Source organism: Actinomadura nitritigenes (genome assembly GCF_017573545.1).
GTDB lineage: Bacteria > Actinomycetota > Actinomycetes > Streptosporangiales > Streptosporangiaceae > Spirillospora > Spirillospora nitritigenes.
This window is the reverse complement of the sequence record NZ_JAGEOK010000002.1, coordinates 113,458-224,357: the sequence shown is the minus strand read 5'-3', so window position 1 is coordinate 224,357 and position 110,900 is coordinate 113,458. Positions and strand designations below refer to the sequence as shown.

Here is a 110,900-nt window from a genome sequence, read left to right as displayed (position 1 = left end):
CCGCGCGCGCACGGCGGCCTCGAGATGCACCCCTGCGAGTTCGCCGAGACGGTCATGGGCATCGCGTCCCTCGACGGCTCGACCGGCTGGGTCGCCGGGATCGTCGGCGTCCACCCGTGGGAGATGGCCTACGCCGACCCGAAGGTCCGCGAGGAGATCTGGGGCCAGAACCCTGACACGTGGATCGCCTCCCCGTACGCGCCGATGGGCATCGCCCGTCCCGTCGACGGCGGCTACATCTTCAACGGCCGCTGGCAGTTCTCCTCCGGCACCGACCACTGCGACTGGATCTTCCTCGGCGGGATGCTCGGCGACGAGGAGGGCAAGATGGCGATGCCGCCGCAGTCGCTGCACCTGATCCTGCCGCGCTCGGACTACGAGATCGTCGAGGACTCCTGGGACGTCGCCGGCCTCAAGGGGACCGGCAGCAAGGACATCATCGTCAAGGACGCGTTCGTCCCGACCTACCGGACCCTGGAGTACTCCAAGGTCGTGGACGGGTCCGCGGCGCGCGAGGCGGGGCTGACCAACCCGTCCTACCTGATGCCGTTCTCCTGCGCGTTCCCGCTCGGCATCACCGCCGCCGTGATCGGCATCGCCGAGGGCGCGCTGCACCACCACCTGGCCTACCAGCGCAACCGCGTCCAGATCACCGGCACGAAGATCAAGGACGACCCGTACGTGCTGTACGCGATCAGCGAGGCCGCCGAGGAGATCAAGGCGTCCCGGACCGCGCTGCTGGACAACTGCTCGCGGATGTACGACCGGGTCGCGGCCGGCGAGGAGATCAGCTTCGCCGACCGGGCGGCGGGCCGCCGGACGCAGGTCCGCGCCGCGTGGCGCGCGGTGCACGCGATGAACGAGATCGTCGTGCGGTCCGGGGGCAACGCGATGCGCACCGACAACCCGATCCAGCGGTTCTGGCGGGACGCGCACGTCGGCCTCGCGCACGCCATCCACGTCCCGGGGTCGGTGTACCACGTCTCCGCGCTGACGGACCTCGACATCGAGCCCCCGCAGGGCCCGATGCGCTCGATGATCTGACGTGCGCCCGCGGCGGGTCGCCGTCATGACGGCGACCCGGCGCAGGTCAGCGCAGCAGGCCCCGGTCGGCGACGAGTTTCGGGGTCCAGATCACCCGGCCGAGGAACGCGTCCGCGTCCGGTGCGGTGACGAGCCAGACGACGGCGGCGCCGGGCGCCTCCTCCGGCGTCGGCTCGAACCCCTCGTCCTGCAGCGTGGTGAGGCCGCCGCGCGCCGCGCCCGCGTCGGTGACCACGAAGCCGGGGTCGAGGTTGAACGCGCGGATCCCGCGGCCGAGGTACTCGGCGTTGACCGCGCCCGCGAGCCGGCCGAACGCCGCCTTGGACGCCGCGTACGCCACGCCCCAGCCGCCCTCGCCGGGCGGCCCCGGCGGGTCGCTGGTCGCCGAGCCGGAGCACAGGTTCACGATCGTTCCGCCGCCCCGTTCCAGCATCGCCGGCAGCACCGCCTGGATCAGCGCCAGCTGGCTCAGGTAGTTGCCGGCCATCACGCGCTCCGCGACGTCGACGTCCAGGTCGAGGAAGCGCTCGTGGGTGCCCGCGAGGTGCGCCACCGCGTTGTTGACCAGCACGTCCACGCGGCCCCAGGCGTCCAGTACCGCCGCGGCGGCCGCCGTCACGCCGGCCCGATCCAACAGGTCCATCCGGACGGGCAGCGCCCGCGCCCCGAGCGCCTCGATCTCCGCCCGCGTCCGCGCCAGGCTGCCCGGCACCGGGATCGCGTCGGCGTTCCCGTAGCGCGGCGGGATCCGTCCCTGCCCCTCCTCGACGGTCCGCGCGGTGAACGCGACGTCGTACCCGGCGCCCGCGAGCGCCAGCGCCGTCCGCCGTCCGATCCCCCTGCTCGCCCCCGTGACGAGTGCGACCTTCGCCATCCGACCTCCTCGTTGCGTCACGGCGAAAGACTCTCACTGAGCGGGAAGGCCTCCGCGACGCGGCGGCGGATTTGGCAGGTTGACGGGAACGGCCGCCGCGCCGCCGCGCCGGCCGTGGCGCCGTACGGGCCGCGACACGAAGGGACCGAGGACAGTGACGCACATCCGAGGGCTGGGCTATCTGAAGGTCCAGACCCAGCACATCGACCGCTGGCGCGAGTTCGCCCTGGAGGGCCTCGGCTTCGCCGAGGGCAGCGGCCCCGACCCGGACGGCCTGTACCTGCGCATGGACGAGCGCCGGTCCCGGCTGCAGCTGGTGCCCGGCGACACCGACAAGGTGCTGGCCGTCGGCTGGGAGGTCCGCGACCAGTACGCGCTCGCCGCCGTCCGCGAGGACGTCGAGAAGTCCGGCACCGCCGTGACGGTGCTGACCGCGAAGGAGGCGGCCGAGCGCGACGCCGAGGAGGCCATCGCGTTCACCGACCCCGGCGGCACCCCCGTCGAGGTGTTCTTCGGCCCGGTCCTGGACCACAGCCCGCTGCGGACCCGGTTCGCGCAGAAGTTCGTCACCGGCGCGATGGGCATGGGCCACGTCGTGCTGCCCACCCCGAACTTCGCCGAGACCGTCACGTTCTACAACGAGGTGCTCGGCTTCCTGCCGCGCGGCGCGATGAAGGTCGGCGGCCCCGTGCGCATCCGCTTCATGGGCGTCAACCAGCGCCACCACAGCGCCGCGATCTGCCCCGCCCCGCACGACGGCGCCCCCGGCCTGGTGCACCTGATGGTGGAGGTCGACACCCTCGACGCGGTCGGCATGGCGCTCGACGCCGTGAAGGAGCGCGGCTTCTCGATCTCCTCCACGCTCGGCCGGCACACCAACGACAAGATGGTGTCGTTCTACGTGCGCGCCCCCGGCGGCTGGGACGTCGAGTACGGCTGCGAGGGCATGCTCGTCGACGAGACGTACTACACCGCCGAAGAGATCACCAAGGACAGCTACTGGGGCCACGACTGGTCGGGGTCCGAGCCGCTGGCCGCGTTCGTCCCGCCCGGGAAGTGATCGGGTGAGCCCTCGTTCCTCGGTCGAGCCCGTCCCGCTCGCGGAGATCGGCGCGTTCGACCACGAGTGCGACGTGCTCGTCGCCGGGTTCGGCTGCGCGGGCGCGGCGGCGGCCTTCGAGGCGGCCCGCGCCGGCGCGGACGTCCTGGTGCTGGAGCGGGCGAGCGGGCCCGGCGGGTCGTCGGCGCAGTCCGGCGGCGAGCTGTACCTCGGCGGCGGCACCGAGGTGCAGAAGGCCTGCGGCTTCGACGACGACCCCGACACCATGTACGCCTACCTGGTGAAGGCGCTCGGCCCGAACGCCGACACCGCGAAGATCCGGCTGTACTGCGACGGGAGCGTCGAGCACTTCGGGTGGTTCCGCGAGTGCGGCGTCACGTTCAACCCCAGCTTCTACGACCGGCCGACGTGGATGCCCATGTCGGAGGACGGGCTGATGTGGCTGGGCGAGAACGCCTGGCCGTACAACACGGTCGCGCGTCCCGTCCCGCGCGGGCACCGCCCGGCGGCCAGCGGGTTCGGCGGCGCCGTGCTCATGGAGAAGCTGTCGGCGGCGGCGACCGCGGCCGGTGCCGTCACGCACGTCGACACCGTGGCGTCGAACCTCGTGCTGGACGGGGACGGGCGCGTCGCAGGCGTCGTCGCCCGCAAGTACGGCGAGCGGGTCACCTACCGGGCGCGGCGGGCGGTGGTGCTCACCACCGGCGGGTTCGTCGACAACGAGGAGATGCTCGCCGACCACGCCCCGGTGCTGCTCGGGCACGGCAAGGTCAGCGACGGCCTCGACGACGGCTCCGGCATCCGGATGGCGGCGGCGATCGGCGCCGCGACCCGGCGGATGGGCGTGGTCGAGATCGCGCTGACCGCGCTGCCCGCGATGGTCTGCCGCGGCATGCTCGTGGACGGGCTCGGCCGCCGGTTCCTCAACGAGGACGTCTACCCGGGCCACTGGAGCGTCCACGCGGTCCGCGACCAGCCGGGCCCCTACTGGACGATCATCGACGAGGAGGGGTACGAGTCCGTCCCCGAGGCGGACCGGTGGGGCGTCCTGCCGAAGTACGCCGCCGAGACGCTCGCCGAGCTGGAGGAGTCGCTCGGCATGCCGCCCGGCGCGCTGGAGGCGACGGTCGGGACGTACAACCGGCACGCCGAGCAGGGCGAGGACCCCTACTTCCACAAGGACCCGAAGTGGCTGCGGCCGCTGAAGCCGCCGTTCGCGGCGATCGACCCGGGCGCGGGTTTCTTCGGCGGGACCGGTGGGCCGGCGAGCGGCGCGTCCGGGTTCACGCTCGGCGGGCTGCACACCACCGTCGACGGCGAGGTCCTGAACAACTCGGGCGTCCCGGTGCCGGGGCTGTACGCGGCGGGCCGCGCGGCGTCCGGCATGCACGGCGAGGGGTACGTCAGCGGGACGTCCCTGGGCGACGGCACGTTCTTCGGCCGCCGCGCCGGACGCGCCGCCGCCGCTTCGACGACCGAGGAGAACGCATGAAGTACGCCGTCCTGCTGCCGGTCGCGGCGGGCGTGACCGCCGATCCCGCGTGGATCGGCGAGTACGTCCGGCACGCCGAGGACTGCGGTTACGAGTCCGTCGGCGCGGTCGAGCACGCGGTGGTGGCGAGCGGCTACTCCTCCGTCTATCCCTACGACAGCTCCGGGAGGATGGAGCTGGCGGACGACCTGGACATCCCCGACCCGCTGGACCTGCTGGCGTTCCTCGCCGGCCGGACGAGCCGGATCGGGCTGGCCACCGGCGTCCTCGTGCTCCCGAACCACCATCCGGTGGTGCTCGCCAAGCGGCTCGCGACGGTCGACGCGCTGTCCGGCGGGCGGCTGAGGCTGGTCGTCGGGATGGGCTGGATGCGCGAGGAGATCGAGGCGTGCGGCGCCGACTTCGACTCGCGCGGCCGGCGCGGCGACGAGCAGCTCCAGGTGCTGCGGAAGCTGTGGGCGGAGACGGGGCCGGAGGGCGCGTCGCACGACGGCGAGTTCTTCCGGTTCAAGGGGGCGATGAGCTATCCGAAGCCGGTTCAGGAGGGCGGCGTGCCGATCCACGTCGGCGGCCACACGAAGGCGGCGGCGCGGCGCGCCGGCCGCTACGGCGACGGCCTCCAGCCGCTCGGCGTCGCGGGCGAGGAGCTGCACGGGCTGGTCGCGCTGATGCGCGAGGAGGCGGAGCGGAACGGCCGCGACCCCGATGCGCTGGAGCTCACGCTCGGCCATTCGCTGTCGGCGGTCACGCCGGAGAAGGCGGAGAGGCTTGCCGCCCTCGGCGCCGGCCGCCTGGTCCTGCGCGGGAACGTGACAACGGACCTGAACGAGGCGAAGGACGAGCTGTCGGCGTGCGCCCGGCGCCTTGGCCTGTCATGACGCTGGGAACCGGCGACCGGATCGCCCTCGGTGATCTGGTCGCCCGCTACGCCCTGTACGCCGACCGCCGCGACATCGACGCCATGGCGGGCCTGTTCACCGAGGACGCGGTGCTCGTCCTGCCGTCCGCCCCCGACGAGCTCGACCCGGTGCGCACCTTCACCGGCCGCGCGGAGATCGCTGCGACGCTCTCGGTGCTGAACGGCGTCCCGGTCACGTTCCACGCCCTCGTCGGCCAGGTGTTCGACGCGGGAGCCGAACCCGGTACCGCCACCGGGGAGATCGCCTGCGTCGCCCACCACCTGACCGAACGCGACGACGGCCGGACGTCCGACCTCGTGTGGAACTGCCGGTACACCGACGCCTACCGGCTCGACGGCGGGACGTGGCGGATCGCCCGGCGCGAGCAGCGCATCGACTCGATCGAGACCCGTCCCGTCCGGAGGCGCCGCGATGGCTGAGGAGAAGCGGGTCAGCGTCGTCACCGGCGGGGCGCTGGGCATCGGGGGAGCGATCTCCCGCCGCCTCGCCGCCGCAGGGGACCTCGTCGTCCTCAACGACATCGACGCGGACGCCGCCGAGCGCGCGCGGCACGACATCGAGGCGTCCGGCGGCCGGTGCGTCACCGTGATCGGTGACATCGTCGAGGACGCCACGGTCGCGGAGGTGGCGGCCGCGGCGCTTGCGCACGGGCGCGTGGACGTTCTGGTCAACAACGTCGGCGACTTCCGTCCGGCGGCCCCGTCGTTCCAGGACAGCACGCCCGGGCAGTGGCAGCGGCTCTACGAGCTGAACCTGCTGCACGTCTTCAAGCTCACCCACGCGCTGCTGCCCGCGATGATCGAGCGGAGGTCCGGGAGCATCGTCAACAACTCGACGGTCGAGGCGTTCCGCGGCATTCCGCAGCACCCGGTGTACTCGGCGTTCAACGCGGAGGTGTCGGCGTTCACCCGCAGCCTCGCCGTCGCGGTCGGCCGGCACGGTGTCCGCGTCAACGCGATCGCGCCCGACCTCGCCGACACCGAGCAGACCCCGGTCGCGTGGATGCGGCGCGGCTACGACGAGGGCCTGGAGCACACGTGGGTTCCGCTCGCCCGGTTCGGTGAGCCGGACGACTACGCGGCCGTCGTCGCGTTCCTCGCCTCCGACGACGCCCGCTTCGTCACCGGCCACACGATCCCGGTCGACGGCGGCACGCTCGCCGCGTCCGGCTGGTTCGTCCGCGCCGACGACCAGGGCTGGACGAACCGCCCCCACCGCGCCTGAGACGGTCTCGCTCAGTGGGACGCGGGGCGTGGCCGGGTGGCCGGTGGGTCGAGCTTGGGTAGCGGGAGGACAGATGGCAGAGGTGCTGGGGGACGACCGGCCGCCCGAGGCGATCACGTTCGCCGAGCTGGTCGCCGCGCGCGCGGACGACGACCGGACGGGCCTGTGGTTCGAGGACCGCTCGTGGACGTGGCGCGAGGTCGTCGCGGAGGCGCGGCTGCGCGCCGGGCTCGCCCTCGCGGCGCGAAGGCCCGGGCCCTGGCATGCCGGGCTGTTCCTGGAGAACGGGCCCGAGCACCTGTTCTGGCTGCTCGGCGCGGCCCTCGCGGGCGTCCCGGTGGTCGAGCTGAACCCGACGCGGCGCGGCGCCGAGCTGGCCCGCGACATCACGCACACCGACTGCGCGCTGCTGGTCACCGAGACGTCCCGGGCGCCGCTGGTCGAGGGCCTCGTCCCGGACGTGCCGGTGCTGACCGTGGACGGCGGCGCCTACCCCGAGGCGCTCGCCGCCGCCCGTCCCGGCCCGATCGAGCCGGTCGCCCCGGAGACGATCTTCTCGCTGGTGTTCACGTCGGGGACGACGTCCGCGCCGAAGGCGGTCATCTGCACGCAGGGCCGGCTCGGCCGGATCGCGGTGCAGCAGCGCGACCGGCGGAAGCTGACCCGTGACGACGTGTTCTACGTCGTGATGCCGATGTTCCACTCCAACGCGCTGATGGCCGGGATCGCCCCGGCGGTCGCGACCGGCGGGTGCGTGGCACTGCGGCGGAAGTTCTCCGCCTCGGGGTTCCTGCCGGACGTCCGCCGCTACGGCGTCACGTTCTTCAACTACGTCGGCAAGCCGCTGAACTACATCCTCGCCGTCCCCGAGAAACCGGACGACGCGGACAACCCGCTGCGGATCGCGTTCGGCAACGAGGCGGCGCAGCGCGACATCGAGGAGTTCGCGCGCCGCTTCGGCTGCACGGTCATCGACTCCTACGGGTCGAGCGAGGGCGAGATCCGGCTCACCCGCGTCCCGGGCACGCCGCCCGGCTCGCTCGGCGTCGCCGAGGCGGGCACCGTCGTGATGGACCCGGAGACGCTGCGCGAATGCCCGCCCGCGACGTTCGGCCCGCACGGCGAGCTGCTGAACGCCGACGAGGCGATCGGCGAGATCGTCGACATGAAGGGCGCCGGCAAGTTCGAGGGCTACTACAACAACCCCGAGGCGACGGCGAAGCGCGTCCGCAACGGCTGGACCTGGTCGGGCGACCTCGCCTACCGCGACGCCGACGGCTACTGGTACTTCGCCGGCCGCGACAGCGACTGGCTGCGGGTGGACGGCGAGAACTTCGCCGCCGCGCCCGTCGAGCGGCTGCTCGCGCGGTTCGACGCGTTCGCGGACGTCGCCGTCTACGCGGTGCCGGACGAGCACGTGGGCGACCAGGTCATGGCGGCGGTCGCGATGGCCCCGGGGCACGCGTTCGACCCCGGGGCCTTCGCGGCGTTCCTGGACGCCCAGCCCGACCTCGGCACCAAGTGGGCGCCGCGCTACGTCCGGATCGTCGCGGAGCTGCCGCGCACCCCGACCAACAAGGTGATCAAGCGTCCGCTGCGGGACGAGGCGTGGCACACCGCCGACCCCGTCTACGAGCGCCGCGACGGCGGCTACGTCAGGCGGTCTCCGGGTAGTCCGCGCCGAGGGTGACGTCGCGCCAGTCCGCGAACTCCGTGCGGAGCCGGTCGAGGCGCGCGTTGGCGACGTCGAAGGCGACCTGGCCGAGGAGCAGCCGCAGCGGCGGCTCGTCCGCCTCGACCGCGCTGATGATCGCCCGCGCGGCGCGCACCGGGTCGCCCGGCTGGTGGCCGTAGGTCGCGAGCGTGGACGTCCGGCGGGTCCCGGCGGTGGCGGCGTAGTCGTCGATCGAGACGGGCGACTGCCGCATCGACGGGCCCGACCAGTTCGTCCGGAACGCTCCCGGCTCGACGATCGTGACGCGGATGCCGAGCGGCGCGACCTCGGCGGCGAGGGACTCCGAGAGCCCTTCGACCGCGAACTTCGTCGCGTGGTAGTAGCCCGTCGCGCCGAACGCGGCGAGCCCGCCGAGCGAGGAGACGTTGACGATGCCGCCGGAGCGTCGCGCGCGCATGCCGGGCAGGACGGCCTTGGTGACGTCCGCGAGCCCGAAGACGTTCGTGTCGAACAGCGCGCGGACCTCGGCGTCCTCGCCCTCCTCGACGGCGGCGAGGTAGCCGTACCCGGCGTTGTTGACGAGCACGTCGATGCGGCCGAACGCGTCCTCGGCGCGCTTCACGGCGGCGGCGATCTGCTCCTTGTCGGTGACGTCGAGGGGGAGCGCGAGCGCGCGGTCCCCGTGGCCCTCGACGATGTCGGCCACGGCCCGCGGGTCGCGGGCGGTGACGGCGGCGCTGTCGCCGCGTTCCAGGACGGTCTCGGCGAGGGCCCGTCCGAGCCCGGTCGAGCAGCCGGTGATGAACCAGACGGTCATTTCTGTCTTTCCTTCGTTGGCGTGGCTTCCGGCGCGTCGCCCGCGGTGAGGCTGCCGAGCAGGGCCAGCGCCTCCTCGGACGCGCTGCCCGGTGCGGCCTGGTAGACGACGAGCTGCTGCCCCGGGGCGCTGTTCACGGTCAGCGACTCGTAGGTCAGCGTCAGCTCGCCGACGAGCGGATGCTGGAAGCGTTTCGTCTCGTGCGTCTTCTGGCGGATGTCGTGGCGGGCCCACAGCCGGCGGAACTCGGCGCTCTTCACCGACAGCTCGCCGACCGTCTCGACCAGCGCGGGATCGTCGGGGTCGAGCCCGGCGGACGCCCGCAGCCCGGCGACGGTGTTGACCGCGACCCGGTCCCACTCGGGGTAGAAGTCCCGTCCGTCGGGGTCGAGGAACACCAGCCGGACCAGGTCGCCGCTGTACGCGTGGCCGCCGAACAGGGCCTTGCCGAGCGGGTTGTGGGCGAGGACGGTGAGCGTGCGCCCGAGCACGACCGCCGGGGTGTTCGGCCAGGCCTGCAGCATCTGCATCAGGTTCGGGCTGACCCGCTCCCGGCGCGGCGCGCGGCGTCCCCTGGTCTGGGGGCGCGCGAGCTTGTGCAGGTGCGCGGCCGCGTCCTCCTCCAGGTTCAGCGCGCGCGCCAGCGCGTCGACGACCTGCGCCGACGGGTTCCGCTCGCGGCCCTGCTCGAGCCGCACGTAGTAGTCGGCGCTGACCCCGGCCAGCTGCGCGACCTCCTCGCGCCGCAGCCCGGCGACCCGCCGCCGCGGGCCGGGCTCGATGCCCGCGTCCTCCGGCGCGACGAGCCCGCGCCGTGCCCGCAGGAACTCGCCGAGCGCGTTCTCCCTGTCCATGCCTTCGAGGCTAGGCGCGGTCCGGCGGCCCGGGAACCGTCAAGGTGGCCCCGCCGCACCCACCCTGACGCGGCCGGCGGGCCCGCCCCCGGGCGGCCGACGGGCCCGGGTTCACGCGGTCGGCAGGCCCGCCCGCTCGGCGATCGCGCCGAGCGCCTCGTGCAGGGCGGCGCGCTGGCCGGCGCCGAGCGGCGCGGCGATCTCCTCGTCCACCTCCCGTGCCGCCTCCGCGCACCGGCGCAGCAGCTCACGGCCGTGGTCGGTCAGCGTGAGGACCTGCCGGCGCCGGTCAGCCGGGTCGCGGCGCCGCTCGATCGCGCCGAGCCTCACGAGGTGGTCGGCGAGCGCGACGACCAGGCTCGGCGCGACGCCCATCCGCGCCGCGAGGTCCTGCTGCGACGCCGCGACCCCCGCCTCCAGCGCCGTCATCAGCCCGGCGTGCTTGAGCTTCAGGTCGTGGGCGGCGATCTTCGCGGCGAGCCGGTCGCCGTAGATCGCGCCGAGCGTCCCGAGCCGGAACGCCACCGTGGCGGGCAGGCCGCTGGCATCGCTCATGGCGACGATGTTACTCGCCATGAATCATTCTGTGTGTGAACCGTCAGGGTGCTCGGCGCAGAGGCAGCCGACGCCCCTCTCGATCCACTCCCGCCCGGCCCACTCGGGACGCCGCTCGATCATCAGCGCCCGGACCTCCTCGACGATCGTCTCCTCGCTCGCCGCCGAGTCCCGGCGCGCCCAGGTCTCGTCGCGCAGCAGCTCCAGGTAGTCGCGGACGTCCGCGAGCAGCCCCGGGCCGCCGACGTCCCCGTGCCCCGGGACCACCACGCGCGGCGCCTCCGCCGCCAGCCGCCGCATCACGGCGATCCAGCGCGTCCCGGAGACGTCGGTGTCGTGCGGCGGGAACCACGGGAAGATCGCGAACTGGCCGGCCTCCGCGAGGTCGCCGGTGAACATCACCCCGGCGTCCGGGACCGTCACCACCTGGTCGCCCCGGCTGTGCGCGCGGCCCGTCGCCCGCAGCCGCACGACCCGTCCGCCGAGGTCGAGGTCGTGCGCCTCGCCGTAGACGACGTCGGGCGCGCCCAGCTCCACGCCTTCGAGCTGCCGCGCGACCGGCGCGCCGAGGCCCCGGAACATGTGGAGATAGCCGTCGCCCTTGGTGGCGAGATCCTCGGCCTGCGCACCGTTGACCAGGTACGTCGCCTCCCCGGCGAACGCCTGCGCGCCGAACGCGTGCTCGGGATGGAAATGCGTCGTGGTCAGGTACAGCCGGCGGCCCTTGGCGTACTCGTCGGCGAACTCCAGCACCGCCTCGGTGTTCCGCGGGCCCATGCCGGTCTCGACGACCAGCACGGAATGCGCGCCGCCGATGACGCCGATGTTCGGCACCAGCTGCACCCCGCGGTTCGGGATCACCACGAGGTCGTCGGCGACCTCGCGCGCTCCGCCGACGTCCACGATCGGGTCGGGCCCCGCGTACGCGGGCTCGGTGTGTTCAGGCATGGCGTCACCCCTCCGTCAGGAGGTCCCAGTGCATCGCCGGGGCGTCGCGGGCGTCCAACACCGGTTGGATCCGCCCGATACCGTCCGGGTATCGTCGCCGGTGATGGACCTACGCTCGCTGCGCTACTTCGTGGCCGTCGCCGAGGAACGCCATTTCGGGCGCGCCGCCGCGCGGCTGCACATGACGCAGCCGCCGCTCAGCCGGGCCATCAGGCGGCTGGAGACCGACCTCGGCGCCGTGCTGCTCGACCGCTCGCCCGCCGGGGTCGCGCTGACCGCCGCCGGGACGGTCCTCTACGGCGAGGCGCGCCTGCTGCTGGAGCAGGCCGACCACCTGCGCGCCCGCGTCGCCGCCGCGACCGGTGCCGCCACACTGACGGTCGGCACGCTCGCCGACAGCGCGCAGCAGGCGGGCACCCGGCTCGCCGCCGCGTTCCGCCGCCGCCACCCCGGCGTCGACGTCCGGGTCCGCGAGGCCGACCTCACCGACCCGACCACCGGCCTGCGGGCCGGGCTCGTCGACGTCGCGCTCACCCGGACGCCCTTCGACGACGCCGGCATCACCGTCCACGAGTTGCGCGCCGACCCCGTCGGGGCCGTGCTGCGCACCGACGACCCGCTCGCCGGGCGCGACACCCTGCGGCTGGACGACCTCGCCGGCCGCCGGTGGTTCCGGTTCCCGGACGGGACCGACCCGGTGTGGTCGGCCTACTGGACGGGTCCTGCGGCGGGCTCCGCGGCGGACGGTCCCGTGGTGCGGACCGTCAACGAGTGCCTGCAGGCCGTCCTGTGGAGCGGGACGATCGGGCTGGGCCCGCTCGCCGACGCGCTGCCCGAGGGCCTCACCTCGGTCCCCGTGACCGACATGCCGCCGAGCCGGCTGGTGGTCGCCTGGGCGGGCGACGACCCCGGCCCGCTCATCCGCTCGTTCGTCCAGATCGCCGCCGCCCTCTTCCGCGCCGAGGCCGCGAAGCCGTAGCCGGGCGGGCCCTTGACGACGTGCGGCGCCGACGATACTCGTCCCAAATCATTCATAGCCTGAATCATTTGGAGTGTGAAAGATGAGTGCCGTCGAGACGATCCTGGTGGCGGCCAACGCCGCCGCGGCCCTGGTGGCGGGCGCGTCCAGCGTGCTGGGCGCCGCCCGCCCCGGCCTGATGCTGGCCTCGGGGGAGACCGTCACCTCCGGAGTCGACTTCTACGCCCGCGTCTACGCCGTCCGCGCGATCCCGCTGAGCATCGCCGTCGTCGCGGTGCTGCTCGTCGCCGACGCGGCGGCCGTCGTGCCGCTCCTCGCCGTCGCGGGAGTGATTCAGGCGGGGGACGCGGTGCTCGGCGTCCTGCGCCGCGTCCCGGGCATGGCCGCCGGCGCGAGCGTCCTGGCCGTGGTCCACCTGCTGTCGGCGCACTGGTACGCCACCCACTAGCCCGGCGGCGGCTCCGCGCCGAACACCCAGGGCGCAAGGACGACCTGCCACCCGTCCGGATCCTGGAACACGACCGCTCCGTGGTCCGACCAGTACGGGTTCTCCGGCGCGACCGGCCGGTGCCCGTGCCCGGTCAGGCGGGCCGCCGCCGCGTCCCGCGCCCCGGCGCCCCTGAGGTAGAGGACGAGCTGGTTCTCCGGGTGCGGCTCCGGGATCCGGGGCGGCGCACCGCTCTGGGTGATCTCCATATGGACGGGCGTCCCCGGCAGCCCGAACACCACCCCGTCGTACCCCGCGTGGTCCCGCCACTCGGCCAGCACCGGCAGGCCCAGCACGTCCCGGTAGAAGGCGAGGATCTCCTCGAAGCGCGCCGTCGGCCGCGCGAACCGCACGGCTCCGACGTCCAGGTGCTCAGGCCACATCGTCCCGTCCTTCCTCCGGCAGCGTGAGGACGACCTTGCCCCGGCCGTGGCCGGTGGCGACCTCGCGGTGCGCGTCCGCCGCGCGGTCGAGGGGGAACGTCGCGCGCAGGTGCAGGCGCAGCCGTCCCTCCTCGTAGAACCGCGCGGCCTCCGCGATCCGCGCCGACGACCGCTTGTCCGGGGTGACGCGCACGCCGAGCTCGGCGGCCCGCGCGTGCTCGACCAGCGTGATGATCCGGTTCCGGTCCCGGACGAGCTTCAGCGACACCTCCAGGGCGCCGCCGCCCGCGCCGTCCAGCGCGGCGTCGACCCCGCCGGGCGCCGCGTCCCGGATGCGCTCCTCCAGGCCGTCCCCGTAGGCGACCGGGATCGCGCCGAGCGAGCGCAGGTAGTCGTGGTTGGCCTCGCTCGCCGTGCCGACGACGGTCGCGCCGGCGATCCGCGCGAGCTGGACGGCGACCGCCCCGACCCCGCCCGCCGCCGCGTGGACGAGCAGGGTGTCGCCGGCGCCGACGCCCATCTCCTCCAGCGCGATGTGCGGCGTCATCACGGCCGCGGGGAAGGCGCCCGCCACCTCCCACGGCATGCTCGCGGGCTTCGCCGTCACCGCCGCGGCCGGGACGACGACGTACTCCGCGTAGGCGTTGAGCCGGCAGTTGCCCATCACCTCGTCGCCCGGCCGGAAGTCCGCGACCCCGTCGCCGGCCTGGTCGACCGTGCCCGCGAACTCGTTCCCCGGCACGCGCGGGAACCCCTCCGGCGTGCCCGGCGGCGTCCATCCCTCCCGGACGGCCAGGTCGAACGGCTGCACTCCCGCGGCACGGACCCGGACCCGCACCTCGCCGGGCCCCGCCTCGGGCGTCGCGATCTCCATCGGCCTCAGCACGTCCGGTCCGCCCGGCTCGCCGAACCCCGCGACCCGCATGATTCCTCCCTCAGAGTCGATCATGCAGCACGCTAGGACCTCGACCAATGTTGAGGTCAATTCCGCCGGACGTGATGCCCGATTCGCTCAGTCACGTGCGGATTTGTCATATCTCACTAGGATGCTGCCGTGCACGACGATCAAGACGGCCTGCCGGCCGCCGGCACCGAGGCTCTCGACCTGGCGACCGCGCCGCTGCGGCCGCTGCCCGACGACCCGGCGGGCGGCGACGAGCCGGACCCGGAGGCGCCCGCCGGAGCGGCCGCCGAGGAGGCCGGGCCCGGGATCTGCCAGCACTGCGCGCGCCCGCTCCCGCCCGGCGCGTCCCGGTTCTGCAGCGACGCGCACCGCGAGGCGCACGCGCGGGAGGCCGAGCGGCGCGACGCCGCCGGGAGCGCCGCCCTGCGCACCTTCGGCGACGACGTCGACCGGCTCGGCGACATGGTCGTCGAGCTGGTCAAGGCCGCCGCCGCGCTCGGCGAACGGCTCGACGGGGAGGTCCGCGGCGCGATCGACGGCGCCGGGGAGGCCCTCGCCGAGGCCCGCGCCGAGCGCACCGCCGCCGCCGCGGCCGACGCCCGCACCCTCGAGGCCGAGGCCCGCGCGGAGGCCGCCCGCGCGGAGGCCGCCGCCGCGATCGAGGAGCTCCAGAAGGGCATGGCCGCCGCGAAGGCCAGCGTCGCCGCCGCGCAGGAGAGCGAGGCCGCCGCCTGGAAGGAGGCCGGCGCCGCCCAGCAGGCCCGCGCCACCGCCGCCAACGAGGCCGCGCAGGCCGACGGGCTCCGCAAGCACGCCGAGGCCGCCTGGCGGACCGAGCACCAGGCCCGCACCGACGCCGAGAACGAGCGCGACGCCCTCGCCGGCCGCCTCGCCGGCGAGCAGACCGCGCTCGCCACCGCGCACGCCGAGCTGAAGGAGGCCCGCGCCGAGCTCGACGAGGCGCGCTCCCGGCTCGACGCCGCAGCCGAGACCGAGCGGCGGCTGCGCGAGGAGCTGACCGCCGCGCAGGCCGAGGCGGCCCGGCGCACCGCCGAGCGCGAGTCCGCGACGGCCCGCGCCGACGAGCAGGCCGCGCGCGCCGACCGCGCCGAGAAGCTCGCCGACGAGACCGCCGCCCGCGCCGAGGGCGCCGACGCCCGCATCGAGCGGGCCGAGCAGCGCGCCGAGATCGCCGCCGAGCGCGCCGACCGGGACGCCGCCACCGTCCGCTCCCTGCAGGACACGCTGCGCGCGGCCCTCGACCTCCCGGCCGTCGAGGAGCTCGGCGAGGGCCAGGGCGTCAAGGTCGGCGATGCCGGCGCGATCATCGCCAGGCCCGGCGGGCTGATCGGCGTCGAGCAGGTCCCGGACGTCCTCGACAGCGAGCTCGCCGCCCGGTTCGCGCGCGCCGTGCTGGCCGTCCGCGTGCACCAGGCCACCCAGCGGGCCTTGCAGGACACGGCCGAGCCGGCTCAGGCGGACGGCGGCGAGTAGGACGCGCTTGACGCCCTCCGTCCCCTGAAGGTCCGTCGCGGGAAACCGACGTCACCCATGTCGGCGTCGGGAATCCGCCAGCCCGGCTCCGGCGCCGCCTGTTGGCTGTGACGCGTCCCCGCGCTCCCGACCCCAGGACGGCACCGATGCGCACGGCCACCCCTCCGGCCACCGGCCGGACCGCTCCTCCCTCGTCCGGCTGGCCTGCGGTGCTCGCGGTGACGACGGGCATCTTCGCCATCGTCACCACCGAGATCCTGCCGATCGGGCTGCTGACCCCGATCGGGGCGGACTTCACCGTCTCCGACGGCACGGCCGGGCTGATGATGGCGATGCCCGGCTATGTCGCGGCCGCCGCCGCCCCCACCGTCACCGTCGCGACCGCGGGCGTCGACCGCCGGCGGATGCTCTGCGCCTTCATGTTCCTGCTGGCGTCCGCGAACGCCATCGCCGCCGCGGCACCGGCGTACTGGGCGGTGCTGCTGTCCAGGGTCCTCGTGGGGATCGTCATCGGCGGCTTCTGGTCGATCGGCGCCGGACTGGCCGGCCGGCTCGTCCCCGCCCGGTCGGCGCGCAGGGCCACCGCGGTCGTGTTCTCGGCCGTCCCGCTGGGATCGGTCGTCGGCGTGCCGCTGGGCACGCTGATCGGCGACCTCGGGGGGTGGCGGGCAGGATTCCTCATGCCGGGCGTGCTGTCGGCGGGGGTGCTGGTCGCGCTCGTCCTGCTGCTGCCCCCGCTGCCCGCGGAACGGGCCGCGCGCCTCGGCGTTCTGCGCGGCATGCTCCGCGGCACCGGCACCCGGTCCGCCCTGCTGCTGACCTTCCTCGTCGTCCTCGCGCACTTCGGTGCCTACACCTATGTGGCGCCGTTCCTGGAAGGCGTCACGGAGGTGCCAGCGGCGCGGATCACGCTCTTCCTGCTCGCGTACGGCGCCGCCGGGGTCGCGGGCACCTTCCTCGCGGGCACGGCCGCCGCCCGCCGCCCCCGTGCCGCGTTCGGGGCCGCCGGAGCCCTGATCTCCGTCGCCGTTCTGGCGCTGCCGTTCCTGGGACGCGCGGAACCGGGCGCCCTCGGGCTGCTCGTCGTCTGGGGGATCGGCTACGGCGCCGTCCCGGTCTGCTCGCAGGCGTGCTTCGCCCGATCGGCGCCGGAGAGCCCGGAGGCCGCGTCGGTCCTGTTCACGGCGTCGTTCCAGGCGACCCTGTCGAGCGGCGCCCTGATCGGAGGGGTCGTGCTGGACCATACGTCCGCGCGCACGGTCATGCTGCTCGGTGGCGCGACCGCCGCCGCCATGGTCGCCGCCACCGCCCTGCTCGGCCGCGTGACCGGCGGCGAACGGAGAAGTGGGGAATAAACCCCCGCTTAGGGTTGCCCGGTGGCGGGAAGCGTGCCACGCTCAAGTGGGGAACGATTCCCCGGTTCGGTGCGGCGCGGCCGCCGCGTCCGGCCCCGGCATCGAAGGAGCGGCGATGGCCTCCGTTGAACTCCCGCCGAAGCTGGCACGGATGAGCCGAGGCCCGCTCCGGCTGCTCGGGTGGGGCGTCCCGATGGGGCCGCTGGTCCTGCTGCGCACGCGGGGCAGGCGCACCGGCCTGCCCCGCACTGCGCCGGTCGCCCTGCTGAAGTTCGAAGGGCGGCAGTGGCTCGTCTCGCCGTTCGGCGACACCCACTGGGTCCGCAACGTGCGCGCGGACGGCCGGGCGCGGCTCGGCCGCGGGCGGCGGCTCCGGCCGGTGCGCCTCACGGAGGTCGACGACGACCGCGCGCCCCGCGTCCTGCGCGCCTACCGGCGCAAGTTCCGGATCGTCCCGTTCGTGCGGGACGCCCTCGAGGCGCGGGAGCACCACCCGGTGTTCCTCGTCGACCCGGAACCCTGACCAGCCGCCCCACCCGACCGCGCCGAGGGAGCATCGGCCGCGGGCATCGGTGAAGCCAGAGCGCCGATATCCGGCTGAACCCCGCACGGACGGGGGCGGCTCCGCTACTCGCCGTCGTAGACGAGGAGGCCGTCGGAGCGGAGGCGGGCGCCGGACGTCGGCGGATGCTCGGTGAGGCGGCCGTCGTGCGCGAGGTGCAGTACCGGGCGGGCACGGGCCAGGACGGCGAAGTCGGCGATGAGCCGCCGGTGGCACCGCCACCAGAGCGACTCACTGCACATCACGGCCGTGGACGCCCGGTCCGCCTCCGGCAGCAGCTCGTCCATGGCGGCCACGAACTCCGGGTCGCGGGTGTGCCCGGCGTAGCCGCGGAACGACTCGTTCCGCCAGAAGGTGTCGGGCGAGTCGGGCGCGGCCTTGCGGAAACCGCCGAGCCGCTTCTCCCAGCGGTAGCCGATGCCCTCCGCGGGCAGCCACTCGCGCAGCGCGTCGCGCTGCACGTCCGGGTTGCGGCGGCTGCCGGGTGCGGTCCGCACGTCCACCACGGACCGCACCCCGGCGCCGTGCAGCAGGCGCGCCAGCTCCTCCCGTGCCGCCGTCCCGTGCCCGAACGTCACCAATGGCCGCTTCTCGTCCACACTCCAGGATGAGCACATGCCGCGAGGCCCCCGGCGGAGGGGCCCCTGATCGCGGGCGCGGAGCCGGAGGTCACGTGTGGCTCGCGACGGTGTTCAGGGCGTAGAGGAGTTCGGACGCCGTGACGTCGTCCAGCTCGGCGAACGTGGCCTCCGACTTGTCGCCGCCGTAGTCGTAGGCGTCGTGGTCGGTGATCCAGACCCCTTCCAGCGTCTGCTCCTCCAGGCCGGCCGGGGACGTGGCGAGGAATCCGGGGAAGACGTCCAGGACGACCGTGTGCCCGGTCGGCGCGTCGAGCCGCATCGTGCTCTGCATGCCCCCGTCCCCGGAGGGGCCGCGGCGCCAGCCCTCGCGTTCCAGCCTCAGCAGCGAGCCGACGCCGACCCGCGTCCCGGTGAAGCGCTCGATGCGGTCGCTCGCGCGCTCCCGCTCGGTGAGCGCACCGACGGGCCTGCCGAGCTGGGGGAACGGCTGGAGGATCTCGTAGTCGGCGAACAGCTCGCTCCACGCGGCGACGGTCTCGCCGAGCCGGAGCGGGTGCGCGACGAGGACGGCGCCCGAGTCGGGCAGGACGAGGGCCTCGTCGTCCACGCCGGCGAAGGAGCGGTCCTCGGCGACGCGGAACGCCGTGGCCGCGCCGCCGCCGTCCTCGGACAGCCAGACGAGGCGCCGGGCGAGGTGGCACGCGAGCGGATGCTCCGCGAAGAACCGGCGGAAGTCCCCGGCGCTCCAGCGGCGCTGCCGCGCCATCGCCCGCTCCATCCGCCGGACCAGGTCGGACGCGGCGCTCCGGACGTCCTTCTTCAGCCCGGCGAACGCCCGCACCGCGGCCTCCGCGAGGTCGGGATCGTCCTTCGCGCCCGGCTTGGGCAGCGACTTGCGCAGCGTGCCGTTGCCGTCGAACACGACGGGGCGGAGCTGCTCGTCGAAGCCGACCCGGAAGGAACGCGGCCCGAAGTCGAGCGTCATGCCGCCCGAGGCGTCCAGCCCGAAGTCCGGGACCATCCGGTCGGCGAGCTGGTCCAGGGTGAGGCCGCGCGCCTCCGCGACCTGGGCGAGCAGCTTGCCCGCCTTGTTCTTCAGCCGTTTGGGCCGTGCCTTCTCGGCGACGAGGTGGAGTTGCAGGAGGGCGACGTCCGAACCGGACGCGGCGAGCACGTCGAGGCCGTTCAGCGGCATCCTGATGTGGGACTGACCGGTGGCGGCGCGCGCCAGGGCGCCGAGGCGGCGCATCGTCTCGTCGTCGCCGGTCCAGCAGAGCTGCGCCCAGACCGCCCGCGACTCCTCCCCGACGGAGCGGCCGAGCTCGAACAGCGCCCAGCCGAACCGCGCGAGGGACACCGGGTCGAGCGCGTCCAGCGCCTCCCGCAGCGGCGCGGTCGGGGGACGCTTCGGGCTCGCCTTGCCGAGCGCCGCGAGCAGGTTCGCGGTCGCGGCCTCCGGCAGCGCGTCCTCGCGGCCCCGCATGAGGATCTGCGGGAGCAGGGCGGTCGGGGCCCATCGCAGGGCGCCGTCCTTGCCGGGTCTCCGGAGCGCCTTCGGGACGGCGCTCTCGGGAGCCTCCGGCGTCCGTGCCTTTTCAACGGCCTCGACCGCCGAACGCACCTGGGCGTCCAGCACCCGCGACGCAAGCTCGGGATGCGCCCGCAGATGCCCGCTGAGCAGCAGTCTCGCCTGGTCGGACTCCCCGGAGCGCTCCGCGAGGAGGCGGACGGCCCGGACCGGGAAGCGCTCGATCATCGCCGTCAGGGCGGCCAGCCCGCCCGGCCGGGCGGTGTCGGCGGCCACGATCGCGAACGCCTCGTCGCTCGGCAGCGGCGACAGCACCTGGAAGATCGCCTTGCGCGCGCGGGCGTTGAACCCCGCCCCGTGAATGATGTCGCGGACCTCCCAGTCGGTGTCCTTGAGCGCCGCGGCCAGAAGCGGGGCGACGGCCGGTCCGATCCCCTCCGCCGCCGTGAGCAGGACGTCCAGGCCGACCTCGTCGTCCCCGAACCTCGCCCGCTTCGCGCCGCGCAGCCGGGCGAGGTGCCCTGCGGACCCGACCGAGCACCAGAGCAGCTTCGACCCGTGGGTCTCCGGCCCGGGCCGTTCCCGGACGCACTCGTCCACCCATTCCTCCTGGTCGGGGACCAGGAAGGCGACCACCTGGCGCTGCGCGCGCGCGGCGCGGTGCCCGGCGAGCCCCGCGACGGCCGCGGCGTGGTCCGCCTCGTCCGCGACCGCCAGCAGCGCGCGCGTCCGCCGCCCGGCCGGGCCCGTCGCCCACGGCAGCCGCTGCTCCGACCAGCCGCGGGCCTCCAGGACGTGGTCGCCGCTCAGCTCGTCCCGGCCGATGGCGAGGCCGTCCGCCTCCGCGCCGGCGCGGGCCGCGAAGGCGAGCCCGTGCTCGACCGCCCACGCGTCCACCCAGGGGACGGCGTTCTCGGTGGACCACGCGGCGGTCCACCGATCGTGCTCCTCGCCCCGGGACACGTGCGTCTCGACGAGGGCGACGGCGGCGGCGCCGCGCGGGTCCGGCTCGCCGTCCAGGTACGCCCGCGCCGCCCGGACCGCACCGGGGTCGCTGCCCAGATGGCCCAGCATCCGGTCTACGGCGGCGCGGTTCCCGGCCAGCCGGTCGGCGACCCGCGCGGCGGCGGACGGGTCGATCGCCGGCGGCGGGCTCGGCACCGTCCCACCGCGCCTGATCAGCAGTTCCGTGCGCAGCTCCGCGGGGATGTCGAGGACGTTCTCGTCACCGGTCACGGGGGGATGATCATTCATGCGGCCACGCTAGACGCCTCCGCCGACACCGAGGTCCGCCTTTCGCCACCTCGTTGATCCCTTATGGGACACCCCATGAAAGCGACCCCGATCCCGCCAGGGCGCATCACCTACGGCCGCCCGCCCCACGCTCGCCTAGAAGAGTGGTGTGTAGCTACTTCACAGTACTACGCATTGTAATCAACGAAATAGTTGTTAACCGGATTCACACGTGATCTAATCAGCGGTGATCGGCTTCCCCCCGACGAAAGGTGGAACCTCCCGTGAAATCGATGCGTCACCTCGTGGCCGCGCTGAGCGTGGCCGTCCTGGCGGTTGCCGGTAGCGGTAGCGCCGCTCTGGCTGACACGGCACCCGGCGAGATGCTCGGCGACTCGACCTTCACCAACGACACCGGCCAGTGGTGGGGCAACGACGTTGATATCCGCGCGACGAACGGAGAGCTCGAGGCCAACGTCCCGTCCGGCGGCTTCGGCGATCTCCCGGGTGGCATCGTCAACCCGTGGGACCACTCGATCGGGTACTCGCCCCTGTCCTTTACCGGCCAGCAGCTCTACACGCTGTCCTTCGACGCCCGGGCCACCCGGGACGTGACCCTCGACGTGAGCGTCTACACCTACAACACCGGCCAGTACATCCCCTACTGGGACCGCCCAGTCGCGCTCACCACGACCACGCAGCACTTCGAAGTGCCGGTCGCCATGTACTACACCGCGTCCGACCGCAGCCTCGGCTTCCAAGTCGGCACGTACGGCCCCGCCTACAACCTCTACCTCGACAACATTTCGCTCGTCCCCACCCAGAGCGGCTGAGCCGACGTTCGGACGCCGGGCATCCGGTTGCAGCTGAATCCGGAGCTCGGCGTCCCATCAAGCAGAAGGCGCGCGGACGTCCGCCGCTCCTGCTCGAGATGGCGGCCGACGGCGCCGCCGCGAGCGCGTGCGGCAGGCGGACGCCGGTCGCTGCGCTCCGTCAGTCGGAGGGGCGCTCGCGCCTCAGGTGGGCGAGCAGTGCGGCGAAGGAGTGCCGGGGGAGTTCGAGGCGCCCGGCCGCCGGAGACTTGCTGTCACGGATGGCAATGGCCCTGGGGAGAGCGGCTACTTCCACGCACTGGCCGCCGGTCTCGTCGCTATGGCTGGACTTCCGCCAGGTGGTCACACTGCGCTCCGTCAGTTGGAGGGACGCTCACGCCTCAGCTGGTCGAGCAGCGCGGCGAAGGTTCGGTGGGGGAGTTCGAGGTGGCCTGCTTGGGGGTTCTTGCTGTCCCGGACGGCGACGCCGTGGGAAAGGCGAGCCAATTCCACGCACTCGCCAGTACCGCCTTGGCCGCTGTGGCTGGACTTTCGCCAACTCGTCATGTGCGCATCCTCGCTATCCATTCGAGTGACTGGGCCTCGTTCCAGGCCCGCGCAGCGATCTGCTCGAAGCGTACAGCCACACCAGCCGCCTCGCCTTGCCCCTCTATGACTCGCCCTACGTCGAGATTCGTTCCAGCGAACGCGGCCTGGACGTTCTTGGGGAGCTCGAAGCAGCAGAAGGAGCCGTCCAATCCGATATGGGGTGCTGCACTCTCCGGAAGGACGCGGATTGAGATGTGGTGAAGCTCTGCAAGCTTGAGAAGCAGGTCACGCTGTTCCTCCATGACCGAGGTGCCTCCCATAGGGCGCAAAGCGACCTCGTCGAGGACGGCCCAGATTCTGGGGTCGTCGGTGAGTATCGCGGCTTGGTGTTCCATACGCCTTGCGACTGCGGCGTCGATGTCGTCCACGAGCCCGGCGGCGTGACCCGCGCTGAGCAGGGCTCTGGCGTACCCCTCCACTTGGAAGGGGAGCGGAATGATGTTCTCGCTGTAGATGCGTAGGACGGACGCGTCGCGCTGGTACTTGCGGAGCTTCTCGGACCAGTTGGGGTCCACGCCGAGCTTGGCGTAGCGCAGGAGGATCGTGAGGATGCCGCCCGTGTCCCAGAGTTGGTCCAGGATGTCAGCCTCGCGTTCGTCGAGTTGGCGGGTGCCGCCCTCGTACTTGGAAACTTGGCTCTTGGTGCAGCCGATGATCTTTCCGACCTCCTCCTGGGTCATCCGGTGCTTCTGGCGGAGGAATCGCAGGTAGTAGGCGATGAGGGCGTAGAGCGACACGTCCGGGTCGGGGGACTTCCTGACCATGATCGACCGCCTTCCGGGGGGAGGGAGTTGCCAACCTGTCCGGCAATGGTGACAACGTAACCAGGCCCTCTCATTCTTGTCCTTGAAATCGCGGGAGAGAAGGGGGAGGTCATGGGGATTAAAGCCGCTAATTCGGGCGAACTGGATGTGGTCTGTCTGGCGGCGGCCACGGTGCCGGGGATGGTGCGGGCGCTGATCGAGTTCCGGCTCACCGAATGGGGTCTCCTGGCTTTGTCGGGGGACGTTCAGCTCATCGCCGGAGAGCTGGTCGCGAATGCCATACAAAGTACGCCGGATCGGGAGATCCGGGTCAGGTTTGCCCGGGAGGCGCGGGCCGTCGTGCTCCAGGTCTGGGACGCCTCGGACGCCATGCCGGTCGCCAGGCCGGTGGTGGAGATGACGCTGGACGACATCGTCCCCGACGCGTGTGCGCTGGACGCGGGGCACGACGACGGCACGGGCGGGTGGGGCCTCCCGATCGTCCAGGCCCTCGCGAGCCGGTGCGGCGTGGAGCGGACGAGCCCCGGCAAATGGGTCTGGGCGGAGGTCGCCTTCTGATGCCCGGCCGGGTTCTCCTGCGGTGGCGGACGCACCGTCGCCGTGAATGCGCCGTCCGGTATCTGGATCATCTGTCCGTCGCCGTGCGAATGGACGGATGGCGTTGCGTGAAGTTCTACCGGGACGACCGTTTTCCGTTCCCGGAGCCGCTGCTGTGGATTTATGCGAGCGGCGTCGCTGAGGACGTGGGCGTCGTCGTGGGCGTGCGTCCTGTGCCCGGGAACGGGTGGGCCTATTGCGAGGTGCTGCGACGCCGGAGCCGTTTCCTTCTCCCGTGCGGAGACGTGAACGCGGCGGCCGAGCGGGTCGGCCGCCTGCTCAGGCACCGCATGTTCCCCGCGACATGGTGAAACGGCGTCAGTTGCCCGGGACGGGTTCGGGGTCGCCCTTCGCCGGGGTGACGAGCAGCCCGACCGAGTTCGAGCTGCGCATCCAGGCGCCGGTGATCCGCCGGTCGCCGGAAGGGCGCCAGCTCGCGGGCGCGTCCCAGCCGCCGCCCGAGAGGTCGGGCTTGAACTCGCCGAGGAAGAAAGCGCAGGTCAGCCCGCGGCGGTCGAGGTCGGTGAGGGCCTGAGCGACGGTGCGGCCGGTGAGATGCAGGCTCTTCGGGTGGTCGCCCGGCGTCGGCCCGGTGTCCTGGTAGAGCTCGCCTGGCCGGGCGGTTCGGCCGAGGACGATGTCGGCGCCCTCCAGGTGGAACATCGCGCCGCCGAGCCTGACCCGGAGCGGGCAGCTGCCGAGGTCCGGCGGGCACTTCAGGGCGGTGTCGGACGTGCCGGTCACGCCGCCCGGCGGCAGGCCGCCGCTCGCGGCGTGGAGCGGGCCGACGCGGATGAGGCGGCGTTCCTCGCCCGGAGAGACCGGCACGATCCGCAGCCGGACGTCGAGCCCGAACCTCGCGAACGCCTCGCGGAACTTGCGCTGGTCGGCGTAGGCGTCCTTCACCTCGACCTCGTACTCGTCGTCGCCCGTCACGTCGATCCGCACGGCCGCGTTGGCGTAGCTGCGCAGCGGGCCGGAGTCGCGGGCGGGGACGGCGATGAGCGCCGCGGTGGCGGCGGCGACGGCCACGGCGGCGGCGACCGCGAAGCGCAAGCGCAGGCGCGGGCGGAAGCGGCGGCGCGGGGCCGGGGCGGGCATCGCGGTGATGGCGGCCAGCAGGGCGCGGGCCGTCTCGCCCGGCGCGGGGACGTCGTCGTCGCGGACGGGGTTCAGGGACGCCACGAGGTCGTCCACCGGGTACGTCATGCCAGTTCGCTCCTCAGGACGGGCCTGCCCGGCCCCGGTTGGTCGACGCCGGCGGCGCGCAGGGCGCGCGCGAAGCGTTTGCGGGCGCGGTGGAGGCGGATGCTCACCGCGTTGCGGGAGCAGCCGAGCACCGCCGCGATCTCGGGGACGGACAGGCCCTCCCACGCGACGAGCGTGAGGAGTTCGCGGTCGCGGTCGGGGAGGGCGCGGAACACCTCGTTCACGGGGGAGTCGTCGTGGACGGGCGCGGTCAGGCCCGCGCGCAGCGCCGCCGTCTTGTCCGCGTGGCGCTGGACGCCGCGCCGGTGGTTGGCGATGACGCGGCGCGCCACCCCGTACAGCCACAGGCGGGCCGCGTCGCCGGAGGGGACGTCGGCGGCGCGCCGCCAGGCGATCGTGAAGGTCTCCGCGACGACGTCGGCGGCGTCCTCGGGGGTGTCGCAGCGGCGCAGCGCGTATCCGAGCAGCCCTCGGTAGGTCGTGGCGTAGACGGCCGCGAACTCCTCTTTATCCATGAAGCGGGATCCTCCGCATGTGGCCTCCTCGGGGGGTCACCTCCACATGTCACGAGATCCCCGGATCTTTCACCCCGCGAAGGAGGCGATGCGGGACCACACCCGGGACGGCTGCTCCTCCTGGGCGAAGTGCCCGGCGTCCTCGACGGTCGCCGTCGTGAGGTCGCGGACGCCGGCGGCGCGGAAGCCGCGCGCGTACGCGGCGGCGTCGCCCTCGCGGTCGCCGCGCAGGTAGAGCAGCGGGGTGGTGACGGGGCCGGTGCAGGCCGCGTTGTCCTCGGCGTCCTGGGCGAACGCGCGGTAGAGGTCGAAGCCGGCGGTGAGCGCGGCGCCGGTGCCGTAGGCGGCGGCGTGGGCGGCCCGCGATTCCGGCGTGATCCTGGACGGGTCGGCGGACAGCACGTCGTAGAAGTAGTCGAAGTACTCGCGCTCGCGGCCCCGGACGAGCGCCTCCGGCAGCGACGGGACGGCGTGCAGGCCGAAGTGCCAGACGCGGGGGTCGCGCAGGACGTCGTCCCACGGGTCCAGGCCGGGGATCACCGTGTTCATGATGACGACGCGGGCGGCGTCGTGGTGGCGGAGGTAGGCGTAGGCGATCATGCCTCCGGCGTCGTGGCCGACGAGGGTCAGGTCGGCCAGGCCGAGCCGCTCGACGAGGCCGCGGACGAGGGAGGCGAGGTCGCGCTTCGAGCCGCCGGCGACGGCCCCGGTGGACGCGCCGACGCCGGGGAGGTCGATGGCGATCAGCCGGGCGGCGGGGGGTGCGGCCGCCATGACGCCCGTCCACGTCCGCCATGACTCGGGCCAGCCGTGCAGGAACAGGAACGGTCGGCCGCGCGGGTCGCCGGACTCGGCGACGTGCAGGCAGTGGCCGTCGATGGGAACACGGGCATGGCGGATTGACATGTTCCATGTCTATCAAACGACATGAGGCATGTCCACTAACTAGGATGGGGGCGTGAACGCGTACGAGCGGGGAACCGGATTCCTCCTGGCCCGGCTGGGCTCGCTGACGGCGCGGTCGTGGACGGCGTTCCTCGCCGCGCACGACCTGACGCAGGGGCAGTACGCGGTGCTGGTGATGCTCGACGAGCACGGGCCGCAGGGGCAGCGGCGGCTCGCCGGGCTCGTCGCCGTGGACGCCCGCAACATCGTCGCGGTGCTCGACTCGCTGGTCCGGCGCGGGCTCGTGGAGCGGCGCCCGGACGAGGCGGACAGGCGCCGCCGCACCGTCGCGCTCACCGAGCGGGGCAAGGCGCTCGTCACCGCGATCGCCGGCGCGGCGGCCGAGGAGCAGGACGGGTTCCTGAGCGCTCTCGACCCGGCGGAGCGCGCCCAGCTCAACCAGCTGCTGAGACGCCTCTACGCGTCGCACGTCGACGGTCCCGCATGACGACACGGCGGCCCGCATGACGACGGCCGCCCCAGAGAGCGGGGCGGCCGGAAGGAAGGAGAGGGCTCAGGACGGCTTCGGGAGCATCCGCTTCATGGCCTCGTGGGCGCCCGCGACCAGCTCGTTGCGGGGGAAGCCGTTGCGCTTCTGGGCGGCCTTGTAGTTGCCGCCCGCGACCCAGACGGGCCCCTCGGACAGGTGCTCCAGGCCCTCGCGGGCGATGTCGTCGGGTTCGGCGACGTTCAGGCCCGGGATGTCCATGTTGAGGCCGGCGCGTTCCATCGCCGGGGTGCGGGTGACGCCGAGGACGAGCTCCAGCACGTCCACGCCGTGCTCGCGCAGCTCCAGCCACAGCCCCTCGGCGAACACGCGGCCGAACGCCTTCACCGCCGAGTAGATGCTGATCTGCGGCTGCCCCATGTAGCCGGCGAGCGAGCCGACCAGCAGGATCCCGCCGCGCCCGCGCTCCTTCATCAGCCCGCCGAAGTGGTGCGTCAGCGACAGCTGCGCGGTGATGTTCAGGTCGATGACGCCCTGGAAGCGGTCCAGGTCGCCGGACACGAACTCGTGGCCGTAGCTGTTGGCGCCCGCGTTGAAGACCAGGAGCCCGACGTCCAGGCCGTCGGTGACCTCGCGGATCCGCTTCAGCGGGTCCGGGGCGACGAGGTCCAGCTCGATGGTGCGGACCTCCACGCCCTTGGCGCGGACCTCCTCGGCGGTGCGCTCCAGCGGCCCGGGCTTGCGGGCGATCAGCACGAGGTTCAGCCCCGCGTCGGCCAGCCGGTGGGCGAAGGCGGAGCCGACGCCCTCGGAGCCGCCGGCGATGACGGCCCACGGGCCATAGCGGTCGATCATTGTTCTCCGTCCAGGTCCGGGGTCCAGGCGACGCCGTTGATGTGCGAGCCGCCGTCCACGAACAGGGTGTTTCCGGTCAGGTAGCGGGCGCCGTCGGAGGCCAGGAACACCACGACCGGCGCGATGTCGGTCTCGGGGTCCCCGAGGCGGCCCATGGGGTTGGCCCGGTCGGCGGCGGCCTCGATCTCGGGATGCTCGGCCGCCATCCGGCGGAACGCGGCGCTCTTCGCCCCCGGGCAGACGGCGTTGACGACGACACCGGCCGGCGCCCACTCGCGGGCCGCCGTGCGGGTCAGCGCGCGCAGCGCCTCCTTCGCCGAGTTGTACTCCAGGGTGCCCATGTGCGCGTTGACGCCGTTCAGCGAGCACATGTTGATCACGCGGCCCCAGCCCTGCCTCTTCATGTGCGGGAACGCGGCGCGCATCGCCCAGAACGGGCCGTAGTAGCCCATCGCGAAGCCGCGGGCGAGCTGCTCGTCGGTCTTGGTCTCGACGCGGCTGACGGTCCCGGCGCCCCACGCGTTGTTGACCAGGACGTCCACGCCGCCCCACAGGTCGGCGCAGAACGCGACCATCGCCTCGACCTGGTCGCGGTCGGTGACGTCGGTCGCGACGAACCGGGCGTCCGCCCCGAACTCCTCGGCCAGTTCCCAGGCGACCCGCTCACCCGTCTCGGCGTTCAGCTCGGCGACCAGGACGCGGGCGCCCTCCGCGGCGAACCGGCGGGCGATGCCGCGCCCGATGCCGTCGCCGGCGCCCGTCACGATCGCGGACCGGCCGGCCAGCGCGTCACTCATCGATCACCGTGATCGTCCCGGTCAGCGCGGCCTCCTGGATCGCCGAGCGCAGCGCCGGGCAGGTCTCGTGCGGGTCCGCGGCGAGCTCGGGGCACGCGGCGCGGGCCTGCGCGGTCCACTGGATGCTCGTCTGCTCCCAGCTCGACTTGCGCACCAGCACCTCGGCGGCGCACCGGCGGCAGCGGACGGGCAGCAGCGGCCCGTCCACCAGCCGCTCGTCCTGGCGGATCGTCACGCCGAGGCCCCTTCGGCGGCCCGGCGCGCGAGGTTCTCCTCGACCTCCTTCTCCCACGATTCGACCGGCCGCGTCGTGTCGATCTCGAACTCGAACCGGTCGGTCATCTCCGGCCGCACGTCGGCGACGTCCACGTAGAACTGCTGGTACCAGCGGCGCAGCTGGTAGACCGGGCCGTCCTCCTCGCACAGCAGCGGGTTGTCGATCCGGGCCTTGCGCTTCCAGATCGCGACGTCCTGCTCGAACCCGGTGAGGATGAACGTCGACAGCTTCTCCGCGGTGGCCTCGGCGACCTCCGGCGGCAGCTTGTCGCTGTGCTGGACGATGATCCCCGAGTGCAGCGAGAACGAGTTCTCGTCGATCGGGTAGTGGCAGTTGATCAGCACGGAGTGCAGGTCGTAGCCCTCGTAGTGGTACGTCAGCTCGTCGATCATGAAGGACGGGCCGTGGTAGGACGCGACGGAGGTGTTGCCGAGCATCCGCGGCCCGCCCTTGCCGCTCGCCTCGCGGCGCGCGTCCGGGCGGCTCTTGCCCTTCATGATCTGCGTCGCGACCTGTCCCTCGAAGATGTTCTTGAAGAACGTCGGGAACGAGTTGTGGATGTAGAAGAAGTGCGCCATGTCGACGACGTTGTCGATGATCTCGCGGCAGTTGGTGTGGACGACCTGCTCCGTCCAGCGCCAGTCCGTCCAGTCGTCGCGGGTGGCGCCCTCGATCAGCGGGATCGTCACGTCCTCCGGCGGCTGCTTGCCCTCCGGGTCGTTCCAGACGAACAGGAGCTTGTTCTTCTCCATCGTCGGCCACGCGGCCGTGCGCGCGCGCAGCGGCACCCGCCGCGCGTACGGGATCTTCTTGCAGCGCCCGTCGCCGCCCCAGCGCCAGTCGTGGAACGGGCAGGCGATCTCGTTGCCCTTGACGGTGCCGTCCGACAGGTCGCCGCCCATGTGCCGGCAGTAGCCGTCCAGGACGTTGGTCTTGCCGTCCTCACCGGTGAAGACCACGAGCTTCTGCCCGAACGCGTTGACCGTGTGGGGCTTGCCGTCCTTGAACTTCTCGGCCAGCCCGAGGCAGTGCCATCCCCGGGCGAAACGGGAGGAGATGGCCTCCGCCTCGATCTTGCGGACGGCGTCCGACTCGGTTGCTGTCACGTGGATCATCCCTTCGGCGATGGACGGGTGATTCGAACGGTAGGTCGCGGGCCGCGGTCCGGTCCCGGAAGTCTCGGTGGCCGGGACGCACGTCCCCGCGACGGCACGGTGACATGGTGTCCTGCGAGGGCCGGACCAGAAAAGACGGGAGCGAGGAGCGGGCATGAGCAACGAGGTCCTGGAAGCCGTGCGGGAGCTGCTGCCGGGCATCGCCGAGCGGGCCCGGTCCGTGGACGAGAAGGGGCGCATCCCGGCCGAGACGATGAAGGAGCTGACCGCCGCCGGGGTGTTCCGGATGCTGCAGCCGACCCGCTACGGCGGCGCGGAGGACGACCCGGTCGCCTTCTACGAGGTGGTCAGGGCCGTCTCCGGGGCCTGCGGCTCGACCGGCTGGGTGACCGCCGTCCTCGGCGTCCACTCCTGGCATCTCGGGCTGTTCCCGGACGAGGCGCAGCAGGAGGTGTGGGAGCCGGGACCGGACGTGCTGGTCGCCTCGTCCTACGCGCCGATCGGCCGGCTCACCCCCGTGGACGGCGGGTTCGAGGTGTCGGGGCGGTGGGCGTTCTCGTCCGGCTGCGAGTTCGCGGACTGGGCGCTGCTCGGCGGCCTCGTCGTCGGCGCCGAGGGCCGCCCGGTCGACTTCATGACCGTGCTGATCCCGAGGACGGACTATGAGATCCGCCGGGTGTGGGACTCGATGGGGCTGCGCGGCACCGCAAGCGACGACATCGTCGTGGAGCGGGCGTTCGTGCCCGCGCACCGCGCGATGCGCAACTTCGACCAGGCGCAGCTGCGCACCGCGGGCCGCAAGGTCAACACCGGGCCGCTGTACCGGCTGCCGTTCGGCACGATCTTCACCACGACGGTCGCGGCGAGCGTGATCGGCATGGCGGCGGGCTGCCACGACCTGTACGTGACGCGGATGCGCGACCGGATCCGGCTGAGCCTCGGCGGCGGCCGGTTCGTCGAGGACCAGTTCGCGCAGGTCGCGGTGGCGCGGGCGGCGTCCGAGATCGACGCGGCGATCCTGCAGACCGACCGGAACGTCCGGGAGATCTACGCGTACGCGGTGCGCAACGAGAAGATCCCGATGGAGCTGCGCCTGCGCGCGCGCCGCGACCAGGTGCGCGGCACCGAGCGGGCCATCGAGGCGATCGACATCCTGTTCAAGACGGCGGGCGGCAACTCGCTGCACCGCGGCAACGTCATCGAGCGGGCCTGGCGGGACGCGCACGCGGGCAGCGTGCACGTCGCGAACGACGTCGAGCACGCCCTGTCGATGTACGGGCGCGGCGAGTTCGGCCTGGCCGTGGAGGACAACCTGGTCTGACGCCCGGCCGTCCTGGCCGACCGGAACGGCGTGCCGCCCCGGAGGAGGGGAGGCACGCCGTTTCCGGTCTGGTCAGCAGGCGCCGGACGGCGTGCGGCCCGACTGCACGGTCTGGACGAACCTCAGGGCGTCATCGAAGGAAGCCTCGATGCTGGCGCGGTGGTCGGCGCCCTGGTACTCGCGGTAGGAGATGTCCGGGTACCGCTTGCACAGGTCGGCGACGAGCCCCTTCGTCGCGGCGGGCGAGACCGACGTGTCGGCGGTGCCCTGCGCGACGAGGGTCGGGACGCGCAGGTCGAGGCCGGCGGCCTCCTGCCCGTTGAAGTAGGTCTCGAACGCGGTCAGGTCGGCGTCCGGGCGGAAGACCCCGCTCAGCGGGAGCGACGAACCGGCCTCCCTCAGCTGGGCGAGGCACGCGTCGCGCTGCCCGGATTCCAGGACCTGCGCGGCCGCCGGGGTCAGCAGCTCCTCCGGGTGGAACGACGGGTTCGCCGCCTTCGCGCCGTTCAGCAGCACGAACAGGAACGGCAGGGCCAGCTCCGCACCCGGGTACTGCGCCTGGACGTACTGCGCCGTCTCGGCCATGTGCGACCCCGGCGCGATCGACACGGCGCCCCTCAGCCGCACGTCGCCGGCCTTCTTCGCGGCGGCGGTGAACAGCGTCGCCTGGCCGCCCTGGCTGTGGCCCGCGACGTAGAAGTCCCGCCCGATGTGCGGGTCGACGCGGCGCGCGGCCCGGACGATGTCGAGGACGGTGTTCGCCTCGCTCGCCCCGTTCATGTACGGGTGCCCGCCCGGCGTGCCCAGCCCCTCGTAGTCGGTCTGGACGACGGCGAACCCGTGCGCCACCCACCTGTCGAGGTAGCCCTCGGTGATCGACAGGTAGTCGTGCGCCGGGCCGGTGGCGGTGTCGCGGGACGGCGCGCAGGCGTCGGCGGTGCCGGTGGTGCCGTGCGCCCAGCTGATCACGGGCCAGCCGCCGCGCGGCGCCCTGCCCTCCGGGACGGCGACGGTGCCCGTCACCGTGATCCGCCTGCCGCCGACGCCCTCCGAGACGTAGGAGATCGCGCGGGTGAAGGATGCGGACGGCAGGGCCGCCGAGGTGTGCAGCGGCCGGCTCGCCAGCAGCGTCCCGCGGTGCCCGGGGTCGGCGTGGGCGGGCACGGCGGTGGCGGCGATGCCGACCGCGGTGACGGCGGCGGCCGCGATCGCGGCCGCGCGCCCCCTGGCGGAAGTCACGTGCGGTCTCTCCTCATGTCCTGGACGGCGCGGTAGGCGAAGGCCATCGCCGATCCGATCGGGATGCCCGGCCCCGGGTAGACGGGGCCGGTGAACGATGCGCTGGTGTTGCCCGCGGCGTAGAGGCCGGGGATGGGGCGGTCGGCGCCGTCGAGGACGCGGCCGTCGGGGTCGGTGCGCAGCCCGCCCTTCGTGCCGAGGTCGCTGAGCACGATCTCCGCGGCGTAGTACGGCGGCTCGTCGACCGGGACGAGGCCGGGCTTCCCGCCGGTGAAGAACAGGTCGTAGGGGTCCTCGCCGCGGTGGAAGTCCTCGTCCACGCCCTTCGCGGCGAGGCCGTTGAAGCGTTCCACGGTGGCGGTGAGGGCGCCGGCGGGCAGGCCGGTCCTGGCGGCGAGGCCGGCGAGCGAGCCCGCCTCGGTCCACCTGCCCGACGCGACCTGCTCCTCCAGCGCCACCGGCGGGACGGAGATCGCCGGCAGCCCCTTCGAGCGGGCGTCGAAGATCAGGTGGAAGGGGCCCTCGGCAGCCGCGAGCCGCCGCCCCATCTGGTCGTACGGCAGCGACTCGTTGGCGAACCGGCGGCCCGAGCCGTCCACGATGAGCCCGCCGCGGAAGCCGAGCGTGAAGGCGGGCAGGCCGTCCGGGGTCAGGACGCCGGGGCAGAACCACGCCTGGTCGAGCAGGCCGGTGGACGCACCGGCCGCGACGGCCGCGGTGATCGCGTCGCCGGTGTTGGCGCCGTCCGGGGCCATCGTCCAGCCGGCCTCGCCGGGGACGCCGCGCTCGCCGCGCAGCGCCGACGACGACTCGAAGCCCCCCGCCGCGAGCAGCACGCCGCGCCGGGCGCGGAGCCGGCGCGGGCCGTCCGCCGTCGCCGCGAGGACGCCGGTGACCCTGCCGTCCTCGACGACCAGGTCCGTCAGCGCCGTCCTGGTGCGGACGTCGCCGTTGCCCGTCGCGTTGATCGCCAGCAGCAGCCGGCCGATCAGCGCCCGGCCCTGCACCAGCGGCCTGGACGCGGAGTGCCCGCGCCCCGCCCGGTCCCGGTCGACCGGCGGCCGGACGAGCCCGGCCAGGTCGCCGAGCCGCTCGGCGGGCAGCGGCAGCGGGACGAACGACCGCCCCATGGCCATCCGGCCGGGCGCGTCGAAGTAGTCGGGGAAGGGCTGGAACTCGAACTCGATCGCCGGGTCGCGCTCCAGGAAGTCCACCAGCTCGGGCGCCGTCTCCAGGAACGCCTCACGGTGCGCGGCGGTGCCGTCGCCGATCAGCGCCCGCAGGTAGGTGCGCGCCGACTCGGCCGAGTCGCCGATCCCGGCCCGCTCCTGCACGGCGGTCCCGGGCAGCCAGATCGCCGACCCCGAGTACGCGGACGTCCCGCCGAGCACCCGCGTCTTCTCCAGGACCGCCGTCTTCAGCCCGCCGGAGGCCGCCGCGAGCGCCCCCGCCATCGCGCCGGCCCCCGAACCGGCCACCACGACGTCGTATTCGTCGTCCCACGATTCACCGGCGTTTCCCACGTGACGTCCCCTCCGAGCCTCGGGTGCTGGCGCGGCCACAACGTAGGCGGGCCGCGGCGCGCGGGGCCGCCCGGTCCCACTGACCGGTATCGACGATCGCGGGACGTGCCGGGACTCCGGATATTGTTCCTTGTCAGCACCGGAAAGGACGTGGAGGATCGTGGCGAGGATCGCGTCGGCGAGGCTGTCCGCCGAGCCGAGCTCACCCGAGCAGCACGACCGCCGCCAGCGCATACTCCGCGCGGCGGCGCGCATCGGCGCGGAGAAGTCCCTCGAGCGCGTCCAGATGCACGAGGTGGCGAAGGCCGCCGGGGTGGCGATCGGCACCCTGTACCGGTACTTCCCCTCGAAGGTGCACCTGTTCACCGGCGTGATGGCGGCGCAGGTCGACCGGCTCCGCGACCAGGTCACCGAGCCGGCCCCCGGCACCGCCCCCGAGGAGGCGGTCGCCGACATGCTGGTGCAGGCCAGCCGGTACCTGATGGCGCAGCCGGTGCTGTCGACCTCGATGCTGCACGCGTCCAACACCGCGCACGTCGCGACGGTCGCCGACACCGTCCACATCGACAACACCTTCCGCGAGATCCTGCTGCGCGCCGTGGGCATCGAGGTGCCGACCGCGCAGGACGTCACGCTCGTCCGGCTGCTGATGCAGTGCTGGTACGGCGTGCTCCAGTCGAGCCTGAACGGGCGCGCGTCGATGGCGGACGTGGAGACCGACATCCGGCTCGCCTGCAAGCTGCTCCTCGCGCCCCGCTCGAACGCCCCCCGGAACGCGTCTGGGGACACCCCGGGGAGCGCCTCCGGAGACGCTCCCGAGTAGACGCTCCCGTTCATCGGGATCGTCCCGGCGGGGCGGGCAGGGACGCGGTTAGCGTTCCGGCATGAATCGCTACGACGGTGTGAAAGTGCTGCTCACCGGGGCCGGGTCGGGCATCGGGCGGGCCACCGCGCACCGGCTCGCCGCCGAGGGCGCCGCGGTCTTCGCCGTGGACCTGTCGGAGGACGGGCTCGCCGAGACCGCCGCCGGAGCCCCCGGCCCCGGGACGGTCGCCACGCGGGTCGCCGACGTCGCCGACGAGCCCGCCGTGATCGCCGCGGTCGCGGCCGCGGCGGAGACGCTCGGCGGCATCGACGTGCTGGTCAACGTCGCGGGCGTGCACCGGACCACCCCGATCGAGACGCTGTCGGTCGCGGACCTGACGTGGATCTTCAACGTGAACCTCGTCGGCACCGCGCTGTTCTGCCGCGAGGCCCTCAAGCACCTCCCGGACGGCACCGGGGTCATCATCAACACCTCGTCGCTGTCGGCCACGCAGGGCAACCCGTACATGACGGCCTACTCGGCGTCCAAGGGCGCCGTGCTGGCGTTCTCGCTGAGCCTCGCGGCCGAGCTGACCGCGCGCCGCATCCGCGTCGTGCCGATCTCACCCGGCACCGTCGACACCCCGCTGACCAGGGCGGACATGTTCCCCAAGGGGATCGACCTCAGCTACTTCACGCGGATCGTGTCGCCGTTCGGGGTCGCCGGCCCCGAGCAGATCGCGTCCGTCATCGCGTTCGCCGGGTCGCCGGACGCGGCCTACCTGACCGGCGCCGAGCTGCGCGTCGACGGCGGCTCGCACCTCTAGCCCGCCGGCGCGTCCGGTCTCGTCCGGCCTCGCCGGGGACATCGAAAGGAAGTCGTACATGGGACGCACCATCGCCGTGAGCGGGTCGGCCTCCGGCATCGGGAAGACGCTGGCGGAGCTGCTGCGGAAGCAGGGCGATGAGGTCGTCGGGGTCGATCTGCGCGACGCCGAGGTGTGCGCCGACCTCAGCACGGCCGAGGGCCGGATCCAGGCCGTCGCGGAGGTGCTGGAACGCTCCGGCGGCGCGCTCGACGGCGCCGTCGCCTGCGCCGGGGTGACCGGGCCGACGCCGCTGACCGTCCAGGTCAACTACTTCGGCGCGGTCGCGCTGCTGGACGGCCTGCGCCCGGCGCTCGCCGCGGCGGAGGCGCCGCGCGCCGCCGTGGTCGGCTCGATCTCCGGGACGCAGCCGGTGGACGACGCGGTGCTGCGCGCGTGCCTGGAGGGCGACGAGCCCGCCGCGCTCGCGGCGGCGGACCGGGTGCTGGCGGCGAAGCGGGGCAACCGGCTCTACCCGTCGTCGAAGTCGGCGCTCGCGCAGTGGCTGCGGCGCGTGTCGGTCGCCCCGGAGTGGGCGGGCGCCGGCATCCCGCTGAACGCGGTCGCGCCCGGCGTCGTCCGGACGCCGATGAGCGCCCCGCTGTTCGAGGACGAGGCGATGTTCAAGATCATGAACGAGGCGGTGCCGATGCCGCTGAACGGGTACGCGGACCCCATCGTGATCGCCGAGGCGCTGGCCTGGCTGGTGTCGCCCGCGAACTCGCACATGGCGGGCCAGGTGATCTACGTGGACGGGGGCGCCGAGGCCACCCTCCGGGGCCCGTCCGTCTTCTGAGGGTTGTACGGTCGGGTGAGCCGTACGCTCGTGCGAGCGGAAGACGCCGAAGGCCGCCCCTCCGCGCCGGGGGCGGCCTTCGGACATTCCGGGGTCACCGGCTGTTGGTGCCGGTGGTGTCCAGCGCGGCCACGCTGTAGGCGGCGTAGGTCCGGTGGGCGTCGCGGTCCGCGAAGTACGGGGTGATCTGCTCGCCGAACTCCTCGGCGGAGAACACGCCGTCCGCGGCGGTGAACTTCTGCTCGACGGCGGGCGCGGCCATCAGCGCGACCATGTCGCCGTACACGATGAACACCTGGCCGCTGATCCTCTCCGCCGCGGGCGAGGCGAGGTAGCCGACGAACGTGCCGACGCGCTCGGGCGCCATCGCGTCCAGCCCGCCGGGGGAGGTGCCCTCGCCGAACGTCGCCTCCGTCATGGAGGTGCGGGCGCGCGGGCAGATCGCGTTGGCGCGGACCCCGTACCGGGCGAGCCCGGCGGACGTGGACAGCGTGAGCGCGACGATGCCGGCCTTGGCGGCGGAGTAGTTCGGCTGGCCCGGCGAGCCGAACAGGAACGCCTCGGACGCGGTGTTGACCACGCGGCCGTAGACCGGCCCGCCGGCGGCCTTGCTCGCCGCCCGCCAGTGCACCGCCGCGGCGCGCGACACCGCCGCGTGCCCCTTCAGGTGGACGCGGATCACGTCGTCCCAGTCCGACTCGGACAGGTTGAACAGCATCTTGTCGCGCAGCACGCCGGCGTTGTTGACCAGCACGTCCAGCGAGCCGTAGGTGTCGACGGCGGCGGAGACGAGGGTGTCGCCCATGGACCAGTCGCCGACGTCCCCGGTGACCGCGATCGCGCTGCCGCCCGCCCCGGTGATCTCGGCGACGACCTTCTCGGCGGCCGGCCCCATGTCGTTGACGACGACGTTGGCGCCCTGCGCGGCCAGCGCGAGGGCCTCGGCGCGGCCGAGCCCGGCGCCCGCGCCGGTGACGATGGCGGTGCGGCCCGCCAGGGACAGGTCAGCGTTCATCAGTGCTCCCGGTATGTCCGTGCGTGTCGGCCGGACCGGAGACTAGTACGTATTCTAGTTGGCCCGCGGCGACGGTCCCGCTGAGCGGGCCCGGGACGACTCCGTGGTCAGCGCGGACCGGTGAGTGGGACCGCGTTTGCCAGTGTCGAGAACGAATTCTAGTCTCGCCGCCATGACACTTCAGCTGGCGACCCTGTTCGAGGCGGTCGCCGCGGCCGTGCCGGACCGCCTCGCCGTGGTCTGCGGCGAGCGCAGGCTCACCTTCGCGGAGCTCGACGCGCGAGCGGACGCGGTGGCGGGCGCGCTGCGCGCGGCGGGCATCGGCGCGGGGGAGCACGTCGGCGTCCACATGCCGAACGGCACCGAGTACGTCGAGACCCTGCTCGGCTGCCTGAAGGCGAGGGCCGTCCCGGTCAACATCAACTACCGGTACACCGACCGCGAGCTGCACCACCTCTACACCGACGCCGGGCTCGCCGCCCTCGTCGTCGACGAGGAGTACGCGCCGGCCGCCGCGCGCGTCGCGCACGACTGCCCCGAGCTGCGGCACGTCGAGATCGTCCGGCCCGGCCCGGGCACGGGCGCAGCGGCCGGAGACGCATCGGGCACGGCCGCGGGCGCGAGCACGGCCGGCGGGGACGCGCCCGGCGGCGCGCCGGAGTGGCCGTCGCGGATCGGCGTCGCCGACTACGACGCCGAACCGCGCGAGGCCGACCCGTCCCTCCGGGAGGGCCGCAGCGCCGACGACCGCTACGTCCTCTACACCGGCGGGACGACCGGGCTGCCCAAGGGCGTCGTGTGGCGGCACGAGGACTTCTACATGGCCGCCGTCAGCGGCGGGAACCCGTACGGCGACCCGCACCTCACCGCCGAGGACCTGGCCGCCGCCGCGAAGGCCGGCACCGGGTTCGGCTACCTGCTGACGATGCCGCTGATGCACGGCGCCGCCGCGTACACGCTGCTCATCGCCCTGTACGGCGGCTCGTGCGTGACCCTGGCGCGGCGCTTCGACCCGGTTGCGACGCTGGCCCTGATCGAACGCGAGAAGCCGCTGATCGTCACCGTGGTCGGCGACGCGATCGCCCGCCCGCTCGCCGACGCGATCCGGGCGCACGGCGCCGGGTACGACCTGTCGTCGGTCAAGGTCCTCGGCTCGGGCGGCGCGATCCTGTCGCGCAGCGTCCAGGAGGAGTTCGCCGAGCTCATCCCCGGCATCCACATCAACAACGGGTTCGGCGCCTCCGAGTCCGGGGTCGACGGCAGCATCCAGGTCGGCGCGGACGGGCTGATGCGGATCGCCCCGAGCCCGCGCCTCACCGTCGTCGACCACGCCATGAACCCGGTCCCGCCCGGCTCGGACGAGATCGGCGTCGTGGCCCGGTCCGGGCACGTCCCGCTCGGCTACCACAACGACCCGGAGAGGACCGCCCGCACGTTCCCGGTGATCGGCGGGACGCGGTGGGCGGTCCTCGGCGACATGGCCCGCGTCGAGGCCGACGGCACCACGGTCGTGCTCGGCCGCGGCTCCGGCTGCGTCAACACCGGCGGCGAGAAGGTCTTCCCCGAGGAGGTCGAGCAGGCGCTCAAGGCGCACCCCGCGGTCATGGACACGCTGGTCGCGGGCGTCCCCGACGAGCGGTTCGGCGAGCGCGTCGCCGCCGTCGTCGAGCTGCGGCCCGGCGCGACCGCCACCGCCGAGGAGCTGCGCGCGCACTGCCGCGAGCACCTCGCCGGCTACAAGATCCCCGCGCTCGTCGCCTTCACGGACGCGGTCGTCCGCTCGCCGAGCGGCAAGGCCGACTACCGCTGGGCCAAGCGCGTCCTCACCGACCCCACCGGTTGACCTGCGGCGGGTCGTCGTCCCGGAGCGACTCTCGAGGACGCCTGGCCGCCGGTCAACGAAGAAAGAAGGAGATCCCCATGGCTGAGGCCGTGATCGTCGACGCCGTCCGGACGCCGGTCGGCAAGCGCTACGGCGCGCTGTCCGGGCTGCACCCGGCGCAGCTGCTCGGCCTGACCCAGAAGGGGCTGCTGGAGCACGCGGGCGTCGACCCGGCCGCGGTCGCGCAGGTCGTCGGCGGCTGCGTCACGCAGGCCGGCGAGCAGTCCAACAACGTCACCCGCAACGCCTGGCTGTACGCGGGCCTGCCGTACCGGACGGCCTGCACCACGATCGACTGCGCGTGCGGGTCGTCGCAGCAGGCCGTGCACCTGATCGCGGGGCTGATCGCGTCCGGCGCCATCGACGCCGGCATCGGCTGCGGCGTCGAGGCCATGAGCCGGGTGTTCCTCGGGCAGGCCCTCGCCCCCGGCACCGGCAGCCCCGCGCCCGACGGCTGGGAGATCGACTACCCCGACCAGTTCACCGCCGCCGAGCGGATCGCGAAGAAGCGCGGCATCACCCGCGCGGACGCCGACGCGCTCGGCGTCGCGTCGCAGGCCAAGGCGCGGCGCGCGTGGGACGAGGACCGGTTCGCCGGGCAGATCGTCGAGATCGAGGCGCCCGTCATGACCAAGGAGGGGCCGACCGGCGAGACCGCCGTCGTGTCCCGCGACCAGGGTCTGCGCGACACCACCGCCGAGGCGCTGGCGAAGCTGAACCCGGTCATCCCCGACGGCGTCCACACCGCCGGCAACTCCTCGCAGATCAGCGACGGCGCCGCCGCGGTGCTGCTGATGTCCGCCGAGAAGGCCGCCGCGCTCGGGCTGCGGCCGCGCGCCCGGATCGTCGCGTCCGGCATGGTCGGCTCCGATCCCTACTACCACCTGGACGGCCCGGTCGAGGCGACCTCGCACGTGCTGGACCGCGCCGGGATGACCCTCTCCGACATCGACCTCGTCGAGATCAACGAGGCGTTCGCGTCGGTCGTGCTGTCGTGGGCGTCGGTGCACGAGCCCGACATGGACCGGGTCAACGTCAACGGCGGCGCCATCGCCCTCGGCCACGCGGTCGGCTCCACCGGCGCCCGCCTGATCACCCAGGCCGTGAACGAGCTGGAGCGGTCGGACCGGTCCACCGCGCTCGTCACGATGTGCGCCGGCGGCGCGCACGCCACGGCCACCATCATCGAACGGATCTGAGGACTCACACCTATGACCATCGGGCTGACCGAGGAGCACCGCGACCTGCGCGACGCGGTGCGGGCCTTCACGTCCCGGCAGGTGACGCAGGCGGTCGTCCGCGCCGCCGTCGACGCCGCGGCCGAGCAGGCGCCGGCGTTCTGGGACGACCTCGCCGGGCAGGGGCTGCTCGGCCTGCACCTGCCGGAGGACGCGGGCGGGGCCGGGTACGGGCTGGTCGAGCTGGCCGTCGTGGCGGAGGAGCTCGGCCGCGCCATGACGCCCGGACCGTTCCTGCCGACCGTCCTCGCGAGCGCGGTGCTGCACCGGGCCGGGCACGCCGCGCACCTGCCCGGCCTGGCGTCGGGCGCGACGCTCGGCGCGGTCGGGCTGGACGCGGGCGGCGTCACGCTGTCGCGCTCCGGCGGCGGCATCGCGCTGACCGGCGTCTCGGCCCCGGTGCTCGGCGGGCAGCTCGCCGACGTGCTCGTCCTGGCCGCCGCCGACGGCGACGCGACGGCCTGGGTCGTCCTGCCGCGCGACGCGGTCACCGTCGAGGCGCTGCCCAGCCACGACCTCACCCGCCGCCTGGCCAGGATCAGGGTGGACAACGCGACCGTCCCCGCGGAGTCGGTCGTGGATCTGGACGCGCAGGACGTGCGGGACCTCGCCGCGACGCTGTTCGCCGCCGAGTCGTCCGGCCTCGCCGACTGGGCGACCACCATCGCCGCCGAGTACGCCAAGGTCCGCGAGCAGTTCGGCCGCCCCATCGGCCAGTTCCAGGGCGTCAAGCACCGCTGCGCCCGGATGCTCGCCCACGCCGAGCAGGCCCGCGCCTGCGCCTGGGACGCCGCCCGCGCCCAGGACGACCCCGCCGCGAAGCCCGGTGAGGCGTCCCTCGCCGCCGCCGTCGCCGGAGCCACCAGCGTCCAGGCCGCGTTCCAGACGGCCAAGGACTGCATCCAGACCCTCGGCGGCATCGGCTTCACCTGGGAGCACGACGCGAGCCTCTACCTGCGCCGCACCCAGACCCTGCGCGTCCTGCTCGGCTCCACCGCCGCGTGGCGGCGCCGCGTCGCGTCCCTCACCCTCGCCGGCGTCCGCCGCGAGCTCGGCGTCGACCTCCCCGAGGAGGCCGAGGCGATCCGCGCGGAGATCCGCGCCGAGCTCGAACCCGCCAAGGCCCTCACCGGCGGGGAGCGCACCCGCCACCTCGCCGACCGCGGCTACACCGCCCCGCACCTCCCCGCCCCCTGGGGCAAGGGCGCCGACGCCGTCACCCAGCTCGTCATCTCCGAGGAGATGCGCGCCGCGGGCCTGCGCGCCCACGACATGATCATCGGCAACTGGGTCGTCCCGACGCTGATCGCGCACGGCTCGCCCGCCCAGCACGAGCGGTTCCTGCCCGCCTCGCTGCGCGGCGACGTCCGCTGGTGCCAGCTGTTCTCCGAACCCGGCGCCGGCTCCGACCTCGCCGCCCTGTCCACCCGCGCCGAGAAGGTCGACGGCGGCTGGCGGATCACCGGGCAGAAGGTCTGGACGTCCATGGCCCGCGAGGCCGACTGGGGCATCCTGCTCGCCCGCACCGACCCGTCCGTCCCCAAGCACAAGGGCCTGTCGTACTTCCTGCTCGACATGAGGTCGCCCGGAATCGACATCCGCCCGCTGCGCGAGCTGACCGGCGACGAGCTGTTCAACGAGGTCTTCCTCGACGGCGTCTTCATCCCCGACGACCTCCTCGTCGCCGCACCCGGCGACGGCTGGAAGCTCGCCCGCACCACCCTCGCCAACGAGCGCGTCTCGCTGTCGAACGACTCCTCGCTCGGCAGCGGCGGCGAGGCCCTCCTCGAACTCGCCGCCGAGGGCGCCGACGACGAGCGCCTCACGACCCTCGGCGGCATCCTCTGCGACGCCCAGTCCAGCAGCCTGTTCGGTCTGCGCACCACGCTGCGCTCCCTCGCCGGCGGCCAGCCCGGCGCCGAGTCCAGCATCGGCAAGCTGATCGGCGTCGAGCACATCCAGCAGGTGTGGGAGACCGCCGTCGACTGGATCGGCGCGGACGCGCTCACCGGCGAGGGCGCCGGCGGCATGCAGGACCCGACGTGGATGTTCCTCAACTCCCGCAACATGTCGATCGCGGGCGGCACCACCGACGTCCAGCTCAACATCATCGGGGAGCGGCTCCTCGGCCTGCCCCGCGACCCGCAGCCCGCCGGGAGGGCCTGATGCCGATGGACCTGCAGGCCGAGCGCCGCGCCTGCGGCGTGGACGGCGCCGCCGCGGCGGCCCGCCGGGTGATCGGCGCGCTCGTCCGGGCCGGGGACATCTCCGGCGCCGACATGGCCGGCATCGCCGACCGGCTCAACGCCGTCGCCGACGAGCTCGAGGCGCAGGCCCCGCCGCTGCGCGACCGCCTGGTCGACATGTGGCGCGGCGACGGCAACACCCGGCACGACCCGGCGACCGGCCCGGAGAACCCGATCGCCCCGCCGCTCGCCTACGCGGGCCGCCCGGACGGCACCATCGAGAGCACCGTCACGCTGGACCTGCCCTACCAGGGCCCGCCGTCCAGCGTCCACGGCGGCGTCTCCGCCCTGATGCTCGACCACACCCTCGGCGTCGCGAACGGCTGGGCCGGCACGTCCGGCATGACGGCGGAGCTAACCCTCCGCTACCACCACCTGACGCCGCTGTTCGAGCCCCTGACGGTCACCGCCCGCCAGGTCTCCGTCGACGGCCGCAAGATCCGCACCACCGGCGCCATCAGCGCGAACGGCCGCACCTGCGTCAGCGCCGAGGGCCTCTTCATAGCCAAACACCCACCCCGCCCCCGCTGACCCGACGACCGTGCGGCGGTGGGGCGCCATCGCCGCACGATGGTTGGCTAATCTATGTAGATGCAATCTACGTAGAGTGGAGCTACATTGGCGGGGTTCATCGGGCGGGCGGCGGAGCTCGCGGTCCTGCGCAAGCGGCTGGACCGCGTGGCCAGGACCGGGACGGGAGCCGCGCTCGCGCTGCGCGGACGGCGGCAGGTGGGCAAGTCGCGCCTCGTCCAGGAGTTCTGCGACCGCGCCGGCGTGCCGTACGTGTTCTCCACGGCGACGAAGGGCGCCTCGCCGATCGAGGCGGTGGACGCGTTCCTGCGGGACGTCAGGGAGTCGGCGCTGCCGGCCGACCCCGAACTCGTGCCGGCGCTGCAGAACGGAAGCTGGCCGGACGCCTTCCGGGTGCTGGCCTCGGTGCTGCCGGACGCGCCGTCCATCCTCGTCCTGGACGAACTGCCCTGGCTGGCCGAGCAGGACGCGCTGTTCGACGGCGCGCTGCAGACGGGCTGGGACCGGCTCCTGTCGTCCCGGCCGGTGCTGCTCCTGCTGCTCGGCAGCGACGTGCACATGATGGAGCGGCTCACCGCCTACGACCGGCCGTTCTACGGGCGTGCCGACACCATGGTCCTCGGCCCGCTGACCCCGGCGGACCTGGGCGATGCGCTCGGGCTCGGGGCGGCGGACGCCATCGACGCGCACCTGGTGTCGGGCGGCCTGCCCGGGATCGTCCGCACCTGGCCGCACGGGACGCCCGCGCTGGAGTTCCTGGAGGAGGAGTGCGCCGACCCCGCCGCGGCGCTGTTCGGCGTCCCGGAGGCGTCGCTGCTCGCCGAGTTCCCCAACCCCGACGTCTCGCGCCGCGTCATCGAGGCGGTCGGATCCGGCGACCGGACGCACGCCAACATCGCCGCGTCCGCGGGCAGCCGTGACGGCGCCCTCCCCTCGGGGACGCTCTCACCCCTGCTGCGGCGCCTCACCGGGGAGAAGCGGATCGTCGCGGTGGACGAGCCGCTGTCGACGCGGCCGGGGAAGCCCGCCCTCTACCGCATCGCCGACAGCAACCTGCGCCTGTACCTGGCGGCGCTGCGGGCGGCGCACGAGCAGGCGCGGCGGGGACGCCCCGAAGCCGGCTTCCGGATCGTCCGGTGGCGCTGGACCTCGTGGCGCGGACGCGCCGTCGAGCCGCTGGTGAGGCAGGCCCTGGAGCGCGCGGACCTGCCCTGGCCGGACGTCGAGGCGGTCGGCGGCTGGTGGAACCGGCGGTTCGATCCCGAGGTCGACCTGGTCGGGGCCGACCGCGCGCCCGTCGCCGGCCGCATCGCGTTCGCCGGGTCGGTCAAGTGGCTCGGCAGCCCCTTCGACGCCCACGACCTGGCCGGCCTGCGCCGCGCGGCCGTCCAGGTCCCGGGGCTCGACCCCGCGGCGGCCGGGCTCGTCGTCGTGTCCCTGTCCGGCGTCCAGGCGCGCGACGGCGTCGACCTCGTCTGGACGCCGGAGGACGTGGTGGGCGCCTGGCGCTCCTGACCCCGGCCTCAGCCGAGGGAGGCCTCGACCTGGCGGCGGATGACCTTGCCGGTGGCGTTGCGGGGGAGGGGCGAGGTGGTGATCTTCCAGCGGGACGGGACCTTGAAGTAGGCGAGGCGGTCGCGGGCGAACGTGGTCAGGTCCGCCTCGGTGGCGGGACCGGCGCCGAAGACGACGACCGCGAGGACCTCCTGGCCGAGGTCGGGGTGCGGGACGCCGAGGACGATGCACTCGCGGACGCCGGGGTACTCGGCGAGGGCGTTCTCGACCTCGGCCGGGTAGACGTTCTCGCCGCCGCGGATGATCAGGTCGGAGCGGCGGGCGGTGAGGCGGAGGCGGCCCTGCTCGATCGTGCCGATGTCGCCGGTGCGCAGCCAGCAGTCGGGGCCGATGGCGCGGGCGGTGGCCTCCTCGTCGCGCCAGTAGCCGAGCATGTTGTAGGCGCTGCGGACGCAGACCTCCCCCTCCTCGCCCTCCGGCAGCGGCCTGCCGTCGGGGTCGCGGATCTCCAGCGCGACGCCCGCGACCGGGCGGCCGAGCGTGCCCGGCGCCTCGGCCAGGTCCATGGGGGACGCGACGGCGACGCCGGTGCAGGTCTCGGTGAGGCCGTAGCTGTCGACGAGGGCGTTCGCGGCGGGCGGGAACGCGGCGCGCAGCCTCTCCTTGAACGCCGGGGAGGACGGCGCTGACGCCAGCGCGAACCCGGTGAGCGAGGACGTGTCGTAGCGGGACAGGTCGCCGTGCTCGATCATCCGGTTCGCCATCGTGGGGACGGCGCCCCAGTTCGTGACGCGCTCCTTCTCGATCAGCCGCAGGACCTTGTCGACGTCGAACGCGCCCTCGTGCATGACCACGGCGGTGCCGGTGGCGAGCCGGGGGACGGCGAGGTTGTGCAGGCTGGCGATGTGGAACAGGGGGAGGGCGAGCAGGTAGCGGCGGGACGCGGGGTCGGCGGGGTCGCCGAACGCGGTCAGCAGCGCGTCGTTCAGCCGGTGGTACTCGATCACCGAGGTCAGGTTGCGGTGCGAGTGCACCGCCCCCTTCGGGCGGCCTGACGTGCCGCTGGTGTAGAGGATGACCGCCGGGTCGTCCTCGGCGGCGTCCGGGACGTCCAGGGCGGCGGACGGGTACCGGGCCGCGAGCGCCGGGACGTCCTCCTCGATCGTGAGGACACGGGTGCCGGCGGGCATCTGGGCGGCGCGCTTGGCGTCCGCGACGACGAGCACCGGCTCGGTGTGGCCGAGGGCGTACTCGATCTCACGGGGCGCCCACCAGGCGTTGTAGCCGACGGGGACGGCGCCCGCGGCGATCGCCCCCCAGAACGCGACGATCCATTCGGGGCTGTTGGCGGCGTCGATGGCGACGCGGTCGCCGGGCCGCACGCCGTGCTCGTCGCGCAGCGCCCTCGCCAGCGACGCGGCCTGCGCGGCGTGCTCGGCGAAGCTCAGCCGGCGGGTCGCGGTGACGATGTAGTCGCGGTCGCCGAGTCCGGCGGAGCGGGCGAGCACCTCGCCGAGGCTCCGGGCCCGCCCGGCGAACACCGGGAGGCGGGCGCCGAGGACGTCCTCCTCGCGCAGTTCGAACTCGCCGCCGGGCCCCGTCAGCCGCTGCATGATCTCCATCGCCGTCGTGGGCATGTGGCCTCCTCCTCGCGTGGCCGAAGGCTCTCACCCCGGCCGCGGGATCCAGCGGGTCTTTCCGCTGAGCGAGACCGAGCCGCAGGGTACCCGCTCGACTTGGAGCGTTCCCGGTCACTGGGACTGCGGCGAACGCGTGGGCCGCGTCACATCACCATGACCGCACCAGACGGATGCAGGGGGGATGACATGGGAAGCCTCGACGGGAAGGTCGCGATCGTCACCGGTGCGGGCCAGGGCGTCGGCCAGGGAATCGCGCTGGCGCTGGCGTCGGAGGGCGCGGCGATCGCCGTGCTCGGCCGGACGCCGGCGAAGCTGGAGACGACGTGCGGCCTCGTCCGGGAGCGGGGCGCGGAGGCGGAGCCGTTCGCCTGCGACGTGGCGGACACCGAGGCGATCCCCGGCGTGGTGGACGCGGTCGCCGCCCGTTTCGGCGGCGTCGACGTCCTCGTCAACAACGCCTACTCGGGCGCCTACGGGCCGCTGCTGACGATGAGCGACACCAAGTTCCAGAAGGGCTTCATGACCGGCCCGTTCGCGGCGTTCGCGTTCATGAGGGCGTGCCACCCGCACATGAAGGCCCGGGGCGGCGGCAGCATCGTCAACCTCGTCACCTCCGCGATGGTCCGCTGGGACCCGGCGACGTACGGCGCGTACGCGGCGGCCAAGCAGGCGCTGCGGTCGCTGACCCGGACGGCCGCCGCCGAGTGGGGCCCGGACGGGATCCGCGCCAACTCCATCGCCCCGCACGCCCTCTCACCCGGGCTGAAGCAGTGGGCGGAGGCGAACCCGGAGGCGGCGGAGGAGTTCCGCAAGACCATCCCGCTCGGCTACATCGGCGACTGCGAGGCCGACATCGGCAACGCCGTCGTCGCCCTCGTCCAGCCCGCCATGCGCTACCTGACCGGCGCCACCGTGCCGCTGGACGGCGGCCAGGCCTACTTCGGCTGACCGCTTCGGCTGACCCCGGCGCGCCCCGGTCGAGGGCGAAGACCACGCCCCCCGCCGCACCTCACCCACCCCACCGCCGCTTCGCCGCGGCCGGTGAAAGGAGAACGGCCTAATGAAGGTCGAGAAGATCGGACGCCTCGCAGCGGGCGCCCTCGCGGTGACGCTGCTGGCCTCCTGCGCCAGCTCGCGCTCCGGCACGGACGCGACGTCGGGCGGCGGCGGGACGCGGGACGGCGGCACGGCCGGCGCCGCCGCGACCGCCACCTCGTTCGGGACGCTGCCGTCCCCGTGCGGCAAGGGCGACGCCAAGGGCTCCACCGACCAGGGCGTCACCGACAAGGAGATCCGCATCGGGTTCGGCGACGACCGCGGGTTCACCTCCGCGCCGGGCCTGTCCAAGGAGATGGGCGACGCGGTCAGCGCCATGATCGACTGGTGCAACCAGCAGGGCGGCATCAACGGGCGCACGATCAAGGGCGACCAGTACGACGCCGCCTACACGCAGTCCGTGAAGGTGGTGCAGCAGGCCTGCAAGCAGGACTTCATGCTGGTCGGCCAGGGCTTCGCGATGGACGACGCCGCGGAGCAGTACCGGGTCGGCTGCAAGCTGCCGACGGTCGCCGGCTACACCGTCGGCCCGAACGCGGCGATGGGGCCGATGAAGTACGAGGCCGTCCCGTACCCGGTGGACCTGTACAACATCGGGGCGCTGCGGATCGCGGAGAAGGAGTTCCCGAACTTCAAGGACAAGACGGACCTGCTGCACACGACGTCCCCCGCGGTGGAGATCGGCAACGCGAAGGTCGCGGCGGCGATGAACCAGATCGGCGTCAAGCCGCTGGACTGCGGCGTCAAGACCAACAACGCCGGTGAGAGCAGCTACACGCCGTTCGCGCTGAAGATCAAGAAGTGCGGCGCGAAGAACCTGTGGACCTCGGGCTCGCCGACCCCGGCCGCGTTCGGGCTGCTGGAGGCGAACGACCGGGCCGGCCTCAAGCCGACCTACCTGTTCGAGGCGACCTGGTACAGCTCGCTCGTCTCGCAGTGGAACAAGTCCGGCATCGGCGACGCCATCAACATCGGCATGATCTTCCAGCCGTTCGAGAACGCCGCCAAGGTGCCCGCGGTCAAGCAGTACATGGACATCGTCGGCGCTCACAAGGGGAAGATCGCGCTGCTCGGGATGCAGGCGACGTCGGCGTTCCTGCTGTGGGCGCAGTCGGCCAAGGCGTGCGGGTCGGACCTGACCCGCCAGTGCATGGTGAACGAGCTGGCGAAGGTCCACGAGTGGACGGGCGGCGGGCTGCACGCGCCGACCGACCCGGGCGCCAACAAGCCCGCGTCCTGCGCGCTGATGGTGCGGCTGCACGGCGGCACGTACGAGCAGGTCTTTCCCAAGAACGCCGGCGAGTTCGAGTGCGGCGGCGACTTCGTGATCAAGACCGACCCGAAGACCTGGGGCACCACGCTCAACGGCGACCGCACGTCGACCAAGTTCCTGACCGGCGACGTCATCAGGCCGCAGTCCTCCTGATTCCGCCTGAGGCGCGACATATGGCGGTGAATCGATGACGACGTTCCTGACCTACACCATCCTCGGCATCGTCCTCGGCGCGGTGTACTCCATCGCGGCGTCCGGGCTGGTGCTGACGTACAACACCTCGGGGATCTTCAACTTCGCGCACGGCGCGCAGGCGATGTTCGGCACGTTCCTCTACTGGCAGTTCCAGCAGTGGGGCTGGCCGGTGTGGCTGGCGCTGGTCGCGGTGATCGGGGTGGCCGGACCGGCGATGGGCGCGGCCCTGCACGCGGTGATCATGAAGGGGCTGCGCGGCACCGCGGACGTCACGAAGATCATCGTGACGGTCTCGGTGCTGCTCGGCACGGTGTACCTCGCCCAGTGGGTGTGGGACCCCGACCAGGCCCGCACCGTGGACATGTTCTTCGGCACCGGCGCGAAGATCTCCGCCGGCGGGGTGGAGGTCCGGTACCACGAGATCGTCTGCCTGGTCGCCGCCGTGGCCATCGCCGCCGGGCTGCGGGTGCTGTTCACCCGCAGCCGGGCGGGCGTGGTGATGCGCGGCTCGGTCGACGACCCGGACCTGCTGCGCCTCACCGGGCACGACCCCGAGCGCGCCGCGATGCTGTCGTGGGCGCTCGGCTCCACCCTCGCGGTGACCGCGGGCGTCCTGATCGTGCCGATCAGCGGCGGCGCGCTGGACGCCAACCACCTCACCCTGCTGGTGATCGACGCGTTCGCGGCGGCGATGTTCGGCCGGCTGCGCTGCATCCCCCGCACCTTCGCGGGCGCGATGGTGCTGGGGCTCGCGGCGAACTACGTGCTGGCCTACCTGCCGTCCGCCGGCACCTTCACCGGCAACCTGCGCGTCTCGCTGCCCATGATCATCCTGTTCGTGGTGCTGGTGGTGCTGCCGCAGGACCGGCTGCGCGGCGCCGCCGTCCGCACCCGCGAGCGGTACCGGCCGCCGACCGTGCGGTCCGCGGCGGTGTGGGGCGCGGTCCTCGTCGCCGGCGTGTACCTGTACAGCCTGCTGCTGTCGGACTCGGGCGTCACCACGCTCGCGCTCGGCATGACGTTCGCGATCATCGCGCTGTCGCTGACCGTCCTCACCGGCTACGCGGGCGAGCTGAACCTCGCGCCGCTGGCGTTCGGGGCGGTCGCGACGGTCGTGGCGTTCCACGTCGGCGTGCACGGCACCGGCCTGGACGCGCGGCTGAACGTGCAGGGCGTGCTGCTGGCCGTGCTGGCGGCGGCGCTGACCGGCGGGCTCGTCGCGCTTCCCGCGTTGCGGCTGCGCGGCCTCTACCTGGCGCTCGCCACCCTGGCGTTCGGGGAGTTCCTGTCGAACATGGTCCTGCGCGACACCACCGAGCACGAGCTGCTCGGGATGAGGTTCACCCTGTTCCCCGACGGGTCGCTGGTCGTCCCGCCGCTGAAGGCCGGCCCGCTCGACCTGCGGAACGGGACGTCCTCGCTGCTGACCGCGACGGTGCTGTTCGCGCTCATCGGCGTCGGGCTCGCCGCGCTGCGGGGCAGCGGGTACGGGCGGCGGCTCGCGGCGATGAAGGACAGCCCGGCCGCGACGGCGATGCTCGGCCAGAACCTCGTCCGGCTGAAGCTGAGCGTCTTCATGATCTCGGCGGCGATCGCCGGGCTCGGCGGGGTGCTGATGGCGTCGGCCACCGGGACCGTCTCGCAGGAGAACTTCACCTTCGTCGGCAGCCTCGGCCTGCTGATGCTCGTCGTGGTCGCCGGCATCGGCTACATCAGCGGGGCGCTCGCCGGAGGGCTCATGGCCGGCGTCGGGTCCGCGGTGCTGGTCGCCACGTTCAACGACCTCGCCCTGGAGCACGAGGGGATGGCGAACGTCTACACCCTGCTCGGCCACCTCGTCCTGGTCCTGACCGCGCTGATCGGGATGGGCGTCGGGCGCAACCCGAGCGGGTTCGTGCACGACATCGCCGGCGGCTACCGGCGGATGCGCGACGGCGCCAGGCCCGTCCTGTACGCGGCGGGCGCGGCGGGCGCGGTTCTGTACGTCCTGGCGGTCACCGAGGTGATCGGCGCCTGGACGTTCGGGATCGCCGCGCTCTGCGTGGCGATGTTCCTGCCGCTCGTCGGCGACATGTACCTGGCGGAGGGACGCGCCAGGCGGACGCCGCCGGAGCTGGCCGGCGTGGACGAGCCGTACACCGACGAGCTGCGGGCCGAGCTCGACCGGGCGCTCGGGCTGCCGCCCGCGCACCGGCCGGTCCGCCCCGCGCCCGTCCTGTCCGGGAAGGGAGAGGCCAATGCCCCTGCTTGAGACCCGCGACATCACCGTCCGGTTCGGCGGCAACACCGCGGTCGACGGCGTCGGGCTCACCGTGGACGAAGGGCGGATCACCGGGCTGATCGGCCCGAACGGCGCCGGCAAGACCACGATGTTCAACACCATCACCGGGCTCCAGAAGCCCGCGTCCGGGCAGGTGCTGCTGGACGGCGCCGACATCACCGGGCTGTCCCCGGCCAAGCGCGCGCGGCGCGGCATGGCGCGGACCTTCCAGCGGCTGGAGCTGTTCCTGTCGCTGTCGGTGCGCGACAACGTCCGGGTGGCCGGCGACATCCTGCGCGCCACGTCCCGCAAGCGGTTCGACCTGGACGAGGAGACCGACCGGGTCCTTGAGCGCACGGGCCTCACCGACGTCGCCGACCGCGACGTGTCCGACATCCCGATCGGACGGGCCCGGGTCGTGGAGGTGGCGCGCGCGCTGATGACCTCGCCGCGCCTCCTGCTGCTGGACGAGCCCGCCTCCGGCCAGACCGAGGGTGAGACGGAGGCGTTCGCGGAGATGCTCACCGGACTCGCCGCCGAGGGCCTCGCGATCTGCCTGGTCGAGCATGACCTGCCGCTGGTCATGAGGCTGTGCTCGACCATCCACGTCCTCGACTACGGCGCACTGATCGCGTCCGGCACGCCCCGGGAGATCAAGGAGTCGCCGGAGGTCATCGCCGCCTACATCGGCACCGAGGAGGTGCACCATGCCTGAACCGGGCACCATCGCGGAGCCCGCCGCCACCGCGCCGCCGGAGCCGCTGCTCGAACTGAGGGGCGTCCGCGCGGGCTACGGCGCCATCGAGGTCCTGCACGGCGTCGACCTGGCGCTGCGACCCGGCTCCCTGCTGGCCCTGCTCGGGCCGAACGGCGGCGGGAAGTCGACCACGATGCGGCTCTGCGCGGGCCTGCACCCGCCGACCGGCGGGGACCTGCTGTTCGCCGGGCGCAGGGTGAACGGGATCTCGGCGCAGGACGCGGCGCGCCTCGGCGTCTGCGCCATCCCCGAGGGCCGCGGGATCTTCCCCAACCTGACGGTGCGGGAGAACCTGTGGGCCGCCACCGGCACCGGCGCCCGGCTGGCGGACCTGGAGGAGCGGGCGTACGCCCGCTTCCCGATCCTCGGCGGGCGCCGCTACCAGCTCGCCGGATCGATGTCCGGCGGCGAGCAGCAGATGCTCGCGCTGTCGCGCGCGCTCGGCAGCGACCCCGCGGTGCTGCTGCTCGACGAGTTGTCCATGGGCCTCGCGCCCATGATCGTCACCCGCATGTACGAGACGGTCGCCGAACTGGTCGAGGGCGGTCTGTCGGTGCTGGTGGCGGAGCAGTTCGCCCGCGCCGTCCTGCCGATCGCCGACACCGCCGCGCTGATGCTGAACGGGCGCGTGGTGGCGGCCGGCCCGCCCGCCGAGATCGAAGACCGGCTGTCCAGCGACTACCTGGGAGGTTGACCCACCATGCTCACTGAGGAACGGCGCCAGCAGTTCAAGGACGACGTCGCGCGGCAGCGCCTCAAGACCGACACGTCCCGCTTCGACGGGGCGGCGCGCGTCGCCGGGCTCCTGGCCATGGTCGCCGGCATCGCGGGGACGCTCGTCGCCTACAACGTCTCCCTCACCAAGGACGACATGCGGGACGTGGGCTCGCTGCAGACGCTCGCCATCGGGTTCCTGGCGGTGACCGTCCTCGGCGCGGCCCTCTACCTGGCCGCCGCCGTCACCCGCGTCCTGCGCCTGTGGCTGCTGCGCCAGCTCGTGGAGCAGCAGTCCCAGACCGACCAGATCGCCGCCGCGCTGCGCGAGAACGCCTAGCGCCCGATGCTCCCGTTCAGCGGGATGTCCGGAGTGCCCGGACATCCCGCTGATTAACGTCTACTCCGGATGGAGGACTCTCAATGAACGACCCGACCCGCCCGCAGGGGAGCGACTCCCCTCGCCCCCCGGCAACCGCTCTGAAGCCCGACGTGTTCGCCCCCGCCAAGCTGGGGCCGATCACGCTGCGCAACCGGACCGTCAAGGCGGCCACGTACGAGGGCCTGACCAAGGACGGCCAGGTCACCGACGCGCTGATCGACTTCCACGTCCGGCACGCGCGCGGCGGCGTCGGGATGACGACCGTCGCGTACTGCGCGGTCGCGCCGGAGGGGCGCACCGACCGGCGGCAGATCCACTGGCGGGACGAGGCGATGCCCGGCCTGCGGAAGCTGACCGACGCCGTGCACGCCGAGGGGGCGGCCGTCCAGGCGCAGATCGGGCACGCCGGCCCGGTCGCCAACCCCAAGAGCAACAGGCTGCCCGCGCTCGCGCCGAGCCGGCACTTCCACCTGACGACGCAGACCTTCACGCAGGCCGCCACGCTGGCGGACATCGAGCGGGTCGTCGAGGCGCACGCCAAGGCGGGGAGGATGGCGATCGAGGCCGGGTTCGACTCGATCGAGATCCACATGGGGCACAACTACCTGACCAGCTCCTTCCTCAGCCCCAAGGTCAACCACCGCAAGGACGGGTACGGCGGGTCGCTGGAGAACCGCGCCCGGCTGGCCCGCGAGATCGGCCGCGCCGTCCGCGACGCCGTCGGCGACCGCATCGCGATCACCGCGAAGCTGAACATGGACGACGGCGTGCCCGGCGGCTTCTGGATCGACGAGGCGATCCAGGTCGCGCGGTGGCTGGAGGCGGACGGCTCGGTCGACGCCCTCCAGATGACCGCGGGCAGCTCCCTGCTCAACCCCATGTACCTGTTCAAGGGCGACGCGCCGCTGCGCGAGTTCGCCGCGGTGATGAAGCAGCCGACCAAGCTCGGGATCAAGCTGATCGGCAAGCACTTCCTGAAGTCCTACCCGTACCAGGACCTCTACCTGCTCAAGGACGCCCGGCAGATCCGCGCCGCGGTGAAGCTGCCGATGATCCTGCTCGGCGGCGTCACCGACCGGGCCGGCATGGACACCGCCATGGCGGAGGGCTTCCAGTTCGTCGCGATGGCCCGCGCGCTGCTGCGCGAGCCCGACCTGATCAACCGGATCAAGGACGACCCCGCGACCGGGTCGCTGTGCATCCACTGCAACAAGTGCATGACGGCGATCTACGGCGGCACCCACTGCGTCCTGTCCACCGAGCCCGCCTGGGGAAGCGCGAGTGCGTGACGAGACGATCGCGGACCTGCTCCTGGCGAGGCTGGGCGACGAGCGGCCCGGCCTGCGCAGCCGTGAGCGGACGTGGACGTGGGACGAGGTCGTCCGGGAGAGCGCGGCCCGCGCGTCGCTCGCCCGCGAGCTGCGCCGCGACGGACCGTTCCACATCGGCGTGCTGCTCGACAACGTGCCCGAGTACGTCCTGTGGCTGGGCGCGGCGGCGCTGAGCGGCGCGACCATCGTCGGGATCAACCCGACCCGGACCGGCGCGTACCTGGAGCAGGAGGTCCGGCACACCGACCTCCAGCTGCTGATCACCGACGCGGCCGGCGCGAAGCTGCTGGACGGCCTGGACGTCGGCGTCCCGCGCGACCGCTTCCTGCTCGTCGACGACCCCGGCTACGCGCCGCTCGTCGAACGGCACGCCCGCGAGCCCGAGCGGGACCCGGCGATAACCCCGAAGGCGCAGATGCTGCTGCTGTTCACGTCCGGCACGACCGGCGCGTCCAAGGCGGCGCGCTGCTCGCAGGGGCGGCTCGCCGAGCTGGGCCGCGACAACAGCGCCAAGTACGACGTCACGCGCGACGACATCAGCTACTGCCCGATGCCGCTGTTCCACGGCAACGCGCTGATGGCGCTGTGGGCGCCGTCGCTGGCCGCCGGCGCCTGCGTCGTGCTGGCGCCGAAGTTCTCCGCGTCCGGGTTCCTGCCGGACGTCCGCTTCTACGGCGCGACGTTCTTCACCTACGTCGGCAAGGCGATCGGCTACATCCTCACGACGCCGGAGCGGCCCGACGACGCCGACAACACCCTCACGCACGGGTTCGGCACCGAGGCGTCCCCGGAGGACAAGGCCGCGTTCCTGCGCCGCTTCGGCGCGCGGCTCGTCGAGGGGTACGGGTCCAGCGAGGGCGCCGGGATGATCAAGCGGGTGCCGGACGCCCCGCCGACCGCGTTCGGCGTCCCGATGCACGACGGCGTCCGCATCGTGAACCCCGAGACCCGCGAGACGTGCGCCCGCGCCGTCCTGGACGAGCACGGCCGCGTCACCAACCCGGAGGAGGCGGTCGGCGAGATCGTCGACGCCGACGGCGCCGGGAAGTTCGAGGGCTACTACAAGAACCCCGAGGCCGACGCCGAGCGCGTCCGGCACGGCTGGTACTGGACGGGCGACCTCGGCTACATCGACGAGGCCGGGTTCCTGTACTTCGCGGGGCGGTCCGGCGACTGGATCCGCGTCGACTCCGAGAACATCTCCGCCCTGCTCACCCAGACCGTCGTCCGCCGCCACCCGAAGATCGTGGACGCGGTCGCGTTCGGCGTCCCGGACCCCCGCTCCGGCGACCAGGTGATGGCCGCGATCGAGATCCCCGCGGACGTGGAGTTCGCCGACCTCGGCCTCGCCGCGTTCCTCGCCGCCCAGGACGACCTCGGCACCAAGGGCGCGCCGCGCTTCGTGCGCGTCTCGCACGCGCTGCCGACGACCGGGTCCGGCAAGCTCAGCAAGAAGCAGCTGCAACTGGAGGGGTGGCGCACCACCGACCCCGTCTACCGGTGGGTCGGCCGGGGCGCGCCCGACTACCGTCCGATGACCGACGCGGACAAGGCGGCGCTCCGCGCGGAGTTCGCCGCCAGCGGCCGCGAGCGCTTCCTCCCCTGACCACCCCGACCTGACCTGCTCTGACCCCACCGGACACGGCCGAACCGACCCGACGACCACGAGAGGCGTACATGGATCTGCGTGAGTCCGCAGCGCACCGGGAACTGCGCGCGGAACTGAGGGCCTACTTCGCGGCCCTGCTGCCCCCGGACGTCCGCCGCCGGGCCGGCGAGGAGGGCGTCGGCGGCGGCACGTTCCGCGAGATCGTCAAGATGCTCGGCCAGGACGGCTGGCTCGGCTACGGCTGGCCCACCGAGTACGGCGGGCAGGGCAAGTCGGTCGCCGAGCAGTACGTCTTCTTCGACGAGGTGCAGCGCGCGGGCCTGCCCTTCCCGTTCGTCACCGTGAACACGGTCGGCCCGACGCTGATGCGGTACGGGACCGAGGAGCAGAAGAAGAGGTTCCTGCCCGGCATCCTCGCGGGCGACATCGTCTTCGCGATCGGCTACTCCGAGCCGGACGCCGGCACCGACCTGGCCTCGCTGCGCACCAGGGCCGTCCTCGACGGGGACCACTACGTCGTCGACGGGAACAAGGTGTTCACCAGCGGCGCCAACACCGCCGACTACGTCTGGCTCGCCGCGCGGACGAACCCGGACGTGCCGAAGCACAAGGGCATCTCGATCCTCATCGTCCCGACCGCCGCGGACGGGTTCTCCTGGAGCCCGATCCAGACGGTCGGCGGGATGGTCGTGACCGCGACCTACTACAACGGCATCCGCGTCCCGGCGACCGAGGTCGTCGGGGAGGTCGACGGCGGCTGGCGGCTCATCACCACCCAGCTCAACCACGAGCGGATCGGGCTCGCCGCGCTCGGCGGCCGGATGATCCGGCTGTGGGAGGACGTCCGGGACTGGGCCCGCGAGAACGGCGTCATCGACCTGCCGTGGGTCCGCGCCGACCTCGCCCGCGCGTACGCCCGGCTGGAGGCGATGCGGCTGATGAACTGGAAGATGACGATGGCCGTCGAGGCCGGGGAGCTGACCGGCGCGCAGGCCGGCGCGGCGAAGTCCTACGGCACCGAGACGCACATCTTCGTGCAGCGGACGCTGACCGGGATCCTCGGCGCGGCGGGTCGGATCCGTCCCGAGTCGCCGGGCGCGGTGCTGTACGGGCAGATCGAGCAGCTGTCCCGGCAGGGCATCGTCAACACCTTCGGCGGCGGCGTCAACGAAGTGCTGCGCGACATGGTCGCCGTCCAGGGGCTCGGGCTGCCGAGGGTGAAGCGGGCATGAGCGGCGCCGGCGTGAGCGAGGGCGGCGTGGGCGGGGACTACGAGGAGCGCCTCCAGGCGTGGGTGGGCCGCGAGCTGGTCGCGCGCCGCCCCGGCCAGGACCCGGTGAACGTCCCGATGATCCGGCACTGGGTCGAGGCGATGGAGGACGCCAACCCCGTCTACCTGGACGAGGACGCCGCGAAGGCCACCGGGCGCGACGGCGTCGTGGCGCCCGCGTCGATGATCCAGGCGTGGACGATGCGGGGCTACGCCGCGACCGTCCGCCCGTCCGCCGGGCCGAGCGGGTTCGACGAGCTGGTGGCGCTGCTCGCCGAGGGCGGCTACACCTCCGTCGTCGCGACGGACTCCGAGCTGGAGTTCGAGCGGGAGCTCGTCCCCGGCGACCACGTCTCCGTCGAGGAGCACGTCGAGTCGATCTCACCGGAGAAGAGGACCGGCCTCGGAGCCGGGCGGTTCGTCAGCACGGTGAAGACGTACCGGGACGCGTCCGGCGAGGTCGTCGCGACGCAGCGGTGGCGGACGCTCCGGTTCCGCCCCGCCGAGAAGCCCGCGGCCGAGAAGCCCGCCGAGAAGCCCGCCGGGCAGCCGGCGGAGGAGAAGCCGAAGGCGCTGCGGCCGCGTCCCGCGATCAACCCCGACAACGCGTTCTGGTTCGAGGCCGCCCGCGAGCACCGCCTCGTCGTCCAGCGGTGCGCCGACTGCAAGTCGCTGCGGCACCCGCCCGGCCCCTGCTGCCCCCAGTGCGGCTCGTTCGCGTGGGACACCGTCGAGTCGTCCGGCCGGGGCCACGTCTACACCTTCACGGTCAACCACCATCCGCGGCACCCCGCGTTCGACTACCCGCTCGTGGTCGCGGTGATCGAGCTGGCCGAGGGCACCCGCCTGATCGCGAACATGGCGGGCGTCGAGCCCGCGGACGTCGAGGTCGGCATGCCCGTCGTCCTCGACTGGATCGACCCCGACCCTGACCTTTCGCTGCCGGTGTTCCGCCCGGCCGCACACGAGGAGCGCTGATGGACTTCACCCTTGGCGAGGAGCTGGAAGCGGTCAGGGACCTGGCCCGGCAGATCTTCACCGACCACGCCACGCAGGAGCGGATCCGCGCCGCCGAGCGGTCCGGCACCGGCACCGACCAGGCGCTCTGGGCCGAGCTCGCGTCCGCCGGGCTGCTCGGCGTCGCGCTGCCCGAGGACGCGGGCGGCGCCGGCCTCGGCGTCGCGGCGCTGTGCGTCCTGCTGGAGGAGCAGGGCCGGGCCGTCGCGCCCGTCCCGCTCTGGCCGTCGCTCGCCGCCGGGCTCACCCTGGCCGCGCACAACACGTCCGGCCTGCTGGTGACCGGCGTCGTCGACGGGACGGCCCGGCTGACGCTCGCGCTGGAGGAGTTCGCGCCCGCCGACCCGGCGCAGCCGCGCTGCGAGGCCGCCCGCGACGGCGACGGATGGCGGCTCACCGGCACGAAGGCCGCCGTCCCCTACGCCGGCGGCGCCGACTTCATGCTCGTCGCCGCCCGCACCCCCGGCGGTCCTGGCCTGTTCCTCCTCGGCACCGGCGTCGACGGGGTGAGCTGGGAGCACGTCGACACCACCGCGCACGACGGCGCCGCCACCCTGACCCTCGACGGCGCGCCCGCGCAGCAGCTCCCCGCCGGATCCCTCGGCACCGCGCTGCGGCTGTCGCGCGTCGCGCTCGCCGCCGTCCAGACCGGCGTGGCCGACGGCGCGCTCCGGCTCGCCGCCGACTACCTGTCCACACGTGAGCAGTTCGGCCGCCCGCTCGGCACCTTCCAGGCCGCGCAGCACCAGCTCGCCGACTGCTACATCGAGATCGACGCGCTGCGCGTCGCCGTGTGGCACGCCGCCTCGCTGATCGCCGCCGGCGAGGACGCCGACACCGCCGTCCTGGTCGCCAAGTGGTGGTCGGACGAGGGCGGGCTCAACGTCGTCCACCGCGTCCAGCACCTGCACGGCGGCATCGGCGTCGACGTCGACTACCCCGTCCACCGGCACTTCCTGTGGGGCAAGCAGATCTCCGGGATGCTCGGCGGCGCGTCCGCCGATCTCGAGGCCCTGGGCGCCGCCCTGTGAGCCGGACCGTGAGCCGCGCTTACGCCGAGGTCGCCGTCGGGGAGGAGCTCCCCGAGCTGCCGATCCCGCTGACCCGCACGATGATCGTCGCGACCGCCCTGGCGAGCCGCGACTACCAGGACGTCCACCACGATCCGGCGCTCGCCGAGGAGCGCGGCTCCAAGGACGTCTTCATGAACATCCTCACCACCAACGGGCTCGTCGACCGGTACGTCACCTCGTGGGCGGGACCCGCCGCCCGGGTCAAGGCGATCAGGATCCGGCTCGGCGCCCCCAACTACCCGGGCGACACCATGGTCCTCACCGGCACCGTCTCCGCCAAGCACGACGACGGCCACCGCGTCGAGATCGCCGTGCGCGGCGTCAACGCGATCGGCCCCCACGTCACCGGGACCGTCGTCGTCCAGCTTCCCGCCGCTCGGGAGCGGGGAGGTGCCGCGTGAGCGTCCTGCCCGGCGCCGCCGCGATCGCCGGCATCGGCGCCACTGAGTTCTCCAAGGAGTCCGGGCGCAGCGAGCTCCGGCTCGCCTGCGAGGCCGTCCTCGCCGCCATCACCGACGCGGGGCTCGAACCGTCCGACGTCGACGGCCTGGTCACCTTCACCGCCGACACCAGCAGCGAGATCCACATCGCCCGCAACCTCGGCATCGGCGAGCTGACGTTCTTCTCCCGCGTCGGGTACGGCGGCGGCGCCGCCTGCGGCACCGTCCAGCAGGCCGCGATGGCCGTCGCGACCGGTGTCGCCGACGTCGTCGTCTGCTACCGCGCGTTCAACGAGCGGTCCGGCGAGCGCTACGGCCTCGGCCAGGCGAACCGGCCGATGGAAGTCAGCGCCGACCGCGCCGCCTACTCGTGGATGACCCCCTTCGGGCTGTCGACCCCGGCCCAGTGGGTCGCCATGTTCGCCACCCGCTACATGCACGAGTACGGCGCGACCAGCGAGGACTTCGGCCGCGTCGCCGTCGTCGACCGCGCGCACGCCGCCACCAACCCCAAGGCGTGGTTCCACGGGCGGCCCATCACCCTCGAGGAGCACCAGGCGTCCCGCTGGATCGCCGAACCCCTCCACCTGCTGGACTGCTGCCAGGAGAGCGACGGCGGCCAGGCCCTCGTCATCGTGTCCGCGCAGCGCGCCCGCGACCTCCCGCACCGTCCCGCGCTCATCTGGGGCGCCGCGCAGGGCTCGGGCAACGACCAGCACATGATGACGAGCTACTACCGCTCCGAGATCTCCGGCATCCCCGAGATGGGGCTCGTCGGACGCCAGCTCTACGCCCAGTCGCGCCTGACGCCCGCCGACATCCAGGCCGCGATCCTCTACGACCACTTCACGCCGCTCGTCCTGCCGCAGCTGGAGGAGCTCGGCTTCTGCGCCAGGGGCGAGGCCAAGGACTTCATCGCCGACGGCAACCTCTCGCTCACCGGCCGCCTGCCGTTCAACACCCACGGCGGCCAGCTCGGCGAGGCCTACATCCACGGCATGAACGGCATCGCCGAGGCCGTCCGCCTGGTGCGCGGCACGTCGGTGAACCAGCCGGGCGACGTCCACAACGTCCTGGTCACCGCCGGAACCGGCGTCCCGACCAGCGGCCTGGTCCTCGGAGCGGACCAGTGAACGCCGGCGACTGGAAGGGCCGCGCCCTCGGCACCCGCACCGTCTCCTACGACGAGACGCGCCCCATCCTCTACGCGCTCGCGGTCGGCGCGCACGCCACCGACCTCGACCTCGTCTTCGAGGAGAGGCTGCGGGTCCTGCCGACGTTCGCGCTGACCCTCGCGCAGTGGGCGCCCGACGCGCTCGGCTCCGCGGGCGCCTTCGACGTCCGGACGGCGGTGCACGGGACGCAGCGGCTCCGCGCCCTCGCGCCCCTCCCGCGCTCGGGCGCCGTCGAGATGTCCGCGCACGTCTCCGGCGTCTGGGACAAGGGCCGCGCCGCCGTCTTCGACGTCACCGTGGCCAGCGAGTACTTCGAGGCGACCTGGTCGCTGTTCGCCCCCGGCTCCGGCGGCTTCGGCGGCGAGCGGGGCCCGTCGGCGCGGGCCCGCCCGTCCACGGCGCCGGACCTCTCCCTGCCCGTCCGGACGGATCCGGACCAGGCGGCCCTCTACCGCCTGCTGGGCGACCGCCACCACATGCACATCGACCCGGAGGCGGCGAAGGCCGCGGGCATGCCGCGCCCCTTCATGCACGGCCTGTGCACCCTGGCCGCCGTGACCCTGCCGCTGGCCGCCGCCGTCGGCGCCCACCCCGCCGACCTGGAGGAACTCGAAGCCCGCTTCGCCTCCCCGGTCTTCCCCGGCGACGAGCTCGCCGTCGAGGCGTGGAAGGCCGGCGACGCGACGGCCTTCGAAGCGTCCGTGGACGGCACCACGGTCCTCTCCGCCGCCCGCGCGACCTTCACCGGGGCGCGTTAGGCGGTATCAGCCCCGGTCGCGGGGCCTGAGGCGGGCGCCGGTCACACCGGCCGCCCCTCCTCGGGCGAGAGCAGTGCGGCCAGCGCGGCGGCGGCTTCGAGGAGGGCCCCGGAGCGGGCGTCGATGGCCGCGGCGCGGGCGTCGAAGGCGGCCGCCAGGTCGGCGCGGCGCCGGGCGCGGCGCAGTTCCGGCATGAGGGCGCGGAGCGGGGCGATGCGGTGGCCGGCCAGGCGGAGCTGGTGGACGATCCGTGCGTCCCGGACGTCGGCGGGCGCGTACCTGCGCGCGCCGCGCGGGCCGGTGCGGGCGGGGACGACGAGGCCCTCGGCGTCCCAGTGGCGCAGGGTGGACGTGCGGACGCCGAGGGCGGCGGCCAGCTCGGACACGGTCATCGCGTCGGACGGGCGGACGTCGCGGATGGGCTCGGCCGTGATCGCCTCGGCGGCGTCCCGGGCGAGGGCGAGGTCCCGGCGCTCGGCGTCGAGGCGGGCGTGCGCGGCGTCCAGCAGGGCGAGCAGGCCGGAGCGGGGGCCGGCGTGCGCCGCACGCATGATCGTCTTGGCCTCGACGGGGCCCGTGGCGGCGGCGAGGGCCCGGTAGGCGAGCGCGGACCGGACGTGGGTCTCGGTGTAGCGCCGGTAGCCCGAGGCGGTGCGCGACGCGGGCGGGAGCACGCCGTCGCGTTCGAGGTTGCGCACCTGCTGGACGGAGCATCCCGCGCGGCGGGCGACGTCCACCGTGCGTAACGAGTTGCGACTTCTCACGCCCCGGCCTCGTGCTCTCCGCGCCGAAGTCTCCACAAGCACATGAATGGAACGCTAGAACACATGAGCATCGAGGAGATCATCGGGTTCGTGCGCGGCCTCGGAGGCGTGCTGGTCCTCGAACCCGGGCCGGACGACGGCTCGCCCGAGATCGCGTGGGGCGACGCGTTCTTCTACTACGCGCCGGACGGGGCCGTCCCGACGACGACGCAGCCGTTCGCGACGATCGTGACGAAGGACTACCCGGGGGACGAGGGGTCGCGGCTGGACCGGCCCGGCGCGTTCCGGCTGAACATCGCCGCAGGGAAGGACGCCTTCGCGCGGTGGACGGCGCAGGGCCCCGGCGATCCGGCCGCGGCGGACGTCCTGCGAGCGCACCCCGTCTACGCGGACGCGGGCTGGCTCGCCGTGGTGAATCCCGGGCCGGCGAGCGGGGCGGCGGTGCGGGAGCTGCTCCGCACGGCGCACGGCCGGGCCCGCCGGCGCTACGAGAGGCGTTCCGCCCTCCGCCGGCCGTGAGCGACCAGGTCAGTGGCGGCGGGTGAGGAAGAGGTGGAGGAGGCAGAGGGCGGCCAGCGCGGTGCAGGCGGCGAGGGCCGCCGTGGCGCCGTGGGGGAGGAGGACGCCTCCGAGGACGGTGCCTGCCCCGATGCCGGCGTAGAGCGCGGAGGCGTTCAGCCCGACGACGACGGCGGTCTCCTCCGGGGCGGCGTTGATGAGGCGGACCTGCTGGGCCGGGGTCTGGAACCAGGTGGTGGCGCCCCAGGCGATCATCAGGAGCGCGGTGACCGGGAGCCAGGACGTGCCCGCCGCGGACGCGCAGGTGAGCAGGGCGAGGGTCGCGGCGAGGGCGGTGTAGCCGGCGGCCTGGACGCGGACGGGGCCGTGGCGGTCGACGCGCGCCCCGGCCGCCAGGTTGCCGGCGACGGCCCCGGCGCCGTAGAGGAACAGCAGCCAGGGCTCCGCGTTCGCGCCGGCGCCGAGGGCCCGCATGATGGGGACGGCGTAGGCGTAGAGCCCGTACCCGGCGGCCATGCCGAGGACGGTGAGCGGCAGGACGGCGACGACGCCGGGGTGGCGCAGGGCGGCGAGCCGCCGGCGGAGCGGGATGCGGGGGCCGCCGGGGAGGGCGGGCATCGCGCGGAGCACGCCCGCGGCGGCGACCGCGCACAGGGCCGCGACGAGGGCGAGCGCGGCGTGCCAGTCGAGGGTCCGGGCGGCGAGGCTGCCGAGGGGGACGCCCAGGGCGGTGGCGACGGTGAGGCCGCCGACGACGACGGCGAGGGCGCGGGCGCGCTGCGCGGGGGCGACGAGCGAGGCGGCGGCCGCTCCGGCGTTGGGGGTGAAGGCCGCCGCGCCGGACGCGGCCACGACCCGCGACACCATGAGGGTCGCGAAGTCCGGCGCGAGCGCGGAGCCGAGGTTGGCGGCGGCCAGCACGGCGAGGGCGGCGACGAGCAGGGCGCGGCGGGGGACGCGGGCGAGGACGGTGGCGAGCACGGGGGACAGCACGGCGTAGGTGACCGCGAACGCGGTGGCGGACTGCCCGGCCGTGCCTTCGGAGACGTGCAGCGAGGACGCCATGTCGGGCAGGAAGCCCGCGACGACGTAGGCGTCGGTGCCGACGGCGAAGGTGCCGAGCCCGAGGATCAGCGTCGATCCGAGCCCGCGCGGGGCGGGGCCCGCGGCCGTTTCCCGCCGCGCGCGCTCCTGTCGATGTATCGGGCTATTCAACGTCCCTGTTTCCTCTCCAGAGAAGCCCGGGCCGGGCGGCGGTCGGTCGGTGCGGTGGTCGGTCGGCGCGGTCGGCGCGGTCGGTCAGTCGGTGAGGCGGCCGTAGTTGCGCCGGGTGCGGGCGGCGCCGTCGGGTGCGCGGTCCATCAGGTCGGCGATGGTGGTGCCGGCCAGCTCGCGGCGCCACGCCAGTTCGGCGCGGCGCATCAGGCCGGAGATGCCGCAGGGGGCGTCGAACTCGCCGCCGGCGTCACGGCCGCCGATCCCGCGCTGCCGGATCTCGGTGCAGCGGAACGCCTCGAGCGGTCCTTCGAGGGCGGTGACGACCTCCATCACCGAGATCCTCTCGGGCGGTCGGGCGAGCGACCAGCCGCCGCGCACGCCGGGGGCGGAGGTCAGGATCCCGGCGCGGGCGAGCGGCTGGAGGCGCTTCTTGAGGTACTCCTGCGGCAGGTCGAACCAGGCGGCCAGGCGCCGGATCGACACCGGCGCGCGGTCGTCCAGCCAGCCGAGCGTCACGCAGCAGTGCAGCCCCCACTCGACGCCCTCGCCCATCCGCATGAACCGGGACTATACGCGTCCCGTTTATGCGGTGAGGCCCAGGGAGGCGATCAGGTCGCGCATCTCGTCCCGGTAGACGGCGGCCGGGTCGTGGACGAGCGGGCGCAGGTGCCCGTACATCTCCAGGGCCATCAGCCCGTGCATCCTCCCCCAGACCCGCAGCGTCAGGGCGAGCGCCTCGGGCGGCAGGCCGGGGAAGTCCTCCCGGACGTGGCCGACGAGCCCGGGGTCGAAGTCGTCCCAGGCGTAGCCGCGGCCGTCCGCCTGGAGCGCGGCGGCGGCCGGCCAGGCGGCGGCGACGAGGCCGACGAGCCCGGTGCAGGCGCGCAGCTCGGCGGCCTTGCCGGGGCCGTCGTCCGGCGCCCGGTACCCGGGCACCGGGTCGCCGTAGATCAGCCGGAAGCCCTCCGGGTTGGCCACCGCCCACTCCCGCACGGCCTGCGCCCAGGCCAGGATCCGGCCGCCCGGGTCGGACTCGGGGACGGCGTCGCGCGCGGCCTCCGCGGCGTCCACCACCGCGCCGTACACGTCGCCGATCAGCGTCGTGACCAGGTCGTCGCGGGTGGCGAAGTAGCTGTAGATCGCGCCGGCCGTCATGCCCATCTCGCGGGCGATGGCGCGCAGCGAGATCGCGTCCGGGCCGCCCTCCGCGAGCAGCGTGAGCGCGATCGCCTTGATCTCGTCGCTGGTCTGCGCGCGCAGCCGGGCGCGGCGGCTCGGGGTCGGGTCGTTCACGCTTGACACTCTACAGCGTTGGACTACTGTACGGCGTGCTCGAATTGAACGGCGTGTAGTAAATCAACGGCATGCAGGAGATGGTATGGAAGGGCACCGGCCACGGCTCGTGCTGCTGGCATTGACGCAGCTCATCGTGGCTCTCGACTACAACATCGTGTACGTGGCGCTGCCCGGCATCGGGTCGGCGCTCGGCTTCGGCCCGTCGTCCGTCCAGTGGGTGGTCAGCGCCTACTCGGTCGGGCTCGGCGGGCTCCTGCTGTTCGGCGGGCGGGCCGTGGACCGGCTCGGCGCCCGCCGGATGTTCGTGACCGGCCTCGCGCTGTACGGCGCCGCCTCGCTCGCGGGCGGCCTGGCGTCCGGCGCGGGGACGCTCGTCGCCGCCCGCGCGGTGCAGGGCGCGGGCGGCGCCCTGCTGACCCCGGCGACGCTCGCCCTCATCTACCGCGGATTCGCCGAGGGCCCCGCGCGCAACAGGGCGCTCGGCGCCTGGGGGATGGCGGGCAGCGCGGGCCTCGCCGCCGGGTCGCTGCTGGGCGGCGTGCTGACCCACTATCTGGGCTGGGAGTGGGTGTTCTTCGTCAACGTGCCGCTGGCGCTCGGCTGCGCCCTCGCGGCGCCGCGGCTGCTGCCCGCCGACCCCACCCGCGCCCCCGGCTCCTTCGACGTGCCGGGCGCGGTCCTCGCGACCGCCGGATCGGCGCTGCTGGTGTTCGGGCTGGCGAGCGGCCCGGACGCCGGATGGGCGTCCCCGCGCGCCGCCGGGTCGCTGGCCGCCGGCGCCGTCCTGTTCGCGGTGCTGCTCGCGGTGGAGGCCCGCACCCGCGACCCGCTCATCCCGCTGCGGCTGGCGCGCGGCCGCGGCCCCGCGACCACCATGGTCGTGATCGCCGTCTTCCAGGGCACGCTCGGCGGCGGCTACTACATCCTGACCTCCTACCTGCAGCCCGTCCTCGGCTACAGCTCGCTGGAGGCGGGGCTGACGTTCCTGCCGCTGACGCTGGTCTGCATGCTCGCCGCGCTCAAGGCCACCCCGGTGCTGCTCGGACGCTGGGGGATCCGCACCACGCTCGCCGTCTCGACGGCCGGTACGGGCGCGGGCATCGCCGCCATGGTCGCCGGCACCACGGCCGGCGGCGGCTTCTGGACGCTGCTGCCCGGCAGCGTCGTCTGGGGCCTGTTCGGCGGCGTCGCGTTCGTGACGCTGTTCGCCTCCGCCGGCGCGGGCGTCCCGCCGGACCAGCAGGGCGTCGCGTCCGGGCTGGCCAGCAGCGCCAAGGAGATCGGCGGCGCCCTCGGGCTGGCGGTGTTCGTCGCGATCGCCAACGGCCCGGGCGACCTCCTGCACGGCCTGCACGCCGCCGGGTGGGCCGCCGCGGCCGCCACCGTGGCGGGCGGCCTGATCGCCCTCGTCCTGAAGCCCGCCCGTCCCGAGATCCGGGACGGGGAGTCCGCCTCTCTCGAAGGAGCCCTCCGATGACCGCGACCGACCTGATCAACGCCTACCTCGACATCTGGAACGAGCGCGACGCCGCTTCCCGGGAGGCGCTGATGAAGACCGTCCTCACCGATGACGCGCTTTACAGCGACCCCGACTACGCGTGCCTGCGCGGGCACGCCGAGCTGTCGGAGGCGATCGGGCGCGCCCAGGTGAACTTCGGCGACCTGCGCTTCGCGCTCGGCGAGGTCATCGGCGTCCACCACGACCGGGCGCTGTTCACCTGGCGGCTGGGCGAGGCCGCGACCGGCCACGACGTCGTCGAGTTCGACGGCGACCGCATCCGCAGCGTCGTCGGGTTCTTCGGATGACCGGCGAGCGCGCCTGGGCCGCCGCCTGGACCACCGCGCCGCAGCGGCCGGGCCCCGGCTTCGCCCCCAACTGGTCCGAGGAGGGCCTCGGCGGCCGGACGGTCCGCCAGACCGTCCGGCTCGGCATCGGCGGCGACGCGCTGCGGGTCCGGCTGTCCAACCGCTACGGCACCGCGCCGGTCCGGATCGCGGGCGCCACGGTCGCCGCGTCCGCGGGCGGCGCCGCGGTGAAACCCGGCACGCTGCGGGAGCTGACCGTGGACGGCGCGCCCTCCTTCGCCGTCCCGCCCGGCGCGGACCTCGCCACGGACGGCGTGCCGTTCCCGGCCGGACCGCTGGACGCGGTGACGGTCACGATGGTCCTGGACGAGCCGTCCGGGCCGGTGACGTTCCACGCCCAGGCGCTCGCGACGACGTACCGGGCGGCGGGCGACCACCGCGCCGACGGCGACGGCGCCGCCTTCACCGGGACCTCGCAGTCCTGGTACCTGCTCGCGGGCGTGGACGTGGCCGCGGCGGGGGCGGCCCCCGGCGACGGCATCGTCGTCCTCGGCGACTCGCTCACCGACGGGACGGGCGGCACCCCGGACACCGACCAGCGGTTCCCCGACCTGCTCGCCCGGCGGCTGGTCGCGGCGGGCCGGCCGCGCGCCGTCCTCAACCAGGGGATCGGCGGCAACCGGGTGACGGTCGACTCGCCCTGGCTGGGCGACCGCGCCACCGCCCGGTTCGACCGCGACGTCCTCGCCCAGCCGGGGATCGGCACCGTCGTGGTCTTCGCCGGGATCAACGACGTCGGGATCGGCGAGGTCGCCGGCGACCCGCCGTTCCCGGTCCTCGCCCCGTGCACCGTGGTGCCGGCGGCGGACGTCATCGCCGGCCACCGGGACATGATCCGCCGGGCGCGCGCCGCGGGCCTGCGGACGGTCGGGGCGACGCTCGGGCCCATGCGGGGCTCGGCCTTCTCCACGCCGCGCAGCGAGGCGGCGCGCGCGGAGGTCAACGCCTGGATCCGCGGGTCGGGGGAGTACGACGCCGTCCTCGACATCGCCGCGGTGCTCGGCGACGCCCTCGACCCCGCCCACGACTCGGGCGACCACCTGCATCCGGGCGACGCGGGGTACCGGGCGATGGCCGAGGCCGTCGACCTCGACGTGCTGTGACGTCCGGCCGGGGCCGTCCCCCGTGGGACCGGTCCCGGCCGGACGGCGGGTCAGGGGAGGGTGGACAGGTCGATCGCCGACACGGCCGCGGCGTCGTGGCGGATCGTGTACCGCCCGCCGGCCAGCGACGGCAGGTCGGCGAGCGGGACGAGGTGCGGGAAGTCGGCGGTCGCCACGCGGACGCGGAGGCGGTGGCCGGCGGGAACGGTGGCGAACGCCGGCCGGATCTGGATGTCGTACCGGGTCACCGCCCCGGGCGCGACCGGGCGCTGCGCCGCGCGGGTGAGCGGGTGGTACGGGTACACCCAGCCGCCGGGCGCCCCCTTCCAGCTGCGCTTCCCGTCGACCGCGCGCATCGAGCCCATGAGCGCGCCGCCGCTGAGGTCGGTGGACGTCCCGTCGGGCGCGACGTCCTCGAGGGTGAGCGTCCACAGCGTCTCCGGGCGGGTGGACGCGGCGCGCAGCGTGACGCCGATCGGCCCGGCGAGCTTCAGCGGCTCGGCCAGAGCGGGTGAGGTGTAGGTCGTCTCGCCCGGCCCCCGGACGGGTTTGCGCTGGGCTCCCGTGCAAGGCGAGGCGATGCCCGCACTGGCGAAGAGCTGCGACAGCATCCCGGCGGCGAACTGGTCGGTGGACCGGGTGCACGGGTTCGACAGGCCGGTGAACGCGATGGAGTCGCCGGGCTCGGCACCGGTCGGCTTCGCGGAGGTCAGGCGTCCCTGGGAGCGCAGGTACATCCGGGTCGGGCGCGCCTGAGCGAGGGGGTAGTCGGCGGTGTCGTAGCGCCGTCCGCCGGGCTCGATCACGTGGAGGGGAGTGGCGGTGGAGACGGTGCCGCGCCCCTTCAGCCAGTGGTCGAACCAGGCGAGCTGGATCGCGTCGAGGTCCTGCCCGGTGCCCATGTCGCCGTGCGTCCACGGGCCGTAGAGCAGCTGGTACTTGTCGGAGACGGGCTGGCCGGGAGCCATCGGGGCGGTCACCGGACGGCCCGCAGCCGCGTTCTGCAGCCCGCTGTAGAGCAGCGGTTCGCCGCGCTGGAAGACGTCGTAGAGCCCGCCGACGAGGTAGACCGCGACGCCGTTGGCGACGATCCTGCGCAGGACGCTCTCCGGCGCCCGCTCCTTCCACCAGGCGCCGTCGTACCTGCGCGGGCCGTTGGTGAGCATGTCCCGCGCGATCGTCAGCTCGAACGGCCCGGCCTGCATGAGGTGCTCGTAGGCGAGGACGAGCGCGGCCGCCGGGTCCTTGGGCAGTTCCACGAACGGCGTCGTGACCCGGGTGACCCCGTAGCCGAAGACCAGGCCGAGCGGCGACTCGACGTTCAGCGCGCCGCCGCTGACGAACAGGTCGCGGTAGGGGTCGGCGGACGCCGCCATCGGGAAGACCGCCTTGAGCGGGGAGTGCGGGCCGACCGCGGCGGCGGTGAACAGCTGGTCGATCGCCAGGTACGACAGGCCGAGCATGCCGACCTCGCCGCTGGAGTTCGGCAGCCGCGCCGCCCAGTTCACGATCTGCGCGCCCGCCTGCGCCTCGGACGGCTCGAACAGGTCGAACCTCCCCTGCGAGCCGCCGGTACCCGGCACGTCCACGACCAGCCCGAGGTAGCCGCGCTCGATGAGGTACGGGTTGAGCCCGCCGGTGCCGGGCGAGCCGGTCTCCGCCGACGGCGTCTTGCCGTACGGGGTGAACCCGACGATCACCGGGAACGGGCCGCGCGCCGGCTTCCCGGTGGCGCGGTCGGTGGGCACGTGCAGGTCGGCGCGCAGCACCGTCCCGTCCTTGAGCTTCAGTGTGAGGTCGCGCTGCACGGCGATGCCGTAGGGCGCCGCCGGCGCGGGGGCCGCCGAGGCGGGGACGGCCAGTGCGGCGAGGACCAGGATCAGCGAGCACGCGGCTGCGAGACGGCGCATGGCGCGACTCCCGGGGTCGGAGGTGCTTGGGCGGGACGCTAACAACCCGCGCGGCCCTCCGGAACCCCAAACGAACAAATTTGTTCATTTAATGCGCGTCCTGGCCGCCGGACGCGCGAGCGTCCCGGCGGGTACCGGTGAGCGGGACGGCCTGGCCGATCCGGGGTGACCGGGGCCACCATGGGCTGCCATGGGCGAACTGACGATTCCGGCGGTGTTGGCACGGGCGGCGGAGGCGTTTCCGGACGCCGAGGCCGTGGTGGACGGGGACGTCCGGGTGACGTTCGCGCAGCTGTGGGACCGGGTGCGGGAGGCGACGGCCGCGTTCGCCGGCGCCGGGATCGAGCCGGGCGACCGGATCGCGATCTGGGCGCCGAACGGGCTGCCGTGGATCGTGACCGTCCTCGGCGCCATGGGCGCGGGCGCGACGCTCGTCCCGCTCAACACCCGGTACAAGGGCGACGAGGCGCGCTGGCCGCTGACCCGCGCCCGCGTGAAGATGCTGTTCGTCGCCGACGGGTTCCTCGGCATCGACTACCCCGGCATGCTCGGCGTCGACGCGACCGGCGCCTACCCCGGCCTGCCCGACCTGAAGGCCGTCGTGACGTTCAACGGCGAGGAGCGGCCGGGCGTGACGTCCTGGGCCGGGTTCGCCGGCAAGGCCGTCCCGCTCGCGGAGGCGGACGCGCGGGCCGCCGCCGTCCGCCCCGGCGACGTCGCCGACATCCTGTTCACGTCCGGGACGACCGGGCGGCCCAAGGGCGTGATGTGCACGCACGAGCAGAACGTCCGGACGTTCGAGGCGTGGGCGGCGCGGACCGGCGTGCACGCCGGCGACCGCTACCTGATCGTGAACCCGATGTTCCACTCGTTCGGCTACAAGGCCGGCGTGATCGCGTGCGTGCTGAAGGGCGCCACGATGGTGCTCCAGCCGGTGTTCGAGGTGGCGGAGACGCTGCGGATCATCGAGGCGGAGCGGATCACGGTGCTGCCCGGCCCGCCGACGATCTACACCACGCTGCTGGACGCGCCGGGCCGCGCCGAGCGCGACCTGTCCTCGCTGCGGCTCGCGGTGACCGGCGCCGCCGACGTGCCGGTCGCGCTCGTCCGGCGGATCCGCGAGGAACTGTTCCCGCAGGTCATCACCGCGTACGGGCTGACGGAGTGCTCCGGCACGGTGTCCGCCTGCTCGCTGGACGACGATGACGAGACGATCGCGACGACGTGCGGCCGGGCCATCGACGACGTCGAGGTGAAGATCGTCGACGACCGGGGCGAGCCGGTGCCGGCCGGCACCGACGGGGAGATCCTCGTCCGCGGCTACAACGTGATGAGCGGCTACCTCGACGACCCGGAGGCGACCGCCGAGACCATCCGGGACGGCTGGCTCGACACCGGCGACCGGGGCCGCCTGGACGAGCGCGGCAACCTGTCCATCACCGGCCGCTCCAAGGAGATGTTCGTCGTCGGCGGGTTCAACGTGTACCCGGCGGAGGTCGAGGATGTCCTCGCCCGGCACGGCGCGGTCGCCGAGTCCGGCGTCGTCGGCGTGCCGGACGCCCGGATGGGCGAGGTCGGCCGCGCCTACGTCCGGCTGCGGCCCGGCCGCACCGCGACCGCGGACGAGCTGGTCGCGCACTGCCGGGAGCGGCTCGCGAACTTCAAGGTCCCGAGGGAGGTCGTCTTCGTGGACGACCTCCCCAAGACCGCCTCCGGCAAGGTCCGCCGCGTCGAGCTCAAAGAGCGGTGATGACGCGGGCCCGGTGCTCGGCGGGGGTGCCCCACGCCGAGCGCAGGGCGCGGGCCTTGCGGATCCACAGGGACGGGTCGTACTCGTCGGTGTAGCCGATGGCGGCGTGCACCTGCAGCGCCGTCTTCGCCGCGAGGTACGACGCGTCGGACGCGGCGACCTTCGCGGCCGACGCGTCCCGCGCGAAGTCCCCCGTCCCGTACGACAGGGCCGCGCCGTAGACGAGCGGGCGCGCGAACTCCAGCTCCACCATCGCGGTGGCGAGGTGGTGCTTGACGGCCTGGTACTCGCCGATCGGGTGCCCGAACTGCTGCCGGGTCTTCGCGTACTCCACCGACACGTCCAGCAGGGCGCGGCCGAGCCCGACCTGCTGCGCGGCGCACAGCAGCACGCCGAGACCGGTCAGGCCGGACGGTGCGCCGTCCACCCGGAACAGGCGGCGGGCCGGGTCGATGGACGCGACGCGCTCGCCGGCCCGCACGGCGGTCCCGTCGGCGGCGACGACCAGGTCGGCGACGTCGGCGTCCAGCGCGTGCGGGACGGCGACCGACACCAGCGCCTCGCCCTCGGCGATCCTCCCCAGCAGGTCCCCGTCGTCCAGGAGCTCGGCCGCGGCGAGCGTCTCGACGTACGGGCCTGGCGCGGCGGCGCGGCCCAGCTCCTCCATCGCGACGGCCAGCTCGACGGGGAGCAGCCCGGCGCCGCCGTGCTCCTCCGGGACGGCCAGCGCGAACACGCCCGCCTCGGCGGCCTGCGACCACAGCGCCCGGCCCGGCGCGGCGTCGCCCGCCGCCCACGCGCGGACGGCCTTCGCGGTCTCCGCGCCGGCCAGCAGCCGGCGCAGCGTCTCGCCGAACATCCGCTGCTCGGCGGAGAGGACGAACTTCACCGGGACCCCCTCGGCAGGCCGAGCAGCCGCTCGGCGATCACGTTGCGCTGGATCTCGTTGGTGCCCGCGTAGATCGGGCCGGCCAGGGAGAACACGTAGCCCTCCAGCCAGTCGGAGTCGAGCTCGCCGTCCGGGCCGAGCAGGTCGAGGGCCGTCTCGTGCAGCGCCACGTCCAGCTCCGACCAGAAGATCTTGTTGAGGCTGGACTCCGCGCCGACGTCGTCGTCCCGGGAGACCGTCTCGAAGCCCTTCAGCCGGTACGCGCGGGACCGGATCCACGCGTCCGCGACCCGGTCGCGCAGCGCCGTGTCGGACGGGTCGGCGCGCTCCTTCCACAGCCCGACGAGCCGCTCGGCCGCGGCGGTGAACCGGCCGGGGCTGCGCAGCGTGAGCCCGCGCTCGTTGCCGGCGGTGCTCATCGCGACGCGCCAGCCGTCGCCGGGCGCGCCGATGACGTCCTCGTCCGGGACGAACACCCCGTCCAGGAACAGCTCGGCGAACGCGGGCTTGCCGTCGAGGCGGCCGATCGGGCGGACCGTCACGCCCTCGGCGTCCAGCGGGAACATCAGGTACGTCAGGCCCCTGTGCCGCGACGACTCCGGGTCGGAGCGGAACAGGCCGAAGCCCCGGTCCGCGAACGCGGCGCGGGAGCTCCACGTCTTCTGGCCGTCCAGCAGCCAGCCGCCGTCGGTGCGGGTCGCGGTGGAGCGCAGCGCGGCGAGGTCGCTGCCCGCGCCGGGCTCCGACCACGCCTGCGCCCAGATCACCTCGCCCGCGGCCATCGGCGGCAGGATCCGCGCGAGCTGCTCGGGGGCGCCGTGCTCGAGCAGCGTCGGCGCCAGCAGGTTGATGCCGTTCTGGCTCACGCGGCCGGGCGCGTCCGCCGCGTAGTACTCCTCCTCGAAGATCAGCCACTGGAGGACGGAGACGCCGCGCCCGCCGTACTCCTCCGGCCAGGACACGACGCCGAGCCGCGCCTCGCCCAGCCGGCGCTCCCACTCCCGGTGGAGCGCGAAGCCCTCCTCGGTCTCGAGCGACGGCAGCGGCTCGGCCGGCACGTTCGCGCGCAGCCAGCCGCGTACCTCGGCGCGGAACGCCTCGTCCGCCGCCCCGAATTCAAGATCCATGCGGTGCCTCCCTCACTGCCGCCTTCACTGCCGCCCTCACTGCCGTGCCGCGCTTCTTTCTAACAACTGTTTGGTAGAGTAGCCGCCGCCGCCCACCGCCCCCGCCACCGCCTCCCGGCCAGCGGGATCCGCGCCCCGCCCGCGGCCGGGTGCCGCCGGATCTCCTTGCGGGGCGATCCGGTATGAAGGGGCCGTGCCCGCTTTGAGACTGGACGCGGCGGCGCTGCCGCCCGAGCTGGACGAGCTGCGCCGGGACGTCCGCGCGTTCCTCGCCGAGGAGATCGCCGCCGGACGGATCGTCCCGCACGCCGACAACTGGCTGGCGGGCTGGGACCCCGCGTTCAGCCGTCGGCTCGGCGAGCGCGGCTGGATCGGCATGACGTTCCCCCGCGAGTACGGCGGGAGCGGGGCCGGGTCCCTCGCCCGGTTCGTCGTCACCGAGGAGCTGCTCGCGGCCGGCGCGCCGGTCGCCGCGCACTGGATCGCCGACCGGCAGTCCGGGCCGTCGCTGCTGGCGTACGGCACCGAGGAGCAGCGCCGCGCCTACCTGCCCGGCATCGCGCGCGGCGAGGTCCACTTCGCGATCGGCATGTCCGAGCCCGACTCCGGCTCCGACCTCGCGTCCGTCCGGACGCGGGCCGAGCGCGCCGGCGGCGGCTGGACCGTCAACGGCGCCAAGGTGTGGACGAGCGGCGCCCACGTCGCGCACGCCATGATCGCGCTGGTCCGGACGGGACCGCCCGGGCCGAGCCGGCACGAGGGCCTCACCCAGCTGATCGTCGACCTCGGCGCGCCCGGCCTGGAGATCCGCCCGATCCGGCTGCTGACCGGCGAGCACCACTTCAACGAGGTCGTCCTCACCGACGTGTTCGTGCCCGGCGACCGCGTCCTCGGCACGGTCGGCGACGGCTGGCGGCAGGTGACCGGCGAGCTGGCCTTCGAGCGCAGCGGACCCGAGCGGATCCTCAGCACGTTCCCGCTGCTCGCGGCCGCCGCCGGGCGGCTCGCCGAGCGCGGCGCGGACGCCGCCGACCGGGCCCGGATCGGCATGGTCGTCGCGCGGCTGTGGGCGCTGCGGCGGATGTCCCTCGCGGTCGCGGCGCGGCTCGCCGCCGGGGACGCGCCCGCCACCGAGGCCGCCGCCGTCAAGGACCTCGGCACCCGGTTCGAGGGCGCGCTGATCGAGACGGTGCGGCTGCTCGCCCGGGTCGAGCCCGACCTCGCGTCGTCCGATCCGCTCGCGCACCTGCTGGCGCAGTCGGTCCTGCACAGCCCCGGGTTCACCCTCCGGGGCGGGACCAACGAGATCCTGCGCGGCGTCGTCGCCAAGTCGGTGCTGCCGAAGGGGGAGACCCGGTGAACGACATCGTCCGGGACCTGGTCGAGACCGTGGACGCGGTGTGCGCCCGCCACGCCGACCCCGGCCGGGGATGGGACCCGCGCCTCTGGGACGGGCTGGAGCGGGTCGGCGTGACGCTGCTGCCCGTCCCCGAGGAGCGCGGCGGCGCCGGAGCCGACCTCGCCACGGCGGCGGAGGTGCTGCGGGCGCTGGGCCGGCACGCGGCGGCCGTCCCGCTGGCGGAGACCGCGCTGCTGGCCGGATGGCTGCTCGCGGACGCCGGTGCCGACGTCCCGTCCGGGCCGCTGACCGCCGCCCTCGCGGGACCCGACGTCGCTCTCCGGCAGGACGGCGGCGCATGGACGCTCACCGGCACCCTGCCGCGCGTCTCGTGGGCCCGGCACGCGGAGGGCGTCGCGGTCCTGGTCGCGGGGCACGTCGCCTTCGTCGCGCGCGGCGGTTACGAGGTCGACGAAGGCGCGAACCTCGCGGGCGAGCCGCGCGACACCGTCCACCTGCGCGACGTCGCCCCCGCCCGGGTGCTCGCCTCGGCGGCGACCGCGCAGGCGTTCCGGGAGCGCGGCGCGCTCGGCCGCGCGGCGCTGATGGCCGGGGCGATGGAGACGGCCACCGGCCTCGCGGTCCGGTACGCGGGCGAGCGCGTCCAGTTCGGCCGGCCGCTCGCGCGGTTCCAGGCCGTCCAGCAGCATCTCGCCGAGATGGCGGGCGAGACGCTGATGGCCACCGTCGCGGCGCAGGCGGCGGCCGCCGAGGGCACCGGCTTCGCGATCGCGGCGGCGAAGGCGGCGGTGAGCGAGGCCGCCGGGACGGTCTGCCGCCTCGCCCACCAGATCCACGGCGCGATCGGGTTCACCGACGAGCACGGCCTGCGGCACGCCACCACCCGGCTGTGGGCGTGGCGCGACGAGTGCGGCAACGAGGCCGAATGGGGCGAGGCCCTCGGCGCCCGCGCCGTCGACGCGGGAACCGGCGGGCTCTGGCCCCTCATCACGGCGGGCGGGGACCTCTAGGGGACCCGTTCCGCCCGGTTCAGCCACGGGCGGCCGGTCCGCCACGGCCCCGCGTCAGTCCGTCCGGGACGCGGTGCCGGGGGCGGCCGCCTCGCGGAGCGCCGCCGCCGCGCGCTCGAGCGCGACCTCCTGAGGACCGGCGGCCTCCGCGCTCGGTTCCGGGTCCGGGCGCATCCCGCGCAGCAGCAGCTTGATGGTGAGGACGGTGAGCGGCAGGCCGGAGCGCTCCGTCGCGCCCGCCGCCCGTTCCAGCGCCGCCTCCCGCTGGCCCGCGGCGATCGTCGCGTGGACGAGGACGGCCGCGAGCGACTCGGGCGGCTCCCCGGCGGCGACGTCGCCGCGCCGCTGCCCGGCCTCCAGCACCTCCGCCAGCGCGAGCACCGGGTTCGGGACGTCCTCGCCGAGGTGGTCCGACAGCCGCTCGGGCTGGTTGGCGATGCCGCGCATGATCGCGTCGCGGAGCGGGCCCGGGGCGGGCGCGGCGCGGCGCAGCGCCGTGAAGGCGTTGCCGACGACGACGCCGGTGCCGGAGCCGGCGGCGAGGCCCGCACGGCAGGCGTCCGCGAACGCGGCGCAGGTGACGATCGCGGCCTCCAGCACCACGTCGTCCTTGCTGGGGAAGTAGGTGAAGAACGTCCCCCAGCTGACGCCGGCCGCGGCGACGATGTCCTCGATCCGGGCGGCCTCGACGCCGGACCGCTCGAACTCGGCGATCGCCGCCTCGTAGACGCGGCGGCGCGTCTCGATGGCGCGGGCCTGGCGGGGACGGCGGGCGGTCGGCATGAGAAGACCTCTGGTGCGGCGGGCCGGACGGTCCTATTCTGCCAAAGTTGATGCGTATCAACTTTGGAGGCCGACGTGGTCGTCGCAGGGCTACCGGAACGGCTCGCCGGGTCCGGCCGGGTGCGCGCGCTGCGGATGCTCTGGGGTGCGGGCAAGGGCTGGTCGGCGGCGGTCGCCGTGCTGGTCCTGGCGAACGCGGTGCTGCCGAACGCGAGCCTGGTCGCGCTCGGCTACGCGGTCGGGCGCATCCCGGCGGCGGCCGCCGCGCACCTGCACGGCGCGCCCGGACGCGCCCTCGCCGTCGCGCTGCTGGTCGCCGGCCTGCTCTACGCGGCGACCCTCCTCACCGGCCCGTACCAGGACTGGCTGAGCGCCTGTGTGAAGGCGCACCTGGTCGACGACCTGCAGAGCCGGCTCATGGCCGCCGTCAGCGGCCCGGCGGGCGTCGCGCACCTGGAGGACCCGGAGACCCAGGACCGGCTGGAACTGGCCAGGGGCAGGCTGACCGGCCACGTCCCGGCGGACGCGCCCGTCGCGCTCGCCTCCGCCGCCGGGTCGCGGCTCGCCGGGATCGCGGCGTGCGGCGTCCTCGCCACGTTCCGGTGGTGGCTCGGCCTCGCGCTGCTCGCGGTGTGGCTGCTGATCCGGCGTCCGCTGCGGAAGATCATCCTCGCCCAGATCGTCGGGTTCCGGACGAAGGCGGAGGTGCTCCGGCGCGCCTGGCACTTCCTCTACCTCGCGATCCGCCCGACCGCCGCGAAGGAACTGCGCGTCTTCGGCCTCGGCGACTGGACGATCGACCGGTACCGCGAGCACTGGGCGGCCGGCATGGCGACGACCCGGGAGAGCTGCGCCCGGCTCACCCGCCGCGCCTACCTGCTCGCCGGCGCCGTCCTCGCCGCCTACCTCGCCGCGTGCGGCACGCTCGCGTACGCGGCGCTGCACCACCAGATCGGCCTGCGGGAACTGTCGGTCATGCTGCCGCTGCTGCCCGCCACCATGTACGCGGGCACCGTCACCACCAGCGACATCTCCGCCGAATGGATGGTCTCGGCCCTGCCCGACCAGGCCGCGCTGGAGGCGCGCCTGCGCGCCGCCCGCGAGGACCTGAGGGGCGGGCGGGACCCGGCCGGGCTGCCCGAGCACGGCATCCGGCTGGACGGCGTCCGCTTCGCCTACCCCGGCGGCGAACCCGTGCTCGACGGCCTCGACCTGGACATCCCGGCGGGACGGTCCACCGCGATCGTCGGCGTGAACGGCGCCGGCAAGACCACGCTGGTCAAGCTGCTCGCCCGGATGCACGACCCGACCGGCGGGACGATCACCGTGGACGGCGTCCCGCTCCGCGACCTCGACGCGGCGCGCTGGCAGCGCCGGTTCGCCGCCGTGTTCCAGGACTTCAACCGCTACCCGCTGCCGCTCTGCGAGAACGTCGCGCTCGGCGCCGTCGAGCACGCCGGGGACGAGGACGGCCGCGCCCGCGCCGCCGCCCGCGCCGGCGCGCTCGCCCTCGCCCAGGAGATCGGCTGGGACACCGTCCTGTCCCGCCATTACGAGGGCGGGACCGACCTGTCCGGCGGCCAGTGGCAGCGCGTCGCCCTCGCCCGCGCGCTGTTCGCCGTCGAGCACGGCGCGGCGGTGCTCGTCCTCGACGAGCCGACCGCGTGGCTGGACGTCCGCGCCGAGGCGGCCTTCTACGACCGGTTCCTCGACCTCACGCGCGGCCTCACGTCCATCGTCATCTCGCACCGCTTCTCGACCGTACGCCGCGCCGACCGGATCTGCGTGCTGGACGGCGGCCGCCTCGCCGAGCAGGGCGGGCACGACGAGCTGATGGCGCTCGGCGGGACCTACGCGGAGATGTTCCGCCTCCAGGCCGCCCGCTTCCGCGACGAGGAGGACGACGCATGACGACCGTCCGCCGCACGTTCCGCGTCCTGGTCGCCGACGGGTTCCGGGCCGCGCCGCGCCCGATGATCGCCGCCGCGCTGACCACTCTCGCGACCGCGCTCACCCAGATCGCCTACCCGGTCGGCATCCGCACGATGGTCGACGCGCTGGCGCGGCACGACGTCGCCCGTGGCGTCCAGGATGCTTTCTGGCATGTGGACGGTTTGGGTGTTGCGTGAGCGCCGGTCTGGGTGTCTCGGCGAGGCGAGTGCGAACTGCTGGTGGGGATCGGCGGCACGATGCGATCATGGGTCATGACCTCACAGTGGTGAAAGGAATACGTAGCGTTGATATAAGGTCAGTGTCGTGACGGCATCGGATGGCCCTGCCCCATAGTGAGCACGGGAAGAAGGCCGCCGCGCGGCTGGCGCATTATCAGCGGCAGATGGCCCGCCGCCGCGCCCCCAAAGGCACATCCCAGTCAAAGGGATACCGCACAGCACAGCGGCACGCGGCCAGGGCGCATACCAAGGTCAGCCGGCAGCGCCAGGACGACGCTCGCAAATGGGCCAAGAAGGTCGTCCGTGACCACGACGCGATCGCGGTCGAGGACTTCCGCCCCACGTTCCTCGCCCGTTCCACGATGGCGGGTAAGGCCGCCGACGCCGCGATCGGTGCGACCAAGAAGGCCCTGGTCGAGATGGGCCGCAAGCACTGCCGGGACGTCCGTCTGGTGGACCCGGCGTACACCACGATGGACTGCGGCGGGTGCGGTGCGAGAGCCAAGCACCGCCTGCCGCTGTCGGAGCGTATTTACACCTGCACCGCGTGCGGAGCGGTGTCCCCGAGGGACAAGAATTCCGCGCGTGTGATGCTGGTCCGGGCGGGTCTGGACCCGGACGGTGCCGATGGCGCAAGACCTCCCGCCCCGCCGGGGCGGGAGGCGGCCTGAGCCGTGAATCCCCGCACTTCTCATGGCGGGAGGGGCCTGGAGAGTCCCCTCCCGCCAGGGAGGGGAGCAGTCAAGATCCTGGTGTCGCACTTCTCGACCGTCCGGATGGCCGACCTCATCGTCGTCATGGACGGCGGGCGGGTCGTCCAGGCCGGTGAGCACGCCGCGCTCCTCGCCGAAGGCGGGCTCTGCGCCGAGCTGTTCGAACTCCAGGCCCGCGCGTACCTGTAGGGCGCGGCTAGGGGAGGCGGACGCCGACGAGCTTGGTGAGGAGCCGGTCGACCTGCTCCTCGAGCGGCTCCCACGGCAGGTCGGGCTGGTTCGCGCGCATCGAGGCCGCGCCGTGCACGGCCGCGCGCAGGTCGAGCGACACGGCCGCCGCGTCGCCGGCGGGGGCGAGGCCCGCGTCCATGCAGCGCTGGACGGCCTCCACGGTGCGCTTGCCCAGCTCCATCCTGAACGACGTGTCGCACCGCTGGTTGACGGCGCTCTCGTGCAGCACCTTGTAGAGGCCGCGATGTTCGCGCGACCAGGCGCCCATGACCTGCACGCGCGCGCGCAACCCGCCCACCGGGTCGCCGGCCGCCGCCTCGGCCTCGTCGCACGCCCGGACGAGGTCGGCGTGGCTGCGCTGCATCGCCGCGAGGACCAGCGCGTCCCGGTCGGCGAAGTGCAGGTAGACCGACGTCGCCGCGATGCCGATCTCGCGGGCCACCGCGCGCAGCGACAGCGCCTCGTCGTCGCCCAGCTCCTCCAGGAGCCGCAGCGCGGTCGCCACGATCTCCTCGCGCAGCCGTTCGCCCTGGCCGCGCCGGTTCCGCCCGCGGGAGGGCGATGCCGTTCCCATGCGGGCATTCTAATGCGACGACCTTTGCGCTACAGTCGTAGCGCTACAGCTGTTCAGTCAACGAAGGGCTCCGCCGTGACCACCACCGCCCCCCACGAGGCGACCATCGCCGAGCAGGAAGCGAACAAGGCGACCGTCCTGGCCTTCTACGAGGCCGGGCTCAACCGCAAGGACTTCGACGCCGCCGCACGGCTGATCGGGGACCGCTACGTCCAGCACAACCCGCGCATCGCCGACGGCATCGAGGGCTTCCGCGCCTTCGTCGACACGATCCGGGCCGAGTTCCCCGACCTGCGCGCCGAGGTCAAGGGCCTGTACGCCGACGGCGACCGCGTCATCGCGCACGTGCACGGGATCCGCGTGCCCGGGCAGGCCGGCACCGCGATCGTCGACATCTTCCGGTTCGAGGACGGCAGGATCGTCGAGCACTGGGACGTGATGCAGCCGATCCCGGACACCGCCGCCAACCCCAACGGCATGTTCTGAGCCGGCCGTGACCACGGAAACGGTTCCCGGAGAGCGGGAGGGCGCGGCGCGGACCGCGCCCGCCTCGCGGCGCTGGTGGGCGCTGGCCGCCGTCGCCGCCGCCCAGCTCATGATCGGCATCGACATGACGATCATGAACATCGCGCTGCCGTCGCTGCAGCGCTCCCTGCACCTGTCCGACCCGGACCGGCAGTGGGTGATCACCGTCTACGCGCTCGCCTACGGCGGCCTGCTGCTCCTCGGCGGGCGGCTGTCGGACCTGATCGGCCGCCGCCGCGCGCTGCTGACCGGGCTGGCCGGGTTCGCGCTGGCGTCCGCGCTCGGCGGCGCGGCCCCCGGCCCGGCCCTGCTGCTCACCGCGCGGGCCGCCCAGGGGGCCTTCGGCGCCCTGCTCACCCCGTCGGTCCTGGCGACGCTGGCCGCGTCCTTCCCCGCCCCGGCCGAGCGCGGCCGGGCGTTCGGGATCTACGGGACCGTGATGGGCAGCTCGTCCGGGCTCGGCGTCGTGCTCGGCGGCGTCCTCACCGACTACCTGGACTGGCGCTGGTGCATGCTCGTGAACGTGCCGATCGCGGTCGCCGCCGGGGCCGGGGTGCTCTACGCGGTCCGCCCGGTGCCGCGCACGCCGGGCGTGAAGGTCGACGCCGTCGGGGCGCTGCTCGCCACCGCTGGACTCATGAGCCTGGTCCTCGGCTTCGCGCGGGCGGAACCGGACGGCTGGGGCGCCGCGACGACCGCCGGGCCGCTGGCGGCCGGGGTCGCGCTGCTCGCGGCGTTCGCCTGGGCGCAGACCCGGGTGTCCGCGCCGCTGCTGCCGCCGCGGGTCGTCCTCGACCGGCGGCGCGGCGGCTCGTACCTGGCGGTCCTCGGCCTGTCGGTCGGGATGTTCGCCGCGCTGTTCTTCCTCACCTTCTACCTGCAGAACGTGCTCGGATACCCGCCCGTGCGGGCGGGCGTCGCGTTCCTGCCGCTCACGGCCGGTCTGATGATCGGCGTGCGGGGGGTGAGCCGGCTGCTCGTCCGGGCGCCGGTGCGGGCGCTGCTGGCCCCGGGCCTGCTGGTGATCGCCGCCGGGCTCGCGCTGCTCGCGACCCTCCGGGTCGACAGCGGCTACTGGACGCACGTGCTGCCGGTGTTCCTGCTCGTCGGGCTCGGCACCGGCTGGGTGCTCGTCACCGCCAACAGCACGGCCACGCTCGGCGCGGGGCCCGACACCGCCGTGGCCGGTGCGGGCGTCATGACGTCGCAGCAGATCGGCGCGTCCCTCGGCACCGCGCTGCTCAGCACCGTCGCGGGGACGGCCGCCGCAGACTACCTGCGGGCCCACCCGGTCGCCCCGGCGCGCGCGGCCGTGCACGGCTTCGACGTCGCGAGCCTCGGCGCGTCCGGCGCGCTGTGCCTCGTCGCGGCGGCGGTGTTCCTCGTCACCGGCCGGGCGGCCGCCGCCCGGCCGTCATGAGGTCTCCTCCTCCTCTTCCTCGTCGTACTCCTCGCCGTGAACGGGGCCGGACAGCCCGTAGCGCTCCTGGTCGGAGGGGCGCGGGGCCTCCGGCCCGTCCCGGCCGAGCCGCAGCATCCGCGAGATGCGGACGGTGCGGAACTCGCGCCCCGCCGCGGTGAACGCGTGCCCGGTCGCCGCCTCGATCTGCTCGGCGGCCCGCTCCCACTCCGCCAGCTCCGCCGGCCCGGGCGGGTCGCCCTGGAACTCGCGCAGCCGCGGCAGCAGGTCGCCGAAGTAGCGCGCCAGCCGGTGCCGCGTCTCCTCCGGGTCGTCGCCGCCGGTCAGCGGCGCCCACCCGTTCTCCTTGACCTCGACCGCGACGAACGTGGGCGGCAGCAGCACCACGCCCGGATGCGTCCGCACCGCGTGCTGCGCCTCGGCCAGCACCATCGGCGGGACGGAGCCCGGCACCGGCATGAAGCCGACCAGGTTCAGCCGCAGCTGCGCCTCCCACTGCCCGGCCGGCGCCGCCGGCTCCAGCAGGTGGCCGCGGAGCATCCCGTCGCCGCAGGAGCCGGGCGTGTCGGTCGGCCGGGGCGGCTCCATCACCCGGTCGCCGAGCAGCGTGTACTTCTCCACCCGGATGACCCGGTAGCGCCGGTCGCCGATCTCCCACTCGTCCTTCGGGAGCTGGTCGCCCTCCTCGGGGTCGAGCCGGCCCGCCGCCGCGAGCATCGCGCGCGCGACGCCGGGCGGGTGGCCGCCGTTCGCCGCGTCCCGCCGCAGGTCGGCGGCCAGGCCGTAGCGGGCGGCGGACGGGTCGGTCGCGCCGAGGCAGCCGATGCGCCACTCGGCGCCGGTCTGCACCGCGTACCCGAAGTCGGGCGACCCGGCCGGCAGGAGCCGGGGGAAGGCGAGGATCGCGTCGCCGATCTCGCGGTCCCGCACGGCCGCGACGGGATCGAGGGAGGCGACCAGGTTGATGTGGTCGTACCCCTGCATCAACGGGAACGTCATGCCCCTCATAGTCGGTATCCGCACGGCGGCCCGCAGCGGAATCCGCGGAACCGGACCCCCGCTGACGTGCGACTTCTCCCGATCAACGGCTTATGTCCGACAGATGATGCGGCAGGGGCGGGGCCGCGCCGCCGCGGCCGGACCCGGCTCACGCGTCCGCCGCCGTCCGGCGGAGGCCGCGTCTAGACTGGTGGCCGGATCGATACCGGGGGATGAGGCGATGGTCCCGGATGCCCGCGACACCGCTCGGACCGACACCGCTCGGGCCGGCACGGCCCTGGCCGACTCGGCGCTGTTCGGCGCGCTGGTCACCGAGGTGCCGTTCGGCGTCGCGTTCCTCGACGCCCGGCTGCGCCTGCGCCGCGCCAACGAGGCGCTGCGCGCGCTGCTGCGCGGTGACGGCGCCGGCGGCCGCGAGGGCGTGAACCCCGTCGGGCGGCGGCTCGCCGAGGTGCTGGACGGCGAGTTCGCGGCCGTCCTCGAACCGGCGCTGCGCGGCGTCCTGGACGACGGCCGCCCCGTCACGGGCCTGGAGGTCCGCGCACCCGCCCCCGCCGGTTCCGCCCCCGCCGGCCCCGCGCCCGGCACGCCCGGCGCCGCCGCGCCGGACGCGTCCGGCGAGCGGGTCTGGGTCTGCGCGTGCCTGCCGGTGCGCGGCCACGGCGGCGCGATGCTGGGCGCGGCGCTGATCGTCCAGGACGAGACGGTCCGCCGCGCGGTCGAGGACGCCATCACCCGCCGCACCGAGCGGTACCGGTCGCTGGTCGAGGCGACGACCCCGGTGGTGTGGACGACCGCGGCGGACGGCGCCGCCGGCGAGGACGCGCCGCACTGGCGCGCCGTCACCGGCCAGACCCCCGAGGCGTACGCGCGGGGCGGCTGGATCGCCGCCGTGCACCCCGAGGACCACGACCGCGTCGCCGCCGAGTGGCGCGAGTCCATGCGCGACGGGCGCGTCCTGGAGGTGGACTGCCGCGTCCTCACCGCGTCCGGCGGGCGCCGGCACTTCGAGGTGCGGGCCGTCCCGATCCGCCGGGACGGCGCGGTGATCGAGTGGGTGTGCGCCGGGACCGACGTCACCGGCCGCCGCGACGCCGAGGAGATGCGCGGCCGGCTCACCGGCCAGCTGTCGGCCGCCGCGCTGCGCACCGCCCGGCTCCAGCAGGCCACCTCGATGCTCGCCGAGGCGCTGACCGTCGGCGAGGTCGTGCGGGTCATCGTGGAGGTCGGGCAGTCGGCGGTCGGCGTCGACCACTGCACGGTCGCGCTCCTGGACGAGGGCCGGACGCGGCTCACCCCGGTCGCCCCCGCCGACGACCCGGCCGGCGCGGACGCGGACCCGGGACGGGACGGCTCGGACGCGTGGCGGGACAGCGTCGCCGTCGCGGAGCCGGGCGTGATGGCGGCCGCCGCGCGCGACGGCCGCCCGTTCGTCGCCGAGAACCCCGAGGAGCTGCGCCGGCAGCTGGGCGAGGCCGCCGCCGCGGCGGAGCTGCGGCGCGGGCCCGGCGAGCAGGCGTGGGTGGCGCTGCCGCTGCTGGCGGCGGGCGCGCCGATCGGGGTGCTGCGGTTCGCCTTCACCCGGACCCGGTTCCTCACCGAGGACGAGCAGGTGTTCCTGGAGGCGCTGGCCGGGCAGTGCGCGCTCGCGGTGGAGCGGGCGCTGCTGTTCGAGCGCGAGCACCGCACCGCCGAGCAGCTGCAGCGCAGCCTGCTGCCGGGCGACCTGCCGAGCTCCCCGGAGCTGCGGATGGCCGCGCGCTACGACCCGGTGACCCGGCACGTGCAGGTCGGCGGCGACTGGTACGACGTGTTCAGGCTGCCCGGCGGCCGGCTCGCCGTGGTCGTCGGCGACGTGATGGGCAAGGGCGTGCTGGCCGCCGCGATCATGGGCCGGGTGCGCAACGCGCTGCGCGCGCTCGCGCTCACCGACCCGCGGCCCGCCGCCGTCCTGTCCGGCCTGGACCGGCTGTTCAGCGCCACCGAGGACGCCGAGCAGTTCACCACCGTCGCCTACCTGGTGATCGACCCGGCCACCGGGCGGGGCCTGTACACCAGCGCCGGGCACCCGCCGCCGCTGCTGCTGCCCCATGGCGCGCCGCCGGGGCTCAGCGACGTCGAGGCGGGCACCCCGCTGGGCTGGCCGAGCCACCGGCAGCAGGCCAGCTTCTCGCTGGCGCCGGGCGACACCGTCGTGCTGTACTCCGACGGGCTGGTGGAGAACCGCAGGCGCGGCGTCGACACCGGGCTCGGCGACCTGGTCGCGGCCGCGGCGGAACTGCCGCCGGGCGCCGCCGCCGACCCGGGACGGCTCGTCGACCACCTGGTCGCCCGGCTGCTCGCCGGGTACGAGCAGTCCGACGACGTCACGCTGCTCGCGCTGCACGTTCCGGCATCGGGGGGGTAGGGCGGCCCGGCATGCCGGGTACGACCCTGCTGGGGAGGCACCATGGAAATCGAGATGATCGTCGAGATCCCGCGCGGATCACGCAACAAGTACGAGATGGACCACCGGCTCGGGCGCATCCGCCTGGACCGGATGCTGTTCACCTCCACGCAGTACCCGGTGGACTACGGCTACGTGCCCGACACGCTCGCCGAGGACGGCGACCCGCTGGACGCGATGGTCCTGCTGGAGGAGCCCACGTTCCCCGGCTGCCAGGTGGCGGTCCGCAGCGTCGGGGTGTTCTGGATGCACGACGGCGGCGAGCCCGACGCCAAGATCCTCACGGTGCCGGCGCGGGACGTCCGCTACGAGTCGGTCCGCGACCTCGGCGACGTGCCGAACCACTTCCTGGACGAGATCGCGCACTTCTTCGACATCTACAAGAACCTGGAGCCCGGCAAGGACACCGATGTGCGCGGCTGGCAGGACCGCCTCGTCGCCGACCGGGAGATCGGCGACTCCATCGAGCGCGCCGCCGACGCCCACCTCGCCGGGTCGCGCTAGCCGGCGCGCACGGCACCCGGTGGCCGGTGGCCGGTTCCCGGGCGCCCGGTGATCGGCGGCTTCGGGGTCCGCGGCGATGTCACGATCCGGGCGGGCGTCCCGTCCTCGGTGGTGAGGGCGGGCGCGCGTGCCCGGCCGTGAGAGGCTGAACGATCATGTCTGATGTCTTCGAGGAGCACCGCAACCTGCTGTTCGCGGTCGCCTACCGGATGCTCGGCACCGCCGCGGACGCGGAGGACGCCGTCCAGGATGCGTGGATCCGCTGGTCCGCCGCCGACCGCTCGGACGTCCAGGACCCCAAGGCCTACCTCGTCCGGATCACCACGAACGTGGCGCTGGACCGGCTGCGCTCGGCGCGTGCGCAGCGCGAGACCTACGTCGGCCCGTGGCTGCCGGAGCCGATGCTGACCTCGCCGGACGTCGCGGCGGAGGGCGCCGAGCTGTCGGAGTCGGTGTCGATGGCGATGCTCGTCGTGCTGGAGACCCTCAGCCCGCTGGAACGCGCCGTGTTCGTGCTGAAGGAGGTGTTCGGCTACCCGTACGCGGAGATCGCGCGGGCGCTGGACCGCACGGAGACGTCGGTCCGGCAGCTCGGCACCCGGGCGCGCAAGCACGTCGAGGCGCGCCGCCCCCGGTTCGAGGCGGGCGGCGCCGAGCGGCGCGCCGCGACCGAGCGGTTCCTCGACGCGGTCGTCGGCGGGGACATCAACCGGCTCATGGAGACCCTCGCCCCGGACGTGACGCTGTGGACCGACGGCGGCGGCAAGGTCCGGGCGCCGCGGAAGATCGTGCACGGCGCGGACCTCATCGCCCGGTTCTTCGCGACCATCACGACCCGTCCCTACGAGGGCGTCGACCCGCGGGACTGGCGGCTGCGGCGCGTCGAGATCAACGGCGGGCCCGCCGTGGTCGTGGACGGCCCGGACGGGCCGATCAGCGCGATCAGCGCCACCGTCGGCGACGACGGGCGCGTCCGGGACATCCAGCTGGTGGCGAACCCGGACAAGCTCCGCGCGATCGCGGAGGGCCGCACGCTGCCGATGTGACGGGCCCCGCCGGTGGCCGCCTGCGCATACCCGCCGGCCGGCGCCTACTCGTCGACCCTGCGGCGCCTGCCGCCGAACATCCTCGGCGGCGGGCCCGCGGTGGTCGCCGGGGTCGGCACCGGACGCACCGTCGCGTACGCCTCCGGGGCCGGGTCGTCGGCCGCGTCCGCCGGGGTCAACCGGATGATCCACGACTCGGCCGCCCAGGTCTCCGCCTGGCCCTCGTGGGTCCGGGCGTTCAGCCGCTCCTTGGCCAGCAGCGGCGCGACCTCGTCCCACAGTTCGCCGCCGGGTTCGACCCGCTCACAGTCGGCGGTGAAGGCGACCAGCCGGCCGCCCTTGTCCTTGCTGCGCAGGATCACCCCGACCCGCTCGGCGTCCGGCAGGCCCGGCAGCGGCTGCTCGCCCTCGCCGCCGGTCAGCACGTACGCCGACCCGTCGTGCCACACGTGCCAGGCGGCGCGCGGCTGCGGCAGGCCGGGCAGGTCGAGCCAGAGCAGGCCCGACCTCTTCGCCGCCTCCTCGATCAGCGCGCGGTTCAGCTCACCCACGCGGAAAGCGTCTCATACAAGCTGGATAGCATCCGGCCCATGCGGTCTCGACGTACCACCCTCGCGGTCCCCGGCAGCAATCCCCGCTTCATCGAGAAGGCGCAGGGGCTCCCCGCCGACGAGATCTTCCTGGACCTGGAGGACGCGGTCGCGCCGTCCGCCAAGGAGGGCGCGCGCGGGACCGTCGTGGCCGCGCTCAACGACGGCGACTGGACGGGCAAGACCCGGGTGGTGCGGATCAACGACCTGGAGACGCACTGGGCGTACCGGGACGTGATCGAGGTCGTCGAGGGAGCGGGCGCGAACCTCGACGCGATCATGCTGCCGAAGGCGTCGGACGCCTCGCACGTGAGGTGGCTCGACCGGCTGCTCAGCCAGATCGAGCGGGCGATGGGGCTGGAGGAGGGCCGCATCGGCATCGAGGCGCAGATCGAGGACGCCAAGGGCATGGTGAACATCGACGAGATCGCCGCGTCGTCGCCGCGGCTGGAGTCGCTGGTGTTCGGCCCCGGCGACCTGATGGCGTCGATCAACATGAGGACCCTGGTGGTGGGGGAGCAGCCGCCCGGCTACACCGAGGGCGACGCCTACCACTACATCCTGATGCGCATCCTGATGGCCGCGCGCGCCAACGACCTGCAGGCCATCGACGGGCCGTACTTCAACGTCCGGGACGTGGACGCGTTCACCCGGGTCGCGAAGCGCTCGGCCGCGCTCGGGTTCGACGGCAAGTGGGTGCTGCACCCGGCGCAGATCGACGCGGGGAACGCGGTGTTCTCCCCGTCGCAGGAGGACTACGACCACGCCGAGTTGATCCTGGACGCCTACGAGCACTACGTCACCGTCGAGGGGCGCGGCGCCGCCACGCTCGGGGACGAGATGATCGACGAGGCGTCCCGGAAGATGGCGCTCGTCGTCGCGGCGAAGGGGCGCGCCGCCGGGATGGCCCGGACCAAGCGCTTCGACGCCCCGGCGACCTGACGGGACGTACCATTCGTCCCACATGGGAGATCCGTCGCGGGGAGGGGACCAGGTGCCGATGGCAGGGGACGAGAACGGCTGGGCCCCGCTCGATCCCGGCATGTCGGACAAGTCCGAGGGGGTGCCGGCGCCGCAGGTCCCCGTGCCCGAGCCCTCCGCGACCGGCCCATCCGCGCCGCCCGACCCGCCCGCGCCGCCCGCGCCGCCCGTGCCGCCCGACCCGCGGGGTCCGGTCGCGGACGGGCCGCCGGCGCCGGCCGGATGGACATGGCCCGCCGACCAGGGCGCCCCGCCCCAGCCGATGGCCCAGCCGCAACCGCCGGCCCAGCCTTATCCGGGCCAGTACGGCGTCCCGTACCCGCCGGCGTACAGCGCGCCCTACGGCCCCTACGCCCCGCCGGGGTTCACCGGGTACGGGCCGCCGCGCCCGAAGGGGCCGTGGACGGCCGCGCCGCCGCCCGGCACCCCGTTCCACCGGATGGCGCGGACGCCGCTGCACCGCTGGTGGCGGCCGCTCGCCGGCAGCGCGGCGATCGTCGCCGCGGGCATGGCGCTCGCGATCGCCATGATGATCATCGGGATCGTGGTGCGGGTCATCGCGACCGGCGACGCGCCCGACGCCACCGGGGCCGGCGCCGACACGATCCTCGGGAACCCGACGGCGGACCTGGCGTTCAACCTGGCCGTCATCGCGGTCTTCCTGCCGATGGCGCTGCTGGCCGCGTGGCTCGTGCAGCGGCGCAGGCCGGGCACCCTCGCGTCCGTCGCGGGCCGGGTGCGCTGGCGCTGGCTGCTCACCTGCTGCGGCCTCGCCGTCGGGTTCTGCGTGCTGTCGTACGCGTCGTCGATCGTCGCGAGCGCGTTCCTCCCGGACGACTCGTCCGGCGGCGAGCACTGGGTCGGCTGGGGCCGGTTCGCGCCCGCCGCCATCGTGATCGTCCTGCTGGTGCCGCTCCAGTCCTCGGCGGAGGAGGTCGTCTTCCGCGGCTGGCTGCTCCAGGCCGTCGGCGCCTGCACGCTGGAGACCCGCACCGGGCGGGTCGGGCGCGCGTTCAGCGCCGTGTTCCGCACCCCGTGGCCCGGGATCGTCATCGGCTCCGCCGCCTTCACGTCCCTGCACGGCTACACCGGCTGGGGCATCCTCGACATCTTCGTGTTCGGCGCGGTCGCGGCCTGGCTCGCGACGCGGACGGGCGGGCTGGAGTCCGGCATCGCCCTGCACGTGTTCAACAACCTGCTGGCGTTCCTCGGCCCCGCCGCCGTCGGGCAGCTCGACATCGAGCAGGGGTCCGTGCCGTGGCAGGCGGTCGCCGCCGACGTCGCGCCGATGCTGCTGTACGCGGCGGTCGTCGTCTGGCTGGCGCGCCGCAAGCGGATCCAGACCGTCACGGCGGGCCCGGCCGACGACCCTGGGCCCGACGCCGTCCCGCAGGACGCCGAGCCCGCGTTCGTCTCACGGCCCCAGTAGGCCCCACGACTCCAGGGCCTCGACCAGGCCGTCCGTCAGCGGCAGCTCCCGCAGCTCCGCCGCGGTGACCCAGCGGGCGTCGGCGGCGTCGTCCCCGGCCCGCAGGACGCCGCCCACCGCCCGGGCCTCGTAGTCGTGGATCTCGTAGACGACGCCTCCGGGGCCGGGGCGGTCCACCGACCCGGCGAGCGCGCCCGCCACCACGTCCAGGCCCGTCTCCTCCTTCAGCTCCCGGACCACCGCGGCCGCGTCGTCCTCGCCCGGCTCGACCCGCCCGCCCGGCACCGACCACAGCCCGGCGCCCGGCGGCCGGCCGCGCCTCACCAGCAACAGCCGCCCCCTGCCGTCCCTGACGATCCCGCCGACGCAGCGCACTCTCATGTCACCATTTTGTCGCGCCTTGCCCGGTCCGCTACCTCGGGGAACTTGACGGCGCCGGGAAACGGCGCGCATGGTGGGTAATCATGAGGGCCGAGCCCACATGCCCGCGATGCGCGGGTCCGCTGAGCGCCCCGGGCCTCTGGTCGAGCGACTGGAGCTGCGGCGTGCACGGCGCCGTGCTGCCCCGCCAGCCGTCCAAGCGCCCCGGCCCGGAGGGGCTGGCGGCCGTGCTCCGGGACACCCGGGTCCCGGTCTGGACGCCCTGGCCCCTTCCACCGGCCTGGCTCATCGCCGGCTTCTGCGCGGTGGGCGACGAGCGTTCGGGCGCCCGGGCGACGGCCGTCGCGCTGTCCGGGCCGGGCCTGACCAGCGGCCCGGCGGACATGGTGCTGATCGCCGAGGAGCCCGGCATCGGGCTCGGCGGCCACTACGCCGGGCTGGAAGGCGACGACCCCGGCCCGGGATTCGACGGCAGCCCGCCCGATGCCAAGGTCGACATCAGCGGCCCTGCCGCGACCTGCGGCCACTCGGTGCCGATGTGGGCGGTCGGCACCCGTCCCGACCGGGCCGTCTACGTCGGCGAGGCGATGGGCGACTGGCTGTGGGCGGTGCTGTGGCCCGCCGAGGCCGGCGTGCTGATGCTGGAGCGCCAGAACCTCCTCGACCTGCGCGAACCCGGCATGGACCTGGACCTTCCCTACGGCGCCCACAGCCCGCGGCTCGACGAGTAGGCGAACGGCCGCCCGCCCGCCGGGCCGGCGGCTGTTAGAAAGAGCGCATGCGCATCGACCTGCACAGCCACAGCGACGCCTCCGACGGGACGCGCCCGCCGTCCGAGGTCGTGCGGCGGGCCCGCGCGAACGGCGTGGACGTCATCGCGCTGACCGACCACGACACGGTCGCCGGCTGGGACGAGGCCGCCGCCGCGCTGCCGGACGGGCTGACGCTCGTCCCCGGCGTCGAGCTGTCGTGCAAGCAGGACGGGCGCAGCCTGCACCTGCTCGGGTACCTGTTCGACCCGTCCGAGCCCGCCCTGGCCGCCGAGCTGGCCCGGATCCGCGACGACCGCGTCATCAGGGCGCGGACGATGGTGGAGCGGCTGCGGGCGCTGGGCGCGGACGTGACCTGGGAGCGGGTCCGCGCGCTGGCGCGCGGGGAGGCGGTCGGCCGCCCGCACATCGCGCGCGCCATGGCCGAGGCGGGCGTCGTGGCGTCCCCCGACGAGGCGTTCACCCGCGACTGGATCGCCGAGGGCGGCCGCGCGCACGCCGACCGGTACGCGCTCGACCCGGCGCGGGCGATCCGGCTCGTCCGGGCGGCCGGCGGGGTGTGCGTGCTCGCCCATCCGCGGACCCGGCGCGGCGGCTACGTCTTCTCCGACGAGGTGATCGCGGGCCTCGCCGCCGCGGGCCTCGCCGGAATCGAGGTCGACCACCCCGACCAGGACGCGGGGGAGCGCGCCGCGCTGCGCGGCCTCGCCCGCGACCTCGGCCTGGCCGCCACCGGCTCCAGCGACGACCACGGCGTCCTGACCGGCGACCGCCTCGGCGCGGAGACCACCGCGCCGGACGCCTACGCCGCCCTCGTCGCCGCGTCCACCGGCTCCGCGCCCGTGTCTCCGGGCGCTGAAGCGGTGCGGCCCGGAACCGCCCCGGAAGCACGGTAGGGTGCCAGCGTGGACGCGCGCATCGAACAGGTGACGACGTCGGGGAAGCTCACCCTCGACGACACCGAGTACGACGTCGAGAACAACACCTACATCGTCGGCGACGACGACGAGGTCATCGTGATCGACCCGGCCTTCGACGCCGAGGCCATCCTCAAGGAGGTCGGCGAACGCGAGGTCATGGCCGTCCTGCTCACCGACGGCGGTGAGCACCGCCTCGAGGTGGTGCTCGAGGTGGCCGCCGCCGGCGAGGAGGACGAGGAGAACTGGGCCCCGATCGCGCTGCACCGCGGCGACCGGGTGCTGTGGCGGGACTACTTCGGCCGCCTCGCCCGCGAGGAGAAGGACGAGGACGACGCCAAGGCGCTGCGCTCCCTCGAACCGGACATCTGGCTGGAGGACGGCGGCGTCTTCGAGATCGCCGACTCCCAGCTGGAGGTGCTGCACACCCCCGGCCACACGCCCGGCAGCGTCAGCGTGATCAGCGAGCAGCTCGGCGTGCTGTTCTCCGGCGACACCCTGCACCGGGGCCGTCCCGGCTCGATCGGCGGGGTGTACGACGAGCTCGGCAAGCAGCTGAACTCGATCGGCGCGCTGCTCACCCCGCTGCCGAAGGACCTGCGGATCCTGCCCGGCCAGGGCGAGGAGACGACGGTCGGCGAGGAGGACGCCCGCTGGGAGACCTGGGGTTCGCTCGCCCGCGAGCAGGACGACGACTGATCCGGTGGCCGGGGCCGAGCAGCTGGGCTTCGACGGCATGCCCCGGCGGCTGTACGCCTGCACGCCGTCCCGGCTGAACACCTGGCTGGACTGCCCCCGCCGGTACCGGATGACCTACCTGGACCGTCCGATGCCGCCGAAGGGCCCGCCGTGGGCGCACAACAGCGTCGGCGCGGCCGTGCACAACGCGCTCGCCGGCTGGTGGCGGCTGCCGCCCGCCGAGCGGACGCCGGAGGCCGCCGGCACCCTGCTGGCGCGCGGCTGGCTGACCGACGGGTTCCGGGACGAGGCGCAGTCCGCGCGGTGGCGCGAGCGCGCCCGCGAGATGACCGAGCGGTACGCGGCGGGCCTCGACCCGGCGGACGAGCCGGTCGGCGTCGAGCGCACCGTCGCGGCCCGCACCGACCGCATCGCCGTCTCCGGCCGCATCGACCGGCTCGACGCCCGCGGCTCCGAGCTCGTCGTCGTCGACTACAAGACGGGCCGGCACGTCCAGACCGCCGACGACGCGCGCGGCTCGCTCGCGCTGGCGATCTACGCGGTCGCCGCGTCCCGGGTGCTGCGCCGCCCGTGCCACCGCGTCGAGCTGCACCACCTGCCGTCCGGCGAGGTGGCGGTCTGGGAGCACACCGACGAGTCGCTGCAGCGGCACATCAGGCGGGCCGAGCAGATCGCCGAGGAGGCGTCCGCCGCCGACGACGCGTACCGGGCCCGCGTCCCCGCCCCGCGTCGCGGCGAGGCCGCGCGGACCCGCGCCGGCGCGCAGGGCCGCGGCACCGGACCGGGCCGCGAGGCCGCGCCGCCGGTCGACCACGCCCCGTTCGACGAGCGGTTCCCGGCGCGTCCCGGCCGGCTGTGCTCGTGGTGCGACTTCGCCCGCCACTGCCCCGAAGGCCGCGAGGCCGCCCCCCGCAAGGACCCCTGGGCCGCGCTCCCCGACGAGTCCTGACCCCCGGCGGAGGGGTCAGGCGGGGGTGAGGGCGCGGGGGCGCCAGCGGCGGGGGTCGCGCAGGCCGTAGAGGCCGCGGCTGACGTCGTAGCCCTCGGCGGCGAGGTTCCGCCGGGCGCGTTCGAGCATCTCGCGGGTGGGCTTGGCGAACGCGTAGTCGTGCAGCTTCTCCGGCACCGAGTTCATCGCGAGCCGGAACGAGCGGAGCGCGGCGGTGACGGCGGGCTGCGGGACCTCGGGAAGCGCCCCGTACATCGTGCGGGCCCAGTCGGGCAGGGAGTAGTAGCAGAGCGCGCCGAAGGGGAAGTAGCCCGGCTTTCCGGGCGCCAGGAACTTCAGGTTCTCCGGCATCGTGGGCCACATCAGGAACCTGACGGTGGCCGCCGCCTCCTCGGTGACGCGCAGGTGCGGGCGCATGCTCGCGAAGTACTGCTCCATCTCCGCGACGCTGCCGGGGACGTCCTCGGGGTGCAGCCCGACGTAGGCGGCGGTGCGGCGCTGCTCGTCCAGGTACCGGTCGGCCATCGCGTCGGTGAGCAGGAGACCGGCGCGGCGGGCGACCTGGAGGTAGGAGTAGACCTCGGCGCAGTGCACCCAGAGCAGCAGCTCGGGCTGGTCGAGGCGCTCCTTCTTCCCGGTGTCGTGGTTGAGGATCCGCAGGCTGCGGTGGATGTCGCGGACCTTCCGGGCCAGCGCGTCGATCTCCTCGTGCGTGCCGAACGTGGCGACGCCGACGAAGTCGGCGGTGCGCTGCAGCCGGCCGAAGGGGTCCTCCTGGAAGTTGGAGTTCTGCCAGACGCCCCACATGGCCATCGGGTGCAGGGCCTGCAGCATGAGGCTGCGCACCCCGCCGACCCACATGGACCGGTCGATGTGGACCCGCCAGGTCACGCTCTCGGGGGGCTGGACGGTCGCGGACATTCCCACCTCACCAGACGTCGTGCGACAAACTGATGTAAGTGTCTCATTACCCGGCCGCGGGCGCGACACCGGCCCCGCCGCGGGGCCGGTCCCGGTCCGTTCCGGCGCAGGTCCTGCCTGGTCAGCCCTTGATCTGCGTCCAGGCCTGCGTCCAGCGCGCGTAGTCGACACAGTCGTCGCCGCGGTCGTCGCCGCAGTCCTTCACCGGGGTGCGCCAGAACGCCAGCCGCTTGTAGAAGGCGGGATCGCCGACGTGGTAGGTGGAGCAGAAGCCCTTCGCGGTGTACGCGCACGCCTTCGGGTTGGCCGGCGCCTCACCGAAGTACTGCGCGACCTGCGCCTGCACCTTCGGCTTGGTGATCCAGTTCATCCACTGGTACATGCACGCGGGATGCTGCGCCCTCGACGAGATCATCCACGTGTCGGACCAGCCGGTGGCGCCCTCGGCCGGGATCGTGGTCGCGACCGGCGACCGCTGGTCCATCGCCAGGTTCGCGGTCACCTGCCACGCGGTGCCCGCGTAGTTGTCGGCGCTCTTGAACGACTGCAGCTCGTCGAGGTAGTTCGCCCAGTACTGGTTCACGTTCGGCCGCTGCTGCTTCAGCAGGTCGATCGCCGCGTCGAACTGCTCCTCGTCCAGCTCGTACACGTTCTTGATCTTCAGGTCCGGCCGGTGCGCCTTCAGGTACAGCGCGGCGTCGGCGATGTAGATGGGGGAGTCGTAGGCGACGACGTGCCCCGACGCCGGGGAGTCCTTCTTCCACACGACGTCCCAGGACGTCGGGCGCTGCGCCAGCTTGTCCGTCCGGTACATCAGCATGTTGGCGCCGTAGCCGTGCGGGACGCCGTACATCTTCCCGTCCACCGAGTTGTACGGCTGGTTCTTCAGGAACCCGGCGATGTCGCCGTACCCGCTGAGCAGCCGCGTGTTGACCGGAGCGACCGTCCCGCCGTAGACGAGCCGCAGCGACGCGTCGCCGGACGCCGACACGCCGTCGTACTTGCCGGTCTGCATCAGCGCGACCATCGAGTCGGACGTGTCCGCCACCTTCGCCTCGACGCGGCATCCGGTCGCCTTCGTGAACGGGGTGACCCAGTCGACCTTCCGGTCGTTCGAGCCGTTCTCGGCGTAGCCCGCCCAGACGACCAGGTCGAGCCGGCCCTCCGAGGCGCCGATCTCCTGCTGCATCGGGATGTCCGGCGGCGGGGCCGTGCCGGACGATCCGCCGCCGCACCCGGCCGTCAGGGCGGCCACCGCGAGCGCGGCCGCCGCGAGCGGGCGCCGCACCCGGTGCACGTGGTTCGGGGTAGTCGCCATCACGCTGAGAGATCGTAGGGCTATTTTTGGTCACGTGCGCACACAAAATGTGATGATCTGGAAACTGTCGACACACGGCGCGGGATCGCCCTAGGCTTCCGTCCGTTCCGCGCAACCTCGCCGGTTCCGCTCGAACCTTGTCGGTTCCGCTTGGAGCTTGTCGGCCCCTCACCTGCCCCCACGAGCGAAAGTCGTCACCGAAGTGCCAAAACGAGGCCGCTCCCCGGACCCCGCCGCCGGCCACCGTCGGGTCCCCAAGGCGTCGCGGTTCCGGTCCATCCGGTTCAAGGTCGTCCTGATGGTGACCGTCTCGGTCGTCTCGCTCGGCGTGCTCTGGGCCTTCGCCGCGAGCATCGCGCTCGGCCAGGGCCTCAACCTCCGGCACGTCGAGACCGTCCAGGACCACTTCGCCTACCCGTCCGGCGCGCTCGGCAGCGCCCTGCAGAACGAGCGCCGGCTGTCGATGGTGTATCTCGGCAGCCATACCGACGGGGACCGCGCCGCGATGGAGTCCGGGCGCCTCGTCACCGACCGGCAGGCCGACCTGTTCCGCCGCCTCGTCCAGGACTCCGGCGCCCGCGGCGCCGCGCCCGCCCAGGCCCGCCGGCTCGCCGACCGGATCAGCGGCGAGCTCGCCGCGCTCGGCACCGGGCGGCGCGCCATCGACGCCGGCGCCACCGGCCGGTCCAAGGCGTTCGCCGACTACACCTCCTTGCTGTCGGACATCGGGTCGCTGCAGGGCTCCCTCGCCACCCTCGACAACTCCGAGGTCGCCAAGGACGCCCGCAACGAGGCGTCGCTGTCGCGGGCCCGCGAGACCCTCGCCGAGGAGGACGCCGTCCTCGCCGGCGCGCTCGCCGCCGGGCGGATGACGCCCGCCGAGCACGCCCAGTTCGTCAAGCTCGTCGGCACCCAGCGCTCCCTGTACGGGTTCGCCTCGTCCGAGCTGCGCGCCGACGACCAGTCCTACTACCGGCGCGTCACCGCCATGCCCGAGTACGCCCGGCTCCGCGCGCTGGAGGACCGGTTCGTCGCGTCCCGCGCGCTCGTCCGGCCGTCCTCCACCTCCGGGACGCTGTGGAAGACCACCGCCGACTCCAACCTCACCCGGCTGCGCGGGCTGGAGCTGTCGGTGGCCGCGGGCGCCGAGAAGCGCGCCAAGCCGATCTCCGACGGCATCATCACCCGGGTCGTGCTGGCCGGCGCCCTCGGCCTTCTCGCCGTCGTCGCGTCCCTGGTCATCGCGGTGTGGGTGGCCCGGTCCGTGATCCGCGAGCTGGCCCGGCTGCGCCGCGAGGCCATCGACCTCGCCGACGTCCGGCTTCCCGGCGTGATCCGCCGGCTGCGCCGCGGCGAGGAGGTCGACGTGGCCGCCGAGGCGCCGCCGCTGGCCTTCGGCACCCGCGAGATCGACCAGGTCGGCGAGGCGTTCAACGCCGCCCGCCGCACCGCCATCCAGGGCGCCGTCGAGGAGGCGACGCTGCGCCGCAACGTCAGCGACGTCTTCGTCAACCTCGCCCGCCGCAGCCAGACGCTGCTGCACCGCCAGCTCAAGCTGCTCGACTCGATGGAGCGGCGCATCGAGGTCCCCGACGACCTGGAGGACCTGTTCCGGGTCGACCACCTCGCCACCCGCATGCGCCGGCACGCGGAGGGCCTCATCATCCTGTCCGGGCAGGCGCCCGGCCGCGGCTGGCGCAGCCCCGTCGCGATCGTCGACGTCGCCCGCGCCGCCGCGTCCGAGGTCGAGGACTACACCCGCGTCAACGTCGCGCCGATGACCCGCGCCGCGATCGTCGGGCCCGCCGTCGCCGACGTCATCCACCTGCTCGCCGAGCTGATCGAGAACGCCACCGCGTTCTCGCCGCCGCACACCACCGTGCAGGTGCACGGCCAGGCCGTCTCGCACGGCTTCACCCTGGAGGTCGAGGACCGCGGGCTCAGCATGGACGAGCCGAGCCTCGCCGCGGCCAACGAGCGGCTCGCCAGCGGCGGCGAGTTCGACCTGTCCGACGCCTCGCAGCTCGGCCTGTTCGTCGTCGGCCGGCTCGCCCGCCGGCACGGCGTCAAGGTCACCCTGCGCACCTCCCCGTACGGCGGCATGACCGCGATCGTGCTGCTGCCCGAGGACCTCGTCGTCCGCGCCGAGGCCGACGCGCTGGAGGCGCCGCCCGCGCTCACCACCCGCCGCGCCGAGGACGCCCTCGTCCCGGTCGGCGCCGTCGTCGGCCGCCGCCCGGACGGCCCCGCCGGCGAGGAGCCGGGCGGCGCGGTGCTGCGCCTTCCGGCCGGCCGGCACGCCGCGGCCCCGCGCCCGGAACCCGCCGACGCCCGTCCCGCCGAGCCGCTGCCCCGCCCGCCGCAGTTCGGCGACGACCCGCTCGGCGCGATCGCCGCCGACCCCCTCGGCAACGACCCCCTCGGCGACGATCCGCTCGGCGGCGGCCCCGGCGGCGGCGCTGGGGCGGGCCGCTCCGCCGGGTTCGCTGACCGCGCCGACGGCCCGCCCACCGGCCCGATCGGCCCGATCGGCCTGCCGCCCGACGGCCCGGCCACCGGCCCGATCGGGGTCCCGGCGGGCCCGGCCCCCGGCGGCGCCGGAACCGGCCCGATCGGATGGGGCCCGAGCGACGCGTCCGGCGAGACCGCCGGCGTGCCCGGACCGGGGGAGGCGTCCGAGACGACCGGCCCGCGCCCGGTGTTCGCCGAGCCCGTGCAGGGTCCGCTGCCCGGGCAGCGCAGGTCGCCGTCCGCGTGGGGCGAGCCCCCCGCGCGCCGCGACGGCGAGCGGCCCGCCGCGCAGCGGACGCCGCGCTCCCCGCGCGAGGTCCGCCGCCGTCCCCCCGGCGCCGGCCGCGGCGACCGGCCGGCGCTGCCGAAGCGCGTCCGGCAGGAGAACATGGCCGCGCAACTGCGCGAGGAGCCGGCCGCCCGGCCCGCCCCCGAGCCCGCACCGCGCGCCGGCCGCACCCCCGAGGAGCTGCGCTCGATGATGTCGTCCATCCAGCAGGGCACCCGGCGCGGCCGCGCCGAGTCCCTCGATACCGAGGACTCGTGAGCCCGCATGAGCGGTCCTGGGAGCGAATGGCTCGATGACGAGGCCGGGCCGATCGTCCGGTCGTACGCGCTCACCCGCGGGCGCGCCAGGCCCGCCACGGCCGAGGCCTTCGACATGATCACGATCGTCGCGACCGCGGCCCGGCCGCGCTCCGGATCGCCCGGCATCGGCCCCGAGCACCTCGACATCCTGGAGATGTGCCTCCAGCCGCAGCCGGTCGCCGAGATCGCCGCCCGGATCCGGCTGCCGCTCGTCGTCGTCCGGGTGCTGCTCGGCGACCTGCTGCACCACCGCCTCATCACCGTCACCCGCCCGCAACAACAGGAGAGCACGCTCTCCAAGGAACGCCTGCTCAGGGAAGTGCTGCATGGTCTCCAAGCCCTCTGAAGCCGCGGGCCCGGCCCCCGCCGCGCCCATCGCGGTGAAGATCCTCGTCGCCGGCGGATTCGGGGTCGGCAAGACGACGCTCGTCGGCGCCGTCAGCGAGATCCGGCCGCTGCAGACCGAGGAACTGCTCACCGACCGGGGCATCGGCGTCGACGACACCGAGGGCGTCGAGCAGAAGACCACCACGACCGTCGCGATGGACTTCGGCCGCATCACCATCCGCGACGGCCTCGTCCTCTACCTGTTCGGCACCCCCGGCCAGGACCGCTTCTGGTTCATGTGGGACGAGCTGTCGTACGGGGCGCTCGGCGCGGTCGTCCTCGCCGACACCCGCCGCCTCGCCGACTGCTTCCCCGCCGTCGACTACTTCGAGAACCGCGGGCTCCCGTTCGTCATCGCCGTCAACATGTTCGACGACGGCTACGACTACACCGAGGACGAGATCCGCGAGGCCCTCGACCTGAGCGACACCACCCCGATCGTGCTGTGCGACGTCCGCGAGCGCGCGTCCGGCAAGGAGGTGCTGACCACCCTGGTGAAGCACCTGCTGGCGGTGCACCAGGCGGAGGCGGCGGCGAACGCCGGGGCGCTGTAGGCTGCGGGCGATGCACCGGACACGCGCGCGGCTCTCCGACGGCCGCGAACTCGTCTACTACGACGAGTCCCCCGGACGGGTGCCCGTTCCCGACCCCCGCGGGCTGCCGCCGGTCGAGCCGGTGTGCGAGGTCCGCCGCGACCCGCTGACCGGCGACCACGTCACGGTCACCGCGCACCGCAACACGCGCACGTTCTTGCCGCCGCCCGACCAGTGCCCGCTGTGCCCCGGCGGCCCCGCCTCGGAGATCCCCGACGACTCCTACGACGTCGCCGTCTTCGAGAACCGGTTCCCGTCGTTCGACACCCGGACCCCGGCGGTGCCGCCCGCGGTCGACGGCGCGGAGGTGTTCGCCCGGTTCGCCGGCGCGGGGCGCTGCGAGGTCGTCTGCTTCACCGACGACCACGACGCCGCGATGACGGACCTGCCGGTCTCCCGCGTCCGGACGGTCATCGACGCGTGGGCCGACCGCACCGCCGAGCTGTCGGAGATCCCGACCGTCCGGCAGGTGTTCGCCTTCGAGAACCGCGGCGTCGAGATCGGCGTGACGCTGCACCACCCGCACGGGCAGATCTACGCGTACCCGTTCGTCACCCCGCGGACCGAGCGCGTGCTCGCCATGGCGTCCCGGAACCCCGGCCTGTTCGACGACGTGCTGAAGGCCGAGCGGGCGGGCACCCGGGTGGTGCTGTCCGGCGAGCACTGGACGGCGTACGTCCCGGCCGCGGCGCGCTGGCCCGTCGAGGTCCACCTGATGCCGCACCGGCACGTCCCCGACCTCGCCGCGCTGGACACCGCCGAACGCGACGAGCTGGCCGTCCTCTACCGCGAGCTGCTCCGCCGCTGCGACGCCCTGTACGGCGCGCCGCTCCCGTACGTCGCGGGCTGGCACCAGGCGCCGACCGGCGAGGGCCGCGACCTCGTCCGGCTGCACCTGGAGCTGTTCTCCATCCGGCGCGCCCCCGACAAGATCAAGTACTTGGCGGGGTCCGAGTCGGGCATGGCGGCGTGGATCAACGACGTGCCGCCGGAGGCCGCCGCCGCGCGGCTCCGCGAGGTCACTGCCGGCTGAGCGTCCGGGTGATCCCGGCGGCGATCGTCGTCGCCAGCACCCAGCCCGCGATGACCAGCCCGTAGGCGAGCCACTGGTGCCAGCCGGCGGGCTTGAACGCGTTCTCCTGCCCGAAGGAGATGATGGGCAGCAGCAGGTCCAGCGTGTAGAACAGCGCGTTGAACGGCGGATGCTCGTCGGCCTTCAGCGGCGCGGGCGGATGCGGCCCGAACACCGCCGTGCCCGCCGCCAGCAGCCCCGCGAGCCACGCCGCCGCCCACAGCGGCCGGAACCCGTACCCGACCGTCACGTCCTGCAGGTACCCCCACAGCCGCGCGTACCGGGGCCGCGTCGAGCGGTGCCTGCGCTGCTTGGCCAGCAGGACGTTCCGCGCCGCCCGGTCGTCGCCCGCCTGCCGGTACGCGGCGGCGAGCTGCTCGTACGCGTGCGGGACGTAGCCCTCCTCGTCCCGCTCCAGCATCGCGATGCGGGCCTTGGCGGGGAGCCGCGGCGTGAGCGAACCGTACGTCAGGCCGTCCAGCCAGACCGTGCCGCCGAACGCGCCGGGCGCCGCGTGCAGCAGCCCGAAGCGGCCGCGCAGCAGGTTCACCGGGCCGTCGACCCGCGCCTCCCGCAGCCACACCTCCCCGATCACCGCGCTCGTCGCCCGCAGCGCGCAGGACGCGTCGGACAGCCGCGCGCTCGTCAGCACCAGCAGCCCGGGGATCGCCGCGCCGCGCAGACTCACCTCGCCCTCCATGCGCGCGCCGGTGGCGATCAGATCCGATCCCACGGTGAGGTTCTCGCCGTCGAACGCCCGCCCGCCCGGGGTCAGCAGCACGGCGCCTCTGAGGTTCAGCGTCCCCGCGACGGACGCGCCGTTCAGCCGGATCTCCCCGCGCGCCTCCAGGCCGGGCGCCCACACGTCGTCCTCGATGACGGAATGGTTGACGTGCAGGACCTCCTTCCGCGCGCCGTCCTCCCCGAGCCGCGCGCGCTCCAGGAAGAAGGCTCCGGCCAGCCGTGCCCCGCCCATCCGGATCTGCCCGGGGATGCGGCAGCCGGTGAGGCGCAGCACCCCGTCCACCTTGAGGGTCTCCGCCGCCAGGCCCGGCAGGAAGGAGCCGCTGAGGTTCAGCTGCCGCAGGTGCGCGCCGTACAGGTCCGGCGCCTCGTCGAAGCGGCAGCCCGCCAGCCGCACCGGATGCCCGACCGCCGCGTACCGCAGGTCGAGCCGCCCCGAGATCCGCGCACCCCTCAGCCGCAGCGCCGCGATCTCCCCGTCGGCCGCCGGTCCCAGCAGCAGCTTGCGCAGCACGTCCGCCCGGACCGTCCGCCCGGCCCCCCAGCCGCCGCCGCGCTCCGGATCGTCGTCCCCGTCCCGCAGGTCGACGGGCCGGCCCGTGGCGAACGCCCGCCACACGCGCCGCTCGACGGGGGTCAGATCGATCGGCTCCACGAGCCAGGAACCTACCGGCATCATCCGGTCCTTCGCCGAACAACCGGGCGAGGGCCGTCACGCGCGGCGCAGGGACGCGTCCGCTGCGTTTTCGTGCACTTCGCGGAACGATCTCACTCCGGTGTCCTAGCCTCCCAGGCATGCCCGAAAGCGTGCTGGCGCAGGGAGCGTTCGACGGTGTCGCCGCCACGGCCGCCGGGCCGCCGCTGGCGTTCACCTCGCGGGCCGGGCAGGGCGCCAACATCGGCCAGGCATGGGATCTGCGCACGCGCTCCGCGCTGGGCCCGCCGATCCCCGACTTCCCCGACCACCGCGCGGAATGGGCGTTCGGGCTGCTGCCGGACGGCGCGCCCGTGGTGGCCTGGACGCACCGCGACCGCGTGCACGTCCTCGACCTGTCCACCGGCGGCGAGCTCACCGTCGACGGGCAGCCCGACCTGCTCGGGCTCGCCGTCCACGGCGGGCGCGGCGCCGTCGTCGCCGTCTTCGGCCCGGCCAGCGACGCCCGGGTCGCCGTACTGGACGCCCGCACCGGCGACCTGCGCACCGAGTTCGGCGTCTGGCTCGGCCACTGGACGGCCATCGACCGCTGGATCCTGCACGCCGCCCCGGCGAGCGGGCCCCTCGTCGGCCTCGCCTGCGACACCGAGCGGACCATCGGCCTCCTCGACGTGGAGCGCGAGGAGGAGGCCGCGTCGCTGCCGTCCTCCGGCTCGCAGGCGGTGCTCGCCCCCGGCCCGGACGGCCCGCCGCTCCTCGTCCAGCCGTCCGGCGCGGAGGTGCTCACCCGGACCGTGGACGGCGACGCCGCGGTCGCGCTGCCCGCGCCGGGCGACATCGGCGCGGTCGCCGCCGCCGTCGCCGGCGGCCGTCTCCTGGTGGCCGCCGACGTCGGCGGCGAGTTGCTGGTGTGGGACGCCGCGTCCGTCACGCCGTCCCGTCGCGTCCCCCTGCCGGCCCGGGTGAACGACCTGGCGCTGAGCACGGACGGGACGCTGGTCGCGGCCACGGACGCCGGGCTCCGCCTCGCGTCCGCCTAGCCGTTCGCGCCGTCAGCCGCGCTCGGCGAACGCGGCGGCGACCCCATCCCTGCCGGCGCCCGCGGCGAGCATGACCCGCAGCAGGACGCGGGCCTTGTAGGGGTCGAGCATCCCCGCGTTGATCAGCCCGCGCCGCTGGAGATCGGTCTCGGAGCCGACCGCGCCGTAGGTGCCGCGCAGTACCGGCCCGGCCCCCGTCCGCGACGCGAGCACCACCGGCATGCGCTGCGTGAGATCGCCCAGGATGGGCGCGAACGCGGGCGGCACGTGCCCCACCCCGAAGCCCGCGACGACGAACCCGTCGCACCCCTCCGCGTTCATCATCGACGGATCGTCGTCCAGGACGACGGTGTGGAACCCCACCCGCACCCCGGCCAGTGCCGCCGCGTCGACCTCGACGGGCGCGCGGCGCGGCACGCCGCCGTGCACGCCGACCCGCCCCTCGTACACGGACCCGATCGGACCGGCGTTCGGCGACACGAACGCCCCGGTGCTCGCGCTGTGCGCCTTCCGCACCCACCGCGCCGCGTGGATCTCGTCGTTCATCACCACCAGCGCGCCGAGCCCCCGCGCCTGCGGCGCCGCGGCCACGTGCGCGGCCGCGAGCAGGTTGGCCGGCCCGTCGGGGCCCGCCAGCGTCGGGTTCCGCATGGCGCCCGTCATCACGAACGGTTCGTCATGGGGCCAGAGCAGGTCGGCGAGGAAGGCCGTCTCCTCCAGCGTGTCGGTGCCCTGGGTGACCACGATCCCGTGCGCCCCGTCCCGCACCGCGTCCGACGCCCGCCGCACCAGGTCGAGGATCCGCGCGAACGTCAACCGGGCGCTCGGGACGGCCTCGATGTCCTGCACTTCCAGCGGCACGCCCACGTCGGCCAGCCGGGGGACGGCGGCCGTCAGGTCGGCGCCGCTCAGCCGCGCCACGACCGTCCCGCCGTCCCGGCCGGGACCGTGCCCCGCCATCGCGATCGTCCCGCCCAGCGTGAAAAGCGCGACGCTCATCCAGGCCCCCTCACGAAGATCAACCCCGCCCAACCTATGCCTCGCGGAGTCCCCGCGCGCGCCGCCGTCCGAAGAAGGGGCGCCGTCCGAAGAAGAGGCGCCGTGCGGAGGAGAGGCCGCTGCCTCTAGCCTCGCGCTCGCGCCGGGAAGAGGGCGGAGAGCCGGGGAAGGCGCCGGGCGATCTCCGCCGGGTCGTCGAAGTCCCAGGACGGGTCGGCGGGCGCGGTGTCGCACGGCGTCTCGTGGCCGCGGGCGAGCAGGGCGTCGCTCAGGCCGTCCTCGTCTCCGGTGAGGCGCTCGTAGGCGGTGGCGGCCAGGTAGTTGAGCGACTCCCATTCCGGCCATTCCGCGTCCGACCATCCGCCCATCGGACGGCCCGCCAGGCGCCGGATGCCGGGCAGTTCCGCCAGCAGGTCGGGCACCGCGGTGACGAGGCGGAACGTCCGGCGGCCCTGGCCGATCAGCCAGGGCTGGAAGTACCAGAAGGCGTCCATCGAGCACAGGCCGCCCATGATCAGGTACGCGGCGCCCCAGAGCGCGTGGGTGTCGGACCGCAGGCGCGTCTCGTCCTGGCGGACCTGGAAGTCGGCGATCTCGCTCGGCGGCAGGCGGACGAGCCGCTCTTCGAGCCAGGCCAGCCGGCGGCCCGGGTCGGGGGAGTGGCCGCGGGACCGCTCGACCAGGCCCCAGAACTCGTCCTCGGTCATGCGGGGCAGTCTGGCAGCCGGGTATGACAGGGCCGCCGGTGCGCTCGGGGCGCACCGGCGGCCGGGGGGAGGGGTTCAGCGCTTGGCGATGCGGTACTGGAGGCGCGCCTCGTCGGGGGTGATGGCCCGGTCGAGGAACATCAGGCCGTCCATGCGGCAGTTGCAGGGGTTCGCCTCGCGGGTGTTCTGCGGGAAACTGCCCCCGATCTTGATACCGCGCGGGTCGGTGGCGGAGGTGAGGTGCGGGCTCGGCGTGCCCTGGAGCTTCCAGGGGTCGCCCGAGACGGTGTAGAAGCCGTCGAGGGGCTCGCCGTCCTTGTAGAGGGCCATCTTGCCGGTGTCGTAGTCGAACGTGGCGGCGAGGTGCACCCAGGTGTTCTGCGGAAGGAGGGTGCGCCAGTCCGCGTTCGCGGCGAACGTCTGCGAGCTGCCGCCGTCGATGCGGCGGCCGAGCGCGACGAGCCGGAGGGTGCCGGAGACGTCGATGATCTCCAGCAGGGCGCGGACGGCGTGCCCGTCGGAGTCGCCGGTGAGGACGCCGATGAGGCCGACCGCGTTGTACACGTCGTCGGGGTTCGCGGTGCCCGAGTTGGGCGACGGGTTCGTGCCGGTCATCTTGAACCAGCCCGCGACGGTCGCGCTGCGCGCGGCGTTGAACGCGTGCAGGGACGGGACGCCGGTAGCGGAGTAGACGCCGGCCTTCCAGTCGTCGTTGCCCGCGGTGGACGGGTTCACCTGGCCGAGCTGGATCGCGTGCCGGCGGGCGCCGTCCCGGACGCGCATCGCCGCGCCGCCGTTGACGAGGCCGATGGTGGTGCCGGAGCGGCCGAGGTCGCGCTCCTGGGCCGCGTCGCCGCGGACCGGGTGCTCGAAGTCGTAGTACGAGACAAGGTTGTTCTTCAGGGACGGGGCGACGCCCGGCGCCGGGGACGCCTGGGCCGGCGCGGCGAGCGAGGCGGCGACGACGGACGCGCCGAGCAGGGCGGTCGCGGCCGTGACGCGGCTGCGGAGCAGCATGGAGGGTCTCCTTCTGGTGCCCCCGGGCGGGCGGGGAGGGCCCGCCCGCCCGGGGAGGCCGTTACCGTGCCGGGTTCGCGTGGACGGTCAGGTCGCGGAGCCGTCCGATGTTGTCGAACGACCCGAAGCCGACGCGTCCGGTCGTGAACGTCTTGTCGAGGGCGGTCATGGCGGGACGGGTGGAGCCGTCCACGTAGACCGCGATCTCGCCGGTGTCGGCGCAGTGCGCGACGCGGACGCGGTGCCAGTCGGCGTCGGTGATGGTCGGCGGGGCGCCGTGCGAGCGGTTGGCGTTCCACTGCTGGTCGATGCGCAGCCGGTCCGCGCCGTTGACGACGAAGATGCCGTTGTGCGGGTAGATGCTGTTGTCGGTGGACAGGTGCGCGTAGTAGAAGTGCGTGTCGTCCTGGTAGCCGAAGACGATGATCACGTCACGGTTGATGATGTCGACCGGGGTGTCGAGCCGCACCTCGGCGTCGATCCTGGACGAGCCGAGCACCGGGCCCGACTTCAGCACCGCGTACTCGAAGGGGCGGCGCGGGCCGGGCCGCTGGGTCCCCTCCTCCGCGAGGACGACCTCGTTGCCCGGGAACCGCCACTTCGACGGCGTGACGGGCGCCCAGTTGTCCGCCGCCATGAGGCGGCTCTCCCGGACGTCGTTCGGACGGCAGCCGGCGTAGCTCTTGGTGCCGACGACCTTCCAGATCTTGCCGTTGGCCTTGGCGAGCAGGTAGGGCTCGCCCTTGGCGTCCGAGCCGTAGCGCAGGTCGACCCGGTTGTCCCCGGCGAGCTGCCTCATCGTGACGGGGTTGCCCTTGGTGTCGTACGCCGCGAGCGAGTAGATCTGCGCGCGGTGCTTGCCGGCCGGGTCCCGCTTCATCTCCGACTCTTCGGTGTACATGAGCCGGCCGTCGACGATGTCGGTGAACAGGTACTTGCCGCGCAGGGCGGGGAGGGCGGCGCCGCGGTAGACGTAGCCGCCGGAGATCGCGTGCCCGGTGTCGCTGGAGCAGTCCCAGTTCGCGGGCGGGTCGTGGTCGTAGGCCGCGACCGGGTAGTCGTAGTTGTTCTTGGCGTCGTCGGCGGGCAGCGGGTACAGGTGGCAGCGGTCGTCCTTGCGGAAGGTGAACGCGCCCTCGCGCTCGCTCCAGCCGATGTTGTCGCCGGCCTTCACCTCGTGGATCGACTCGATCTCGTGCTCGCCGATGTGCGCGAGGAACATGCGGTGGGTGCCGCCGGTGTCCCAGCTGAAGCGGTGCGGGTCGCGCATGCCGTAGGCGTAGATCTCGCCGACCTTGCCGGACTGGCCGGCGAACGGGTTGTCGGCGGGGATGCCGTACTTGCCGTTCGCGGAGTCGGTCCCGGCCGGGTCGATCCGCAGGATCTTGCCCTGCGGGACGCCGAGGTTCTGCGGGTCGCCGCCGTTGTCGCCGACGTTGCCGTTGCCGCCGTCGCCCACGGACAGGTAGAGCTTGCCGTAGTCGGCGGAGCCGCGCTTGGCGTTGGGGTTGAAGTCGATCTGCTGCAGGTTGTGGATGCGTCCGGCGAAGCCGATGCGCAGCAGCTCGCGGTGGGTGCCGTGGAAGGTCTGCGCCTTCGGGTCGTCGGCGGTCCACTCGTCCACGACGCCGTGGTAGCCGGTCTTCGGCTGCGGCGTGAGGTCGGGCGTCTTCGTCTTGAGCGCGTTGCCCGACTCGACGTGCGTGGTGTAGAACTTCCCGTTCTTCTTGAAGTCGGGGTCGAACGCGACGAAGCCGAAGCCCTGGCCGAGGCCGGCGGCGGAGTAGAAGTCGGGGAAGGCGGCCTTGACGTCGAGGTAGACGTGCGACTTCCCGGTCTTCTTGTCGAGCAGGTACAGGTTGCCGTTCAGGTCGGGGACGTAGAGCCGGCCCGAGTGGTCGGGCACCTCACCGACGTAGTTGATGCGGTTCCAGCGCTGGAGCCGCGGGTCGGTGGGCGGTGCGGAGGGCTCCGACTTGGGCAGCTGGGCGACCTCCTTGAGCACGAGGCCGAGTCCGGACGGGGCGGGGTCGTCGGGGATGGGGTCGAGGATCGGGGCGTCGTCGCGCGCCTGCGCACCGGCCGGGAGCACGGTGATGAGGGCGGCGAGCATCGCCAGGGTCGTCAGCAGGCACCATCTCAGTTTTTTCATTCCGACCGTCCAAGGTGGGGGGGATGGGTGGGGGACGGAGTGGGACGGAGTGACGTGACTGGAAAGCGCTTTCTGGAAGCGCTTTCCCGAAAACGTACGACCGGCTCTCGCCTGCCGTCAAGGACGAATTCGGAGCCGGATCGGGTGGCCGGAGGCCGGCCGGGCGCGCGCCGACCGGGCATGCGCGAGCGTCGCGGCGGCCGACACCGCGAGCCCGACCGGAGCCGCCGCCGCGTGCCCGGCCAGCGTCAGCGCGACGGCGAGCACCGCGCCCGGCGCCCAGATCCACGTCCGGACGGGACGGGCGGGACGCCCGCGCCGCCGCCGCGCCGCCTCGGCGGCCATCGGCGGGACGAGCGCCGGCAGCGCGGCGGCCAGCACCGTCAGCCAGTCGAGCAGCATCCGGTCGACGCGCAGCGCAGCGAGCACCGCGCCGGGCACCGCGATCGCCAGCACGCCCCACACCTGGGCGCCCGGCCGCGCCCGCGCGCCGGGCGGACCGTCCGGCCCGCGCCCCGCGGGGAGGAAGCGGCGGACGGCGAGGGCGCCGGAGTGCACGGCGGCGAACGTCGGCGCGATCACCGACGCGGCGACGAACAGGTTCGCGGCGGGCAGCCCGTCCGGGCCGGCCAGCACCGCCACCACGTCGGTGGATCCGCTCGCCGCCGCCACGCCCGCGCCGACCACCGACGCCGCCAGCGCCGGGCCGACCAGCAGCGCGACGCACGCCGCGAGATCGCGGCGGCCGCGCAGCCCGGCGGTGAAGTCCGGCGCCCGCACCGCGAACACCGACACGTAGCCGATGTAGCCGGCCAGGTCGGCGGCGAGCCCGGCGAACGGGCCGTCCCGCGCGAACGACACCGGCGACGCGGGCGGCGGCAGCCGCACCGCGACGATCCCGATCAGCGCGATGGCGGTCAGCGTGGTGGCGACCGCGATCGCGTTCCAGCGCCCGCCGCCGGCCAGCAGGACCGCGGCGATCGGGACCGTCAGCAGGACGGCCCCGGCCGCGTCCGGCAGGCCGGTGAGCGCGGCGAGGGCGGCGCCGCCGAGCCCGACGTTGAAGCCGAACCAGCCGGCCATCGCGACCGCGAGCAGCGCGGTGAACGCCCGCTCGGCGACCGGCGGCAGGTAGCGCGGGGCGAGGACGGTCATGCCGGCGCCCTCGCCCGCGGGCGGGCGCAGGCCGAGCCGTCCCTGCGCGGCGAGCAGCGCCGTCATCACGGCGCCGCCCGCCGCGAGCACGGCGACGGGCAGCGCGCCGCCGTGCCGCCCGCCGACCTGCGCGCCGAGGACGAGCGCGCCCGGCGCCGTCCCGATCCCGAGCCACGCCCCGGACGCCGCCCGCCACGTCCGCCCCTCGCCCTCCCCGCCCGCCGGCGCGCCGCGAGCCGCCGTTCCGCGCGCCCTCACGGCGA

109 protein-coding genes (1 of these 109 running past the window's edge) are annotated in these 110,900 nt (G+C 74.1%); 66 read left to right on the top strand and 43 right to left on the bottom strand.

All coding sequences use genetic code 11. The features are described 5' to 3' along the window. Positions 1-1,044 carry the 3' portion of an acyl-CoA dehydrogenase family protein gene (locus J4557_RS03370; RefSeq protein ID WP_208264844.1) on the top strand. 141 nt of this gene lie to the left of the window's left edge, so 1,044 of the gene's 1,185 nt are visible here — the last part of the coding sequence; its start codon lies off the left edge, out of view; the stop codon is at positions 1,042-1,044. 46 nt (positions 1,045-1,090) lie between these two features. On the opposite strand, the gene J4557_RS03365 is transcribed toward J4557_RS03370, so the two are convergent. Then, positions 1,091-1,918 carry an SDR family NAD(P)-dependent oxidoreductase gene (locus tag J4557_RS03365; RefSeq protein WP_208264843.1) on the bottom strand — a complete coding sequence of 276 codons (828 nt, stop codon included), beginning with the start codon at positions 1,916-1,918 and terminating at the stop codon, positions 1,091-1,093. A 154-nt stretch (positions 1,919-2,072) separates the two neighbouring features. Between J4557_RS03365 and J4557_RS03360 the strand changes: the two genes are divergently transcribed. From J4557_RS03360 to J4557_RS03335, 6 genes are all read left to right on the top strand, one after another. Further along, entirely contained in the window at positions 2,073-2,978 is a 906-nt protein-coding gene (locus J4557_RS03360; RefSeq protein WP_208264842.1) for a VOC family protein, read from the top strand. Positions 2,979-2,982: 4 nt separating this feature from the next. After that, positions 2,983-4,470: an FAD-dependent oxidoreductase gene (locus J4557_RS03355; protein WP_208264841.1), complete on the top strand. Its 1,488-nt coding sequence runs from the start codon at positions 2,983-2,985 to the stop codon at positions 4,468-4,470. After that, a complete protein-coding gene (locus tag J4557_RS03350; protein WP_208264840.1) occupies positions 4,467-5,348 on the top strand; it encodes an LLM class F420-dependent oxidoreductase in 882 nt (293 codons plus the stop codon). The genes J4557_RS03355 and J4557_RS03350 overlap by 4 nt, the downstream gene beginning before the upstream one ends. Continuing rightward, entirely contained in the window at positions 5,345-5,809 is a 465-nt protein-coding gene (locus J4557_RS03345; RefSeq protein WP_208264839.1) for a nuclear transport factor 2 family protein, read from the top strand. The genes J4557_RS03350 and J4557_RS03345 overlap by 4 nt, the downstream gene beginning before the upstream one ends. Beyond that, positions 5,802-6,614 carry an SDR family NAD(P)-dependent oxidoreductase gene (locus J4557_RS03340; RefSeq protein ID WP_208264838.1) on the top strand — a complete coding sequence of 271 codons (813 nt, stop codon included), beginning with the start codon at positions 5,802-5,804 and terminating at the stop codon, positions 6,612-6,614. The genes J4557_RS03345 and J4557_RS03340 overlap by 8 nt, the downstream gene beginning before the upstream one ends. 73 nt (positions 6,615-6,687) lie before the next feature. Next, complete coding sequence (locus J4557_RS03335) at positions 6,688-8,304, top strand: AMP-binding protein (RefSeq protein WP_208264837.1); 1,617 nt, start codon at positions 6,688-6,690, stop codon at positions 8,302-8,304. Here the strand turns inward: J4557_RS03335 and J4557_RS03330 are convergent. The 4 genes from J4557_RS03330 to J4557_RS03315 all read right to left on the bottom strand — a co-directional run bounded on the left by J4557_RS03330 (position 8,270) and on the right by J4557_RS03315 (position 11,463). Further along, positions 8,270-9,106 carry an oxidoreductase gene (locus J4557_RS03330; RefSeq protein WP_208264836.1) on the bottom strand — a complete coding sequence of 279 codons (837 nt, stop codon included), beginning with the start codon at positions 9,104-9,106 and terminating at the stop codon, positions 8,270-8,272. The genes J4557_RS03335 and J4557_RS03330 overlap by 35 nt on opposite strands. Next, entirely contained in the window at positions 9,103-9,960 is an 858-nt protein-coding gene (locus J4557_RS03325) for a helix-turn-helix transcriptional regulator (RefSeq protein WP_208264835.1), read from the bottom strand. Before J4557_RS03325 ends, J4557_RS03330 begins: the two co-directional genes overlap by 4 nt. 111 nt (positions 9,961-10,071) lie before the next feature. Further along, entirely contained in the window at positions 10,072-10,515 is a 444-nt protein-coding gene (locus J4557_RS03320; protein WP_208264834.1) for a MarR family winged helix-turn-helix transcriptional regulator, read from the bottom strand. A 24-nt stretch (positions 10,516-10,539) separates the two neighbouring features. Further along, positions 10,540-11,463, bottom strand: coding sequence for an MBL fold metallo-hydrolase (locus J4557_RS03315; RefSeq protein WP_208264833.1), 924 nt, complete (start codon positions 11,461-11,463; stop codon positions 10,540-10,542). A gap of 103 nt (positions 11,464-11,566) precedes the next feature. Between J4557_RS03315 and J4557_RS03310 the strand changes: the two genes are divergently transcribed. Together J4557_RS03310 and J4557_RS03305 are read left to right on the top strand one after the other, a co-directional pair. Continuing rightward, positions 11,567-12,442: a LysR family transcriptional regulator gene (locus J4557_RS03310; RefSeq protein WP_208264832.1), complete on the top strand. Its 876-nt coding sequence runs from the start codon at positions 11,567-11,569 to the stop codon at positions 12,440-12,442. 82 nt (positions 12,443-12,524) lie between these two features. Further along, the gene (locus tag J4557_RS03305; protein WP_208264831.1) at positions 12,525-12,890 is read left to right on the top strand and encodes a hypothetical protein; all 366 of its coding nucleotides are present in this window, start codon (positions 12,525-12,527) and stop codon (positions 12,888-12,890) included. Here the strand turns inward: J4557_RS03305 and J4557_RS03300 are convergent. Both J4557_RS03300 and J4557_RS03295 read right to left on the bottom strand, forming a co-directional pair. Next, positions 12,887-13,312, bottom strand: coding sequence for a VOC family protein (locus J4557_RS03300; protein ID WP_208264830.1), 426 nt, complete (start codon positions 13,310-13,312; stop codon positions 12,887-12,889). The genes J4557_RS03305 and J4557_RS03300 overlap by 4 nt on opposite strands. Next, the gene (locus tag J4557_RS03295; protein WP_208264829.1) at positions 13,302-14,237 is read right to left on the bottom strand and encodes an NADP-dependent oxidoreductase; all 936 of its coding nucleotides are present in this window, start codon (positions 14,235-14,237) and stop codon (positions 13,302-13,304) included. The genes J4557_RS03300 and J4557_RS03295 overlap by 11 nt, the downstream gene beginning before the upstream one ends. A 129-nt stretch (positions 14,238-14,366) precedes the next feature. On the opposite strand from J4557_RS03295, the gene J4557_RS03290 reads away from it, so the two are divergent. From J4557_RS03290 to J4557_RS03280, 3 genes are all read left to right on the top strand, one after another. Next, complete coding sequence (locus J4557_RS03290; RefSeq protein WP_208264828.1) at positions 14,367-15,710, top strand: coiled-coil domain-containing protein; 1,344 nt, start codon at positions 14,367-14,369, stop codon at positions 15,708-15,710. Positions 15,711-15,856: 146 nt separating this feature from the next. Next, a complete protein-coding gene (locus tag J4557_RS03285; protein WP_208264827.1) occupies positions 15,857-17,065 on the top strand; it encodes an MFS transporter in 1,209 nt (402 codons plus the stop codon). A gap of 115 nt (positions 17,066-17,180) precedes the next feature. Next, positions 17,181-17,588: a nitroreductase family deazaflavin-dependent oxidoreductase gene (locus tag J4557_RS03280; protein WP_208264826.1), complete on the top strand. Its 408-nt coding sequence runs from the start codon at positions 17,181-17,183 to the stop codon at positions 17,586-17,588. Between the two features lie 104 nt (positions 17,589-17,692). Here the strand turns inward: J4557_RS03280 and J4557_RS03275 are convergent, their stop codons facing one another. Next, complete coding sequence (locus J4557_RS03275) at positions 17,693-18,226, bottom strand: DUF488 domain-containing protein (RefSeq protein ID WP_208264825.1); 534 nt, start codon at positions 18,224-18,226, stop codon at positions 17,693-17,695. A gap of 70 nt (positions 18,227-18,296) precedes the next feature. After that, entirely contained in the window at positions 18,297-20,972 is a 2,676-nt protein-coding gene (locus J4557_RS51515; protein ID WP_208264824.1) for a DUF4132 domain-containing protein, read from the bottom strand. 281 nt (positions 20,973-21,253) lie between these two features. Here J4557_RS51515 and J4557_RS03265 point away from each other — a divergent pair, with 281 nt between their 5' ends. Next, positions 21,254-21,802 (top strand): carbohydrate binding domain-containing protein, encoded by a 549-nt coding sequence (locus tag J4557_RS03265; protein WP_208264823.1) that lies wholly within the window; start codon positions 21,254-21,256, stop codon positions 21,800-21,802. 160 nt (positions 21,803-21,962) lie between these two features. On the opposite strand, the gene J4557_RS03260 is transcribed toward J4557_RS03265, so the two are convergent. Genes J4557_RS03260 through J4557_RS03250 form a run of 3 tightly spaced genes read right to left on the bottom strand, consistent with a single transcriptional unit; the run spans position 21,963 to position 23,154 of the window. Further along, on the bottom strand, positions 21,963-22,148 hold the full coding sequence (locus J4557_RS03260; protein WP_208264822.1) for a DUF397 domain-containing protein: 186 nt from the start codon (positions 22,146-22,148) through the stop codon (positions 21,963-21,965). Between the two features lie 11 nt (positions 22,149-22,159). After that, a complete protein-coding gene (locus J4557_RS03255) occupies positions 22,160-22,348 on the bottom strand; it encodes a DUF397 domain-containing protein (protein ID WP_208264821.1) in 189 nt (62 codons plus the stop codon). Further along, complete coding sequence (locus J4557_RS03250) at positions 22,345-23,154, bottom strand: helix-turn-helix domain-containing protein (RefSeq protein ID WP_208264820.1); 810 nt, start codon at positions 23,152-23,154, stop codon at positions 22,345-22,347. The genes J4557_RS03255 and J4557_RS03250 overlap by 4 nt, the downstream gene beginning before the upstream one ends. Positions 23,155-23,265: 111 nt before the next feature. Here J4557_RS03250 and J4557_RS03245 point away from each other — a divergent pair, with 111 nt between their 5' ends. Together J4557_RS03245 and J4557_RS03240 are read left to right on the top strand one after the other, a co-directional pair. After that, a complete protein-coding gene (locus J4557_RS03245; RefSeq protein WP_208264819.1) occupies positions 23,266-23,712 on the top strand; it encodes an ATP-binding protein in 447 nt (148 codons plus the stop codon). A 107-nt stretch (positions 23,713-23,819) separates the two neighbouring features. Further along, the gene (locus tag J4557_RS03240; protein WP_208264818.1) at positions 23,820-24,062 is read left to right on the top strand and encodes a hypothetical protein; all 243 of its coding nucleotides are present in this window, start codon (positions 23,820-23,822) and stop codon (positions 24,060-24,062) included. A gap of 7 nt (positions 24,063-24,069) precedes the next feature. Here J4557_RS03240 and J4557_RS03235 read toward each other — a convergent pair whose 3' ends face one another. From J4557_RS03235 to J4557_RS03225, 3 genes are all read right to left on the bottom strand, one after another. After that, entirely contained in the window at positions 24,070-24,960 is an 891-nt protein-coding gene (locus J4557_RS03235) for a hypothetical protein (RefSeq protein ID WP_208264817.1), read from the bottom strand. Further along, complete coding sequence (locus tag J4557_RS03230; protein WP_208264816.1) at positions 24,957-25,475, bottom strand: RNA polymerase sigma factor; 519 nt, start codon at positions 25,473-25,475, stop codon at positions 24,957-24,959. The genes J4557_RS03235 and J4557_RS03230 overlap by 4 nt, the downstream gene beginning before the upstream one ends. Positions 25,476-25,544: 69 nt before the next feature. Next, on the bottom strand, positions 25,545-26,381 hold the full coding sequence (locus tag J4557_RS03225) for an alpha/beta fold hydrolase (RefSeq protein ID WP_208264815.1): 837 nt from the start codon (positions 26,379-26,381) through the stop codon (positions 25,545-25,547). 52 nt (positions 26,382-26,433) lie between these two features. Here J4557_RS03225 and J4557_RS03220 point away from each other — a divergent pair, with 52 nt between their 5' ends. Continuing rightward, positions 26,434-26,868 (top strand): MarR family winged helix-turn-helix transcriptional regulator, encoded by a 435-nt coding sequence (locus J4557_RS03220; protein WP_208264814.1) that lies wholly within the window; start codon positions 26,434-26,436, stop codon positions 26,866-26,868. 66 nt (positions 26,869-26,934) lie between these two features. Here the strand turns inward: J4557_RS03220 and J4557_RS03215 are convergent, their stop codons facing one another. From J4557_RS03215 to J4557_RS03200, 4 genes are read right to left on the bottom strand one after another with little or no spacing between them, the layout of a single operon-like run. Further along, positions 26,935-27,723, bottom strand: a complete 789-nt coding sequence (locus J4557_RS03215; protein WP_208264813.1) for an SDR family NAD(P)-dependent oxidoreductase — start codon at positions 27,721-27,723, stop codon at positions 26,935-26,937. Then, positions 27,720-28,520: an SDR family NAD(P)-dependent oxidoreductase gene (locus J4557_RS03210; protein WP_208264812.1), complete on the bottom strand. Its 801-nt coding sequence runs from the start codon at positions 28,518-28,520 to the stop codon at positions 27,720-27,722. The genes J4557_RS03215 and J4557_RS03210 overlap by 4 nt, the downstream gene beginning before the upstream one ends. After that, complete coding sequence (locus J4557_RS03205) at positions 28,513-28,755, bottom strand: ferredoxin (RefSeq protein ID WP_208264811.1); 243 nt, start codon at positions 28,753-28,755, stop codon at positions 28,513-28,515. The genes J4557_RS03210 and J4557_RS03205 overlap by 8 nt, the downstream gene beginning before the upstream one ends. Beyond that, the gene (locus tag J4557_RS03200; RefSeq protein ID WP_208264810.1) at positions 28,752-29,912 is read right to left on the bottom strand and encodes a 3-ketosteroid-9-alpha-monooxygenase, oxygenase component; all 1,161 of its coding nucleotides are present in this window, start codon (positions 29,910-29,912) and stop codon (positions 28,752-28,754) included. Before J4557_RS03200 ends, J4557_RS03205 begins: the two co-directional genes overlap by 4 nt. Positions 29,913-30,066: 154 nt before the next feature. On the opposite strand from J4557_RS03200, the gene hsaA reads away from it, so the two are divergent. Beyond that, positions 30,067-31,233 (top strand): 3-hydroxy-9,10-secoandrosta-1,3,5(10)-triene-9,17-dione monooxygenase oxygenase subunit, encoded by a 1,167-nt coding sequence (gene hsaA / locus J4557_RS03195; protein WP_208264809.1) that lies wholly within the window; start codon positions 30,067-30,069, stop codon positions 31,231-31,233. Positions 31,234-31,305: 72 nt separating this feature from the next. Here the strand turns inward: hsaA and J4557_RS03190 are convergent, their stop codons facing one another. Both J4557_RS03190 and J4557_RS03185 read right to left on the bottom strand, forming a co-directional pair. Beyond that, complete coding sequence (locus J4557_RS03190; RefSeq protein WP_208264808.1) at positions 31,306-32,472, bottom strand: alpha/beta hydrolase family protein; 1,167 nt, start codon at positions 32,470-32,472, stop codon at positions 31,306-31,308. Then, positions 32,469-33,995 (bottom strand): FAD-binding protein, encoded by a 1,527-nt coding sequence (locus J4557_RS03185; RefSeq protein WP_208264807.1) that lies wholly within the window; start codon positions 33,993-33,995, stop codon positions 32,469-32,471. Before J4557_RS03185 ends, J4557_RS03190 begins: the two co-directional genes overlap by 4 nt. Positions 33,996-34,155: 160 nt before the next feature. On the opposite strand from J4557_RS03185, the gene J4557_RS03180 reads away from it, so the two are divergent. From J4557_RS03180 to J4557_RS03170, 3 genes are all read left to right on the top strand, one after another. Further along, positions 34,156-34,818 (top strand): TetR/AcrR family transcriptional regulator, encoded by a 663-nt coding sequence (locus J4557_RS03180; protein ID WP_208264806.1) that lies wholly within the window; start codon positions 34,156-34,158, stop codon positions 34,816-34,818. Between the two features lie 61 nt (positions 34,819-34,879). Next, the gene (locus J4557_RS03175) at positions 34,880-35,626 is read left to right on the top strand and encodes an SDR family NAD(P)-dependent oxidoreductase (protein WP_208264805.1); all 747 of its coding nucleotides are present in this window, start codon (positions 34,880-34,882) and stop codon (positions 35,624-35,626) included. Positions 35,627-35,684: 58 nt separating this feature from the next. After that, a complete protein-coding gene (locus tag J4557_RS03170; protein ID WP_208264804.1) occupies positions 35,685-36,461 on the top strand; it encodes an SDR family oxidoreductase in 777 nt (258 codons plus the stop codon). A gap of 94 nt (positions 36,462-36,555) precedes the next feature. Here the strand turns inward: J4557_RS03170 and J4557_RS03165 are convergent, their stop codons facing one another. Further along, positions 36,556-37,476, bottom strand: coding sequence for an SDR family NAD(P)-dependent oxidoreductase (locus tag J4557_RS03165; protein WP_208264803.1), 921 nt, complete (start codon positions 37,474-37,476; stop codon positions 36,556-36,558). A 172-nt stretch (positions 37,477-37,648) separates the two neighbouring features. On the opposite strand from J4557_RS03165, the gene J4557_RS03160 reads away from it, so the two are divergent. The 5 genes from J4557_RS03160 (at position 37,649) to J4557_RS03140 (ending at position 44,888) form a co-directional block, all read left to right on the top strand. Further along, positions 37,649-39,319, top strand: coding sequence for an AMP-binding protein (locus tag J4557_RS03160; protein WP_208264802.1), 1,671 nt, complete (start codon positions 37,649-37,651; stop codon positions 39,317-39,319). A 77-nt stretch (positions 39,320-39,396) separates the two neighbouring features. Further along, positions 39,397-40,557 carry a steroid 3-ketoacyl-CoA thiolase gene (locus tag J4557_RS03155; RefSeq protein WP_208264801.1) on the top strand — a complete coding sequence of 387 codons (1,161 nt, stop codon included), beginning with the start codon at positions 39,397-39,399 and terminating at the stop codon, positions 40,555-40,557. A gap of 12 nt (positions 40,558-40,569) precedes the next feature. Next, the gene (locus tag J4557_RS03150) at positions 40,570-42,762 is read left to right on the top strand and encodes an acyl-CoA dehydrogenase family protein (RefSeq protein WP_208264800.1); all 2,193 of its coding nucleotides are present in this window, start codon (positions 40,570-40,572) and stop codon (positions 42,760-42,762) included. After that, on the top strand, positions 42,762-43,373 hold the full coding sequence (locus tag J4557_RS03145; RefSeq protein WP_208264799.1) for a PaaI family thioesterase: 612 nt from the start codon (positions 42,762-42,764) through the stop codon (positions 43,371-43,373). The genes J4557_RS03150 and J4557_RS03145 overlap by 1 nt, the downstream gene beginning before the upstream one ends. A gap of 87 nt (positions 43,374-43,460) precedes the next feature. Further along, positions 43,461-44,888: an AAA family ATPase gene (locus J4557_RS03140; protein WP_208264798.1), complete on the top strand. Its 1,428-nt coding sequence runs from the start codon at positions 43,461-43,463 to the stop codon at positions 44,886-44,888. A gap of 8 nt (positions 44,889-44,896) precedes the next feature. Here the strand turns inward: J4557_RS03140 and casG are convergent, their stop codons facing one another. Then, positions 44,897-46,525, bottom strand: coding sequence for a steroid-24-oyl-CoA synthetase (gene casG, locus J4557_RS03135; protein ID WP_208264797.1), 1,629 nt, complete (start codon positions 46,523-46,525; stop codon positions 44,897-44,899). A 189-nt stretch (positions 46,526-46,714) separates the two neighbouring features. Between casG and J4557_RS03130 the strand changes: the two genes are divergently transcribed. The 14 genes from J4557_RS03130 (at position 46,715) to J4557_RS51510 (ending at position 61,838) form a co-directional block, all read left to right on the top strand. Then, on the top strand, positions 46,715-47,476 hold the full coding sequence (locus J4557_RS03130) for an SDR family NAD(P)-dependent oxidoreductase (RefSeq protein WP_208264796.1): 762 nt from the start codon (positions 46,715-46,717) through the stop codon (positions 47,474-47,476). Positions 47,477-47,588: 112 nt separating this feature from the next. After that, positions 47,589-49,010: an ABC transporter substrate-binding protein gene (locus tag J4557_RS03125; RefSeq protein WP_208264795.1), complete on the top strand. Its 1,422-nt coding sequence runs from the start codon at positions 47,589-47,591 to the stop codon at positions 49,008-49,010. A 34-nt stretch (positions 49,011-49,044) separates the two neighbouring features. Further along, on the top strand, positions 49,045-51,303 hold the full coding sequence (locus J4557_RS03120) for a branched-chain amino acid ABC transporter permease (protein WP_208264794.1): 2,259 nt from the start codon (positions 49,045-49,047) through the stop codon (positions 51,301-51,303). Further along, positions 51,290-52,027, top strand: coding sequence for an ABC transporter ATP-binding protein (locus tag J4557_RS03115; protein ID WP_208264793.1), 738 nt, complete (start codon positions 51,290-51,292; stop codon positions 52,025-52,027). The genes J4557_RS03120 and J4557_RS03115 overlap by 14 nt, the downstream gene beginning before the upstream one ends. After that, entirely contained in the window at positions 52,020-52,763 is a 744-nt protein-coding gene (locus J4557_RS03110; RefSeq protein ID WP_208264792.1) for an ABC transporter ATP-binding protein, read from the top strand. The genes J4557_RS03115 and J4557_RS03110 overlap by 8 nt, the downstream gene beginning before the upstream one ends. Before the next feature lie 6 nt (positions 52,764-52,769). Next, complete coding sequence (locus J4557_RS03105) at positions 52,770-53,123, top strand: hypothetical protein (RefSeq protein WP_208264791.1); 354 nt, start codon at positions 52,770-52,772, stop codon at positions 53,121-53,123. 83 nt (positions 53,124-53,206) lie between these two features. Further along, complete coding sequence (locus J4557_RS03100) at positions 53,207-54,454, top strand: NADH:flavin oxidoreductase (protein ID WP_208264790.1); 1,248 nt, start codon at positions 53,207-53,209, stop codon at positions 54,452-54,454. After that, entirely contained in the window at positions 54,447-56,102 is a 1,656-nt protein-coding gene (gene casI, locus J4557_RS03095) for a steroid-22-oyl-CoA synthetase (RefSeq protein ID WP_208264789.1), read from the top strand. The genes J4557_RS03100 and casI overlap by 8 nt, the downstream gene beginning before the upstream one ends. Positions 56,103-56,173: 71 nt before the next feature. Then, positions 56,174-57,337 (top strand): acyl-CoA dehydrogenase family protein, encoded by a 1,164-nt coding sequence (locus J4557_RS03090; protein WP_208264788.1) that lies wholly within the window; start codon positions 56,174-56,176, stop codon positions 57,335-57,337. Beyond that, positions 57,334-58,353 carry a bifunctional MaoC family dehydratase N-terminal/OB-fold nucleic acid binding domain-containing protein gene (locus J4557_RS03085; RefSeq protein WP_208264787.1) on the top strand — a complete coding sequence of 340 codons (1,020 nt, stop codon included), beginning with the start codon at positions 57,334-57,336 and terminating at the stop codon, positions 58,351-58,353. The genes J4557_RS03090 and J4557_RS03085 overlap by 4 nt, the downstream gene beginning before the upstream one ends. Then, a complete protein-coding gene (locus tag J4557_RS03080) occupies positions 58,353-59,423 on the top strand; it encodes an acyl-CoA dehydrogenase family protein (protein ID WP_208264786.1) in 1,071 nt (356 codons plus the stop codon). Before J4557_RS03085 ends, J4557_RS03080 begins: the two co-directional genes overlap by 1 nt. Positions 59,424-59,431: 8 nt before the next feature. Continuing rightward, positions 59,432-59,866 (top strand): MaoC family dehydratase, encoded by a 435-nt coding sequence (locus J4557_RS03075; RefSeq protein ID WP_307799344.1) that lies wholly within the window; start codon positions 59,432-59,434, stop codon positions 59,864-59,866. Beyond that, the gene (locus tag J4557_RS03070; RefSeq protein ID WP_208264784.1) at positions 59,863-61,038 is read left to right on the top strand and encodes a lipid-transfer protein; all 1,176 of its coding nucleotides are present in this window, start codon (positions 59,863-59,865) and stop codon (positions 61,036-61,038) included. Before J4557_RS03075 ends, J4557_RS03070 begins: the two co-directional genes overlap by 4 nt. Beyond that, a complete protein-coding gene (locus tag J4557_RS51510) occupies positions 61,035-61,838 on the top strand; it encodes a MaoC/PaaZ C-terminal domain-containing protein (RefSeq protein WP_208264783.1) in 804 nt (267 codons plus the stop codon). Before J4557_RS03070 ends, J4557_RS51510 begins: the two co-directional genes overlap by 4 nt. 41 nt (positions 61,839-61,879) lie before the next feature. Here the strand turns inward: J4557_RS51510 and J4557_RS51505 are convergent, their stop codons facing one another. Beyond that, on the bottom strand, positions 61,880-62,602 hold the full coding sequence (locus tag J4557_RS51505) for a MerR family transcriptional regulator (protein WP_208264782.1): 723 nt from the start codon (positions 62,600-62,602) through the stop codon (positions 61,880-61,882). A 63-nt stretch (positions 62,603-62,665) separates the two neighbouring features. On the opposite strand from J4557_RS51505, the gene J4557_RS03055 reads away from it, so the two are divergent. Then, positions 62,666-63,121 carry a DUF6194 family protein gene (locus J4557_RS03055; protein WP_208264781.1) on the top strand — a complete coding sequence of 152 codons (456 nt, stop codon included), beginning with the start codon at positions 62,666-62,668 and terminating at the stop codon, positions 63,119-63,121. Between the two features lie 9 nt (positions 63,122-63,130). Here the strand turns inward: J4557_RS03055 and J4557_RS03050 are convergent, their stop codons facing one another. From J4557_RS03050 to J4557_RS03040, 3 genes are all read right to left on the bottom strand, one after another. Then, positions 63,131-64,336, bottom strand: a complete 1,206-nt coding sequence (locus tag J4557_RS03050; RefSeq protein ID WP_208264780.1) for an MFS transporter — start codon at positions 64,334-64,336, stop codon at positions 63,131-63,133. A gap of 84 nt (positions 64,337-64,420) precedes the next feature. After that, a complete protein-coding gene (locus tag J4557_RS03045; protein WP_243775202.1) occupies positions 64,421-64,897 on the bottom strand; it encodes an RrF2 family transcriptional regulator in 477 nt (158 codons plus the stop codon). Between the two features lie 24 nt (positions 64,898-64,921). Next, the gene (locus J4557_RS03040) at positions 64,922-65,632 is read right to left on the bottom strand and encodes a TetR/AcrR family transcriptional regulator (protein ID WP_208264779.1); all 711 of its coding nucleotides are present in this window, start codon (positions 65,630-65,632) and stop codon (positions 64,922-64,924) included. Between the two features lie 85 nt (positions 65,633-65,717). Between J4557_RS03040 and J4557_RS03035 the strand changes: the two genes are divergently transcribed. The 3 genes from J4557_RS03035 to J4557_RS03025 are packed head-to-tail and all read left to right on the top strand — an operon-like array spanning position 65,718 to position 68,604. After that, the gene (locus J4557_RS03035; RefSeq protein ID WP_208264778.1) at positions 65,718-67,112 is read left to right on the top strand and encodes an MFS transporter; all 1,395 of its coding nucleotides are present in this window, start codon (positions 65,718-65,720) and stop codon (positions 67,110-67,112) included. Beyond that, a complete protein-coding gene (locus J4557_RS03030; RefSeq protein WP_208264777.1) occupies positions 67,109-67,441 on the top strand; it encodes a nuclear transport factor 2 family protein in 333 nt (110 codons plus the stop codon). The genes J4557_RS03035 and J4557_RS03030 overlap by 4 nt, the downstream gene beginning before the upstream one ends. After that, positions 67,438-68,604 (top strand): SGNH/GDSL hydrolase family protein, encoded by a 1,167-nt coding sequence (locus tag J4557_RS03025; RefSeq protein ID WP_208264776.1) that lies wholly within the window; start codon positions 67,438-67,440, stop codon positions 68,602-68,604. The genes J4557_RS03030 and J4557_RS03025 overlap by 4 nt, the downstream gene beginning before the upstream one ends. Before the next feature lie 50 nt (positions 68,605-68,654). Here J4557_RS03025 and J4557_RS03020 read toward each other — a convergent pair whose 3' ends face one another. Then, positions 68,655-70,514 carry a CocE/NonD family hydrolase gene (locus J4557_RS03020; RefSeq protein ID WP_208264775.1) on the bottom strand — a complete coding sequence of 620 codons (1,860 nt, stop codon included), beginning with the start codon at positions 70,512-70,514 and terminating at the stop codon, positions 68,655-68,657. A 190-nt stretch (positions 70,515-70,704) separates the two neighbouring features. Between J4557_RS03020 and J4557_RS03015 the strand changes: the two genes are divergently transcribed. Next, on the top strand, positions 70,705-72,264 hold the full coding sequence (locus J4557_RS03015) for a FadD3 family acyl-CoA ligase (protein WP_208264774.1): 1,560 nt from the start codon (positions 70,705-70,707) through the stop codon (positions 72,262-72,264). Here the strand turns inward: J4557_RS03015 and J4557_RS03010 are convergent. Together J4557_RS03010 and J4557_RS03005 are read right to left on the bottom strand one after the other, a co-directional pair. Further along, complete coding sequence (locus J4557_RS03010) at positions 72,251-73,153, bottom strand: acyl-CoA dehydrogenase family protein (RefSeq protein WP_208264773.1); 903 nt, start codon at positions 73,151-73,153, stop codon at positions 72,251-72,253. The two genes, J4557_RS03015 and J4557_RS03010, sit on opposite strands and share 14 nt — an antisense overlap. Continuing rightward, positions 73,150-74,280: an acyl-CoA dehydrogenase family protein gene (locus tag J4557_RS03005; RefSeq protein ID WP_208264772.1), complete on the bottom strand. Its 1,131-nt coding sequence runs from the start codon at positions 74,278-74,280 to the stop codon at positions 73,150-73,152. Before J4557_RS03005 ends, J4557_RS03010 begins: the two co-directional genes overlap by 4 nt. A gap of 193 nt (positions 74,281-74,473) precedes the next feature. Between J4557_RS03005 and J4557_RS03000 the strand changes: the two genes are divergently transcribed. Continuing rightward, entirely contained in the window at positions 74,474-75,640 is a 1,167-nt protein-coding gene (locus tag J4557_RS03000; RefSeq protein ID WP_307799343.1) for an acyl-CoA dehydrogenase family protein, read from the top strand. Further along, positions 75,637-76,650 (top strand): acyl-CoA dehydrogenase family protein, encoded by a 1,014-nt coding sequence (locus tag J4557_RS02995; protein WP_208264771.1) that lies wholly within the window; start codon positions 75,637-75,639, stop codon positions 76,648-76,650. The genes J4557_RS03000 and J4557_RS02995 overlap by 4 nt, the downstream gene beginning before the upstream one ends. Positions 76,651-76,704: 54 nt before the next feature. Here J4557_RS02995 and J4557_RS02990 read toward each other — a convergent pair whose 3' ends face one another. Next, positions 76,705-77,433, bottom strand: a complete 729-nt coding sequence (locus J4557_RS02990; protein ID WP_208264770.1) for a TetR family transcriptional regulator — start codon at positions 77,431-77,433, stop codon at positions 76,705-76,707. 75 nt (positions 77,434-77,508) lie between these two features. On the opposite strand from J4557_RS02990, the gene J4557_RS51500 reads away from it, so the two are divergent. The 4 genes from J4557_RS51500 to J4557_RS02970 all read left to right on the top strand — a co-directional run bounded on the left by J4557_RS51500 (position 77,509) and on the right by J4557_RS02970 (position 80,506). Then, positions 77,509-79,344, top strand: a complete 1,836-nt coding sequence (locus J4557_RS51500; RefSeq protein WP_208264769.1) for an ABC transporter ATP-binding protein — start codon at positions 77,509-77,511, stop codon at positions 79,342-79,344. Beyond that, positions 79,341-79,562: a hypothetical protein gene (locus tag J4557_RS02980; RefSeq protein ID WP_208264768.1), complete on the top strand. Its 222-nt coding sequence runs from the start codon at positions 79,341-79,343 to the stop codon at positions 79,560-79,562. The genes J4557_RS51500 and J4557_RS02980 overlap by 4 nt, the downstream gene beginning before the upstream one ends. A 140-nt stretch (positions 79,563-79,702) precedes the next feature. Continuing rightward, complete coding sequence (locus tag J4557_RS02975) at positions 79,703-80,275, top strand: RNA-guided endonuclease InsQ/TnpB family protein (RefSeq protein ID WP_243775201.1); 573 nt, start codon at positions 79,703-79,705, stop codon at positions 80,273-80,275. An 81-nt stretch (positions 80,276-80,356) separates the two neighbouring features. Further along, positions 80,357-80,506 (top strand): hypothetical protein, encoded by a 150-nt coding sequence (locus J4557_RS02970; protein ID WP_208264767.1) that lies wholly within the window; start codon positions 80,357-80,359, stop codon positions 80,504-80,506. A 7-nt stretch (positions 80,507-80,513) separates the two neighbouring features. On the opposite strand, the gene J4557_RS02965 is transcribed toward J4557_RS02970, so the two are convergent. Then, positions 80,514-81,122: a TetR/AcrR family transcriptional regulator gene (locus J4557_RS02965; protein ID WP_208264766.1), complete on the bottom strand. Its 609-nt coding sequence runs from the start codon at positions 81,120-81,122 to the stop codon at positions 80,514-80,516. A 75-nt stretch (positions 81,123-81,197) separates the two neighbouring features. On the opposite strand from J4557_RS02965, the gene J4557_RS02960 reads away from it, so the two are divergent. Beyond that, entirely contained in the window at positions 81,198-81,608 is a 411-nt protein-coding gene (locus J4557_RS02960; protein WP_208264765.1) for a nuclear transport factor 2 family protein, read from the top strand. A 7-nt stretch (positions 81,609-81,615) separates the two neighbouring features. Continuing rightward, positions 81,616-83,067: an MFS transporter gene (locus J4557_RS02955; protein WP_307799340.1), complete on the top strand. Its 1,452-nt coding sequence runs from the start codon at positions 81,616-81,618 to the stop codon at positions 83,065-83,067. Here the strand turns inward: J4557_RS02955 and J4557_RS02950 are convergent. Then, positions 83,062-84,066 (bottom strand): DUF5954 family protein, encoded by a 1,005-nt coding sequence (locus J4557_RS02950; RefSeq protein WP_208264764.1) that lies wholly within the window; start codon positions 84,064-84,066, stop codon positions 83,062-83,064. The two genes, J4557_RS02955 and J4557_RS02950, sit on opposite strands and share 6 nt — an antisense overlap. Positions 84,067-84,286: 220 nt before the next feature. On the opposite strand from J4557_RS02950, the gene J4557_RS02945 reads away from it, so the two are divergent. The 3 genes from J4557_RS02945 to J4557_RS02935 all read left to right on the top strand — a co-directional run bounded on the left by J4557_RS02945 (position 84,287) and on the right by J4557_RS02935 (position 88,062). Further along, a complete protein-coding gene (locus J4557_RS02945) occupies positions 84,287-86,473 on the top strand; it encodes a SpoIIE family protein phosphatase (RefSeq protein ID WP_208264763.1) in 2,187 nt (728 codons plus the stop codon). Positions 86,474-86,515: 42 nt separating this feature from the next. After that, positions 86,516-87,016, top strand: coding sequence for an inorganic diphosphatase (locus J4557_RS02940; RefSeq protein ID WP_208264762.1), 501 nt, complete (start codon positions 86,516-86,518; stop codon positions 87,014-87,016). Between the two features lie 155 nt (positions 87,017-87,171). Further along, positions 87,172-88,062, top strand: coding sequence for an RNA polymerase sigma-70 factor (locus J4557_RS02935; RefSeq protein WP_208264761.1), 891 nt, complete (start codon positions 87,172-87,174; stop codon positions 88,060-88,062). Positions 88,063-88,106: 44 nt separating this feature from the next. Here J4557_RS02935 and J4557_RS02930 read toward each other — a convergent pair whose 3' ends face one another. Continuing rightward, a complete protein-coding gene (locus J4557_RS02930; protein WP_208264760.1) occupies positions 88,107-88,613 on the bottom strand; it encodes a hypothetical protein in 507 nt (168 codons plus the stop codon). A 39-nt stretch (positions 88,614-88,652) separates the two neighbouring features. Here J4557_RS02930 and J4557_RS02925 point away from each other — a divergent pair, with 39 nt between their 5' ends. Both J4557_RS02925 and J4557_RS02920 read left to right on the top strand, forming a co-directional pair. Further along, entirely contained in the window at positions 88,653-89,594 is a 942-nt protein-coding gene (locus J4557_RS02925; RefSeq protein ID WP_208264759.1) for an HpcH/HpaI aldolase/citrate lyase family protein, read from the top strand. Between the two features lie 22 nt (positions 89,595-89,616). Further along, positions 89,617-91,062 carry a CPBP family intramembrane glutamic endopeptidase gene (locus J4557_RS02920; protein ID WP_208264758.1) on the top strand — a complete coding sequence of 482 codons (1,446 nt, stop codon included), beginning with the start codon at positions 89,617-89,619 and terminating at the stop codon, positions 91,060-91,062. Here the strand turns inward: J4557_RS02920 and J4557_RS02915 are convergent. Next, entirely contained in the window at positions 91,048-91,443 is a 396-nt protein-coding gene (locus tag J4557_RS02915; RefSeq protein WP_208264757.1) for an NUDIX hydrolase, read from the bottom strand. The two genes, J4557_RS02920 and J4557_RS02915, sit on opposite strands and share 15 nt — an antisense overlap. Positions 91,444-91,526: 83 nt before the next feature. Here J4557_RS02915 and J4557_RS02910 point away from each other — a divergent pair, with 83 nt between their 5' ends. Genes J4557_RS02910 through J4557_RS02895 form a run of 4 tightly spaced genes read left to right on the top strand, consistent with a single transcriptional unit; the run spans position 91,527 to position 94,778 of the window. Beyond that, positions 91,527-92,174, top strand: a complete 648-nt coding sequence (locus J4557_RS02910; RefSeq protein ID WP_208264756.1) for a DUF6758 family protein — start codon at positions 91,527-91,529, stop codon at positions 92,172-92,174. 47 nt (positions 92,175-92,221) lie between these two features. Next, a complete protein-coding gene (locus J4557_RS02905) occupies positions 92,222-93,109 on the top strand; it encodes a PHP domain-containing protein (RefSeq protein ID WP_208264755.1) in 888 nt (295 codons plus the stop codon). Positions 93,110-93,118: 9 nt separating this feature from the next. Then, complete coding sequence (locus tag J4557_RS02900; protein WP_208264754.1) at positions 93,119-93,829, top strand: MBL fold metallo-hydrolase; 711 nt, start codon at positions 93,119-93,121, stop codon at positions 93,827-93,829. Positions 93,830-93,866: 37 nt separating this feature from the next. Then, positions 93,867-94,778 carry a RecB family exonuclease gene (locus tag J4557_RS02895; protein WP_208265038.1) on the top strand — a complete coding sequence of 304 codons (912 nt, stop codon included), beginning with the start codon at positions 93,867-93,869 and terminating at the stop codon, positions 94,776-94,778. 15 nt (positions 94,779-94,793) lie between these two features. On the opposite strand, the gene J4557_RS02890 is transcribed toward J4557_RS02895, so the two are convergent. Together J4557_RS02890 and J4557_RS02885 are read right to left on the bottom strand one after the other, a co-directional pair. Continuing rightward, complete coding sequence (locus tag J4557_RS02890) at positions 94,794-95,699, bottom strand: oxygenase MpaB family protein (RefSeq protein WP_208264753.1); 906 nt, start codon at positions 95,697-95,699, stop codon at positions 94,794-94,796. Positions 95,700-95,820: 121 nt separating this feature from the next. Continuing rightward, positions 95,821-97,017: an extracellular solute-binding protein gene (locus J4557_RS02885; protein ID WP_208265037.1), complete on the bottom strand. Its 1,197-nt coding sequence runs from the start codon at positions 97,015-97,017 to the stop codon at positions 95,821-95,823. Positions 97,018-97,315: 298 nt separating this feature from the next. Between J4557_RS02885 and J4557_RS50700 the strand changes: the two genes are divergently transcribed. From J4557_RS50700 to galT, 4 genes are read left to right on the top strand one after another with little or no spacing between them, the layout of a single operon-like run. Further along, on the top strand, positions 97,316-100,075 hold the full coding sequence (locus J4557_RS50700; protein WP_208264752.1) for a sensor histidine kinase: 2,760 nt from the start codon (positions 97,316-97,318) through the stop codon (positions 100,073-100,075). Between the two features lie 6 nt (positions 100,076-100,081). Then, the gene (locus J4557_RS02875) at positions 100,082-100,462 is read left to right on the top strand and encodes a DUF742 domain-containing protein (protein WP_151545489.1); all 381 of its coding nucleotides are present in this window, start codon (positions 100,082-100,084) and stop codon (positions 100,460-100,462) included. Beyond that, positions 100,443-101,057 carry a GTP-binding protein gene (locus J4557_RS02870; RefSeq protein ID WP_208264751.1) on the top strand — a complete coding sequence of 205 codons (615 nt, stop codon included), beginning with the start codon at positions 100,443-100,445 and terminating at the stop codon, positions 101,055-101,057. The genes J4557_RS02875 and J4557_RS02870 overlap by 20 nt, the downstream gene beginning before the upstream one ends. A gap of 10 nt (positions 101,058-101,067) precedes the next feature. After that, a complete protein-coding gene (galT, locus tag J4557_RS02865) occupies positions 101,068-102,129 on the top strand; it encodes a galactose-1-phosphate uridylyltransferase (RefSeq protein WP_208264750.1) in 1,062 nt (353 codons plus the stop codon). On the opposite strand, the gene J4557_RS49225 is transcribed toward galT, so the two are convergent. Continuing rightward, the gene (locus tag J4557_RS49225; RefSeq protein WP_243775199.1) at positions 102,116-103,567 is read right to left on the bottom strand and encodes a hypothetical protein; all 1,452 of its coding nucleotides are present in this window, start codon (positions 103,565-103,567) and stop codon (positions 102,116-102,118) included. The two genes, galT and J4557_RS49225, sit on opposite strands and share 14 nt — an antisense overlap. Positions 103,568-103,707: 140 nt before the next feature. On the opposite strand from J4557_RS49225, the gene J4557_RS02855 reads away from it, so the two are divergent. After that, complete coding sequence (locus J4557_RS02855) at positions 103,708-104,607, top strand: hypothetical protein (protein ID WP_208264749.1); 900 nt, start codon at positions 103,708-103,710, stop codon at positions 104,605-104,607. Positions 104,608-104,619: 12 nt separating this feature from the next. Here J4557_RS02855 and J4557_RS02850 read toward each other — a convergent pair whose 3' ends face one another. The 5 genes from J4557_RS02850 to J4557_RS02830 form a co-directional block, all read right to left on the bottom strand. Continuing rightward, positions 104,620-105,606, bottom strand: a complete 987-nt coding sequence (locus J4557_RS02850; protein WP_208264748.1) for an asparaginase — start codon at positions 105,604-105,606, stop codon at positions 104,620-104,622. 125 nt (positions 105,607-105,731) lie between these two features. Beyond that, positions 105,732-106,313 (bottom strand): DUF4240 domain-containing protein, encoded by a 582-nt coding sequence (locus tag J4557_RS02845; RefSeq protein WP_208264747.1) that lies wholly within the window; start codon positions 106,311-106,313, stop codon positions 105,732-105,734. 75 nt (positions 106,314-106,388) lie between these two features. Continuing rightward, positions 106,389-107,330, bottom strand: a complete 942-nt coding sequence (locus tag J4557_RS02840) for a LamG-like jellyroll fold domain-containing protein (protein WP_208264746.1) — start codon at positions 107,328-107,330, stop codon at positions 106,389-106,391. A 61-nt stretch (positions 107,331-107,391) separates the two neighbouring features. Next, positions 107,392-109,482: a PQQ-dependent sugar dehydrogenase gene (locus tag J4557_RS02835; RefSeq protein ID WP_208264745.1), complete on the bottom strand. Its 2,091-nt coding sequence runs from the start codon at positions 109,480-109,482 to the stop codon at positions 107,392-107,394. Positions 109,483-109,599: 117 nt separating this feature from the next. Next, entirely contained in the window at positions 109,600-110,895 is a 1,296-nt protein-coding gene (locus tag J4557_RS02830) for a hypothetical protein (RefSeq protein ID WP_208264744.1), read from the bottom strand. Positions 110,896-110,900 lie beyond the last annotated feature (5 nt).

Bases quoted from the DNA above. Each gene is read 5' to 3' on its own strand.
- galT (WP_208264750.1), top strand. From the start codon at position 101,068: ATGCACCGGACACGCGCGCGGCTCTCCGACGGCCGCGAACTCGTCTAC.
- J4557_RS03105 (WP_208264791.1), top strand. From the start codon at position 52,770: ATGCTCACTGAGGAACGGCGCCAGCAGTTCAAGGACGACGTCGCGCGG.
- J4557_RS03025 (WP_208264776.1), top strand. From the start codon at position 67,438: ATGACCGGCGAGCGCGCCTGGGCCGCCGCCTGGACCACCGCGCCGCAG.
- J4557_RS03145 (WP_208264799.1), top strand. From the start codon at position 42,762: ATGCCGATGGACCTGCAGGCCGAGCGCCGCGCCTGCGGCGTGGACGGC.
- J4557_RS03090 (WP_208264788.1), top strand. From the start codon at position 56,174: ATGGATCTGCGTGAGTCCGCAGCGCACCGGGAACTGCGCGCGGAACTG.
- J4557_RS03200 (WP_208264810.1), bottom strand. From the start codon at position 29,912: ATGATCCACGTGACAGCAACCGAGTCGGACGCCGTCCGCAAGATCGAG.
- J4557_RS03320 (WP_208264834.1), bottom strand. From the start codon at position 10,515: ATGAGCGATGCCAGCGGCCTGCCCGCCACGGTGGCGTTCCGGCTCGGG.
- J4557_RS03165 (WP_208264803.1), bottom strand. From the start codon at position 37,476: ATGAACGCTGACCTGTCCCTGGCGGGCCGCACCGCCATCGTCACCGGC.
- J4557_RS03340 (WP_208264838.1), top strand. From the start codon at position 5,802: ATGGCTGAGGAGAAGCGGGTCAGCGTCGTCACCGGCGGGGCGCTGGGC.
- J4557_RS03280 (WP_208264826.1), top strand. From the start codon at position 17,181: ATGGCCTCCGTTGAACTCCCGCCGAAGCTGGCACGGATGAGCCGAGGC.
- J4557_RS03330 (WP_208264836.1), bottom strand. From the start codon at position 9,106: ATGACCGTCTGGTTCATCACCGGCTGCTCGACCGGGCTCGGACGGGCC.
- J4557_RS02870 (WP_208264751.1), top strand. From the start codon at position 100,443: ATGGTCTCCAAGCCCTCTGAAGCCGCGGGCCCGGCCCCCGCCGCGCCC.
- J4557_RS03015 (WP_208264774.1), top strand. From the start codon at position 70,705: ATGGGCGAACTGACGATTCCGGCGGTGTTGGCACGGGCGGCGGAGGCG.
- J4557_RS03120 (WP_208264794.1), top strand. From the start codon at position 49,045: ATGACGACGTTCCTGACCTACACCATCCTCGGCATCGTCCTCGGCGCG.
- J4557_RS03125 (WP_208264795.1), top strand. From the start codon at position 47,589: ATGAAGGTCGAGAAGATCGGACGCCTCGCAGCGGGCGCCCTCGCGGTG.
- J4557_RS03055 (WP_208264781.1), top strand. From the start codon at position 62,666: ATGAGCATCGAGGAGATCATCGGGTTCGTGCGCGGCCTCGGAGGCGTG.
- J4557_RS03115 (WP_208264793.1), top strand. From the start codon at position 51,290: ATGCCCCTGCTTGAGACCCGCGACATCACCGTCCGGTTCGGCGGCAAC.
- J4557_RS03170 (WP_208264804.1), top strand. From the start codon at position 35,685: ATGGGACGCACCATCGCCGTGAGCGGGTCGGCCTCCGGCATCGGGAAG.
- J4557_RS03245 (WP_208264819.1), top strand. From the start codon at position 23,266: ATGGGGATTAAAGCCGCTAATTCGGGCGAACTGGATGTGGTCTGTCTG.
- J4557_RS02935 (WP_208264761.1), top strand. From the start codon at position 87,172: ATGTCTGATGTCTTCGAGGAGCACCGCAACCTGCTGTTCGCGGTCGCC.
- J4557_RS02990 (WP_208264770.1), bottom strand. From the start codon at position 77,433: ATGCCGACCGCCCGCCGTCCCCGCCAGGCCCGCGCCATCGAGACGCGC.
- J4557_RS03310 (WP_208264832.1), top strand. From the start codon at position 11,567: ATGGACCTACGCTCGCTGCGCTACTTCGTGGCCGTCGCCGAGGAACGC.
- J4557_RS02965 (WP_208264766.1), bottom strand. From the start codon at position 81,122: ATGGGAACGGCATCGCCCTCCCGCGGGCGGAACCGGCGCGGCCAGGGC.
- J4557_RS03210 (WP_208264812.1), bottom strand. From the start codon at position 28,520: ATGAGTGACGCGCTGGCCGGCCGGTCCGCGATCGTGACGGGCGCCGGC.
- J4557_RS03305 (WP_208264831.1), top strand. From the start codon at position 12,525: ATGAGTGCCGTCGAGACGATCCTGGTGGCGGCCAACGCCGCCGCGGCC.
- J4557_RS03035 (WP_208264778.1), top strand. From the start codon at position 65,718: ATGGAAGGGCACCGGCCACGGCTCGTGCTGCTGGCATTGACGCAGCTC.
- J4557_RS03085 (WP_208264787.1), top strand. From the start codon at position 57,334: ATGAGCGGCGCCGGCGTGAGCGAGGGCGGCGTGGGCGGGGACTACGAG.
- J4557_RS03315 (WP_208264833.1), bottom strand. From the start codon at position 11,463: ATGCCTGAACACACCGAGCCCGCGTACGCGGGGCCCGACCCGATCGTG.
- J4557_RS50700 (WP_208264752.1), top strand. From the start codon at position 97,316: ATGGTGACCGTCTCGGTCGTCTCGCTCGGCGTGCTCTGGGCCTTCGCC.
- J4557_RS02940 (WP_208264762.1), top strand. From the start codon at position 86,516: ATGGAAATCGAGATGATCGTCGAGATCCCGCGCGGATCACGCAACAAG.
- J4557_RS03020 (WP_208264775.1), bottom strand. From the start codon at position 70,514: ATGCGCCGTCTCGCAGCCGCGTGCTCGCTGATCCTGGTCCTCGCCGCA.
- J4557_RS02840 (WP_208264746.1), bottom strand. From the start codon at position 107,330: ATGCTGCTCCGCAGCCGCGTCACGGCCGCGACCGCCCTGCTCGGCGCG.
- J4557_RS03100 (WP_208264790.1), top strand. From the start codon at position 53,207: ATGAACGACCCGACCCGCCCGCAGGGGAGCGACTCCCCTCGCCCCCCG.
- hsaA (WP_208264809.1), top strand. From the start codon at position 30,067: ATGAGCAACGAGGTCCTGGAAGCCGTGCGGGAGCTGCTGCCGGGCATC.
- J4557_RS03230 (WP_208264816.1), bottom strand. From the start codon at position 25,475: ATGGATAAAGAGGAGTTCGCGGCCGTCTACGCCACGACCTACCGAGGG.
- J4557_RS02925 (WP_208264759.1), top strand. From the start codon at position 88,653: ATGCGGTCTCGACGTACCACCCTCGCGGTCCCCGGCAGCAATCCCCGC.
- J4557_RS03295 (WP_208264829.1), bottom strand. From the start codon at position 14,237: ATGCGGGTCGCGGGGTTCGGCGAGCCGGGCGGACCGGACGTGCTGAGG.
- J4557_RS03250 (WP_208264820.1), bottom strand. From the start codon at position 23,154: ATGGTCAGGAAGTCCCCCGACCCGGACGTGTCGCTCTACGCCCTCATC.
- J4557_RS02875 (WP_151545489.1), top strand. From the start codon at position 100,082: ATGAGCGGTCCTGGGAGCGAATGGCTCGATGACGAGGCCGGGCCGATC.
- J4557_RS03045 (WP_243775202.1), bottom strand. From the start codon at position 64,897: ATGCGGATGGGCGAGGGCGTCGAGTGGGGGCTGCACTGCTGCGTGACG.
- J4557_RS02905 (WP_208264755.1), top strand. From the start codon at position 92,222: ATGCGCATCGACCTGCACAGCCACAGCGACGCCTCCGACGGGACGCGC.
- J4557_RS02845 (WP_208264747.1), bottom strand. From the start codon at position 106,313: ATGACCGAGGACGAGTTCTGGGGCCTGGTCGAGCGGTCCCGCGGCCAC.
- J4557_RS02975 (WP_243775201.1), top strand. From the start codon at position 79,703: ATGGCCCTGCCCCATAGTGAGCACGGGAAGAAGGCCGCCGCGCGGCTG.
- J4557_RS03150 (WP_208264800.1), top strand. From the start codon at position 40,570: ATGACCATCGGGCTGACCGAGGAGCACCGCGACCTGCGCGACGCGGTG.
- casG (WP_208264797.1), bottom strand. From the start codon at position 46,525: ATGCCCACGACGGCGATGGAGATCATGCAGCGGCTGACGGGGCCCGGC.
- J4557_RS02910 (WP_208264756.1), top strand. From the start codon at position 91,527: ATGAGGGCCGAGCCCACATGCCCGCGATGCGCGGGTCCGCTGAGCGCC.
- J4557_RS03345 (WP_208264839.1), top strand. From the start codon at position 5,345: ATGACGCTGGGAACCGGCGACCGGATCGCCCTCGGTGATCTGGTCGCC.
- J4557_RS03110 (WP_208264792.1), top strand. From the start codon at position 52,020: ATGCCTGAACCGGGCACCATCGCGGAGCCCGCCGCCACCGCGCCGCCG.
- J4557_RS03235 (WP_208264817.1), bottom strand. From the start codon at position 24,960: ATGACGTACCCGGTGGACGACCTCGTGGCGTCCCTGAACCCCGTCCGC.
- J4557_RS02835 (WP_208264745.1), bottom strand. From the start codon at position 109,482: ATGAAAAAACTGAGATGGTGCCTGCTGACGACCCTGGCGATGCTCGCC.
- J4557_RS02890 (WP_208264753.1), bottom strand. From the start codon at position 95,699: ATGTCCGCGACCGTCCAGCCCCCCGAGAGCGTGACCTGGCGGGTCCAC.
- J4557_RS03175 (WP_208264805.1), top strand. From the start codon at position 34,880: ATGAATCGCTACGACGGTGTGAAAGTGCTGCTCACCGGGGCCGGGTCG.
- J4557_RS03300 (WP_208264830.1), bottom strand. From the start codon at position 13,312: ATGTGGCCTGAGCACCTGGACGTCGGAGCCGTGCGGTTCGCGCGGCCG.
- J4557_RS03155 (WP_208264801.1), top strand. From the start codon at position 39,397: ATGGCTGAGGCCGTGATCGTCGACGCCGTCCGGACGCCGGTCGGCAAG.
- J4557_RS03215 (WP_208264813.1), bottom strand. From the start codon at position 27,723: ATGATCGACCGCTATGGCCCGTGGGCCGTCATCGCCGGCGGCTCCGAG.
- J4557_RS03335 (WP_208264837.1), top strand. From the start codon at position 6,688: ATGGCAGAGGTGCTGGGGGACGACCGGCCGCCCGAGGCGATCACGTTC.
- J4557_RS03325 (WP_208264835.1), bottom strand. From the start codon at position 9,960: ATGGACAGGGAGAACGCGCTCGGCGAGTTCCTGCGGGCACGGCGCGGG.
- J4557_RS03225 (WP_208264815.1), bottom strand. From the start codon at position 26,381: ATGTCAATCCGCCATGCCCGTGTTCCCATCGACGGCCACTGCCTGCAC.
- J4557_RS02920 (WP_208264758.1), top strand. From the start codon at position 89,617: ATGGGAGATCCGTCGCGGGGAGGGGACCAGGTGCCGATGGCAGGGGAC.
- J4557_RS03130 (WP_208264796.1), top strand. From the start codon at position 46,715: ATGGGAAGCCTCGACGGGAAGGTCGCGATCGTCACCGGTGCGGGCCAG.
- J4557_RS02945 (WP_208264763.1), top strand. From the start codon at position 84,287: ATGGTCCCGGATGCCCGCGACACCGCTCGGACCGACACCGCTCGGGCC.
- J4557_RS03255 (WP_208264821.1), bottom strand. From the start codon at position 22,348: ATGACGAGTTGGCGAAAGTCCAGCCACAGCGGCCAAGGCGGTACTGGC.
- J4557_RS03080 (WP_208264786.1), top strand. From the start codon at position 58,353: ATGGACTTCACCCTTGGCGAGGAGCTGGAAGCGGTCAGGGACCTGGCC.
- J4557_RS03365 (WP_208264843.1), bottom strand. From the start codon at position 1,918: ATGGCGAAGGTCGCACTCGTCACGGGGGCGAGCAGGGGGATCGGACGG.
- J4557_RS02855 (WP_208264749.1), top strand. From the start codon at position 103,708: ATGCCCGAAAGCGTGCTGGCGCAGGGAGCGTTCGACGGTGTCGCCGCC.
- J4557_RS02915 (WP_208264757.1), bottom strand. From the start codon at position 91,443: ATGAGAGTGCGCTGCGTCGGCGGGATCGTCAGGGACGGCAGGGGGCGG.
- J4557_RS02885 (WP_208265037.1), bottom strand. From the start codon at position 97,017: ATGGCGACTACCCCGAACCACGTGCACCGGGTGCGGCGCCCGCTCGCG.
- J4557_RS03160 (WP_208264802.1), top strand. From the start codon at position 37,649: ATGACACTTCAGCTGGCGACCCTGTTCGAGGCGGTCGCCGCGGCCGTG.
- J4557_RS03030 (WP_208264777.1), top strand. From the start codon at position 67,109: ATGACCGCGACCGACCTGATCAACGCCTACCTCGACATCTGGAACGAG.
- J4557_RS02950 (WP_208264764.1), bottom strand. From the start codon at position 84,066: ATGACGTTCCCGTTGATGCAGGGGTACGACCACATCAACCTGGTCGCC.
- J4557_RS02980 (WP_208264768.1), top strand. From the start codon at position 79,341: ATGACGACCGTCCGCCGCACGTTCCGCGTCCTGGTCGCCGACGGGTTC.
- J4557_RS03285 (WP_208264827.1), top strand. From the start codon at position 15,857: ATGCGCACGGCCACCCCTCCGGCCACCGGCCGGACCGCTCCTCCCTCG.
- J4557_RS02850 (WP_208264748.1), bottom strand. From the start codon at position 105,606: ATGAGCGTCGCGCTTTTCACGCTGGGCGGGACGATCGCGATGGCGGGG.
- J4557_RS03005 (WP_208264772.1), bottom strand. From the start codon at position 74,280: ATGGATCTTGAATTCGGGGCGGCGGACGAGGCGTTCCGCGCCGAGGTA.
- J4557_RS03350 (WP_208264840.1), top strand. From the start codon at position 4,467: ATGAAGTACGCCGTCCTGCTGCCGGTCGCGGCGGGCGTGACCGCCGAT.
- J4557_RS02895 (WP_208265038.1), top strand. From the start codon at position 93,867: ATGCCCCGGCGGCTGTACGCCTGCACGCCGTCCCGGCTGAACACCTGG.